Annotated in this window: 105 protein-coding genes (1 of these 105 running past the window's edge); 43 read left to right on the forward strand and 62 right to left on the reverse strand. The window is 69.4% G+C overall.

Annotated elements, in window-relative coordinates; genetic code table 11:
• Positions 1-87 precede the first annotated feature (87 nt).
• Positions 88-963 carry a LysR family transcriptional regulator gene (locus ACFQS9_RS02625; RefSeq protein ID WP_378401260.1) on the forward strand — a complete coding sequence of 292 codons (876 nt, stop codon included), beginning with the start codon at positions 88-90 and terminating at the stop codon, positions 961-963.
• Positions 964-966: 3 nt separating this feature from the next.
• On the opposite strand, the gene ACFQS9_RS02630 is transcribed toward ACFQS9_RS02625, so the two are convergent.
• The 4 genes from ACFQS9_RS02630 to ACFQS9_RS02645 all read right to left on the reverse strand — a co-directional run bounded on the left by ACFQS9_RS02630 (position 967) and on the right by ACFQS9_RS02645 (position 4,494).
• Positions 967-2,139, reverse strand: coding sequence for an acyl-CoA dehydrogenase family protein (locus ACFQS9_RS02630; RefSeq protein WP_378401262.1), 1,173 nt, complete (start codon positions 2,137-2,139; stop codon positions 967-969).
• A 59-nt stretch (positions 2,140-2,198) separates the two neighbouring features.
• Complete coding sequence (locus ACFQS9_RS02635; protein ID WP_378401264.1) at positions 2,199-3,026, reverse strand: translation initiation factor; 828 nt, start codon at positions 3,024-3,026, stop codon at positions 2,199-2,201.
• A 6-nt stretch (positions 3,027-3,032) separates the two neighbouring features.
• Entirely contained in the window at positions 3,033-3,686 is a 654-nt protein-coding gene (locus ACFQS9_RS02640; protein WP_378401266.1) for a chymotrypsin family serine protease, read from the reverse strand.
• A 160-nt stretch (positions 3,687-3,846) separates the two neighbouring features.
• Positions 3,847-4,494 carry a TetR/AcrR family transcriptional regulator gene (locus ACFQS9_RS02645; protein WP_378401268.1) on the reverse strand — a complete coding sequence of 216 codons (648 nt, stop codon included), beginning with the start codon at positions 4,492-4,494 and terminating at the stop codon, positions 3,847-3,849.
• A gap of 86 nt (positions 4,495-4,580) precedes the next feature.
• Between ACFQS9_RS02645 and ACFQS9_RS02650 the strand changes: the two genes are divergently transcribed.
• Both ACFQS9_RS02650 and ACFQS9_RS02655 read left to right on the forward strand, forming a co-directional pair.
• On the forward strand, positions 4,581-6,152 hold the full coding sequence (locus ACFQS9_RS02650) for an MFS transporter (protein WP_378401270.1): 1,572 nt from the start codon (positions 4,581-4,583) through the stop codon (positions 6,150-6,152).
• A gap of 104 nt (positions 6,153-6,256) precedes the next feature.
• Positions 6,257-6,658, forward strand: coding sequence for a DUF1801 domain-containing protein (locus ACFQS9_RS02655; RefSeq protein ID WP_378401272.1), 402 nt, complete (start codon positions 6,257-6,259; stop codon positions 6,656-6,658).
• A gap of 54 nt (positions 6,659-6,712) precedes the next feature.
• Here the strand turns inward: ACFQS9_RS02655 and ACFQS9_RS02660 are convergent, their stop codons facing one another.
• Positions 6,713-7,978, reverse strand: a complete 1,266-nt coding sequence (locus ACFQS9_RS02660; protein WP_465269909.1) for an Nramp family divalent metal transporter — start codon at positions 7,976-7,978, stop codon at positions 6,713-6,715.
• Positions 7,979-8,156: 178 nt separating this feature from the next.
• Between ACFQS9_RS02660 and ACFQS9_RS02665 the strand changes: the two genes are divergently transcribed.
• Complete coding sequence (locus tag ACFQS9_RS02665) at positions 8,157-9,065, forward strand: AurF N-oxygenase family protein (protein WP_378401274.1); 909 nt, start codon at positions 8,157-8,159, stop codon at positions 9,063-9,065.
• Positions 9,066-9,137: 72 nt separating this feature from the next.
• Complete coding sequence (locus ACFQS9_RS02670) at positions 9,138-10,841, forward strand: FAD-dependent oxidoreductase (protein WP_378401276.1); 1,704 nt, start codon at positions 9,138-9,140, stop codon at positions 10,839-10,841.
• Between the two features lie 52 nt (positions 10,842-10,893).
• On the opposite strand, the gene ACFQS9_RS02675 is transcribed toward ACFQS9_RS02670, so the two are convergent.
• From ACFQS9_RS02675 to ACFQS9_RS02720, 10 genes are all read right to left on the reverse strand, one after another.
• Positions 10,894-13,215, reverse strand: coding sequence for an FHA domain-containing protein (locus tag ACFQS9_RS02675; RefSeq protein ID WP_378401278.1), 2,322 nt, complete (start codon positions 13,213-13,215; stop codon positions 10,894-10,896).
• 134 nt (positions 13,216-13,349) lie between these two features.
• Positions 13,350-14,111 (reverse strand): SDR family NAD(P)-dependent oxidoreductase, encoded by a 762-nt coding sequence (locus tag ACFQS9_RS02680; RefSeq protein ID WP_378401280.1) that lies wholly within the window; start codon positions 14,109-14,111, stop codon positions 13,350-13,352.
• A gap of 34 nt (positions 14,112-14,145) precedes the next feature.
• Positions 14,146-14,928, reverse strand: coding sequence for an SDR family oxidoreductase (locus tag ACFQS9_RS02685; protein WP_378401282.1), 783 nt, complete (start codon positions 14,926-14,928; stop codon positions 14,146-14,148).
• A gap of 5 nt (positions 14,929-14,933) precedes the next feature.
• Positions 14,934-15,752, reverse strand: a complete 819-nt coding sequence (locus ACFQS9_RS02690; protein WP_378401284.1) for a MaoC/PaaZ C-terminal domain-containing protein — start codon at positions 15,750-15,752, stop codon at positions 14,934-14,936.
• Positions 15,752-16,930, reverse strand: a complete 1,179-nt coding sequence (locus ACFQS9_RS02695; protein WP_378401286.1) for a lipid-transfer protein — start codon at positions 16,928-16,930, stop codon at positions 15,752-15,754. The genes ACFQS9_RS02690 and ACFQS9_RS02695 overlap by 1 nt, the downstream gene beginning before the upstream one ends.
• Positions 16,930-17,355 carry a MaoC family dehydratase gene (locus tag ACFQS9_RS02700; RefSeq protein WP_378401288.1) on the reverse strand — a complete coding sequence of 142 codons (426 nt, stop codon included), beginning with the start codon at positions 17,353-17,355 and terminating at the stop codon, positions 16,930-16,932. The genes ACFQS9_RS02695 and ACFQS9_RS02700 overlap by 1 nt, the downstream gene beginning before the upstream one ends.
• Positions 17,352-18,464, reverse strand: coding sequence for an acyl-CoA dehydrogenase family protein (locus tag ACFQS9_RS02705; protein WP_378401290.1), 1,113 nt, complete (start codon positions 18,462-18,464; stop codon positions 17,352-17,354). Before ACFQS9_RS02705 ends, ACFQS9_RS02700 begins: the two co-directional genes overlap by 4 nt.
• The gene (locus ACFQS9_RS02710) at positions 18,464-19,411 is read right to left on the reverse strand and encodes a bifunctional MaoC family dehydratase N-terminal/OB-fold nucleic acid binding domain-containing protein (RefSeq protein ID WP_378401292.1); all 948 of its coding nucleotides are present in this window, start codon (positions 19,409-19,411) and stop codon (positions 18,464-18,466) included. The genes ACFQS9_RS02705 and ACFQS9_RS02710 overlap by 1 nt, the downstream gene beginning before the upstream one ends.
• Entirely contained in the window at positions 19,408-20,574 is a 1,167-nt protein-coding gene (locus tag ACFQS9_RS02715) for an acyl-CoA dehydrogenase family protein (protein WP_378401294.1), read from the reverse strand. Before ACFQS9_RS02715 ends, ACFQS9_RS02710 begins: the two co-directional genes overlap by 4 nt.
• A 56-nt stretch (positions 20,575-20,630) precedes the next feature.
• The gene (locus ACFQS9_RS02720) at positions 20,631-22,106 is read right to left on the reverse strand and encodes an MFS transporter (RefSeq protein WP_378401296.1); all 1,476 of its coding nucleotides are present in this window, start codon (positions 22,104-22,106) and stop codon (positions 20,631-20,633) included.
• 117 nt (positions 22,107-22,223) lie between these two features.
• Between ACFQS9_RS02720 and ACFQS9_RS02725 the strand changes: the two genes are divergently transcribed.
• Positions 22,224-22,691 (forward strand): nuclear transport factor 2 family protein, encoded by a 468-nt coding sequence (locus ACFQS9_RS02725; protein ID WP_378401299.1) that lies wholly within the window; start codon positions 22,224-22,226, stop codon positions 22,689-22,691.
• A 66-nt stretch (positions 22,692-22,757) separates the two neighbouring features.
• On the opposite strand, the gene ACFQS9_RS02730 is transcribed toward ACFQS9_RS02725, so the two are convergent.
• Positions 22,758-23,081 (reverse strand): AzlD domain-containing protein, encoded by a 324-nt coding sequence (locus ACFQS9_RS02730; protein WP_378401301.1) that lies wholly within the window; start codon positions 23,079-23,081, stop codon positions 22,758-22,760.
• On the reverse strand, positions 23,078-23,752 hold the full coding sequence (locus ACFQS9_RS02735) for an AzlC family ABC transporter permease (RefSeq protein ID WP_378401303.1): 675 nt from the start codon (positions 23,750-23,752) through the stop codon (positions 23,078-23,080). Before ACFQS9_RS02735 ends, ACFQS9_RS02730 begins: the two co-directional genes overlap by 4 nt.
• Positions 23,753-23,818: 66 nt before the next feature.
• On the opposite strand from ACFQS9_RS02735, the gene ACFQS9_RS02740 reads away from it, so the two are divergent.
• On the forward strand, positions 23,819-24,379 hold the full coding sequence (locus ACFQS9_RS02740; protein WP_378401304.1) for a helix-turn-helix domain-containing protein: 561 nt from the start codon (positions 23,819-23,821) through the stop codon (positions 24,377-24,379).
• 66 nt (positions 24,380-24,445) lie between these two features.
• Entirely contained in the window at positions 24,446-24,859 is a 414-nt protein-coding gene (locus ACFQS9_RS02745) for a DnaJ family domain-containing protein (protein WP_378401307.1), read from the forward strand.
• Between the two features lie 127 nt (positions 24,860-24,986).
• Here ACFQS9_RS02745 and ACFQS9_RS02750 read toward each other — a convergent pair whose 3' ends face one another.
• The 3 genes from ACFQS9_RS02750 to ACFQS9_RS02760 form a co-directional block, all read right to left on the reverse strand.
• Entirely contained in the window at positions 24,987-25,796 is an 810-nt protein-coding gene (locus ACFQS9_RS02750; protein ID WP_378401308.1) for an SDR family oxidoreductase, read from the reverse strand.
• A 19-nt stretch (positions 25,797-25,815) separates the two neighbouring features.
• The gene (casI, locus tag ACFQS9_RS02755) at positions 25,816-27,459 is read right to left on the reverse strand and encodes a steroid-22-oyl-CoA synthetase (RefSeq protein ID WP_378401608.1); all 1,644 of its coding nucleotides are present in this window, start codon (positions 27,457-27,459) and stop codon (positions 25,816-25,818) included.
• A gap of 77 nt (positions 27,460-27,536) precedes the next feature.
• Positions 27,537-28,757, reverse strand: coding sequence for an NADH:flavin oxidoreductase (locus tag ACFQS9_RS02760; RefSeq protein ID WP_378401310.1), 1,221 nt, complete (start codon positions 28,755-28,757; stop codon positions 27,537-27,539).
• 204 nt (positions 28,758-28,961) lie between these two features.
• Between ACFQS9_RS02760 and ACFQS9_RS02765 the strand changes: the two genes are divergently transcribed.
• From ACFQS9_RS02765 to ACFQS9_RS02780, 4 genes are all read left to right on the forward strand, one after another.
• Positions 28,962-30,128, forward strand: coding sequence for an NADH:flavin oxidoreductase (locus ACFQS9_RS02765; RefSeq protein ID WP_378401312.1), 1,167 nt, complete (start codon positions 28,962-28,964; stop codon positions 30,126-30,128).
• Positions 30,129-30,236: 108 nt separating this feature from the next.
• Positions 30,237-31,892: a steroid-24-oyl-CoA synthetase gene (gene casG / locus ACFQS9_RS02770; RefSeq protein WP_378401314.1), complete on the forward strand. Its 1,656-nt coding sequence runs from the start codon at positions 30,237-30,239 to the stop codon at positions 31,890-31,892.
• Between the two features lie 11 nt (positions 31,893-31,903).
• On the forward strand, positions 31,904-32,398 hold the full coding sequence (locus tag ACFQS9_RS02775) for a nuclear transport factor 2 family protein (RefSeq protein WP_378401316.1): 495 nt from the start codon (positions 31,904-31,906) through the stop codon (positions 32,396-32,398).
• Positions 32,399-32,429: 31 nt separating this feature from the next.
• Positions 32,430-32,975 carry a nuclear transport factor 2 family protein gene (locus ACFQS9_RS02780; protein ID WP_378401318.1) on the forward strand — a complete coding sequence of 182 codons (546 nt, stop codon included), beginning with the start codon at positions 32,430-32,432 and terminating at the stop codon, positions 32,973-32,975.
• 100 nt (positions 32,976-33,075) lie between these two features.
• On the opposite strand, the gene ACFQS9_RS02785 is transcribed toward ACFQS9_RS02780, so the two are convergent.
• Both ACFQS9_RS02785 and ACFQS9_RS02790 read right to left on the reverse strand, forming a co-directional pair.
• On the reverse strand, positions 33,076-33,510 hold the full coding sequence (locus tag ACFQS9_RS02785; protein ID WP_378401320.1) for a hypothetical protein: 435 nt from the start codon (positions 33,508-33,510) through the stop codon (positions 33,076-33,078).
• 245 nt (positions 33,511-33,755) lie between these two features.
• Positions 33,756-34,190, reverse strand: coding sequence for a hypothetical protein (locus tag ACFQS9_RS02790; RefSeq protein WP_378401322.1), 435 nt, complete (start codon positions 34,188-34,190; stop codon positions 33,756-33,758).
• 226 nt (positions 34,191-34,416) lie between these two features.
• Between ACFQS9_RS02790 and ACFQS9_RS02795 the strand changes: the two genes are divergently transcribed.
• Complete coding sequence (locus tag ACFQS9_RS02795; protein ID WP_378401610.1) at positions 34,417-37,251, forward strand: FAD-binding and (Fe-S)-binding domain-containing protein; 2,835 nt, start codon at positions 34,417-34,419, stop codon at positions 37,249-37,251.
• Positions 37,252-37,312: 61 nt separating this feature from the next.
• Here the strand turns inward: ACFQS9_RS02795 and ACFQS9_RS02800 are convergent, their stop codons facing one another.
• Positions 37,313-38,662 carry a hypothetical protein gene (locus tag ACFQS9_RS02800; RefSeq protein WP_378401324.1) on the reverse strand — a complete coding sequence of 450 codons (1,350 nt, stop codon included), beginning with the start codon at positions 38,660-38,662 and terminating at the stop codon, positions 37,313-37,315.
• Between the two features lie 285 nt (positions 38,663-38,947).
• Between ACFQS9_RS02800 and ACFQS9_RS02805 the strand changes: the two genes are divergently transcribed.
• Both ACFQS9_RS02805 and ACFQS9_RS02810 read left to right on the forward strand, forming a co-directional pair.
• Positions 38,948-39,718: an SDR family NAD(P)-dependent oxidoreductase gene (locus tag ACFQS9_RS02805; RefSeq protein WP_378401325.1), complete on the forward strand. Its 771-nt coding sequence runs from the start codon at positions 38,948-38,950 to the stop codon at positions 39,716-39,718.
• A gap of 11 nt (positions 39,719-39,729) precedes the next feature.
• On the forward strand, positions 39,730-40,155 hold the full coding sequence (locus tag ACFQS9_RS02810) for a nuclear transport factor 2 family protein (protein ID WP_378401327.1): 426 nt from the start codon (positions 39,730-39,732) through the stop codon (positions 40,153-40,155).
• 51 nt (positions 40,156-40,206) lie between these two features.
• Here the strand turns inward: ACFQS9_RS02810 and ACFQS9_RS02815 are convergent, their stop codons facing one another.
• From ACFQS9_RS02815 to ACFQS9_RS02855, 9 genes are all read right to left on the reverse strand, one after another.
• Positions 40,207-40,995 carry an SDR family NAD(P)-dependent oxidoreductase gene (locus ACFQS9_RS02815; RefSeq protein ID WP_378401329.1) on the reverse strand — a complete coding sequence of 263 codons (789 nt, stop codon included), beginning with the start codon at positions 40,993-40,995 and terminating at the stop codon, positions 40,207-40,209.
• Positions 40,996-41,082: 87 nt separating this feature from the next.
• Positions 41,083-41,733: a PaaI family thioesterase gene (locus ACFQS9_RS02820; protein WP_378401612.1), complete on the reverse strand. Its 651-nt coding sequence runs from the start codon at positions 41,731-41,733 to the stop codon at positions 41,083-41,085.
• Complete coding sequence (locus ACFQS9_RS02825) at positions 41,733-42,605, reverse strand: MaoC/PaaZ C-terminal domain-containing protein (RefSeq protein ID WP_378401331.1); 873 nt, start codon at positions 42,603-42,605, stop codon at positions 41,733-41,735. Before ACFQS9_RS02825 ends, ACFQS9_RS02820 begins: the two co-directional genes overlap by 1 nt.
• 3 nt (positions 42,606-42,608) lie before the next feature.
• Positions 42,609-43,814, reverse strand: coding sequence for a lipid-transfer protein (locus ACFQS9_RS02830; protein ID WP_378401614.1), 1,206 nt, complete (start codon positions 43,812-43,814; stop codon positions 42,609-42,611).
• A gap of 11 nt (positions 43,815-43,825) precedes the next feature.
• Positions 43,826-46,015, reverse strand: a complete 2,190-nt coding sequence (locus ACFQS9_RS02835) for an acyl-CoA dehydrogenase (RefSeq protein ID WP_378401333.1) — start codon at positions 46,013-46,015, stop codon at positions 43,826-43,828.
• A gap of 83 nt (positions 46,016-46,098) precedes the next feature.
• Positions 46,099-47,262 carry a steroid 3-ketoacyl-CoA thiolase gene (locus tag ACFQS9_RS02840; RefSeq protein ID WP_378401335.1) on the reverse strand — a complete coding sequence of 388 codons (1,164 nt, stop codon included), beginning with the start codon at positions 47,260-47,262 and terminating at the stop codon, positions 46,099-46,101.
• A 145-nt stretch (positions 47,263-47,407) separates the two neighbouring features.
• Entirely contained in the window at positions 47,408-48,184 is a 777-nt protein-coding gene (locus tag ACFQS9_RS02845; RefSeq protein WP_378401337.1) for an SDR family oxidoreductase, read from the reverse strand.
• A gap of 92 nt (positions 48,185-48,276) precedes the next feature.
• Entirely contained in the window at positions 48,277-49,158 is an 882-nt protein-coding gene (locus ACFQS9_RS02850) for a GNAT family N-acetyltransferase (protein WP_378401339.1), read from the reverse strand.
• A gap of 84 nt (positions 49,159-49,242) precedes the next feature.
• Positions 49,243-49,860, reverse strand: coding sequence for a TetR/AcrR family transcriptional regulator (locus ACFQS9_RS02855; protein WP_378401341.1), 618 nt, complete (start codon positions 49,858-49,860; stop codon positions 49,243-49,245).
• A gap of 124 nt (positions 49,861-49,984) precedes the next feature.
• Between ACFQS9_RS02855 and ACFQS9_RS02860 the strand changes: the two genes are divergently transcribed.
• Positions 49,985-51,928 carry an acetyl-CoA hydrolase/transferase C-terminal domain-containing protein gene (locus tag ACFQS9_RS02860; RefSeq protein WP_378401343.1) on the forward strand — a complete coding sequence of 648 codons (1,944 nt, stop codon included), beginning with the start codon at positions 49,985-49,987 and terminating at the stop codon, positions 51,926-51,928.
• Positions 51,929-52,026: 98 nt separating this feature from the next.
• Entirely contained in the window at positions 52,027-53,970 is a 1,944-nt protein-coding gene (locus tag ACFQS9_RS02865; protein WP_378401345.1) for an acyl-CoA dehydrogenase family protein, read from the forward strand.
• Positions 53,971-53,993: 23 nt separating this feature from the next.
• On the opposite strand, the gene hsaA is transcribed toward ACFQS9_RS02865, so the two are convergent.
• Positions 53,994-55,160: a 3-hydroxy-9,10-secoandrosta-1,3,5(10)-triene-9,17-dione monooxygenase oxygenase subunit gene (hsaA, locus tag ACFQS9_RS02870; RefSeq protein WP_378401346.1), complete on the reverse strand. Its 1,167-nt coding sequence runs from the start codon at positions 55,158-55,160 to the stop codon at positions 53,994-53,996.
• 194 nt (positions 55,161-55,354) lie between these two features.
• On the opposite strand from hsaA, the gene ACFQS9_RS02875 reads away from it, so the two are divergent.
• From ACFQS9_RS02875 to ACFQS9_RS02885, 3 genes are read left to right on the forward strand one after another with little or no spacing between them, the layout of a single operon-like run.
• Positions 55,355-56,518 (forward strand): Rieske 2Fe-2S domain-containing protein, encoded by a 1,164-nt coding sequence (locus ACFQS9_RS02875; protein WP_378401348.1) that lies wholly within the window; start codon positions 55,355-55,357, stop codon positions 56,516-56,518.
• An 11-nt stretch (positions 56,519-56,529) separates the two neighbouring features.
• On the forward strand, positions 56,530-56,748 hold the full coding sequence (locus ACFQS9_RS02880) for a hypothetical protein (protein WP_378401350.1): 219 nt from the start codon (positions 56,530-56,532) through the stop codon (positions 56,746-56,748).
• An 18-nt stretch (positions 56,749-56,766) separates the two neighbouring features.
• Complete coding sequence (locus ACFQS9_RS02885) at positions 56,767-57,558, forward strand: SDR family NAD(P)-dependent oxidoreductase (protein ID WP_378401352.1); 792 nt, start codon at positions 56,767-56,769, stop codon at positions 57,556-57,558.
• Positions 57,559-57,624: 66 nt separating this feature from the next.
• Here the strand turns inward: ACFQS9_RS02885 and ACFQS9_RS02890 are convergent, their stop codons facing one another.
• The 7 genes from ACFQS9_RS02890 to ACFQS9_RS02920 form a co-directional block, all read right to left on the reverse strand.
• The gene (locus tag ACFQS9_RS02890; protein WP_378401354.1) at positions 57,625-58,011 is read right to left on the reverse strand and encodes a VOC family protein; all 387 of its coding nucleotides are present in this window, start codon (positions 58,009-58,011) and stop codon (positions 57,625-57,627) included.
• A gap of 124 nt (positions 58,012-58,135) precedes the next feature.
• On the reverse strand, positions 58,136-58,867 hold the full coding sequence (locus tag ACFQS9_RS02895) for a flavodoxin family protein (protein WP_378401356.1): 732 nt from the start codon (positions 58,865-58,867) through the stop codon (positions 58,136-58,138).
• Between the two features lie 70 nt (positions 58,868-58,937).
• A complete protein-coding gene (bphC, locus tag ACFQS9_RS02900; RefSeq protein WP_378401358.1) occupies positions 58,938-59,858 on the reverse strand; it encodes a biphenyl-2,3-diol 1,2-dioxygenase in 921 nt (306 codons plus the stop codon).
• A 32-nt stretch (positions 59,859-59,890) separates the two neighbouring features.
• A complete protein-coding gene (locus tag ACFQS9_RS02905) occupies positions 59,891-61,069 on the reverse strand; it encodes an acyl-CoA dehydrogenase family protein (RefSeq protein WP_378401360.1) in 1,179 nt (392 codons plus the stop codon).
• A 53-nt stretch (positions 61,070-61,122) separates the two neighbouring features.
• On the reverse strand, positions 61,123-62,829 hold the full coding sequence (locus tag ACFQS9_RS02910) for an FAD-binding protein (RefSeq protein WP_378401362.1): 1,707 nt from the start codon (positions 62,827-62,829) through the stop codon (positions 61,123-61,125).
• Positions 62,826-63,701 (reverse strand): alpha/beta fold hydrolase, encoded by an 876-nt coding sequence (locus ACFQS9_RS02915; protein ID WP_378401363.1) that lies wholly within the window; start codon positions 63,699-63,701, stop codon positions 62,826-62,828. Before ACFQS9_RS02915 ends, ACFQS9_RS02910 begins: the two co-directional genes overlap by 4 nt.
• Positions 63,702-63,772: 71 nt before the next feature.
• On the reverse strand, positions 63,773-64,660 hold the full coding sequence (locus ACFQS9_RS02920) for an IclR family transcriptional regulator (RefSeq protein ID WP_378401365.1): 888 nt from the start codon (positions 64,658-64,660) through the stop codon (positions 63,773-63,775).
• Positions 64,661-64,860: 200 nt separating this feature from the next.
• On the opposite strand from ACFQS9_RS02920, the gene ACFQS9_RS02925 reads away from it, so the two are divergent.
• The 5 genes from ACFQS9_RS02925 to ACFQS9_RS02945 all read left to right on the forward strand — a co-directional run bounded on the left by ACFQS9_RS02925 (position 64,861) and on the right by ACFQS9_RS02945 (position 68,651).
• On the forward strand, positions 64,861-65,730 hold the full coding sequence (locus tag ACFQS9_RS02925) for an LLM class F420-dependent oxidoreductase (protein WP_378401367.1): 870 nt from the start codon (positions 64,861-64,863) through the stop codon (positions 65,728-65,730).
• 46 nt (positions 65,731-65,776) lie between these two features.
• The gene (locus ACFQS9_RS02930) at positions 65,777-66,265 is read left to right on the forward strand and encodes a nuclear transport factor 2 family protein (protein ID WP_378401369.1); all 489 of its coding nucleotides are present in this window, start codon (positions 65,777-65,779) and stop codon (positions 66,263-66,265) included.
• A gap of 140 nt (positions 66,266-66,405) precedes the next feature.
• Positions 66,406-66,810 carry a cupredoxin domain-containing protein gene (locus ACFQS9_RS02935; protein ID WP_378401371.1) on the forward strand — a complete coding sequence of 135 codons (405 nt, stop codon included), beginning with the start codon at positions 66,406-66,408 and terminating at the stop codon, positions 66,808-66,810.
• A gap of 154 nt (positions 66,811-66,964) precedes the next feature.
• Positions 66,965-67,897 carry a 3-oxoacyl-ACP reductase gene (locus ACFQS9_RS02940; protein WP_378401373.1) on the forward strand — a complete coding sequence of 311 codons (933 nt, stop codon included), beginning with the start codon at positions 66,965-66,967 and terminating at the stop codon, positions 67,895-67,897.
• A 10-nt stretch (positions 67,898-67,907) separates the two neighbouring features.
• Entirely contained in the window at positions 67,908-68,651 is a 744-nt protein-coding gene (locus ACFQS9_RS02945) for an SDR family NAD(P)-dependent oxidoreductase (protein WP_378401375.1), read from the forward strand.
• 69 nt (positions 68,652-68,720) lie between these two features.
• Here the strand turns inward: ACFQS9_RS02945 and ACFQS9_RS02950 are convergent, their stop codons facing one another.
• Entirely contained in the window at positions 68,721-69,899 is a 1,179-nt protein-coding gene (locus tag ACFQS9_RS02950) for a lipase family protein (RefSeq protein WP_378401377.1), read from the reverse strand.
• Between the two features lie 71 nt (positions 69,900-69,970).
• On the opposite strand from ACFQS9_RS02950, the gene ACFQS9_RS02955 reads away from it, so the two are divergent.
• Positions 69,971-70,609, forward strand: coding sequence for a TetR family transcriptional regulator (locus tag ACFQS9_RS02955; protein ID WP_378401379.1), 639 nt, complete (start codon positions 69,971-69,973; stop codon positions 70,607-70,609).
• Positions 70,610-70,678: 69 nt separating this feature from the next.
• Here ACFQS9_RS02955 and ACFQS9_RS02960 read toward each other — a convergent pair whose 3' ends face one another.
• From ACFQS9_RS02960 to ACFQS9_RS02980, 5 genes are all read right to left on the reverse strand, one after another.
• A complete protein-coding gene (locus ACFQS9_RS02960; protein WP_378401381.1) occupies positions 70,679-71,857 on the reverse strand; it encodes an acyl-CoA dehydrogenase family protein in 1,179 nt (392 codons plus the stop codon).
• A gap of 126 nt (positions 71,858-71,983) precedes the next feature.
• Positions 71,984-72,919 carry a DNA-3-methyladenine glycosylase family protein gene (locus ACFQS9_RS02965; protein WP_378401383.1) on the reverse strand — a complete coding sequence of 312 codons (936 nt, stop codon included), beginning with the start codon at positions 72,917-72,919 and terminating at the stop codon, positions 71,984-71,986.
• A 49-nt stretch (positions 72,920-72,968) separates the two neighbouring features.
• Positions 72,969-73,343, reverse strand: coding sequence for a nuclear transport factor 2 family protein (locus ACFQS9_RS02970; RefSeq protein WP_378401385.1), 375 nt, complete (start codon positions 73,341-73,343; stop codon positions 72,969-72,971).
• Between the two features lie 92 nt (positions 73,344-73,435).
• Entirely contained in the window at positions 73,436-74,926 is a 1,491-nt protein-coding gene (locus tag ACFQS9_RS02975) for an adenylate/guanylate cyclase domain-containing protein (protein ID WP_378401387.1), read from the reverse strand.
• Between the two features lie 9 nt (positions 74,927-74,935).
• Positions 74,936-75,478: an Lrp/AsnC family transcriptional regulator gene (locus tag ACFQS9_RS02980; protein WP_378401389.1), complete on the reverse strand. Its 543-nt coding sequence runs from the start codon at positions 75,476-75,478 to the stop codon at positions 74,936-74,938.
• A 163-nt stretch (positions 75,479-75,641) separates the two neighbouring features.
• Between ACFQS9_RS02980 and ACFQS9_RS02985 the strand changes: the two genes are divergently transcribed.
• From ACFQS9_RS02985 to ACFQS9_RS02995, 3 genes are all read left to right on the forward strand, one after another.
• Positions 75,642-79,109 (forward strand): indolepyruvate ferredoxin oxidoreductase family protein, encoded by a 3,468-nt coding sequence (locus tag ACFQS9_RS02985; RefSeq protein ID WP_378401391.1) that lies wholly within the window; start codon positions 75,642-75,644, stop codon positions 79,107-79,109.
• Positions 79,110-79,295: 186 nt separating this feature from the next.
• On the forward strand, positions 79,296-80,207 hold the full coding sequence (locus ACFQS9_RS02990) for an NAD(P)-dependent oxidoreductase (protein ID WP_378401393.1): 912 nt from the start codon (positions 79,296-79,298) through the stop codon (positions 80,205-80,207).
• Between the two features lie 131 nt (positions 80,208-80,338).
• Positions 80,339-81,997, forward strand: coding sequence for a PHA/PHB synthase family protein (locus tag ACFQS9_RS02995; RefSeq protein ID WP_378401395.1), 1,659 nt, complete (start codon positions 80,339-80,341; stop codon positions 81,995-81,997).
• Between the two features lie 339 nt (positions 81,998-82,336).
• On the opposite strand, the gene ACFQS9_RS03000 is transcribed toward ACFQS9_RS02995, so the two are convergent.
• The gene (locus ACFQS9_RS03000; protein WP_378401397.1) at positions 82,337-83,158 is read right to left on the reverse strand and encodes a CPBP family intramembrane glutamic endopeptidase; all 822 of its coding nucleotides are present in this window, start codon (positions 83,156-83,158) and stop codon (positions 82,337-82,339) included.
• 161 nt (positions 83,159-83,319) lie between these two features.
• On the opposite strand from ACFQS9_RS03000, the gene ACFQS9_RS03005 reads away from it, so the two are divergent.
• Together ACFQS9_RS03005 and ACFQS9_RS03010 are read left to right on the forward strand one after the other, a co-directional pair.
• Positions 83,320-83,517, forward strand: coding sequence for a hypothetical protein (locus ACFQS9_RS03005; RefSeq protein WP_378401399.1), 198 nt, complete (start codon positions 83,320-83,322; stop codon positions 83,515-83,517).
• A 120-nt stretch (positions 83,518-83,637) separates the two neighbouring features.
• Positions 83,638-84,114, forward strand: a complete 477-nt coding sequence (locus ACFQS9_RS03010; RefSeq protein ID WP_378401401.1) for a hypothetical protein — start codon at positions 83,638-83,640, stop codon at positions 84,112-84,114.
• 120 nt (positions 84,115-84,234) lie between these two features.
• Here the strand turns inward: ACFQS9_RS03010 and ACFQS9_RS03015 are convergent, their stop codons facing one another.
• Positions 84,235-85,467 (reverse strand): IS110 family RNA-guided transposase, encoded by a 1,233-nt coding sequence (locus tag ACFQS9_RS03015; RefSeq protein WP_378401616.1) that lies wholly within the window; start codon positions 85,465-85,467, stop codon positions 84,235-84,237.
• Positions 85,468-85,855: 388 nt separating this feature from the next.
• Between ACFQS9_RS03015 and ACFQS9_RS03020 the strand changes: the two genes are divergently transcribed.
• Positions 85,856-87,544 (forward strand): HNH endonuclease signature motif containing protein, encoded by a 1,689-nt coding sequence (locus tag ACFQS9_RS03020; RefSeq protein ID WP_378401403.1) that lies wholly within the window; start codon positions 85,856-85,858, stop codon positions 87,542-87,544.
• Between the two features lie 59 nt (positions 87,545-87,603).
• Here the strand turns inward: ACFQS9_RS03020 and ACFQS9_RS03025 are convergent, their stop codons facing one another.
• From ACFQS9_RS03025 to ACFQS9_RS03050, 6 genes are all read right to left on the reverse strand, one after another.
• Complete coding sequence (locus ACFQS9_RS03025; RefSeq protein WP_378401405.1) at positions 87,604-88,587, reverse strand: NADPH:quinone oxidoreductase family protein; 984 nt, start codon at positions 88,585-88,587, stop codon at positions 87,604-87,606.
• Positions 88,588-88,635: 48 nt separating this feature from the next.
• Entirely contained in the window at positions 88,636-89,664 is a 1,029-nt protein-coding gene (locus ACFQS9_RS03030) for a phosphotransferase family protein (protein WP_378401618.1), read from the reverse strand.
• Between the two features lies 1 nt (position 89,665).
• Positions 89,666-90,451 carry an SDR family oxidoreductase gene (locus tag ACFQS9_RS03035; protein WP_378401407.1) on the reverse strand — a complete coding sequence of 262 codons (786 nt, stop codon included), beginning with the start codon at positions 90,449-90,451 and terminating at the stop codon, positions 89,666-89,668.
• 36 nt (positions 90,452-90,487) lie between these two features.
• Positions 90,488-91,714: an acyl-CoA dehydrogenase family protein gene (locus ACFQS9_RS03040; protein ID WP_378401409.1), complete on the reverse strand. Its 1,227-nt coding sequence runs from the start codon at positions 91,712-91,714 to the stop codon at positions 90,488-90,490.
• Between the two features lie 43 nt (positions 91,715-91,757).
• On the reverse strand, positions 91,758-92,576 hold the full coding sequence (locus ACFQS9_RS03045; RefSeq protein WP_378401411.1) for an SDR family oxidoreductase: 819 nt from the start codon (positions 92,574-92,576) through the stop codon (positions 91,758-91,760).
• Positions 92,577-92,694: 118 nt separating this feature from the next.
• Complete coding sequence (locus tag ACFQS9_RS03050) at positions 92,695-93,375, reverse strand: TetR/AcrR family transcriptional regulator (protein ID WP_378401413.1); 681 nt, start codon at positions 93,373-93,375, stop codon at positions 92,695-92,697.
• A 109-nt stretch (positions 93,376-93,484) separates the two neighbouring features.
• Here ACFQS9_RS03050 and ACFQS9_RS03055 point away from each other — a divergent pair, with 109 nt between their 5' ends.
• The 3 genes from ACFQS9_RS03055 to ACFQS9_RS03065 all read left to right on the forward strand — a co-directional run bounded on the left by ACFQS9_RS03055 (position 93,485) and on the right by ACFQS9_RS03065 (position 96,212).
• Positions 93,485-93,964, forward strand: coding sequence for a MaoC family dehydratase (locus ACFQS9_RS03055; protein WP_378401414.1), 480 nt, complete (start codon positions 93,485-93,487; stop codon positions 93,962-93,964).
• 41 nt (positions 93,965-94,005) lie between these two features.
• Entirely contained in the window at positions 94,006-95,007 is a 1,002-nt protein-coding gene (locus ACFQS9_RS03060; RefSeq protein WP_378401415.1) for an oxidoreductase, read from the forward strand.
• Positions 95,008-95,315: 308 nt separating this feature from the next.
• The gene (locus ACFQS9_RS03065; RefSeq protein WP_378401417.1) at positions 95,316-96,212 is read left to right on the forward strand and encodes an amidohydrolase family protein; all 897 of its coding nucleotides are present in this window, start codon (positions 95,316-95,318) and stop codon (positions 96,210-96,212) included.
• On the opposite strand, the gene ACFQS9_RS03070 is transcribed toward ACFQS9_RS03065, so the two are convergent.
• From ACFQS9_RS03070 to ald, 3 genes are all read right to left on the reverse strand, one after another.
• Positions 96,213-96,824, reverse strand: coding sequence for a ribonuclease H family protein (locus tag ACFQS9_RS03070; RefSeq protein WP_378401420.1), 612 nt, complete (start codon positions 96,822-96,824; stop codon positions 96,213-96,215). It lies immediately after the preceding gene.
• Between the two features lie 81 nt (positions 96,825-96,905).
• Positions 96,906-97,706: a crotonase/enoyl-CoA hydratase family protein gene (locus ACFQS9_RS03075; RefSeq protein WP_378401422.1), complete on the reverse strand. Its 801-nt coding sequence runs from the start codon at positions 97,704-97,706 to the stop codon at positions 96,906-96,908.
• A gap of 56 nt (positions 97,707-97,762) precedes the next feature.
• The gene (gene ald, locus ACFQS9_RS03080; RefSeq protein WP_378401424.1) at positions 97,763-98,890 is read right to left on the reverse strand and encodes an alanine dehydrogenase; all 1,128 of its coding nucleotides are present in this window, start codon (positions 98,888-98,890) and stop codon (positions 97,763-97,765) included.
• Between the two features lie 121 nt (positions 98,891-99,011).
• On the opposite strand from ald, the gene ACFQS9_RS03085 reads away from it, so the two are divergent.
• Positions 99,012-99,527 (forward strand): Lrp/AsnC family transcriptional regulator, encoded by a 516-nt coding sequence (locus ACFQS9_RS03085; protein ID WP_378401426.1) that lies wholly within the window; start codon positions 99,012-99,014, stop codon positions 99,525-99,527.
• 27 nt (positions 99,528-99,554) lie between these two features.
• Here the strand turns inward: ACFQS9_RS03085 and ACFQS9_RS03090 are convergent, their stop codons facing one another.
• Positions 99,555-101,321, reverse strand: coding sequence for a cholesterol oxidase substrate-binding domain-containing protein (locus tag ACFQS9_RS03090; RefSeq protein WP_378401428.1), 1,767 nt, complete (start codon positions 101,319-101,321; stop codon positions 99,555-99,557).
• A gap of 190 nt (positions 101,322-101,511) precedes the next feature.
• On the opposite strand from ACFQS9_RS03090, the gene ACFQS9_RS03095 reads away from it, so the two are divergent.
• The 3 genes from ACFQS9_RS03095 (at position 101,512) to ACFQS9_RS03105 (ending at position 105,647) form a co-directional block, all read left to right on the forward strand.
• Positions 101,512-103,734, forward strand: coding sequence for an MMPL family transporter (locus ACFQS9_RS03095; RefSeq protein WP_378401430.1), 2,223 nt, complete (start codon positions 101,512-101,514; stop codon positions 103,732-103,734).
• A gap of 165 nt (positions 103,735-103,899) precedes the next feature.
• Positions 103,900-104,538, forward strand: coding sequence for a YdcF family protein (locus ACFQS9_RS03100; protein ID WP_378401432.1), 639 nt, complete (start codon positions 103,900-103,902; stop codon positions 104,536-104,538).
• Between the two features lie 101 nt (positions 104,539-104,639).
• Complete coding sequence (locus ACFQS9_RS03105; protein ID WP_378401434.1) at positions 104,640-105,647, forward strand: NAD(P)H-dependent glycerol-3-phosphate dehydrogenase; 1,008 nt, start codon at positions 104,640-104,642, stop codon at positions 105,645-105,647.
• A 58-nt stretch (positions 105,648-105,705) separates the two neighbouring features.
• Here the strand turns inward: ACFQS9_RS03105 and ACFQS9_RS03110 are convergent, their stop codons facing one another.
• Entirely contained in the window at positions 105,706-106,368 is a 663-nt protein-coding gene (locus ACFQS9_RS03110) for a hypothetical protein (RefSeq protein WP_378401436.1), read from the reverse strand.
• A gap of 355 nt (positions 106,369-106,723) precedes the next feature.
• On the opposite strand from ACFQS9_RS03110, the gene ACFQS9_RS03115 reads away from it, so the two are divergent.
• The gene (locus tag ACFQS9_RS03115) at positions 106,724-107,206 is read left to right on the forward strand and encodes an alpha-isopropylmalate synthase regulatory domain-containing protein (RefSeq protein WP_378401438.1); all 483 of its coding nucleotides are present in this window, start codon (positions 106,724-106,726) and stop codon (positions 107,204-107,206) included.
• A 14-nt stretch (positions 107,207-107,220) separates the two neighbouring features.
• On the opposite strand, the gene ACFQS9_RS03120 is transcribed toward ACFQS9_RS03115, so the two are convergent.
• Together ACFQS9_RS03120 and ACFQS9_RS03125 are read right to left on the reverse strand one after the other, a co-directional pair.
• Entirely contained in the window at positions 107,221-107,700 is a 480-nt protein-coding gene (locus ACFQS9_RS03120; protein WP_378401440.1) for a hypothetical protein, read from the reverse strand.
• 82 nt (positions 107,701-107,782) lie between these two features.
• Complete coding sequence (locus ACFQS9_RS03125) at positions 107,783-109,261, reverse strand: DUF4185 domain-containing protein (protein ID WP_378401442.1); 1,479 nt, start codon at positions 109,259-109,261, stop codon at positions 107,783-107,785.
• A 244-nt stretch (positions 109,262-109,505) separates the two neighbouring features.
• Here ACFQS9_RS03125 and ACFQS9_RS03130 point away from each other — a divergent pair, with 244 nt between their 5' ends.
• Positions 109,506-110,840, forward strand: a complete 1,335-nt coding sequence (locus ACFQS9_RS03130) for an ABC1 kinase family protein (protein ID WP_378401620.1) — start codon at positions 109,506-109,508, stop codon at positions 110,838-110,840.
• A 10-nt stretch (positions 110,841-110,850) separates the two neighbouring features.
• Here the strand turns inward: ACFQS9_RS03130 and ACFQS9_RS03135 are convergent, their stop codons facing one another.
• A complete protein-coding gene (locus ACFQS9_RS03135) occupies positions 110,851-111,672 on the reverse strand; it encodes a DUF72 domain-containing protein (protein WP_378401444.1) in 822 nt (273 codons plus the stop codon).
• A gap of 101 nt (positions 111,673-111,773) precedes the next feature.
• On the opposite strand from ACFQS9_RS03135, the gene ACFQS9_RS03140 reads away from it, so the two are divergent.
• Entirely contained in the window at positions 111,774-112,094 is a 321-nt protein-coding gene (locus tag ACFQS9_RS03140; RefSeq protein WP_378401446.1) for a GYD domain-containing protein, read from the forward strand.
• A gap of 73 nt (positions 112,095-112,167) precedes the next feature.
• Positions 112,168-112,356, forward strand: partial view of a hypothetical protein gene (locus tag ACFQS9_RS03145; protein ID WP_378401448.1) — the start only. Its footprint extends 1,656 nt past the window's final position; 189 of the gene's 1,845 nt are visible here — the first part of the coding sequence; its start codon is at positions 112,168-112,170; its stop codon lies beyond the right edge, outside the window.

The raw sequence follows: 112,356 nt of genomic DNA on the forward strand, positions 1-112,356 counted from the left end.
CTTCCCTGGCGACGACACGAACAACGATGCCGCCCAACGAAACAGAAGTCCAACAGATAGTTCTGATGATCACTAGAATCTGCGGTTGTGGATCTCAGGCAACTGGAGTACTTCGTCGCGGTCGCAGAGGAAGGGAACTTCACCCGCGCCGCCGAGCGCGTACACATCAGCCAGTCCGGAATCAGCGCCCAGATCCGGCAGCTCGAACACGATCTCGGCGCGATCCTCTTCGACCGCTCGAGTCGGATCGCCACCCTCACCACCGCGGGCCGGGCCGCACTCGAACACGCCCGCGCCGCACTAACGTCCGCCGACGCCGTGCGACAGGCGGTCGACGAGGTGAACGAGCTGATTCGAGGCCGGCTCGTGGTCGGCATGGTCACCGCGTGCGCCGCCACACCACTGTTCGACGCCCTGTCCGAGTTTCATCTCGCGCATCCCGGGGTCGAGGTCGCCCTGATCGAGGGCCACACGGACCTCCTCGTCGAGCGCGTTCGCGCAGGCTCTCTCGACATCGCCCTGGTCGGCACGGCCACGGCCCCGCCGGCCGGGCTCGAGACGCTACCCATCCTGAGCGAAGGTCTCGTGGCGGCGGTGCCGCCCGAACACCCGCTGTCCAGCAGACGCCGCGTGACCCTGGCCGAGATCGGCCGCCACCCGATCCTGTGTCTGCCCGAGGGGACCGGGATCCGAACCGCGCTCGACCTGGACTTCGCGGCGCGGGGCATCCGCCCGAACATCGCGCTGCAGGCGAGCGATCCCGACGCGGTCGCGGACCTGGCCGTGCGCGGACTCGGGGTCGCGATCCTCAGCGAATCGATGGTCACCCCGCACGACGACCGACTGCGCAAGCTCCGCATCGCGGACGCGACGACACCGGCCGTGCTGGCCCTGGTGTGGTCGACGGATGCGAATCCGGCTCTGCGAGAGTTCGTGCGGTACAGCCGGAAAGTGTTCGCGTGATGCCTACCGGAACGCCGACGTGCCGGTCAGCGCCTGACCGATCACCAGCTGGTGCATCTCGGAGGTGCCCTCGTAGGTGAGCACCGACTCCAGGTTGTTGGCATGACGCAGCACCGGGTACTCGAGGGTGATGCCGTTGGCGCCCAGGATCGTCCGGCACTCGCGGGCGATGGCGATCGCCTCACGGACGCTGTTCAGCTTGCCGAGGCTCACCTGCTCCGCTCGTAGCTCACCGCGGTCCTTGAGCCTGCCCAGGTGTAGCGCCAGCAGCTGCCCCTTGCCGAGTTCGAGCGCCATGTCCGCCAGCTTCGCCTGGGTCAGCTGGAACGCGGCGAGCGGCTTGTCGAACACCTCGCGACTGCCCGCGTAGTCGATCGCGGTCTCCAGGCAGTCGCGGGCGGCGCCGAGCGCTCCGAACACGATGCCGAACCGGGCCTCGCCGAGGCAGCTCAGCGGTCCCGACAGCCCCTGGGCCTCGGGCAGCATCGCCGATCCGGGGAGCCGCACGTCCTCGAGCACCAGCTCCGAGGTCACCGAGGCCCGCAGCGACAGCTTGTGTTTGATCGCGGGCGCCGAGAATCCGGGGCTGTCGGTGGGGACCAGGAATCCGCGGATGCCGTCGTCGGTGCGCGCCCACACCACGGCGACATCGGCGACCGAACCGTTGGTGATCCACATCTTGGTGCCGCTCAGCACCCAGTCGTCGCCGTCTCGCCTGGCGGAGGTGCGCATCCCCGCGGGGTTGGAGCCGAAGTCGGGCTCGGTTAGCCCGAAGCAGCCGAGCGCCTCGCCGGCGGCCATCCGGGGCAGCCACTGCCGCTTCTGTTCCTCCGACCCGAAGCGGTGGATGGCGAACATCGCCAACGATCCCTGCACCGACACCAGGCTCCGGACACCGGAGTCGACCGCCTCGAGCTCCAGGCAGGCAAGCCCGTAGGCCGTCGCGCTCGTCCCGGCACAGCCGTACCCCTCGAGGTGCATACCGAGCAGCCCCATCCCACCGAGCTCGACCGCGAGTTCGCGCGCGGGCAGGGTGCCGGCCTCGAACCACCCCGCGACGTGCGGCCGGATCCGTTCCGCGGCGAACCGCCTCACGGTGTCGCGGATCGCCAGCTCCTCCTCGTCGAGTAGCGAGTCGAGCGAGAACAGTCGGGAGACGCTCTGGGGCACGGACATCGAGGTTCCTCCGCTGCGATCAGGCGCCGACGGCGCGGGTTCGTTCAGGCGCCGTTCGATCAGCTGCCGTCGGCGCCGAGGGCAGCCAGGGTGCTCTGCGCCTCCGCGAGCTGCCTGCTCAGTTCCTCGACCCGCTTGGCCGCGGCGTCGCGTGCGGCGGTGAGCACCGACGCGACAGCCTGTTCGGCGGCGGGATCGCCCAGCTCGCGTACCGCGCGCTCCACGGCGTCGGCCGACACCGGCGCGGCGCGGCCGGGGCGGCGCTCGCCGTGCGTCACGGTCACCGTCCACTCGTTGCCTGCCTCGGCGTGCAGGGTGACGCTCACGCTGGCCGGATCCTTGGGCCGCCGTGCACGCTTCGCCGGCGCGGCAGTCGGGCCGTCCGCATGAGCCGACTCCGGCTTCGGCGCGAGCGTCATCGATGCGGGGGTCTTCGGTGCGGTCACGGGCGCCTTCGCTCTGGTCGGGATGGTTGCGGTTGCCACGACCTCTGGCCGCGCGGCCTTCGCCGGAGCGGCCTTCGCCGGAGCGGCCTTCGCCGGAGCTGCCTTCGCCGGTGCCGCCTTCGCCGGGGGTGCAGCCTTGGCCGTGGGTGCAGCCTTGGCCGGAGTCGACTTGGCGCCCTTCGCCTTTGCCTGCGCCGGGTTCCGGGTCAGTCGAAGCTCGTCGGCCTCGAAGGGCAATTCGTCGTTGACGCCCTTCGGTCGCAGCATCAGGGTGGTGCCCTGCACGGAGAGCACCCGCGCGGAGCAGCCGGCGGCGAGGTTCAGGCTCGGTGTGGGTTCGATCAGGTAGACGGTGGCGCGCCTACCCGCGGCGAGCGCCTCGGTGAGCTCGGTCAGATTCTGCGCGGTGAGGCTGTCGCCGCTTCGCTTACGTGGTGGCATTCCGGGTTAGATCGGGCGATAGCCCGCACCGACGCCACCCTGGGCGTTGATGTCGGCGATGATCACGTCGATATTGGTGCCGAGTTCCGGTCCGATGCATGCGAATCCCACGTAGGCGTTGACCATGCCCACCAGGGTAGTGCCCCGCACGACCGGGGCGCCGGAGTCACCCTCGATGACGCACATCTGGGTCCACGTCTCATTCGTCTGGACCAGGTCGCCCCACGTGATGCCGCAGGTGTTTCCGGTGCGCAGGCCTTCCTTGCAGACGATGTCCGGGAAGTTGGCGGGCGCGCCCATGCCGGTGATGGTGACGCTGCCGATCCGGTTGACCGGGGTCACCTTGGCCGGGTTGAACTGGATGACCGCGTAGTCCCACTGGGTGCTCTTGGCGACCATGTGACCGACGATGCCGACTTCCTCGTTGTGCGAGGGCACAATTGCCGCGCCCGGCTCGCCGCAGTGTCCGGCCGTGATACCGACCAGTCGGCCTCCGCCGTCATGTCCGATGGTGGTCAGCGTGCACATCGCCTCACCCCCGACGATGATCCCCGATCCACCACCCATCACCGCTGGGCCGGCGGCCGCTGCGGGAAATACACCGACGAGGGAAACCGTGGCCGCCACCATGGCGAATAGCACTGCGAGTCTTTTCAACATCGTCTGTCCCCTCCGGACGTCTGTCGTCGTCATGTCTCGGCCCCATCTCACCATTGATGATCGATGCCGCTGTCGGCTGGGCCTCACGATCGAACCGTGGGGTGCCTTCGATCATAGATCCGCCACCGCGTCGACACCCAGGCTTTACAGGGGTGAGGATTCACCCCTGCGCGGCGCGGGCCGCGAGGAAGTCGTCGACGATGCGCGCGCAGGCCTCGGGGCCGAGTGGCCGCAGCGTGGCGAGTTTGGTGAACACCAGCGGCCCGAGGAGCTGCGCAAGGGCCAGCTCGTAGTCGGTCTCACCGAGCAGCGCCCTGGCCTCCTCCCCCGCGAAGATTCGGTCGAACGGGGTTCGGTACCGCTCGGCGATCTGGCTGCGCAACGACCTCAACTCCGGGCGATCGGCACCGCCTGCGCCGGCCTCGGCGGCGCGTTCGTCGAGGCCGGGACCCATTCCCAGCCAGCACAGCGCGGTCAGCTGCATCGGCGCGGCCTCGATCAGCTTCGCCTGGTCCGTGAGCAGCGCGATGAGCTGCCCCCGCAGGTCATCGCCCTCCGGCAGCGTCGCGGCGGGCGGGATCAACCGGCCGAACGCGGCCGCGACCAATTCGGTCCCGCTGTCGAAGTGCCGGTACAACGTCGCGCGGGCCACCCTCGCCGCCCTGGTCACCGCGTCGATGGTGACGGCCTCGGTGCCGCCCTTGGCCAGCAGCGCGGTCGCCGCGTCGAGCAGTCGCGCCCGCGAGCGGACTTTGCGTGGGTCCTCGCGGGGATCGGCTTCGGCCGCCTCGGCGGGCTCGTCGCCCATGCCACCTCCAATGAACGATGCGGGGTTGTGGAACCATCGGTCCTCAAACGATACTGACAGTCTTGTTTTCTCCTGCGGAGGTGCCGATGAACCGTCCGACCGAGTCCACCAAGACCAGGATGTCCGCACGAGAAGTATGGACGCTCACCGTGGTGTGCTCGGCCGTGGCGATGGTCATCGCAGCCGCGGCCGGGTTGAACTCGGCGCTCCCGGCGCTCGCGTTGGACACCGGCGCCACCCAGGGCGAGCTGACCTGGATCGTCGACGGCTACACGCTGACGCTGGCCGCGCTGCTGCTGCCGGCCGGGGCGCTCGGCGACCGCTACGGCCGGCGGGGAGTACTGCTGGTCGGGCTGCTGATCTTCGCGGCCGCCTCCGCCCTGCCGATCTGGCTCGACTCCCCGCCGTGGCTGATCGGCTCGCGGGCGATCGCGGGGATCGGCGCCGCGCTGGTGATGCCCGCGACCCTGTCCCTGCTGACCGCGAGCTTCCCACCCGAGCAGCGTTCCCGCGGCGTGGCCATCTGGGCCGGGGTCGCGGCGTCGGGCGGCATCGCCGGGCTGCTGGTGTCGGGCCTGCTGCTCGAGAAATGGCAGTGGCAGTCGATCTTCGTCGGGTTCGCCGCCGCCGCGATCGCCCTGTTCATGATCGCGTGGACGGTGCCGTCGTCGCGGGACGACGATTCCCCACCCTTCGACATCCGGGGCGCGGTGCTCGCCGTCGCGGCCGTCGGACTGCTCGTGCTCGGCCTGCTCGAGGGTCCGGTCCGCGGCTGGCTCGACCCCCTGGTGCTGCTCGCGGTCGTCGGTGGACTGCTCGCCGCTGTCGCATTCGCGGTCGTCGAGATGCGGCACGCACATCCGTTGCTCGACGTCCGCCTGTTCGGTGTGCGCGGGTTCGGCGCGGGCGCGGCCTCGCTGACCCTGCAGTTCCTGGCCTCGTTCGGATTGTTCTTCCTGATCATCCAGTACATGCAGCTCGTGCTCGGCTACAGCCCGCTGCAGTCCGGAATCGCCCTGGCACCCATGGCCGTTCCGATGGTCGCGGTCTCCGCGATCACGCCTTGGCTGATCCCCCGGGTCGGTCAGCGCGCGCTTGCCCTGTCCGGGCTGGCGCTGGCCGGGGTGGGCCTGATCCTGCTCGGCGGACTGGAGGCCGACGGCGGGTACGGCCCGGCGGTGGTGGCGTTGCTGATGTTCAGCACCGGCCTCGGGCTGTGCTCGGCCCCGGCCACCACCTCGATCATGGAGAACACCCCGGACGACAAACAGGGCGTCGCGTCCGCGGTCAACGACACCGCGCGTGAGGTCGGCGCGGCGATCGGCATCGCGGTGGCGGGCAGCCTGCTCGCCGCCACCTATACCCGCGAGATCGCGCCCGCCGTCGCCGCAGTGCCCGAGGTCGCGAAGGATCCGGTCGGAGCCTCGCTCGCGTCCGCGCTCGAGGTCGCGAAACATGCCGGCCCGCAGGGAGAACAGCTCGCCGAGTTCGCCCGGGGTGCATTCATGGAGGGGTTGTCGCACTCGTCGTACGTGCTGGCCGCGGTGATGCTGGTGTCGGCCTTGGCCGTCGGGGCGTGGGCGCCGGGTCGTCGGCGCGCCGCCATGGAAGGCGAGGCGGCGCAGGACGAGCTGGTCGCCGCTTCCGAAGCCGAGTGACCGGAAGCGCTCGCCCGATCTGATCGGATTCGCGGTGCGGGCGAGGCGGTCGGCGTGAATACTCGACGTCACGGTGAGCGACCACGACGAAGGGCGAAACGACCATGCAGACGCGGAAGTTCGGCTCGGCGGAAGGAAACGGCGGTTCCTCTCCCTCCTATTTGATCGACACGAGAATCGAGGAGCTCGGCGATTGGCGGGGGGATACGCTCGCGCGGGTCCGGGGGCTGATCAAGCAGGCCGTCCCCGACGTGGTCGAGGAGTGGAAGTGGAGAGGAGTTCCGGTGTGGTCGCACGCCGGAATGATCTGCACCGGTGAGACGTACAAGGATTACGTGAAGTTGACCTTCGCCAAGGGCGCCTCGTTGGAGGACCCCTCGGGCCTGTTCAACTCCAGCCTCGAGGGCAACACCCGACGCGCCATCGACATCCACGAGGACGACGAGATCGACGAAAAGGCGTTGACGGCGCTCATTCACGCCGCCGTGGCACTGAACACGGCCTAGGCCGGCCGGCGGTCGTGGCGCGGTGGTGGACCTACGTTTCGGGGCTCATCGGCGTCAGGCACCGGTGACGGTGAGCACCAGCAGCGCGACGTTCAGGGCGACGATGACGGACGTCGCCACCCAGGCCGCGACAGTGGTGCCACGCCGGTTGAGATGCTCACCCATCAGCCCGCGCTCGGAGGTCATCCGCACCAGCGGCACGAGCGCGAACGGGATGCAGAAGCTCAGCACCACCTGGCTGATCACCAGCGACATCGTCGGATCGGCGCCCATCGCGAGCACGACGAGGGCCGGGATGAGCACCAGGATCCGCCGCAGCAGCATCGGGATCCGGAAGTGCAGCAGCCCGGACATGATCTCCGCACCCGCCGCGCAGCCCACCGAGGTGGACGCGAGACCCGAGGCCAGCAGGCCGATCGCGAAGATCACCGCGACCGCGGGGCCGAGCGCGCCGGAGATGGCCGCATGCGCGCCCGCGATCGAGTCGGTGCCCTCGATCCCGCGCAGCGCGGACGCGGCCAGCAACAGCATCGCGATGTTGACCGAACCGGCCACGACCAGCGCGCCGACGACGTCGACCTTGGTGGCCTTGAGCAACCGGGGAAGTAGGCCCGGCTCGATGTCGCGTCCGTGCCGATCGCGCGCGAGCGCCGAATGCAGGTAGATCGCGTGCGGCATCACGGTGGCGCCGAGCATGCTCGCCGCCAGCAGCACGGTCTCGGCGCCCTCGAAGCGCGGCACCAGCCCGGCCAGCGCCTCGCCGCCCGACACGTCGGTGAACGCCAGCCCGCTGACGAAGCCGAGGGTGATGATCGCGAGCATGCTGATCACGACGAACTCGAACGTCCGCTGACCGCGACTCTGGGTGGCGAGAATCGCCATCGACACGACCCCGGTGATGAGGCCGCCGAGCGGTAGCGGCACCCCGAACAGCAGGTTGAGCGCGATCGCGCCGCCGATCACCTCGGCGAGGTCGGTGGCGACCGCGGCCAGTTCGGCCTGGACCCAGAACGCTCTGCGTTGCGCCGGGCGGAGCCGATCGCCGAGCAGCTCCGGGAGCGAGCGACCGGTGACCAGGCCGAGCTTCGCCGAGAGGTACTGCACGAGCACCGCCATCGCGTTGGCGAGCACCAGCACCCACACCAGTAGGTATCCGTACTTGGCGCCCGCGGTCAGGTTCGAGGCGACGTTGCCCGGATCGACGTACGCGATGGCGGCGACGAACGCGGGGCCGGCGAGCGCGATCAGCCGCCCCGTGGCCGAGCCGGGACGCCGAGGCGCCCGCTCCGTTGTCGCGACGCTGAGGTCCTCCACCGACAACGCCGCCCCCTCCCGATCGATGCATCCACCACCCTAGTTCGAGAGACCGTATCACCGAGTTCGGTAGACCGAACTCCGTCGCCCCTGGACGTCCGTTCGGTGACAGTTGTCACAGGGTGGAGCTAGATGTACAGTCGCAGTACCTGTTACTCGTGGTCACACAAATGGAGGAGTGTCGATGACAACCGCAACCCCGCATCGCCCCGCGGTCTCCGATCGTGAAGAAACGGCAAAGCGGTTGCTGGCGTCCTCCGCCCGCAAGTCCTACGACCCGATGATCGAGGTCGACTGGGAGGCCCCGGTCCCCGACGACAAGTACGGCCTCACCCCCGAGTGGAGCACCCTCTACGGCACCGCGCTGTGGGACGAGATGACCCTCGAGCAGAAGGTCGAGCTGACCAAGCACGAGGCGGCCAGCGTCTCCAGCGTCGGATTGTGGTTCGAGATCCTGCTCATGCAGATGCTGCTGCGCGACGTCTACGGCCGCGACAAGCACTCCCGTCACGTGCAGTTCGCCCTCACCGAGGTCGCCGACGAGTGCCGCCACTCGGTGATGTTCGCCCGGGCAGGCGAGCGCTTCGGCATGCCCAGCTACGGCCCGCACCCCGTCATCCACAAGCTCGGCCGGATCTGGGGCGGCTTCTTCAAGGGCGCCAACGCGTACGCGAGCGTGATGGCCGCCGAGGAGATCCTCGACATGATGCAGCGCGACTTCATGAAGGACGAGCGCGTGCAGCCCGTCACCCGCACGGTGAGCAAGATCCACGTCCTCGAGGAGGCCCGGCACATCCGCTTCGCCCGCGAGGAGGTCGGCCGCCGCCTGCAGGGCGCGAGCTGGACCCGACTGCAGATCGAGCGGCTCAACACCGCCGTCGTCGTCTACTTCGTGATGAAGTCGATGATCCGCAAGGACGTCTACGCGAACGCCGGCCTCGAGCCCGAGCGCGCCATCGCCGAGGCCAAGGCCAACCCGCACTACAAGGACAAGGTCCGCACGTCGGGCACCAAGCTCATGCAGTTCCTCGACAGCTCCGGCCTCGTCGGCGGGCCCTCGAAGCGCCTCTACAAGAGGGTCAACCTGCTCTGATCGGGCGGTCGGTCCGAACCCGACCGGCGATCCGCCCCGCAGCCCCAGCTCCCGCACCTAGGAACGACTCTCATGGCATACGTGATCACCCAGGCGTGCTGCAACGACGCCTCCTGCGTTGCGACCTGTCCGGTGAACTGCATCCACCCGACCCCGGACGAGGCGCAGTTCAAGACCACCGAGATGCTGTACATCGAGCCCGACACCTGCATCGACTGCGGGGCCTGCGTCGATGCCTGCCCCGTCGCCGCGATCTTCCCGCAAGACCAGCTGTCCGACGCCGACGCGCGGTACGCGGAGATCAACGCGAACTACTACGAGAAGTACCCGCTGCAGGAGGGCTGGCAGCCGCTCCAGGCGACCGACGCCAAGCGGGTCGATCTCGGCACCCTTCGCGTCGCCATCGTGGGCGCGGGGCCGGCCGCGTCGTACGCCGCCGAACAGCTCCTGGTGCACTCGGACGTCGAGGTCGAGGTGTTCGAGAAGCTGCCCACCCCATGGGGTCTGATCCGTGCGGGCGTCGCGCCCGACCATCCCGGCACCAAGGTCATCACCGATGCGTTCGAGTGGACCGCGGCCAAGGACGGCTTCCAGTTCCATCTCAACGTCGAGGTGGGTAAGCACGTGAGCCACGACGAGCTGGTGGCCAACCATCACGCGGTGATCTACGCGGTCGGCGCGTCCAGCGACCGCACACTCGACATCCCGGGCGAGGACCTCCCCGGCAGCCACGCCGCAACCGAGTTCGTGGCCTGGTACAACGGCCACCCGGACTACGCCGACCTCAGCTTCGACCTGTCCGGCGAGCGCGCGGTCATCGTCGGCAACGGCAACGTCGCGATCGACGTGGCCCGCGTGCTCACCATGGACGTCGCCGAGCTCGCCAAGACCGACATCGCCGACCACGCCCTGGAGGCCCTGCGCCACAGCAACATCCGCGAGGTGGTGCTGCTCGGGCGCCGTGGGCCCGCCCAGGCCGCCTATTCCACCCCCGAGTTCCTCGCGCTCGGCAACCTCGCGAACGTCGACGTGGTGATCGACCCGGCCGAGCTCGAGCTCGACGCGGCCAGCACGCACCTGCTCGAGAGCGGCGAGGCAGAGCCGTCCACCGCCTTCAAGGTGCAGCTGGCCCGCGAGTTCGCCGAGCGTCCGGGCACTCCCGGAAACAAGCGGATCGTGTTCCGCTACCTGGCCTCGCCGACGGCCGTGCTCGGCACCGACCACGTCGAGGCCGTCACTGTGGTGCACAACGAGTTGGTCGCCGGCGCCGACGGCTCGCTGAGCGCCCGGCCGACCGAGCACTCCGAGACGCTGGACGCCTCCCTCGTCCTACGCTCGATCGGCTATCGCGGACGCCCGCTCGAGGGCGTGCCGTTCGACGAGCGCCGCGGCACCATCCCCAACGACCACGGCCGGGTGCTGGAGTCCGTGGACGGCGCGCCCGTCAACGGCGTCTACGTCACCGGGTGGATCAAGCGCGGACCGTCGGGTGTGATCGGCACCAACAAGGCCTGCGCCAAGGAAACCGTCCGCGGGTTGCTCGAGGACTTCCAGTCCGGCAGCCTCAGCAGGCCGGTCGGCAGCCGCAAGGAGCTGACCAAGCTGATCGCCCAGCGTCAGCCCGCGCGGATCGACCACCGCGGCTGGCAGGCCATCGACGCCGCCGAGCGCGCCCGGGGCGCCGCGTCCGGTCGGCCGCGCGTCAAGATCACCGACATCGACGAGATGCTCGGCGCGTCCCGGATCCGCCGCCGGTTGCCGCTGATCAAGCGCTGACGCAAACCACGCGCGGGTTGTAGGGATTGCGGCAGGACTGCCCGAAAGGCGGTCAGCCCCGGCGCGGACGGCGCAGCCGGAGTCGGCTGTAGGTGACGACTGCGAGCACGCAACTGATGAGCACCAGCATGGCGATGTTGAGCAGCCACCACGATGAGGTGTGCTGCCACAGCGTGTCCGGCTCGGTGCCGGTGGCATTCGTGACCAGGTCCACTGTCGAGGCCGCGGCCGCGAACCCCCAGCGGGACGGGAAGAGCCACGCGAACTGTTCGAGCACGGCGCGTCCGGTGATCGTGATCAATCCTCCGCACATCACCAGCTGCGCCATGATCGTGACCACCAGCATCGGCAGTACCTGCTCGTTCGAGCGCGCCACCGACGACAACGCCAACCCGACCAGGACGCAGGAGCAGGTGGTGACGGCGATGTCCACGATCAATTCGACGGAGCCGGAAGGGATCACACTGCCCCGACCCGGAAAACCCTTGCCCACGAAGACGATCAGCACCATGATCACCGACTGCACGATCGCGGCGGCGCAGAACACGACGATCTTCGCCGTCAGGTAGGCGGACGGCAGCAGCCCGGCGGCACGTTCGCGCTGATAGACCATGCGCTCTCCGACCAGGTCGCGGATGGTCAGCGAGCAGCCCATGAAGGCGGCGCCGAGAATGAGCACCACCAGGATCTGGGTGAGTTCGCCGGAGACGGCGGCACCAGACGGACCGAACCCGGTGTCGCCTGGCACGAGCAGGGCCAGGCCGCCGAGCACGAACGGCAGCAGCGACAGGAAGATCAGGTAGCCCCGGTCGGCGCGGATCAGCCGAACCTGGCGGCGGGCGACGGTGCTCAACTGTTTGCGCCCCGAGGTGTGCGCGGGAGAGCCGAGCGGCCCGGGCGGGGTCGGTGGTGGCGCCTCCACCACCGGGCGGGTGGCGCGGTACTCGGCGAACACCCCGTCGGGGTCGGATGCGACGCGGGCGAAGATGTCGGCCCAGTCGGTGCTGCCGAGCGCGGCCCCCACCCGGTCCGGAGGGCCGACGTAGGCGGTCTTGCCGCCCGGCGCGAGGAGCAGCACCTGATCGCACATCTCGAGGTACGACAGCGAATGCGTGACGATGACGACGATGCGGCCCGAATCGGCGAGGCGGCGCAATGTTGCCATGATCTGCCGGTCGAGCGCGGGGTCGAGACCCGAGGTCGGTTCGTCGAGGATGAGTAGTGATGGACCCGTCAGCAACTCCAGCGCGACGGATGCGCGTTTGCGCTGTCCGCCGGACAGGCGGTCGACCCTGGTGGCGGCGTGTTCGGTCAGCTGCAGCTCGTCGAGCACCGTCGCGATCACCTCCTCGCGGTCGGCCCGGTTCGTGTCCGGCGGCAGCCTCAGTTCGGCGGCGTAGCCCAGCGCCTGCCGGATGGTCAGCTGCCGGTGCACGACGTCGTCCTGGGGGACCATCCCGATGCGAGAGCGCAGCACCTGGTAGTCGACGTGCACGCTGCGGCCCTCGAACTCGACCACTCCTTCCGTGGGTCTTTCCGAACCGGAGATGATGGTGGCGACTGTGGTCTTTCCCGCGCCGGAGGGGCCGATCACCGCGGTGAGACTCCCCGGTTGGGCAGCGAACGTGACGTCCTCGAGCAGCCGCCGCCCGCCTTCGATGGTGAGTCCGACGCCGTCCACACGCAGACCGCCCGCGGTCGGGGTTATCGCCTGCCGTGAAACGAGTCGGCCTTCCTGCACGCTGAAATCGGTGTTGCCGATCGTGACGACGTCGCCGTCGGTCAGCTGCGCGCGCGACACCCGGGCGCAGTTGACGAACGTTCCGTTGACGCTCCCCAGGTCGTCGATCTCGAGGCCGGACGGCACGTCGTGGACGATGGCGTGATGGCGTGAGGCCAGCACGTCCCGGACGACGATGTCGCTGTCGGGCGACCGTCCCACCGTGAGGGATCCCGCCGGGACCGCTTCGTGCGGTGTCGGGGGCTGGCCGGTCGAGGCCCCCACCTCGATCGTCGACTCGTCCCATCGACCACCCACGTCCTGTCGCGTCGCGTCGGGATCTTCGATCGAGATCCGCACGACGGGCCCCTCGACCGCGTCACCCAGGCGGACGAGGACGGGGCTCGTGACGGGGACCTGTACTCGGCGCTCGCCGTCGACGTAGATCCCGTTCTTGCTGCCGGAGTCGACGAGCTGCCATCCCTCGTCCCACCTGAGCCGTGCATGCTCGCGCGACACCACCGGATCGACGATCGTGATCTCCAATTGCGGATCCCGGCCGATGCGTACGGCTTTGCCCGCGCTGTAGCTTGCGCGGCCGTGCTCGGTCTCGACCACGACCCGCGGGTGCGCTGTGTTCGCCCGGTCGTCCATCGCCACGGCCTCCGGTCAGCGTCATCGGGCGTAGAGCGTCGACTCCTCCATGGTCGCACGCACGCCCCGGGATCCGTCGGCAGAACGGTCACTCTCGTATCCCGCGTGCATCACGCGAACGGGCGCGAAGCGCGTCACCCCCAGCGGGACTGGCCACCGTCGAGCGGGATGGTGGCGCCGGTGAGGTAGCGGGCGTCCTCGCCGACCAGGAACACCACCGCCCGGCCGATGTCCGGTTCCGGCTCGCCGACCCGGCCGAGCGGGATGCCCGCGACGAACTCGGCGGCCTCCTCCGGGTTGTTCTCGATCCACCACTTCAGGGCAGGCGTCATCGCGTGCGGCGCAACATTGTTCACCCGGATACCGTCGCGACCCCATTCCGACGCCGCGGCGCGGGTCAGCACCCGCATGCCCTCCTTGATGGAGCCGTAGACGCCGTAACCGCCTGCGTCCCAGCGCACCGCCGCCGAGGTCACCAGGTTGATGATCGATCCGCCGCCGCGCGCGACCATGTGCGGATGGCAGGCCTGCATCAGCCGCAGCGTCGCGAGCGGGCCGGAGGCGAAGGCCCGCTCGAACTCCCCGTCCTTGACGTCGAGCAGCGCGCCGGGCTTGGAATCGTTGGCGTTGTTGACCAGGATGTCGACGCCGCCGAGTTCGGTGACGGTCTTCTCGACCGCCGCGGTGATGTCCTCGGCGACGGAGACGTCACAGCGCACCGGGATCGCGGTACCGCCGAACTCCTCGATCGCCGCGACGGTCTTCACCAGCTTCGACTCGGTCCGGCCGGCGACGGCGATCGCCGCCCCCTCCTTCGCCAGGGCGTAGGCGATGCCCTGCCCGATCCCCTGCCCCGCGCCGGTGATGAGCGCGACCTTTCCGTCCAGAGTCCCCATGTGCAGTGCTCCGATCTGTGAGAGTGCGTGCGGTTCAGCCGAGCTCGGGATGGGTGGCAATGTAGCGCGCCGGATACTCGCCGCCACCGTGAACGGCGATGTCGGCACCGTTCACGTACGCGGACAGCGGCCCGCCGAGGAACAGGCAGGCGCCCGCGATGTCCGCGGGCACCGCCATCCGGCCGATCGGCAGCGTGCGGGTCACCGCGGCACCGCCGTCCGCGCCGTACACCGATGCCGCGGCATCGGTGCGGATCAGTCCGGTGGTGATGTGGTTGACCCGCACCTTCGGCGCCCATTCCAGCGCCAGCGCCCTGGTCAGCACCAGCAGGCCGCCCTTGGCCGCGGAGTACGCGGCGGTGCCAGGCTGGGGGTCGTGCGCGGAGACCGAGCCGATGTTGATGATCGACCCGCCCTCCTCCTGCCCCTGCATCAGCCGGTTGGCGGCCTGCGCAACATAGAAGGGCGCCAACAGGTTCAGCGCGACGATCTTCTCCACGAACCGCGGCGAGACCTCGGCGGCGTCCGCGTCGGGCGAGCCGCCCGCGTTGTTGACCAGCACGTCGAGCCGGCCCATCGCCCGATGCGCATCCTCGACCATCGCCCGGACCGCGTCCGGGTCACGGACGTCGACGGGCCGGAACTCGGCGCGGCGACCGTCCGCCTCCGGCAGCGCGTCCGGTTCGGTGCGGGCGCAGACCGTCACCCGCGCTCCCGCGGCGAGGAAGGTCTCCGCCACGACGCGGCCGATCCCCTTGGTACCGCCGGTGACGAGGACGCCGCGACCGGTGAAGTCGGCGGGGTTGGCGACACCCATCGCGATCAGCTCGCGAACCGGGCGTGCGCGCCCGCGATCGCCACGGTGTCCGCCCCGACCTCGAACTCGACCGCGTCGCCGTCGCGCCAACCGCGCACGGGCAGGGCCTGCCCGGGGAACACGGGGGCGGAGAACCGTCCCGACAACTCCACCAGGTCGGCGGGGTGCACACCGAGCGCGCGCGCCAGCGGCAGCGTGCTCGCGGCCAGGGTGCACAGACCCTGCAGGATCGGCCGCGGCTGACCGATCCGCTCGGCGGCGGCCGGGTCGATGTGGATGTGGTGGAGGTCGCCGGTCAGCCGGTACAGGGCCGCCTGGGTCTCGAAGGTCGCGAGCTCCGCCGACAGGTTCGGCTCCCCCTCGGGCGCCGGGGGCTTGGAGGGTCCGCGCTCGCCGCCGAATCCGCCGTAGCCGGGCGCGAACAGCGACCAGGTCGCCACGAAGTACTCGCACTCGACGCGCACCTCGAACACCGCGGCGGCGCCCTTGTCCCAGACCTCGCCGACCGAGGCGGCCAGGGTCAGCTCACCGCTGCGCGGAAGCGCTTTGAGGACCTTCAGCTCCTGCGACCCGTGCAACGCGGTCTTGGTGTCGAAGGCGCCGCGCGAGCCCAGCTCGTCCGGGGCCCACTGCGCCAGGGTCAGCGCGAACGTGGGCAGCACGCGCAGCCGGTCCTCGAACACCAGGTCCAGCTCGGTGGCCTGGGCCCCGACCGCGAGCGCATAGATGATCGCGTCGCGCTCGGTGTAGCTGACGGTCCTGGTCCCCAGGTCCGCGCCGCGCCAGCTGCCGGCATTGTCGATGTTCGTCTCGGTGGTGGTCATCACGCTGCTCCCAGTATCAGTCCGCTGGTCGGCACGGCGGTTCCGGCCGTCACCAGCACGTTGTCCACGCCGTCTGGCTGGTTCGTGGAGGTACCGCGGACCAGCCGCACCGCCTCCGCAATGCCGTTGACGCCGTGAAGATAGGCCTCGCCGACCTGGCCTCCGTGGGTGTTGGTGGGCAGCCGCCCACCGACCTCGAGGTTGCCGTCGGCGATGAAGTCCTTCGCCTCGCCGGGCGCGCAGAAACCGAGTTCCTCGAGCTGCGGGAGCACCAGCGGGGTGAAGTGGTCATAGAGGACCGCGGCCTGCACGTCGGCGGGGGTCAGCCCGCTCTGCCCGTACAGCTGCCTGCCGACCAGCCCCATCTCCGGGATGCCGGTGATGTCGGGGCGGTAGTAGCTGGTCATCATGTGCTGGTCCCGGGCGCTGCCCTGGGCGGCGCCCTTGATGATCACCGGCGTGCCGGACAACGCCTTCGCCCGCTCGGCGGAGACGATCACCAGGGCCTGCCCGCCGTCGGTCTCCTGGCAGCAGTCCAGCAGGTGCAGCGGCTCGGCGATCCAGCGTGAGGCCTGGTGGTCCGCGAGCGTGATCGGACGCTCGTGGAACCACGCCTTCGGGTTGTTCGCGGCGTGCTTGCGTGCCACCACCGCGACGCGTCCGAAGTCCTCACTCGTCGCACCGTACTGATGCATGTAGCGCCGGGCGAACATCGCGACCCACTGGGCGGGAGTCGTCAATCCCTGCGGTGTCAGCCATGCATACGCGGCGCGGTCGGCGGTGCTGTCCATCGGCCGGTCGTGCTGGCCGAGGCCGTACCGCACGCCCGAGCGTTCGTTGAACGCGCGATAGCAGACCACCACCTCGGCGACCCCGGTCGCCACGGCCATCGCGGCCTGTTGGACGGTGGCGCACGCGGCGCCACCGCCGTAGGGGATCCGGGAGAAGAACTTCAGATCGCCGAGGCCGCAGTTGCGGGCGACGAGCACCTCGCCGTTGGTCTCCGCCGTGTACGTCGACAGCCCGTCGACCTCGGACGGGTCGATGCCGGCATCGGCGAGGGCCGCGACGATCGCCTCGCAGGCCAGTTGGAGCTCGCTGCGCCCGGAGTTCTTGGAGAACTCGGTGGCGCCGATGCCGACGATCGCGGCGGCGCCGGACAGTGGGCTGATCGCCATCATCGGGTCCCTTGTGCGAAAGCCACCGTGACGGTGCCGGAGGCATGCGTGCCGAGTCCGTTGACGCCCGCGATCTTCACCTCGACCAGGCCGTCGGCCTTTGACAAGACCTCACCGCTGAGCGTCATGGTGTCCCCGGGGTAGTTCGGGGCGCCGAGCCGGATTGCGATTCGTCGCAGTGACGAACCGGCACCCGCCCAGTCGGTGACGAAGCGTCCGACCAGGCCGTTGCTGGTGAGGATGTTCATGAACACGTCCTTCGAGCCGCGCTCGCGCGCCAGCTCGGGGTCGTGGTGCACGTCCTGGAAGTCGCGGGTGGCGAGCGCGGTGGCGACGATCAGGGTGCGGGTCAACGGAATCGCCAACTCGGGCAACACGTCGCCCACCTGGACCGCGTCGTAGGCCGTTGCCGTCGCCGCGGTCATGCGTTGACCTCCGCGCCGGCCGCGAGCTGGGCGCCGAGCCGGGCCAGGTCGGAGCTGGACCCGCCAAGGGTGGCCGCGATCTGCTTGCCCCACAACAGGTGCCGGTGCACGGGGTAGTCGGTGTCGACCCCCATGCCGCCGTGCACGTGGGTGGTGCGGTGCACGACGCGCTGACCGCCGTCGGTCGCCCACCACTTGGCGACGAGCACCGAGGTGCCCGGGTCCGCACCCTCGGCGAGCAGAACCGCTGCCTGCCACAGGGTGACCCGCATGGCCTCGAGGTCGATGTAGCAGTCCGCCAGCTGGTGGCTCACCGCCTGGAAGGTCGCCAACGGACGTCCGAACTGCTTGCGCTCGTTGAGGTACGCCACCGCCTGCGACACCGCGCCGGAGCCGACGCCGATCTGGATCGCCGCCAGCGCGAGCTCGACGCGATCGAGCAGCCAGGCCACGGCGGTGCCGTCGACGGGGCCGAGCAGATCCGCTGCCGCGCCCAAGAACTCGACGTTCGCGCAGATCTCGTGGGTGGTGGACTGCGTCTGCTCGACCGTCACTCCCTCGTCCGACAGGTCTACGACGAACAGTGCCGCACCGGCCGGGGTGGTCGCCGAGACGATCGCGCGGTGCGCGATGTGCGTCACCGGCACGACGGCTTTCGCGCCGGTCAGCCGCCACTGGCCGTCCGCCTCGACGGCGGTGGTCAGTGGGTCGCCCGCGACGTAGGGCCCGAACTCCTCGAGTCCGACGGTCAGGAACAGACTGCCGTCCGCGGCGCCAGGAACGAGGGCGCCGCGCTGCGCGTCGGTGCCGAACTCGCTGACGGCGAGCGCCGCGAGCGCGGTCTGCCAGATCGGAACGGGTGCAACGTGCCGACCCTGCTGCTCGAGCAGCACGTACAGCTCCGACAGCCCCATGCCGCCGCCGCCGAGTTCGTCGGGCAGCGCGATGCCGAGCAGTCCCGTGTTCGCGAGTTCGCGCCACAGTTCACGGTCGACGCGCTCGGCGGTGCCCTCGATCTCCTTGACGCGGTCGATGCCGGCCTTGCCGGTGAACACCTCGTCGGCCAGGGTGCGAATCGCCTCTTGCTCTTCGCTGAAGTTGAAGTCCATCAGTGCTCCTCGCGTGCGGCCGGCCGGAACGCGGGAAGCGTCAGTTCCGGGTCGGCGTCGATCCAGTCCAATTCCACCCGCATGCCGATCTCGACCTGATCGGGTTCGATGCCCGTCATGTTCGCGATCAGTCGGGTGCCCTCCTCGAGCTCGATCGTCGCCACGATGAGTGGGTAGTCGAACGCGTCGATCTTCGGGTGATGGTTGACGACGAAGCTGTACACCGTTCCGCGGCCGGAGGCGTCGACGGTGTCCCAGTCCAGCGACCGGCACTGCCCACACATCGGCCCGGTGGGGTGCCGCAGGGTGCCGCACGCCGTGCAACGCTGGATGACCAACCGGTGCTCTCGCGCGGCCTCGAACCAGAATGCGTTGTCCGCGTTGAGAGCCGGGCGCGGACGCAGCGATCGGGGCTTGACCGGCTCGGCGGCACCCTTGGGACGGAAGCGGAGGGTGCGCCAGCGCTGCGTCCCGACCACCTGATCGTCGCCGTTGCGGTACGTCTTGAGCGTGGTGACGAAATGTCCGGTACCCAGACCGGTCTGCTTCTCCTCGGAGACGGACTCGACGACCTCGGTGACGCTGACCCGGTCGCCTGGTCGCAGTTCCACGTGAAACTCCTGATCGGAGTCGGTGGCGACGACGGAGCTGAAGCCGGCCTCGTCGAGCGTCGCGATCAGATCGGTCCACACGGTGGACGGGTCGTTTCCGGCCATTTTGTCGGCGTAGGTCCTCATGGTCCACACCTGCAGCATCTGCATCGGGGCGACCGCCCCGTCCCTGCCGGCGGCGCGGGCGGCCTCGTCGTCGAGGTGGATCGGGTTGGTGTCCCCCATCGTCTCGACCCAGTGCCGGATCATCGGGGTGTTGACCTCGTCGGGACCCCACGTGGCCGGGACCAGCGTCTGACCCTCGAAAGCCTTGAGCTTGGCGAGGAACTCGCTCACTTGACCCTCTTCTCACGGGCCAGGCCGAGGCCGATCGTGCCCACCATGTCGCGCAGCACCTCGTTGACGCCGCCGCCGAAGGTGTTCACCACGCCCTGGCGGGAGATCTGCTCGATCTGCCCGGCGAGCAGTGCGCCCGGCGACTCGGGCCGGATCCGGCCCGCTGCTCCGAGGATGCCGAGCAGGGTGCGGTACACGTCGACGTGCGTCTCGGTGCCGTAGGTCTTGGTGGCGCCCGCATCCGCACCGGAGAGGGTGTCCGCGGCGACAGCGGATGTCATCTTCCAGTTCAGCAGTCGCATGGCCTCGAGCTTGGCGTGGGTGCGCGCGAAATCGGCCTGCACCCAGGGGATCTCGATGACACCGTTGTCGCGCGCCCACTCCAGGACCTGGTTCCACAGTCCGTAGGTGCGGCCACCGAGCGCGGCGAGGCCGATCCGCTCGTGGTTGAGCTGGGCGGTGATCAGCTGCCAGCCGCCGTTGATCTCACCGACGACGTTCTCGTCGGCGATCCTGATGCCGCTGTAGTAGGTCGAGGTGACCATCAGGCCGCCGACCGTGTTGATCGGCGACCAGGAGAACCCGGCGTCCTCGGTCGGCACGATCAGGATCGAGATGCCCTTGTGCTTGGGCGCCTCGGGGTCGGTGCGGCAGGCCAGCCACACGTAGTCGGCGGTGTTCGCGCCGGAGGTGAAGATCTTGTTGCCGTCGATCACCCACTCGTCGCCGTCGGGGACCGCACGGGTCTTGAGCGAGGCCAGGTCGGTGCCGGCCTCTGGCTCGGTGTAGCCGATAGCGAAGACGATGTCGCCGGCCAGGATGCCGGGCAGGAACTTCGCCTTCTGCTCCTCGGTGCCGTACTTCATCAGCGTCGGGCCGACGGTGTTCACCGTGACGAACGGGAAGGGCAGGCCGGCCCGCTGCACCTCGTCGAAGAAGACGAACTGCTCCTCGATGGAGCGGCCCTGCCCGCCGTACTCGACCGGCCAGCCGATGCCGAGCCAGCCGTCGCGGCCGAGCAGCGTCACGATCTCGCGGAAGTACTCGCCGCCGACGCCCTGCTCACCGGCCTTACGGCGCTTCTCCTCGGGCAGTAGGGCCGCGAAGTACGCGCGCAACTCCCGGCGCAGTTCGACCTGCGCCGCAGACTCCCTCAACTCCATCGATGCTCTCCCGTTTCTCGCGCTGTATCCACATACACCTCGCGCAGGATCGGACGCTACGGAGCGGCGCGGATCCGGTCCGGTTCAGTCTCACTCAGCGGTAGATCCACCGGGAGGTCTCCGTCGCCCGGGATGAACACCGCCACGATAAGCGAGAGCAGGGCTGCGGCGGACCCGATCCCGAACACCAGCGCGTACGCGCCAGCCGTCGGGAACTCCACGCCCGCGACCTGCATCATCGACGCCGTGGTGACCGCCGCGACGACCGCGCTGCACGCGGAGGTGCCGATGGACCGGGCCAGCGAGTTGAGGCTGTTCGCGGCCGCCGTCTCGGACACCGGCACGGCGCGCATGATCATGGCCGGGACCGCCCCGTAGGCGAACGCCGCCCCGACCGCGGTCACCGCGATGCACGCGACGATCACGCCCAGCTGGTGCGGCACCACCGCGCGGGTGAGATTGGCCGCCAGCAGGATCCCGGCGCCCAGGAGGAAGGTCGTTCGCGGCCCCCGGCGCCGCGAGATGTGCGCGGACACCGGTGAGAACGCGATCATCATCAGGCCGCCGGGCAGCAGCGCGATCCCGCTGAGGGTCAGCGACATCCCGTAGCCGTACCCGGTCTCGGTCGGCGCCTGGAAGATCTGCGCGCTCACCATGAACGAGGTGAACATGGCGAAGCCGATGAGGATCGAGGCGATGTTGGTCAGCAGCACCTGCCGTCGGGCGGAGACGCGCAGATCCACCAGCGGCCGCCGGGCCCCTCCCGAGGCCAGCCGCAGCTCATAGGCGCCCCAGAGCAGGAACAGCATGGCCGACGCGCCGAACAGCCCGAGAACGGCCGGACCGGTCCAGCCCCAGCTGTTGCCCTGGGTCACCGCGAGCAGCAGACAGATCAGCGCCGCCGACAGACCGACCGCCCCCACCAGATCGAAGCGGCCGCCGGTCCGGACCGGCGACTCGGGCACCAGCGCCCAGATCGTGACGATCTCGATGACGCCGAGCACGGCGGCGCCGCCGAAGAGCCAGTGCCAGCTCAGGTGCTCGGCGACCACGCCGGTCAGCGGCAGCCCGATGGCGCCGCCCGCGCCGAGGGTCGAACTCATGAGTGCGATACCCGAGCCGACCCGCTCGGCCGGCAGTTCGTCCCGCATGATGCTGATGCCCAGCGGGACCACGCCCATCGCGGCGCCCTGCAGCGCCCGGGCGAGGAGCACCACGGTGAACTCGTCGGACACCGCGCCGAGGACGCTGCCGACCACCATGATGGCCAGTGCGATGAGCAGCATCCGGCGCTTGCCGAACATGTCGCCGAGCCGGCCCAGGACCGGTGCGCAGACCGCGCCGGCGATAAGGGTGGCGGTCACCAGCCACGCGGCGTTCGACGCCGAGGTGTTCAGCAGTCGCGGGAACTCGGGCAGCAGGGGCATCACGATGGTCTGCATCAGGGATACCGCGATGCCGCAGGAGGCCAGGGCCGCCACCACGAGCCGGGCGGAGGACGACCTCCCGGCGATCGATTCTGTGGCCAACATTCCTCCAGACGGACTTCTCGACCCCGATCATGCGCCCTCGCACCCGATCCGCGAGCCACATTTCCCGCTCACCGGTAGACGACGCGCGCACAGTCCGGGGGACCGCATACTCGGGGCATGAGCACTCACAACGACGCCACCGACCGCGCCGAGCTATCGGACCTGGTCGGCCGGTACGCGGCGGCGGTGGACGGCCGCGACGCCGCGACGCTGACCGGGCTGTTCGCCGCCGACGCCCAGTTCGTGCAGCCGCAGGCGCTGGTGCGCCGCGACCAGGACCCGGTGACCGCGGGCGCGGAGACCATCGCGACCACCGTGCTCAACGCCACCGCGCACCTGCACTCGACGCATCACGCGGTGCACCAGCAGGTCCTCGACGTCGTCGACGTCGAGGAAGCGGCCGGGCAGACCTACTGCACCGCGCACCACGTCTACCGCGCCAAGGACGGCGGGCTGCGCGACAACGTGCTGGCGATCAGGTACCAGGACCGGTACCGGAAGGTCGCGGGCAGCTGGCGGATCGCGCACCGGGAACTGGTGGTCGATTTCGCCGAGGACCGCGCGGTCACCGTGCCGGGCGCCTGACCGCCCCTCGCGGCCCGGGAAGGATGGGCCCCGGATTCCGGGGCCGATCCTTCCCGAGACGATCGATCAGGGGACGCCGAGCAGGCGCAACCCGGCCGCGGTCGCCGCGGCGGCGAGCACGGCGACGAGGAACGGTGCCCTTCGCCAGGCCAGCACCCCACCGACCAGCACCCCCAGCGGTCGCGCGACGCCGGCCGCGCCGTGGTCCTCGGTCAGCGCCGTGGTGGCCGCGACCGCGATCAGCAGCACCACCGCCGCGGTGCCCAACAGCATCTCCACCCGATCCGGGACCGCCACCCTGGTCCGCAGCGCCGGACCCGCGAACCGGAAGGCGAACGTTCCCGCCGCCAGCACGAGAACCGAAACCATCAGCACCGCAGACACGTTCATCCGATCGCCTTTCGCGCGCCGCCAGCGAAGAGCCCCACGAGCGCCAGCAGCACCGGGATTCCCGCGGGCAGGAAGGGCGTCGCGGCCAGCGCCACGCCCGCGCCGACCAGCGCGGCCCGCGCGGTGCCCGGGTCCCGCAGCGCCGGGAGCACGAGCGCCAGCAGCACCGTCGGGAACATCGCGTCCAGACCGAGAACGTCCGTGTCGCCGATGATGCTGCCCGCCGTCGCGCCGATGAGCGCCCCGGCGGGCCAACAGACGAGGATCCCGAGACCGCTGAGCCAGTACGCCGTGCGTCGGCGCGTGGCGTCGTCCTGGCCTAACGCGAACACCGTGCTCTCGTCGTTGAGGATGTGGCTGCCCAGCAGGCGTCGCCAGCCACGGCCGGTCACGTCCCCGACCGCGAGCCCGAACGGCAGGTGCCGGGCGTTGACGAGCAGGCCCGCGGCGAGCGCGGCGAGTGGGCTCCCGCCGGCCGCGACGATGCCGACGAACAGGAACTCGGAGGCCCCCGCCAGGACGAGTCCCGCCATCAGGACGGGCAGCCACGGCGCGAACCCGAGACCGACCGCGATCGCGCCGTAGGACACGCCGACGATTCCGTCGGCGAGACACACCAGGGCGATGTCTGCCCGGAGCCCTCGATCCAGTGTTCGCCATGTCGAACGCATGACTTTTATAATGAACACACACCAAGTGTTCGTCAAGTCGAACAATACGACCGATATAGTGAACACATGGCACCGGAGGGGAAGGCACCGCTGGACGCGATCGCGTCCGCGCTGCGGCAGGAACGCGAGCGGGCCGGGCTCTCGCTCACCGAGGTGGCCCGGCGCGCTGGGGTGGCCAAGTCGACGCTGTCCCAGCTCGAGGCGGGCACGGGTAATCCCAGCGTGGAGACGCTGTGGGCACTGTGCACCGCGCTCGACATCCAGATCTCGCAACTGCTGGACCCGCCGAGACCGCGGGTCCAGGTGATCCGCGCCGACGAGGGCCCGGCGCTGCACTCGGATCGGGCCGACTACCAGGCCACTCTGGTCGCGTCCTGCCCGCCCAACGCGCGCCGCGACGTCTACCGGATCGCGGCCGAACCCGGTCCCGCGCGCGAATCGCAGCCGCACCCGCCCGGCGTCATCGAGCACGTCGTGCTCAGCGCAGGCCGGGCCCTGGTCGGGGTGACCCACGAACCCGTCGAACTGGGCCCCGGCGACTACATCGCGTATCCGGGCGATGTCGCCCACGTGTTCCAGGCGCTCGAGCCGGGCACCCGCGCGGTGATGATCTCCGAGCACTCCTGAGACAGCCCCTGCCCCGCAGGCTCGACGACCTGGGCCGACCGTCCCGACTCGGTGCATCCTGGAGACATGACCGAACGCAAGCCGTGGGACGTCCCGTTCGAGTCGTGGGTCGAGCGTCAGATCCGCGTCGCCCAGGAACGCGGCGACTTCGACAACCTGCCCGGCGCGGGCAAGCCCATCCCGCACCTCGCCGACGACGACGAGCTGTGGTGGGTGAAGAACAAGCTGCGGGCCGAGGGCCTGTCCACCGAGGTCCTGCTGCCGCCGGCGCTGCAGCTGCGCCGCGAGGTCGAGCGGCTGCCGGACACCGTCGCGGACCTGCCGACGGAGGCCGAGGTGCGAGAGGTGGTCGCGGAACTGAACCGCCGCATCGCCGACTACCTGCGCGCGCCGAGCGCACCGCGGGTGCCGGTACACCGGGTGGACGCCGACGCGGCCGTGGCCGGCTGGCGGTCCGGCCGCCGCCCCCGCACCAGGTGACCGCTGCCGTCACCCGGCATCCCTCAGGCCAGGCCCAGCCGCTCGAGAGCAACTCGACCGGATCGGGCAGCGGGCAGTCGTCCGGCAGGTGCGACTTGCCGGTCGACGCCACGCCCTTCCGTCGTTGTCAGACCGTGAGGGCGTCGACCAGTTTCGGCGCCCACACCACCTTGCCGACGAACCTGTCCGCTCCGGGATCGGTGGCCAGCCACACCGCGGCACGGGCGGGCACCGTCGCGGGGACGGCATCGAAGCCGCTGTCCACTATCGCATCGGTACCGCCCCGCGCCTGACCCGACTCGGTCACCACGAACCCGGGACTGAGGTTGAACGCGCGGATCCCGCTGTCGCGGTACTCGGCGTTCACGGCGCCCGCGAGCCTGCCGAACGCGGCCTTCGACGCCGCGTACGACAATCCCCAGCCGCCCTCGCCTGGCGCTGCGGGCGGGTCCGTGGCCGCCGAACCGGACACCAGATCGATCACCACTCCCGATCCACGCGCCACCATCTGCGGCAGCAGTCGTTGGACGAGCGCGAGTTGGTGCAGGAAGTTGCCGCGCACCATCGTCTCGGCGTCCGCGACGTCGATGTCGAGGATCCGGTCCATGTTGCCTGCGGTCTGCGCGTACGCGTTGTTGACCAGCACGTCGACCCCGCCCCACTCCTCCAACACCCGATCGACCGCGGCCGTCACCGAGTGCAGGTCGAGCAGGTCCATCGGCACCGGCATGGCCCGCACCCCGAGGGCCTCGACCTCGGCAGCGGTGGTCGCGAGGCTGCCGGGAACCGGGATCGGGTCACCGTGCGTGCGCGGAGCGACCCGACCGTCACCCTCCCGCACGGTGCGTGCCGTGAAGGCCACGTCGAATCCCTCGCGGGCGAAGGCGAGGGCGATCTCGCGCCCGATCCCCCGGCTCGCGCCGGTCACGAAGGCCACGCGACGATTCGTCGTCGAATCAGACACCGAGGAACCGCTGCCGACCGGATGCCTGGAACTCGGACTCCAGCCGTCGCTTGTCGCCGTCGGACATCGGCCGGTAGCTCGGACCGCCGCGTCCCTCCCACCGGAACACCGGCTCGTCGGTGCGCCAGAGCTCTGCCTGCAGCTCGCGCTTGAGCACCTTGTTCGACCCGGTCACAGGCAGGTTCGTCGAGACCCGGACGAATCGCGGCGCCGACTTGGTGCCGAGGTCGTCCTGGGTGCCGAGGAACGCGGCGAACTCCGCCGGATCGAAGTCGGTGTGGTCGGCGACCTCGATCGCGGCCATCACCTGGTCGCCCGAGCGTGGATCCGGCACCGCGTACACGCCGGTCGCGATGACCTTCGGGTGCCGGCGCAGGACCCGCTCGATCATCAGCGCGGAGGTGTTCTCCCCGTCGACCCGGATCCAGTCGCCCTTGCGGCCGGCGAAGTAGATGAACCCGGCCTCGTCGATGTAGCCGAGGTCGCCGGTCCAGTACCAACCGTGCTTGATCCGGTCGGCGATCGCCTGTTCGTTCTTGTAGTACCCCTCGAAGCGCTTGGCGCCGCCCTTGTCGATCATCTCGCCGATCGCCTCGTCCGGGTTGAGGACGCGACCGTGCTCGTCGAGCTTCGCCCGCGCGCACTCGACGCGGGTGTCCGGGTCGACGACGGCGATCTCGTCGTGCGCCGGCCGGCCGAGCGCGCCCTCGGGCGCCTCCGGGTCGAGCTTGACCGAGCCGGCACCCTCCGACGAGCCGTAGCCCTCGAACAGCTCGGCCCCGAAGCGGCGCACGAACTCCGCCTTGTCCTCCGGAGAGGCCTCGGTGCCGAATCCGCGGACGAGGGCGTTGTCGATGTCGTCGGCCCGCTCGGGCGTGGCCATCAGGTAGGACAGCGCCTTGCCGACGTACGTGAAGAACGTTGCGCCGAAGAACTTCACGTCGGGCATGAACCCGGTCGCGGAGAACTTGCGTGCCCGCGGCAGGCACACGGTCGCGCCGTTGGCCAGCGCAGGCGCCCACAACGCCATCAGGGCGTTGCCGTGGAACAACGGCATGCAGCAGTAGTCCACGTCCTCGCGGACGTGCCCGTACTTCGCGGTGTTCGCGTGCGCCAGGCGCGCGAGCCTGCCCTGGCTGCATCGCACCGCCTTGGACATGCCGGTGGTGCCGGAGGTGAACAGCAGCAGGAACAGAGTCGACTCGGAGAGCGCCGGATCCAGGACGGGATCCGGCACCCGATGCGCCGCAACGCGTTCCGCATACCCCGGAACGTCGACGAGGAGGAACCGGTCCTCGGTCAGCCCGAGGTCGAGCCCGCGCAGCTGCGCCATGCCCGCCGCGTCGGTGACGATGAGCTGGCAGTCGACGTAGCGGACCTCGGCCTCGAGCTCGGCGCCACGCCGGGTCGGGTTGATCCCGACGATCGCGGCCCCGCTCAGCGCGGCGCCGCCGAGCCAGAACAGGAACTCCGGGGTGTTCTCGAGCAGCACCCCGATGTGGAACGGGCCGTCGACTCGCAATGCGGCGGCCAGCGCGCCGCGGGCCGCGCTCTCGCGGACGGTCTCGTCCCAGGTCCAATCCCGCTCGCGGGTGCGCACGCCCAGGTGCGCGTCACCGAGGCGATCCAGCAACATCTCGGCGATCGTGGCGCGTTCCAACTCGACTCCTGTACTCGATGCCCTTGTACTGACAGCTTCGACGGCGGCCGTTCTCACGCGGGCACCGGGGGGTTCGCGGGCTTCGGGTTCAGCACGCAATGGGTGCCACCGTAGATGGCGCACATGCATTTGTTGCAGTGATTGCACAGCGACTTGAGGTTCTCGTCCTCGCGGATCCTGTTCACCATCTCCGGGTCCCGCAGCAGCGCGCGGCCGACGGCGACGAACTGGAACCCCTCGGCCATCGCCTCGTCCATGACCGCCTTGTTGGTGACGCCGCCGAGCAGCACCAGCGGCATCGTCAGCTGCGAACGGAACTGCTTGGCGTCCTCGAGCAGGTAGCCGTCCGTGTACGGGTACTCCTTGAGGAAGTGCTTGCCGACGAGCTGGATGCCGAGCTTGGTGGGCTGGGGCATCACGGCGGCGAACTCGCGCAGCGGCGCGTCGCCCTTGAACAGGTACATCGGGTTCAGCAGCGAGCTGCCCGCGGTCAGTTCGAGGGCGTCGAGGGAGCCGTCCGCCTCCAGCCACTGCGCCACCCGGATCGACTCGTCCAGCCAGAAGCCCCCTGGCGCACCGTCGTCCATGTTGAGCTTCGCGAGGATGGCGATCTTGTCGCCGACGGCGTCGCGGACCGCGCGGGCCGTCTCCAGGGCGAACCGGGCCCGGTTCTTCAGCGAACCGCCGTACTCGTCCTTGCGCTTGTTGACCTTCGGGCTCAGGAAGGAACTGATCAGGTAGTTGTGGCCGAAGTGGATCTCGACGGCGTCGAACCCGGCCTCCACCGCGCGGCGGGCCGCGTTGGCGTGTCCCTCGGTGATCCGGGCGATGTCCGCCTTGGATGCCGGCTTGGAGAAGTTCTGCGTGGTCATCCGAAACTGACGCGACGGTCCCAGCGCCGGGTGACCGATGTACTTCGAGGCGGCGACCGGACCGGCATGGCCGATCTGCGCGGAGACCGCCGCGCCCTCCGCGTGGACGGCGTCGGTGAGCCTGCGCAGCCCCGGCATCGTCTCGTCTGTCCACTGGATCTGGCCTGGGGAGGTGCGCCCATCCGGGGCGACCGCGCAGTACGCCACCGTCGTCATGCCGACACCGCCCGCGGCCGGACGGCGGTGGAAGTCGATCAGTTCGTCGGTCACCAGGCCCTTGGGGGTGAGGCCCTCGAAGGTGGCGGCCTTGATGACGCGGTTGCGCAGCGTGAGCGGGCCCAGCTTCGCGGGGGCGAGCGGATCCGGAGCGGAAACCGTGGGAGAACCGAGATCGGTGGTCATGACAACTCCTCGTGCAGCGATGTGTCTCGAACGCTAACCACGAGGCCGACAACCGACGGTCGAAGTCCCGGTCAGTGGTAATGCCCGCACCGGTCCCTCCTTCCCGGTGACCGGGAGGCGCCCGGCGGGCGGCCGGGCCCTGCAGTAGAACTCGCGAGTGGCCCGCCACGCGGCCCAGACCACCCGCTACCCGAAGGCTCAGTGATGTCCGACAGCACCGGGGGCCGATCGACCGGCTCCGTCTCCCCCCTCTTCCAGCCGCTCCGCGTGCGCTCCGTGACCCTGGCGAACCGCGTCGTCATGTCGCCGATGACCCGGTCGTACTCCATCGACGGCGTCCCGGGCCCCGACGTGGCCGACTACTACCGGCGCCGCGCCGAGGGCGGCACCGGACTGATCGTCACCGAGGGCGTCGCGATCGATCACCCGACCGCGGTAGACAGCCCGAATGTGCCTCGCCTTCACGGTGATTCGGCACTCGCCGGATGGCGCACGGTGATCGACCAGGTCCATGCCGCCGGCGGCAAGATCATTCCGCAGCTGTGGCACGTGGGCCCGCTGTGGGGCGCGATGGGGACGGTGGACCCGGCGGCGAAGCCGATGCGTCCGTCCGGGGTGTGGGGTACGCCGGGCATCACCTCGTACGGCGACGCCTACGTCGCCCGGGCTCAGGAGCCCACGGACCCGATGACCGACGAGGACATCGACTCGGTGATCGCGGCGTACGCGCGCTCGGCCACCAACGCGATGGAGGTCGGCTTCGACGGCATCGCGATCCACGGCGGCCACGGCTACCTGCTGGATTCGTTCCTGTGGGCGGGCACCAACCACCGTGACGACCGATGGGGTGGCGATCTCGAGCGCCGCACCCACTTCCCCGCCGAGGTCGTGCGGGCGATCCGAGCGGCGATCGGCGAGGACGCCCCGATCGTCTACCGGTTCTCGCAGCACAAGCAGCAGGACTACACGGCCCGCATCGCGCAGACACCCGACGAACTGGGTGTGATCCTGGGCGCGCTGGTCGACGCGGGCGTGGACGTGCTCGACGCCAGCATCCGGCGATTCGACGCACCCGCGTTCGAGGGCAGCGACCTGTCCCTGGCCGGCTGGGCCAAGCGGCTCACCGGGGTGACCACCATGGCCGTCGGCAGCGTCGGCATCGGGAAGTCGCTCCGCGACAGCCGCCTCGAGGGATCGGCCCCGACGGTCGACAACATCGCGGAGCTCGAGCGGCGAATCGGATCCGAGGAGTTCGACCTGATCGCGATCGGCAGGCTGCACCTGGCCGATCCCGGGCTCGCGGGCACCCTCCGTGCCGCTGGGCCCCTGCCCGCGTTCGATCGGGCCCGGCACGAGGGCGCCCTGTACTAGGGCGACGCACCGAACCGGACCGGTCCCGGTCAGTGGAAAACCGCTCCGGCACCCACCCTTCCCATGAGAAGTTGCGTGCAGTTCAATAGCTGCAGAAAGGCACCCTCGATGACCACTGCCACCGATCCCCAGGCATTTCTCGCCGCCGTCATGGCCCGGCTGACGGGCCCGGGCGGGCGGTTCGAGATCGCGGAGGAAGAGGTCCTGGGCGCGCGGATGCCGGTGATGGTCAATCGGGGCAGATCGGTGAGCGAGCTCATGGCCGCCTCGGTGGCCTACGGCGACCGCGACTACCTGGTCACCGAGGACCGCCGGATGTCGTTCGCCGAACACGCCGCGGCGGTGGCGTCGCTGGCCGCGGCACTGCGCGACGAGTACGGAATCGGCACGGGCGACCGGGTCGCGATCCTCGCCGCCAACACCGTCGAGTGGGTGGTCGCGTTCTGGGCGACGCAGACCCTCGGCGCCATCACCGTCGGGCTCAACGCGTGGTGGGTGCCCCGGGAGATCGAGTACGGCCTGCAGCACTCCGCACCCAAGGCCCTGATCGTGGACGCGAAGCGGGCGGTGCTGCTGACCGAGGTCGACACCGATGTCCCGGTCATCACCATGGAGACGGACCTGCCCAGGCTGATCGCCGCGCACCCCGATGCGGAACTGTCGCAGGCCGACGTCGCGGAGGACGACCCGGCGGTGATCCTCTACACCAGCGGAACCAGCGGAAAGCCCAAGGGCGCCTTGCACTCCCAGCGAAATCTGCTGGCTGTGGTGGACTACCACCGGTTCGGTGACGCACTGGCCGCCGCCTTCACCGGCAAGGAGTACGAGGAGCCGAGCGACCTCCGCTACCTTTTGACCTCACCGCTGTTCCACATCGCCAGCCTGCACAACCTGGTCGTGCCGCGGCTCGCCACCGGCAGCGCCGTGATCATGTACCAGGGCTCCTTCGACGCCGACCGGGTGCTGGGCATGATCGAACGCGAGAGGGTCACCAACTGGGGAGCGGTGCCCACCATGGCATCTCGCCTCATCGACCACGGCGACGTCCGCAGGTACGACACCTCGTCGCTGACCTCGTTCGCGCTCGCGTCCGCGCCCTCGTCGGTGGCGTTCAAGGAGCGACTGCGCCAGGAGGTGCCGTTCGCGCACGACGCGCTGGTGGACAGCTACGGCCTCACCGAGTGCAGCACCGCCATCGCCGTCGCGACCCCGATGGACATCGAGCAGTTCCCCGGCACCCTGGGCCGCCCTATCGTCACCGTCGCGCTGGAGATCCGGGATCCGCTCGGGCGGCGGGTGCCCGACGGCGAGGAGGGCGAGGTCTGCGTGCGCAGCCCCTTCGTGATGCTCGGCTACTGGGAGAACCCGGAGGCCACCGCCGCCGCGATCACCGACGACCGCTGGTTGCACACCGGCGATTTCGGCAGGATCGACGACGGCCGGCTGCGACTGACCGGCCGCCGCTCGGACCTGATCCTGCGCGGCGGCGAGAACATCTACCCCACCGAGATCGAACAGACCCTCGACGAACACCCCGATGTCGTCGAGTGCGCCGTGGTCGGGGCCTCACACCCGGACCTCGGGCAGGAGGTCGCCGCAGTGGTGGTGATCGCCGACGGTGCCATGGTCAACGAGGACGAGTTGCGTCAGTTCGCCGCCGAGCGGCTGGCCTATTTCAAGGTTCCGACGCGATGGCGGCTGACGACCGAGCCGCTGCCGCGCAACGCGACGGGCAAGATGGCCCGCGGCAAGATCGAACCGTAGGGGCGGCGACCGTGGACGTGCGGCACACCATCGAACGGCTGTCGGCGATCGAGTCGATCCGGTCGCTGATCTACAGCTATTCGCACCTCATCGACCGCGGCGCGCTGCCCGAGGTCGCCGAACTGTTCACCGAGGCACGCTACGGACAATGCGACGGCGAGGGCGCCCCGGTGGGCACCCCGATCGACCGCGACAGCGCCGCGGTCCTCGAGGCGAACCGCGCATTCATCCGGATGCACGGCGACCCGCCGTCGCCGCGTACCAAACACCTGACGACCAACGTCCGGATCACCGTGGCGAACGACAACAGGACGGCCGAAGCGCTGGCCTACGTGACAGTGCTCCAGGGGACCGCAGAACTGCCGCTGCAACCGATCCTCACCGGGCGGTACTTCGACCGTTTCGCCCTGCTCGACGGGCAGTGGCGGTTCACGCAGCGGCTGTGCTGCATCGACCACGTCGGCAATCTGTCCGCCCACGCCAGACGGTCGCTGGCCCGACCGTGAGCAACGCACACAACAGGATTGGGAGACAAGGGTGACGGGAACGCGCGAGTCCGCACGCACGCAGCCGGGATCCTCGGCACTCGATGAACTCCTCGACAAGCAGGCGATCTACGAGGTGGTGATGCGCTACTGCCGCGGCATCGACCGGCTCGATCTCGACCTGGTACGCGGCGCCTACCACCCGGACGGGATCGACCACCACACCGGCTTCGACGGCACCGTCGACGAGTTCATCGCGTGGGTGCGGCCCAAGCTCGAGTCCCTCAGCGGCACCATGCACCACATCGGCAACCACCTCGTGGAGCTGTACGGGGACGTTGCGATCAGCGAATCCTATTCCACCGCAACTCATTGGGGCGGCGGCGATGGCGCGGCCGACTTCACCAGCGGCGCCCGCTACATCGACCTGATGGAGCGGCGCGACGGCAGGTGGGCCATCGCCGAGCGGTGGGCGGTCCGGGAATGGACCCGATCCGATGCCGGCCGGATGATCCCGCCCGAGGGCGCCGGACCGCGCGGCCGCCGCGACGGCACCGACCCGCTGGTCGAACTGCGGTCGCGACTGGCCGCGCGGTAGCGGGACTCGACCCGCCGATCAGTGCGCCTCGAGGTCGATGTCGGCCCCGAACTCGCTGCCGATGGATGCCGCCGGACCACGCGGCACGCTCGGCGGGCGATCAGCTGCCGAACAGGGATCCGACGGACTCCACGGACATGCCGGCCTCATCAGCAGAACCCCTCCGAGGGGTGTCCGGGCTGGCGGAAAGTTCCGTCGCACCGTCCGCATCGACACAGGTCGCGGTGACGTTGTACGACCAGTCCTTGTTGAGCACCGGCGAGGTGTACGTGCCTACGCCCGGGCTTCCGGTCACAGCCACCTCGCCACGGGTCGAGTACCTTCCCCAGATCTCGGTCACGTCGACATGGCATCCGACCAGTGTCGGAGAACTGACTTCGGTGAGCTCCACCGTGATGGTGCCGTTCGGCATCGTCTTTGCGTGTATGTAGCCGGCTACCGTTGCGGAACTGAGCGCGGGATTGACGGACAGGGCCAGAGCGGCGAATCCGACGACGGCGCCGACGCGGGCGATGCTCTTGCGGGATGTCTTCACAGTGTGTCCATTTCTTGACGAGTGGCCTGGTCCGATGGAGCACGAGCAGGCATGACAGCTGACATCATGCACCGCGCCTCGCGATCCGAACCTCGTTCTCGAAGGATTGGGCACACTCGTCCAGTTCGTCCAGTTGTACTGTTTAACAACAGATTTCATGGAAACGCACCATGTGCCTCACGAACGCCGGAGCGCGAAATGTGCTCGCTCCGGCGCCCGGCGGGGCCCTGAAACCGCCGCGTCGATCAGCTGCCGCTGATCAGCTGGACGCTGCCCAGGTTGATGCCGCTGCTGCCGGCACCGTCACCCACGGTGACCTCCACGCCGCCCGCGGGGGTCAGGAACGTGAAGCCCCCGGCGTCGAAGCAGACCGCCTCGACGCGGTAGGCCCCGTCCTTGAGCGCGGGCGACCTGTACGTGCCCGAGGCCGGGTTGCCCGACAACCGGGCCGGGTCCCCGGCCACCCACTGGCCGGACAGGTCCTTCACCTGGCCGGAGCACGCGAGCAGGGTCGGGGAGGTGACGCCGGTGAACTCCACGACCACGCTCTTGCCCTCGACGTGCACCGCGGCGGAACCGGCGACCACGGCCGAGCCGACCGCGGGGTTGGCGAGCAGGGCGATGGCGGCGAACCCGGTGACGGCGCCGGCTCGGGCGATGCTCTTGCGGGATGTCCTCACTGCATGACCTTTCATGTCGATGTGTCCAGGATCTCCGGCCCGGACTGACGGGGAGTCGAACTGCGGCTGCCATCATGCATCTCCCTCGGGTCCGCGGCCTGACTTCTCGCATTTTCGCCACCGGCGGCAATCGATCGAATTAATGTGCCTGCCTCGGTCATTCGGCCCGGGCTCCGGAGCTGGCAGGAGGTGATGCCCTGGCCGTAGTATCGGCAGGGTGTCGCAGATCAGCGGTACCGACGATCTGACCCCGGCGATCGCCGCGCTTCGCGCGCACGTCGCGGGCGAGGTGGACGACAGCATCCGGCGCCGGGCCGAGTACAGCACCGACGCCTCCAACTACCGTGTCGTGCCCTCCGTCGTGGTGTTTCCCCGGTCCGACGACGACGTGGCGGCCGTCCTGGACGTCGGCCGCGCGCACGGACTGTCGGTGACCGCCCGGGGAGCCGGAACCTCGGTGGCCGGCAACGCAATCGGATCCGGGTTGGTCCTCGACTTCAGCAGACATCTGAGCCGGATCGTCGCGATCGACCCCGACCGGCGGACCGCGGTGGTGCAGCCCGGGGTGGTGCTGAGCGCCCTCCAGCGGGCGGCCGCACCGTACGGGCTGCGGTTCGGCCCCGACCCGTCCACCCAGGACCGCTGCACGCTCGGCGGGATGATCGGCAACAACGCCTGCGGACCGCGGGCCGTCGCCTGGGGGCGCACGGCGGACAACGTCCACGCCCTGCGCATCCTCGACGGCACCGGGGCGGAACGACGGCTGGCCGACGACCTCGCGGCCGCGCCCGGACTCGACCGCCTGGTCTCCGACAACCTCGCGGTGATCCGGACCGAACTGGGCCGCTTCGAGCGGCAGGGGTCGGGGTACGGGCTCGAGCACCTGCTCCCCGAGCGTGGGCACCACGCGGCCCGCGCCGTCGTCGGCTCCGAGGGCACCTGCGGCCTGATACTCGACGCGACGGTCGGGCTCGTGCCGGTCCCGGCCGCCACCGCGCTCGCGGTCCTCGGCTATCCCGACATGCCCGCCGCCGCGGACGGCGCCGCCGCGGTGCTCACCACCCGTCCGCTGGCGATCGAGGGGATCGACGCCCGGCTGGTCGACGTGGTCCGCAGGCACAAGGGGGCGGCCGCGGTTCCGGCGCTGCCGCGCGGCGGGGGCTGGCTGTTCGTCGAGGTCGACGGCTCGACGCCCGCCGAGGCGATGGCACGGGCGGCCGAGCTCTGCCGCGGATCGGGTGCCCTGGACAGCCGTGTCGTGCCGACCGGCCCCGAGTCGGCCGCGCTGTGGCGTATCCGCGCGGACGGCGTCGGGCTGGCCGGACGCACCGCCGACGGTCAACCCGCCTGGCCGGGCTGGGAGGACGCCGCGGTCCCCCGGGAGCGCCTCGGCGCCTACCTCCGCGATTTCGCCGACCTGACCCGCAGTCACGGGGTGGACGGCCTGCTCTACGGGCACTTCGGCGACGGCTATGTGCACGTGCGGCTCGACCTGCCCATCGCGGAGGCCCCGCACCGCTTCCGGGCCTTCCTGGTCGACGCGGCCACCCTGGTCGCGAGCCACGGCGGCTCGCTATCCGGGGAGCACGGCGACGGCCGGGCCCGCTCCGAACTGCTCCCGCTGATGTACTCGGAGTCCGCACTGGCCGCGTTCGCCGGTTTCAAGGCGGTCTTCGATCCGGGCAACGTCCTGAACCCGGGTGTGCTGGTGGACCCGGCGCCGTTCGACATCGCCCTCCGGGTGGCGCAGGCGCCGCCGGCCCCGTTCGCCGGAGGCCTGGCGCTGGCCGAGGACCGCGGCGACCTGAGCACGGCGGCCCACCGCTGCGTCGGCATCGGCAAGTGCCGCGCGGACACATCGGGCTCGGGCGGCTTCATGTGCCCGTCGTTCCTCGCGACCGGTGACGAGAAGGACAGCACCCGCGGCCGCGCCCGTGTCCTCCAGGAGACGATCAACGGATCGCTGGTGACGGCTGGCTACGGTTCCCCCGAACTCGAGGAATCCCTCGACCTGTGCCTGTCCTGCAAGGCGTGTGCCTCGGACTGCCCGGCGGGAGTCGACATGGCGGCCTACAAGTCGGAGGTGCTGTACCGGCGGTATCGGCGCCGTCCCCGGCCGCGCACCCACTACACGCTCGGAATGCTGCCGCGCTGGGCACGGTACGGCGGACGGCTGCCGCGGATCATCAACGCGGCCACCGCGATCGGACCACTGCGGCGGAACGGACTCCGGATCTCGGGCCTCGATCCTCGCCGCGAGGTCCCCCGGTTCGCCGACGAGACCTTCCGCAGATGGTGGCGGCGGCGGCCGGCCCCGACGGGATCCGACCGCGAGGTGCTGCTGTGGATCGACACCTTCACCGACGCCTTCACCCCCGCGGTGGGTCGGGCCGCGGTCGCCCTGCTCGAGGCCGCCGGCTACCGCGTCCTGATCACCCGACGGTCGGCGTGCTGCGGACTCACCTGGATCAGCACGGGCCAATTGGACGGCGCACGAAGACAATTGCGTAGGACACTGGACCAGTTGCAGCCCCACCTCGAGGCCGGCCGCCCTGTCGTAGGCCTCGAGCCGTCGTGCACCGCGGTGCTGCGGTCCGACCTGCTCGAGCTGCTGCCCGACGATCCCCGCTCGGCGCTCGTCGCCGCGTCCACGCACACACTGGCCGAGTTCCTGACGACCGCCACCGACGCCGACGGCGAGCCGTGGTCACCACCCCGTCTCGACGGGACCACCCTCGTCGTGCAGCCGCACTGCCACCAGCACGCGGTGCTGGGTTTCGACGCGGACCGCCGACTGCTCGCCGCCGCCGGGGCCGAGATTCACGAGATCGCCGGATGCTGTGGCCTCGCAGGTAATTTCGGCATGGAGCCGGGACACTACGAGGTGTCGGTCGCGGTGGCGGAGAACGGCCTGCTGCCCGCGCTCCGGGCCGCAGGCCCGGACGCAGTGCTGCTCGCGGACGGATTCTCCTGTCGCACCCAGGCCGACCAGCTCGCCGCTCGAGACGGCCGGCATCTGTCGGAGCTCCTGGCCACCGCGCTCCGCCTGCCGGTCGACTAGCGGTGCCGCCGCGCGGCCCGGGAGGTCGCCCGGGCTACGCGGTCCGGCCCGCTCGATCAGCTCATCGCGGCCACGAGGCCGGGCGCCTGTGCAGGCTCGTCTTGCGCTGCTCGAGCTGCGCCTGGCGCGTGCCGTGGTTGATCTCGGGGACGTTCGCGAGCGCGCCGGCCAGTTGATCGACGGGAACAACTCCGGCCTTGACCGGACCGGGGATGACGTCTGCCGGCAGGTCCTGCCACCGGAGGAAGATCAGTCCGCGGGTGTGTCCCACCGGGTCGACCCAGTTGCACACGTTGGGATCGCGCTGGCTCACCACGAACGTCACGGTGCCGTCCGGGTTGGTCGTGGCCTGGGACCTGCTCAGGCTGGACTGGTGGCTCCAGTAGTCCATCGAGGTGAACCAGTTGTTGCCGAGCTGCATGCCGAGGTAGGGCGCGCCGGCCGGATCGACGGTGAAGACCAGCGCCTCGTCCGGTCCCAGATCGAACTGCGCGAAGGCATTGACCTGCCCCGGCAACCCACCGCGGGTCGGGGCGGGTGGCGCAAACGAGTTGACCGGCAATACCTGGAGAAGTTGCTTGGCGTAGCTGGCCCAGAACTCACCTTGGAGCGTCGTCCGGCGGGCGACCTCGGCCGCCGGGTCGGCCGGGACGGGCACCCCCGGTCCACCCACCTGGCTGAGCTGGAGTTCGGCAGCGGTCTGAGTCGACCAGTCCGCCAAGGTATCCCGCACGACCAGGCGCTTGCTGCCCTTCCCGAGCTGGATGTGGTTTTCGCCGGGGCGTCCGGGCTCGGTGCTGAGCGTGAGCGTGAACGACCCGTCCGACGCGGTCGCGATGTCCTTGCCGGACAGGAAGCCCGTCGTGTTCCCGAGCCCCCCGTCTCCGGGATAGGCGTCGAGAACCTGGAAATAGATGTTCTGCGACGAGTTCCGGTTCCCCCGGATCACATAGGAGCCGTCCTCGACGATGGTGGCGGATCGGTAGATCACGTCCGGGTTGTCCAGCCCCCACCGCCGATCCGGCTGGTCGTCCCATGCGATGGACGTTCGGCCGAGGTTGGCGACATCACTGGCCACCGCGAGGGCCAGACCGTCGACGTACGGCCGCATCTCGGCCGACGTGGCGTCGTCCGCAGCCAGCCCCGATTGCGCCAGGGTGCCGAGGAGCTTCTCCTTGGCGGCGACGACCGCAGGCTCCCGCGTCAACGCGACGGCCCGAGCGTCGAGGTCAGCGTTCCCGAGGAAGCGCATCGGCGGGGCGAGCGGCGAACGCGGGCATCCCGACGAGTCCGATGAACCGCCGAATCCGACGGAACCGAACGGCTGCGCGGACGCAGGCGCGGCGGGGAGCAGCAGGGCGCCGACCACGGCCGGCACCGCCGCGACCGCGGCGAGAGATCGAGTATGCATGGGCACCATCCTTCGGCCGATCCACGGCACGGTGACGTCAACGGACCTGTCCGTTCTCCGATCGGAGAACCAGGAATCTCTGATCACTGATGAGGTGACGCGGGCCACGCTATGTCGGCTTTCGCAACCACCCGATCGGCATCTCCCACTGAGCGAGAAAACTGACACAACCAAGCGCTTGCTTGCCACTCGCGATTGGGCTATCAATAGAGTCACGGACGCGGAGGTCCTCGCAGCGATCGCGGAACCCTCAGCGGCAGAACGACACCCAGCGATGGAGGAGTTGTGGGAGATTTCAGTCATCGATCCGGGGCGGCGCTGGTGCTGGGCGCCAGCGGCGGATTGGGGCAGGCGACAGCCCAGATGCTCCTGGAGCGGGGGGCCGATGTCGCCCTGACCTACTTTCGGTCCGAACGGGCGCTCGAACCACTTCTGGACACCGCCCGAACCCACGGCCGCACGGCCCGGACCTGGCAGCTCGACCTGTCCGACGCCGCACGCACGTCGGACGTCGTGACGCAGGTGGCGACGGAGTTCGGCGGCATTCACACCCTGGTCTACGCCGCCGGGCCGCACGTGCCGATGGTGCATCTGAGCAAGGTCCCGCCTGCCGACTTCGAGCGCCAGGTGGTGGGCGATGTCGCCGGGTTCTTCAACGCGGCCCATGCGACGCTGCCCCACCTGCGGAAGAGCCGGGGCAACCTCGTCGCGGTGACCAGCGCGGGCACCTCCAGGTTTCCCGTTCGTGACGGCTTGTCGATCGGACCCAAGGGTGCCGTCGAGGCGCTGGTCCGGGGCATCGCGGCCGAGGAAGGGCGCTACGGCGTCCGGGCCAACAGCGTCGGTCCCGGGATGACCACCGACGGAATGGCCGAACGGCTCATCGAGACCGGCGACCTCGACGACAACGCATTGGACGTCGCGAAGGCCCACATTCCGCTCGGGACATTCGGCAACGCCGAGGACATCGCCGAGGCCGTGTGCTTCCTCGCCTCCGACCGCGCCGACTTCATCAGCGGGCAGAAGCTGGACGTTGACGGAGGATACGGCGTATGACGAGCGGGTGCATGATGGAAGAGACTGCGTCCGAGGCGATCCGGTCACTCATCGCTCGCATCGCACACACGGCGGACGAGGAATCGGTCGAGGAGTACGCGCAGCTCTACACCGAGGACGCCGTGTGGGAGATGACCGGCACGACGCAGGCCGGCGCGACACCCCAGATCTGCACCGGGCTGGCGGAGATCATGGCGGCCGTCCGTGAACGTCGCGCGACAGGTATCGCCGGGCCCGGCACCGCCACCCGGCACGTGACGTCGTGCGTCGCCGTCTCCATCGAATCCGAAGACACCGCGCAGGCCGAGTCCGTCTGGCAGTTCTACGCCGACACGACCACCTCACCACGGCTATCGGGCATGGGCAGATACCACGACGTGCTCCGCCGGGTCGGCGGGCGCTGGCTGCTCGCGAGGCGTTCGATCTCCGTCGGCTGAGCGGCCGAGGCGCCCCCTGCCGTGACCGGGGGCGCCTCGCTGTCCACTACCTCAGTCCACGTCCGGCGCCCACTGCACGCCGTTGATGTGCCCGCCGCCGTCGACAAACAGCGTGTTGCCGGTCAGGTACCGCGAGTCGTCGCTCGCCAGGAACGCCGCCACCGGACCGATGTCGTCGAGTGGGTCGCCGATCCGGCCCATCGGGTTCGCCGCGGCCATGGTCGCCGCCATCTGCGGGTTGGCGTCGGCCACCCGCTTGTATGCCGCGCTCTGCGCACCCGGGCAGATCACGTTGCAGCACACCTGTTTCGACGCCCATTCGCGGGCGGCGGTGCGGGTCAGCGCGCGCAGTGCCTCCTTGGCTGCGTTGTACGCGACCGAATACATGTGGGCGTTCACACCGTTGAGGCTGGCCAGGTTGATCACCCGCCCGGTGCCCCGCTTCTCGAGCTCCGGGAAGGCACGCTGCATGGCCCAGAACGCGGCCATCACGCCCATATCGAAACCGGCCGTCATGGTGTTCGGATCGGTCTTCTCGATCCGCGCGTAGCCGAATGAGCGCCAGGCATTGTTCACGAGAATGTCGAGTCGGCCGAATTCGGCGACCGCGGCATCCACCATGTCTTCGACCTGCCCGCGATCGGTGACGTCGGTGGGCACGAACGTCGCCCGCACGCCCCAGGTCTCGGTCAGCCACCGGGCGGTGTCCGCACCGGCGTTCTCGTCGACCTCCGCGACCAGTAGGTCGGCGCCGTCGCGGGCCAACGCACCGGCGATACCCCGGCCGATCCCCATTCCGGCGCCGGTCACGATCGCCACCCGCCCGTCCAGCTTGCCCACGAGATTCCTCCTTCGTCGATGCGTCCCGCAGTGGTGCGGATACGGAGAACCCAGGCTCCGTATCCGCACCACTGCGGCGAAGCCGCACTATCGCGGGCGCGGCACACCCGCGTGGATGAACAGCCCCTCGACCGAGACACACACTTCGCCTGCGGCGTTCTTGATGTCACCGACGGTGTGGATCTTGCGTCCGTCCACCGAGATCTGCCTACCGGTGATCGTCAGCGGCTCGAACAGGGGCGTCGGCTTGTGGTACCGCGTGTTCAGCTGCGCGGTCATCCCAGCCTTGCCGCCCCACGCGTTCGCGACACCGAGCACGTGGTCGAGCAGCAACGCGGACACGCCGCCGTGCACGCACCCCGGAGGGCCCTGGTACGGCAGCGTCAGCGTCACCACACCCTGCACCGATCCGTCCTCGAGACCCTCGAGCACCAGGGGCGGCGCAATCGCGTTCTCCGGACCGGTGATCGGGTCGTGGCGGGTGACGCCCTCACCGCTCCACATGTCGATCATCCGCTCGGCCACCTCGGGGGCGTGCTCCTCGAGATGATCGGCAATGCTGTTCAGTTCCTCCGTGACCCTGTCCAGATTCGCGTTGCCACGGTCGGTTCGCAGCATCGCGTCGATGACCCGGCGCGCCGCCGCGGTCGCGCGGTCCACAGGCGCGTCCTGCGGCGCCGACGTCAGCACCGTCCTGTGCGGATGGGTCAGCGCGGTGGGGTGGTCCCCCGACTCCATCACGAGCGGACCTCCATCGTCGCGTGCGTCAGCACCGGCTGCCCGTCCCGCTCGGGACAGGTGGCCAGCAGCGTGAGGGTGTCGCCGTCCCGCCAGACGGCGGTTTCGATGGTCTCACCCGGGAACAGCGACCCGGCGAATCGCACCGAGAACGACTGCACGCGAGTCGGATCCCCGCCGAGGACACCGTCCACGATGGCCTTGCACACGACGCCGTACGAGGCCAACCCGTGCAGGATCGGCCGGTCGAAGCCGGCCATCTTCGCGAATGCGGGGTCGGCGTGCAGCGGGTTCATGTCGCCGCTGAGCCGGTACACCAGCGCCTGCTGCGTGCTGGTCGGCGAGACCATGACCTTGTCGGCGTCCCGCTCGGGAACCGAACTCGTCACCTCGGGCCCGGCATCGCCGCCGAAGCCACCCTCGCCCCTGGCCCAGATCTGCATCCCGGTGGTCCACAACGGGTTTCCGTCGAGGTCGGTGGCGGACTGCTCGAGCACGATCACCGCCGCCTTGCCCTTGTCCCAAACGTCGGCGACGCGGCTGGAGATGCGCGCCGTGCCCGATGCGGGGATCGGGGCGTGCAGCGTGAGCGCCTGCCCCCCGTGCAGGATCTTCCGCAGGTCGATGTCGATGCCCGGCATGTTCATGCCCGCGGGCTTCAGGGTGCCGGCCGAGACGCCCTGGCCCGCGACCATCGCGAACGTCGGCAGGACCCGCAGACCCTTCTCGTACACCCAGCCGAGCTCGGCAGGATCCAACGAGTTCACACCGGCGCCCAGCCCCAGGTGGTAGAGCAGGACGTCCCGCTCGGTCCAGCTGGCCTCGCGGACAGCGGGTTCGGCGGACAGCGCGGCGCTCACATCGATCGGCACGGTCTACGACTCCTTTGAGATGGTCCCGGCCCGGTACAGCGTGACCACGCACGCGCCGCCGAGACCGAGGTTGTGCTGCAGGCCCACGTTGGCACCGTCGACCTGGCGGGCCTCGGCCTTGCCGCGCAGCTGCCACGTCAGCTCGGCACACTGCGCCAGGCCGGTCGCGCCCAGCGGGTGCCCCTTCGAGATGAGGCCGCCGGACGGGTTGACGACCCACTGGCCGCCGTAGGTGGTGGCACCGGACTCGACGAGCTTGCCGCCCTCGCCCGCGCCGCAGAGGCCGAGGCCCTCGTAGGTGATGATCTCGTTGATCGCGAAGCAGTCGTGCAGCTCGATGACGTCGACGTCCTCGATGGTGAGACCCGACTCCGCGAACACCTGCTCGGCCGCGGCCCGCGTCATCGGGGCGCCGACCACGTCGATCATCGACTTCTCGGCGAACGCCTCCGCGGTGTCCGTGGTGAGCGCCTGGGCGACGATCTCGATCGCCTGGTCCTCGAGGCCGCGCTCGCGCACGAAGCGCTCGCTGACGACGATCGCGGCGCCCGCACCGTCGGAGGTGGGCGAGCACTGCGATCGGGTGAGCGGCGCGTGGATCATCTTGTCGTCCAGCACCTGCTGCAGCGTGTACTCGTCACGGAACTGCGCGTACGGGTTGTTGACCGAGTGCTTGTGGTTCTTCACCGCGACGGCCGCGATCTGCTCCGCGGTGGTGCCGTAGCGCTCCATGTGCTCGAGCGCGGCGTTGCCGAACAGCTGCGCCGTCATCGGGCCGCGACCCCAGTCGTGCTTGGCCGTCATGACCTTCAGGTGGTCGTCGAGCGTGGAGACCTTGGGCATCTCACCGGTGCCGGTGAGGGCCGTCTTGGTCATCTTCTCGAAGCCCACCGCCAGCGCGACGTCGACGATGCCGCCCTGTACCCACTCGCGGGCCATCATCAGCGCCGACGAACCGGTGGCGCAGTTGTTGTTGACGTTGACGATCGGGATCCCGGTCAGTCCCGTCTCGTACAGCGCGCGCTGACCGGCGGCGGACGGCTGGAAGACGTACCCGACCGCGGCGCGCTGCACCTGGCCGTACGAGATTCCGGCGTCCGCGAGCGCGGCGCCCACGGCCTCCGAGACCATGTCCGGGTACTCCCAGTCGCGGCTCTCGATCTTCTCGAACTTGGTCATGCCGACGCCGACGACAAAGGTGCGGTTCATACTGATGTCACTCACTTTCCGGGCTCGGGGTCACGTGGGAGCCCCAGGATTCGCTCGCCGATGATGTTCAGCTGCACATTGGTCGTACCACCCGCGATGGACATGCACTGCGAATTGAGGAACATCTGGGTGCCCGACGTCCGCGCCTGGTCGCCGAGCAGGGCCGCCCGTGGACCGGCCCAGTCCATCGCGACCTCCCACACCTGCTGGATGTGCTCGACGCCGAGCAACTTGGCGATCGACGACTCTGCGCCCGGCTGCGCGCCGGTGAGCGAGCGCAGCGTGGTGCGCAGCCCCATCAGTCCGCCGGACTGAGCGTCGCACAACACCTTTCCGAGGACGGTGAGCTGCTCGGCGTCGAGGCCGCCGGGCAGCACGGATGCCAGCTCGAGCAGGGCCTCGCCGCCCGAGCCGAGCGAGGAGTCGTTGGAGAGCGAGACCCGCTCGTTCGCGAGCGTGGTGCGGGCCAGCTTCCAGCCGTCACCGGGCGCTCCGACCAGCCATTCGTCGGGGACGAACACGTCGTCGAGGAACACCTCGTTGAACAGCGCCTCGCCGGTGATCTCGCGCAGCGGGCGGATGTCGAGGCCGCTGTTCTTGATATCGATCAGGAAGTAGGACAGCCCCCTGTGCTTGGGCACGTCACCGTCGGTGCGGGCCAGGCAGATTCCCCAGTCCGCATCGCGGGCCATCGACGTCCACACCTTCTGGCCGTTGAGCTTCCACCCGCCGTCCACCTTGGTGGCCTTGGTGGACAGGCCCGCCAGGTCGGAGCCGGCGCCGGGCTCGGAGAACAGCTGACACCACACGATGTCGCCACGCAGCGACGGCGGCACGAAACGCTCGATCTGCTCGGAGCTGCCGTGCGCGATCAGCGTGGGGATGACCCAGTTGCCGATGATCATGTCGTGCGGCGTGAGCTCGGTTGCCCGCAGTTCCTCGGCGATGACCAGCTGAGTCACGGCGTCGGCGCTCTTGCCCCACGGGGCGGGCAGGTGCGGCGAGGTGTAGCCGCGCTCAGCCAGGTACGCCTTCTGTTCGGCGCCCTCCAGCTCGCGGGCGGGGTTCAGCTCGGCCCGGACGTCGGCGCGGATCCGCTCCGCCTCGGGCGGCAGGTCGAGGCTCAGCACGCGGCGGGCACCCTCGAGCGTGAGGCTCGCGACCCTGCGCTTCCAGGACGCCGTGGAGCCCAGCAGGATCCGCAGCGACTGTGCGCGACGCAGATACAGGTGCGCGTCGTGTTCCCACGTGTAGCCGATGCCGCCGAGGATCTGGATGCAGTCCTTGGTGACCTGGAACGCGGCCTCGGGGGCGACCGCCGCAGCGACAGCAGCGGCAAGCGACGCCTCAGCCGTGTCGGTACCCTCGTCGAGGGCGCGGGCGGCATCCCAGGCGGTGACACGCGCCTGCTCGGTGAGGCTGAACATGCGGGCGGCCTTGTGCTTGACCCCCTGGAACTGGCCGATGACGCGACCGAACTGCTGACGCACCCGTGCGTAGTCGGCGGCCGTCGTGGTAGCCCAGTCGGCGAGACCCGCGGCCTCGGCGGCGAACAGCGTAGCCGCGATGTCGAGGACACGCCGCGAATTCAGGTCCAGCACATCACCATCGGCCAGTCCGAGACCGTCGACGACGACCTCGGCGTTGCGCCGCACCACGTCATGGCTGGGCAGCTCGGTGACCTCGAGGCGGTCCCGCGGCACGAGCACGAAGGCCAGCGAGCCGTTGTCGTCGGCGGCGAGCAGGAACTCCTCGCCCACCTGGCCGCCGAGGACGAGGCCGGACCTGCCCGACAGCGTGACGGTGCCACCGTCGCGAGCGATCGTCAGCCCGCCCGGCTGCAGCGACACCGCGCCGAGCACGGTGCCGTCGGCCAGGTCCGGCAGCTCCGCGGTGCGGCCGGCCGCGTTCAGCACGGCCGAGACGATCACGGTCGGCAGGAACGGCCCTGGCACCATCGCCCGGCCGAGTTCCTCTGCCACGATGGCGGTTTCGAGCAGCCCGTAACCGGCACCGCCCACCTCCTCCGGCAGGTGCAGGCCCAGCATGCCGAGCTCGGCGAGCGAGTCCCAGAACGGGGGACGTGTCTCGCGCTTGGCCTCGACCGCATCGCGGATCGCCGCGGGCGTGGCGTGTCGCGCGGCCCATCCCCGCACGGAGTCGCGGAGTTCGCGGTCCTCGTCACTCAATCCAATGGTCACAGGTAGTCCTTTCAGGCGCTTCGCGCCCGTGCGCGGTTGGTGAGTGTCAGGACTCGCCAACCACGCACAGGCGGCGAAGCCGCTTAGATGCGCTCGATGATGGTCGCGGTCGAGAGGGCGCCGCCCGCGCACATGGTGATCAGCGCGGTGGACCTCTCCGAGCGCTCGAGTTCGTGCAGCGCCGAGGTGATCAGGCGTGCGCCGGTGGAACCGACCGGGTGCCCGAGAGCGATCGCACCGCCGTTGACGTTGACCTTCGCCATGTCGGCGTCGTGCGCCTGCGCCCAGGACAGCACCACGGAGGCGAACGCCTCGTTGATCTCGACGATGTCGATGTCCGACAGCGACATTCCGGTGCGCTCGAGCACCGCGCGGGTGGAGTCGATCGGGCCGTCGAGGTGGTAGTACGGGTCCGAACCGACGAGCGTCGAGGCCAGGATCCGGGCCCGCGGGCGCAGGCCGGCCGCACGGGCCTTGTCCTCGCTCATCAGGAGCACCGCGGCGGCGCCGTCGCTGACCTGCGAGGAGTTCCCGGCGGTGTGGATGCCGCCCTCGATGACCGGCTTGAGTGCGGCCAGGCCCTCGGCCGTGGTCTCGCGCAGTCCGCCGTCGCGGGTCACGGTGGCGATCTCGCCGGTGGGCTCGCCCTCCTTGGTCACGACCGGCGCCTGCACCGGCACGATCTCCCGGTCGAAGCGGCCCTCGGCCCACGCCTGCGCGGCCCGGCGCTGCGACTCCAGGCCGAGCGCGTCGACGTCGCCGCGCTTGATGCCACGCTTGTCGGCGATTCGTTCGGCGGAGGTGAACTGGTCACCCATGTCGATGGTCCAGTCGTCCGGGTACGGGTTTCCGGTGCCGGGCGCGTTGGCCTGGCCGAGGAACACCCGGCTCATCACCTCGACGCCGCAGCCGATGCCCGCGTCGATCTGGCCGGACGCGATCAGTCCGGCGACCATGTGCACGGCCTGCTGAGAGGACCCGCACGCGCAGTCGATCGTTGTCGCAGCGGCCGCAAACGGCAGGCCGGCATGCAGCCAGGCCTGGCGGGTGACGTTGTTTGACTGCTCGCCGGCCTGGGTGACGGCGCCGCCGACCAGCTGGCCGACCTCGGTGGCCGACAGCCCGGTGCGCTCGAGCAGCGCGGCCTGCGCGGTGCCCAGCAGGACGGCGGGGTGGACCCCGGCCAGCTGGCCGCGGCGGCGGCCGATCGGCGTGCGGACCGCGTCGACGATGACGGCTGTGCTCATGACTGCTCCCTGAATGGATGGCGGCGCCTCGCGCCGCAACCGCCCCCGACCGCCGCAGCGGCCCAGGGGCCAGTTTTTGGAATGTATTCTATTTCTGAGGGCCTGGCAATTGCGCGCCGCGCCCCGCCTCGGTGGGGTGCGCCCGCTACCAGACGCCGTCGCCGCGCGTGGTCGCCTCGGCGCCGCCGTCCACGTAGATCGTCTGGCCGGTGATGTGCGAGTTCTCCGGGCTCACCAGCCAGGTCAGCGCGCGCGCAAGCACCTCGGGCTTCGCGTACCCGTTCAGCGGCATCGGGACCGCCTGGTCCATCACCTTCTTCATCGCCGGGTCGTCCAGGATCGGCAGCATCATCGGGGTCAGGACGTTGCCCGGCGCCACCGCGTTCAGCGGGATGCCGGCGTCCGCCCAGCCCGGCGCGATGGCCGTGCGGCGGATCCAGCGCGCCAGCGCCGCCTTGCTCGAGGGGTACAGCCTGCGCGGCTCGCCGCGGTCGACGGCCGCCTGCGCGAGCTTCACCGCGAGCTGCTCGTCACCCGCCAGGCACGCCTCGACCAGCTCGGCGTCGTGCGGCATGGTGCCGGAGATCGACCCGATGACCACCGCGCGGGGCTCGGCGCTCTTCGCGAGCAGCGGACGCAGCGCGGTCAGCAACTCGGTGACCCCGAAGTAGTTGACCCGGACCAGCAGCGGCGTCACCCCGGACAGTCCGGCGCAGGCCACGACCGCATCGATGCCGTCGGGGCAACGCGCGGCGACCGCCGCCGCGGCCGCGACGCGACCTTCGGGGGTGGACAGGTCCGCGGCGATGTCGGCGTCGCGCAGGTCGACACCGATCACCTCGTCGCCGCGCTCGCGCAGCAGTTCGGCGGTCGCCCGCCCGATTCCCGATGCCGAACCGGTGACGACAATCCGTCGCGTCATGATGTTCCTCGCGTCCGCTGGTGGTTTCCCCGGACGTTAGGCAGGTCGTCGAGTCACCGCGGCCACGGTCCCGGTCACCGGAACCGTCGCCCTCAGATCACGCGTTCCCAGCCGCGCCGGAGGGTCGCCAGTCGCCGCCACCCGAGTCCCTCGAGGTACTCGGCCTCCTCGACGTCCTCGTCGCCGAGGGCGATGAAGAGGTTCGCGACGCCGCCCATCCGGAGCCAGTCCGCGGCGGACCCGAGCAGCGCGGTCCTGGCGTCCTCGCCGGCCGGCAGATCGAGCTCGGCCACCTCCGCCCAGCCGGCGAGCCGGAGCAGGGTGCCACCCCGGGTGCAGTCGGCGATCACCTCGAGGCAACCGAGGTCCGTCCCGCCGTCGCCGAGTGCGAATCGGACCCCGTGCGCGCCCACGGATCGCCGAACATCTTCGGGTACAGACGCATCCGGGGTCGGCAGCGTCTCGATTCCGCCGGCATAGAGCATCTCGACCGCGTCCACACGCGACCGGAACCCCGCCTCGGTCAGCGACTCGGCGAGGTGCGGCCAGCAATCCGGTATCCCGACGGTCGCGGGCGTGGGAAGGTCACCGTCGGCGAACACCCTTCTCGCTCCCCATGACTCGATCACCCGCAGCGCCGCGGCCACGAGCGCCGAGGCGGCGTCGGCGTGGCCCGGCCAGCAGACCAGCCAGGCGATCTCGCCCGACCCCCGATAGTCGGACCCGACGTCCGGGGAGTTCCGGTAGCACCGCAGATGCGCCGCGCCGACGACGCGGGAATCCTCCACCACGACGAGCGTTTCGCGGGTCTGGACCCAGGGGTCCGTCACGTACTGACCGGGATCGGCCTCGAGCTGAGCGAGCAGAACCGCGGTCGAGACGGCCCACCCCGGGACGAGGGCCGCGATGTGGGCGTTCACCACCTCGGTGACCTGATGGCGGTCGGAGCGGCGGAACGGACGAATGTGAGGCATGCGGGACTCCATGATCAAGATCCGACGGATCATCGACAGAAGCCACTACCGGTGCGGCACACCGCCGAGCATAGCCTGCCCGTTTCAGCCGTTCGTGCCGGTGAGGTCCGCGAGCAGCAGGTCGCACGCGATCCGCAGGTCGGACTCGATCTCGGGGATCGATGCCCGCCCGTTGAGGCTGGACTGGATCAACCCGAACCACAACGACACGATCAACCTGATCACGGTGGTGTCGCGGACGGACGGCTCCGCGATCCCCGCGGCGTCGAGCAGCTGCGCGTCGAAGTGCTGGTCGATCTTGGCGACGTCGGGGATCGTGGCCGCGTTGGAGGTGGCCGCGGACTGGATCATCGCCGTCGCCAGCATGGGCCTGCGGAGCAGCGCCCTGGTCGCGCGCAGCAGGATCTCGTACACGGCGTCCGCCGGCGAACCGGCGCCCTTCGGCCGCCTCGTCAGCCCGGCGCCCATCTGGTCGATCTGGTCGACCATGACCGCGACGAACAGGTGTGTCTTCGACGGGAAATAGCGGTACAGGGTCCCGATGGCGACGCCGGCCGACTTGGCGACCTCGTGCATCTGGACGCGCTCGAGTTCCTTCTCCGCCGCCAGCACCGCGGCCGCGTCCAGGATGCGGCCGTACCGCGCCCGTTGTTCGACCGAGCTGGGTTCGGCCGCGTCGCGCGCCTCCGCAAGCCTGGGCATGTCTCCCCGCCTTCTGTCCACAATGGTTCCCCGCAGGATAGATCCTGACACCCGGCGCGGCCCATGGACAGCACGTTCCGCTCAGTGGGAGCGCCGGGCGGTTCCGCCTCATAGGCTCACTGCCATGCCAACACGCCCGGAGCCGGTGCAGTTCGATTCGCTCGACGACGCCACGGAATGGCTGCTGACGAAGACCGACGGCGCCCTGCGGGTGGCCGCGCCGCTCGGGCTCGGCAAGCCGCACCGCCTGTTGAACACGCTGTACGGGCGAGTCGAATCCGATCCCGCCCGGCCGCTGCACCTCTACACCGCGCTGTCGCTGGACCCGCCGGCGGCGGGGAACGGCCTGCAGGCCCGCTTCCTCGGCCCGTTCCTGGAGCGGCACTTCGGCGACGACTTCCCGCGGCTGGCCTATGTGCGCGCCCTCAAGCGCGGGGCGCTGCCCGCGCACATCGAGGTCGAGGAGTTCTACCTGCAGTCGGGGGCGCTGCTGGGCGCTCCCCAGGCGCAGCAGCGCTATGCGAGCCTCAACTACACACACGTCGCGCGGGCGCTCGCCGACCGCGGCGTGAACGCGGTGCTGCAGAAGGTCGCCCGCGAACCGGGCGGGACGCGACTGTCGCTGTCCTGCAACACCGACCTGACCTTCGACACCCTCGACGCGATCGCGGAGCGGGACCTGCCACGGCCGATCCTGATCGCCGAGGTCGATCCCGAGCTCCCGTGGATCGGCGGCACGGCATCCGTCGACCCCGACTTCTTCGACGCGGTCCTCACCCCGCCCGGCCCGCACCCCAAGCTGTTCGGCCTGCCTCGCGAACCGGTCACCGACGCCGACTACGCGATCGGTTTCCACGCCAGCACCCTCGTGCTCGACGGCGGGACCCTGCAGATCGGCATCGGCGCCCTGGCCGATGCGCTCTGCCACGCGTTGGCGCTGCGGCACACCGACAATGACACCTACCGCCGGGTGCTGCGCGCCCTCGCGTCACCCCACGCGGAGGATCCGACGCTGGCGCCGTTCGCGGAGGGCCTCTACGGGTGCACCGAGATGATCAACGAGGGCTTCAAGCGACTGGTGGAGGTCGGCGTCGTCCGGCGCAAGGTGGTCGACGACGCCGAGGTGATGGCCCGCGTCAACGCGGGCACGGCGACCGACGACGACCTCGCGACCGTGGAGCGTGACGGCGAATTCCTGCACGGGGCCTTCTATCTCGGATCGCCGGAGTTCTACGACTGGCTGCGCACGCTCCCGGACGGGGATCGCCGCGGCATCGGCATGAAGCGGGTCAGCGAGGTCAACGAGCTGTACGGCGGCAGCGAAACGCTCGAACGGCTGCAGCGCCGCCACGCGCGCTTCTTCAACACCGCCATGATGGCGACCGCGCTCGGCGCCGCCGTATCCGATGCGCTCGACGACGGCCGGGTGGTGTCCGGCGTCGGCGGCCAGTACAACTTCGTCGCGATGGCGCACGCTCTGCCGCAGGCGCATTCGGTGCTGATGCTGCGTTCGGTCCGCGGGACGGGCGGCAAAACCACCTCGAACGTGCTCTGGAACTACGGCCACACCACCATCCCGCGGCACCTGCGCGACGTCTACGTCACCGAGTACGGCGTCGCCGACGTGCGCGGCCGCACCGACGAGGACTGCGTCGCGGCGATGGCCGGTGTCACCGACGCCCGGTTCCAGGCGGCACTGGTCGAGGCGGCCGAACGCAGCGGCAAACTACCGCCCGACTTCGCGCTGCCCGCGCGGGCGACGGGGAACACCCCGGACGGGTTGCGGTCCGCGCTGGCGCCGCTGCGCCACGACGGCACCCTGCCGGACTACCCCCTCGGTAGCGACTTCACCGCAGTCGAGCAGCGCCTGGCGAAGGCCCTGGGCTGGCTCAAGGGCCGGACCGCCGGCCGCGCCGGCAGGCTGCGGACCGTGCTGCGCGCGTTGCCCGGCGGAGCGACCGACGATCACGAGGCCGCCGAGCGGATGTCGCTGCGGAGCCCCACCGGACTCGGCGAGATCGTCGAGTCGCGGCTGCTGGCACTGGCTTTGCGCGAGACCAGGGGCTGACGACGCCTGCTCGTCCGCCGCAAGACAGCCTTCCCAAACCGGCGCCGCGGGAGGATACTCGCCAGTAACAACTGGCACGTCCTTCCAGGAGGCGGATCATGGTTGCACCGGCCCAGGTCACGGAGGAACAGGCGAGAGCGGTCGCCGAAGAGGCCAGGGAGAGCGGGTGGGAGAAGCCCTCGTTCGCCAAGGAGCTCTTCCTCGGACGGCTGCGGCTCGACCTGGTGCATCCCTTCCCCCAGCCGCCGCCCGAGGAGGCGGCCAAGACCGACCGGTTCCTCGCCGAGCTCGAAAAATACTGCGCCACGCTGGACGGCGCGGTCATCGAGCGGGAGGCGTGCATCCCCGACGACTACGTCAAGGGATTCGCCGAGCTCGGCTGTTTCGGCCTCAAGGTCGCCGAGGAGTACGGCGGGCTCGGCCTGTCACAGGTCGCCTACAACCGGGCCCTGATGCTCGCCGCATCCGTGCACCCGAGCATCGGTGCGCTGCTGTCGGCGCATCAGTCCATCGGGGTGCCGGAGCCGCTCAAGCTGGCGGGCACCCCCGAACAGAAGCGGGAGTTCCTGCCCCGCTGCGCGAAGGGCGCGGTGTCGGCGTTCCTGCTCACCGAACCCGATGTCGGATCCGACCCGGCGCGGATGGCCTCCACCGCCACCCCGACCGACGACGGCGACGCCTACGTGCTCGACGGCGTCAAGCTGTGGACCACCAACGGTGTGGTCGCCGAACTGCTCGTGGTGATGGCGCGAGTGCCCAAGAGCGAGGGGCACCGCGGCGGGATCACGGCGTTCGTGGTCGAGGCCGATTCGCCCGGCATCACCGTCGAGCGGCGCAACTCGTTCATGGGCCTGCGCGGGATCGAGAACGGCGTCACCCGGCTGCACCAGGTGCGGGTGCCGGCCGCGAACCTGATCGGGCGCGAGGGCGACGGCCTGAAGATCGCGTTGACCACCCTCAACGCCGGCCGGCTCGCGCTCCCCGCGATGTGCGGGGGCGCCGGGAAGTGGGCGCTCACGATCGCGCGTCAGTGGTCCGCGGAGCGGGTGCAGTGGGGCCGGCAGGTCGGCAAGCACGGTGCGGTCGCCGCCAAGCTCTCGTTCATCGCCGCCACCACCTTCGCGCTGGAGGCGGTGCTGGAGCTGTCCGGACAGATGGCCGACGAGGGCCGCAACGACATCCGGATCGAGGCCGCGCTGGCCAAGCTGTGGGCGAGCGAGATGGCCTGCCTGATCGCCGACGAGCTGATCCAGATCCGCGGCGGGCGGGGCTACGAGACCGCCGAGTCGCTGGCCGCGCGCGGCGAGAGGGCGGTGCCCGCCGAGCAGCTGCTCCGCGACCTGCGGATCAACCGGATCTTCGAGGGGTCCAGCGAGATCATGCGGCTGCTGGTCGCCCGCGAGGCCGTCGACGCGCACCTCGCCGCGGCGGGCGACCTCGCCGACCCCAAGGCGGACCTGCAGCACAAGGCGAAGGCGGCAGTCGGCGCCAGCGGCTTCTACGCGAAGTGGCTGCCGCACCTGGTCGCCGGCAAGGGTCAGCTCCCGACGTCGTACGGCGAATTCGGTGGCAATGCAACGCATCTGCGCTTCGTTGAGCGCAACGCCCGCAAGCTGGCCCGCTCCACCTTCTACGGCATGGCCCGCTGGCAGGCCGGGATGGAGAAGCACCAGGCCTTCCTCGGCCGGGTCGTGGACATCGGCGCCGAACTGTTCGCGATGTCGGCGAGCTGCGTTCGCGCCGAGATGCTGCGCGGGCAGGACCCGAACCAGGGCGATGCGGCGTACGAGCTGGCCGACGCGTTCTGCCAGCAGTCCCGGATCCGGGTCGATCGGCTGTTCGCGGCGCTGTGGGACAACACCGACGACGTGGACCACCGGCTCGCAGGTGCGATCCTCGACGGCCGGTACACCTGGCTCGAGGCCGGGGTACTCGACCAGAGCGAGGGCACCGGCCCGTGGATCTCGCGGTGGTCACCGGGGGCCTCGACCGAGGAGAACGTCGCGCGCAGGTTCCTGCCGTCGACGCGAGCCGGAGGCTAGCCGACGCCGAGCGGCGCGGCCCGTCAGACCAAGTTGTCCTCGACCGGCAGACCGAAGGCGCCGCGACCGTACAGCGCCAGCGCGCGCTCGGCATCGTTGGCCACGTGCACCCCGCCCGCGTGCGCGTCCCGCCAGGCCCGTTCGATGGGATTGCCCCGGTCGAGGGACTGGCCGCCCGCGGTCTTGAAGAGCTGCTCGATGGCGTCCAGCGCCCGTTCGGTTCCGCGTACCTGGTCGCGTCGGGCACGCAGCCGCGGCTGCATCGGGATCTCCTCGCCCGCGGCCGCCAACTCCATCAGGGCCCGGACGTTGCGGTCCATCTGCAGGATCGCGGCGTCGATCTCGGACGCCGCCCTCGCCACGGTCACCTGCGCGAACTTGTCCTCCACGAAGCGGCCGCCGCCGAGGCTGAGCCGCACCCGGTCCCGCATCGTCGACAGGTAGTTCTCGTAGCAGCCCGCGACCACACCGATCACCGGCGCCGCGATCGCGGTGGTGAAGACCGTCGCGAAGGGAATCCGGTACAGCGGGCCGGCATTGACCTGCTGCCCCGGCCCGCGCAGGTTCGACATGTCGTAGTTGTTCATCACCCGGTACGAGGGGACGAACGCTGTGTCCACCGCGATCTCGTTGCTACCGGTGCCCCGCAGGCCGACGGTGTCCCAGATCTCCTCGATCCGGTAGTCCGCGCGCGGCACCAGCAGGGTGATGAAGTCCATCGGCTCGCCCGCGGCGCCGACCCGCAGACCCCCGAGCAACGCCCACTGCGCGTGATCGCACCCCGAGGCGTACCGCCACACACCGGAGAGTTCGTAGCCGCCCTCGACGGGGGTGAGGGTCCCGGTGGGCGCGTAGGAAGAGCACACCAGCACGTCCGGATCGCCGCCCCAGACCTCGGCCTGAGCCCTGTCGTCGTAGAGGGCGAGATGCCACGGATGCACCCCGAGCACGGAGGCCACCCAGCCGGTGGACCCGCAGGCGCCGGAGATCGCGCGGACCACCTCGAAGAAATGCACGGGGTCTGCCTCCGCCCCGCCGTATCGCTTCGGTTGGAGCATCCGGAACACGCCGGCATCGGCGAGTGCCCGGATCGTCGATGCCGAGACCCGGCGGGCCTCCTCGGTGGCCGCCGCCCGTTCGGCGATGCCCGGCAGCAACTCGCGAACCGCCGCGAGAACCTCGTTGTCCATCTGCCCGATGCTATCCGTCCCAGCGCCGGCTGCCGAGGCCCGAACTGGCCGGGAAAGACCAATTCTGCAGGTCAGGACGGTCCCGGCCAGTGAGACCGGGACCATTGCCAGCCGCGGGGCTCATTAGCGTCGGGGCGGTGATCAGTAGGTCTCGCCGCATGCTGGCGACCTCACTCGAAGGGATGGGATGAATCGTGACCACCACGAAGTCCGCGGACGATGAGGTTCGCGTGATCGACGCCGGCGCCGCACCGACGAGGTTCGCGCGGGGCTGGCACTGCCTCGGCCTCGCGCGGGATTTCCGCGACGGCACGCCCCACGGCGTCGAGGCGTTCGGCACCAAGCTCGTCGTGTTCGAGGACGGCACCGGCACGCTCAACGTCCTCGACTCGTACTGCAGGCACATGGGCGGCGACCTCAGCCAGGGCAGCGTGAAGGGCGACTCGATCGCGTGCCCGTTCCACGACTGGCGTTGGGGCGGCAACGGCAAGTGCACCGCCATCCCCTACGCCCGACGTGTCCCCCCACTCGCCCGCACCCGCGCCTGGACAACCCTCGAGCAGGACGAGCTGCTGTTCGTGTGGAACGACCCGGAGGGCAACCCGCCGCCCCCGGACGTGACGATCCCGCTGATGCGCCGACCCGGCGAGGAGTGGACCGACTGGGACTGGCACTCGATCGTCATCGACACCAACTGCCGCGAGATCGTGGACAACGTCGTGGACATGGCCCATTTCTTCTACGTGCACTTCTCCTTCCCGACCCGCTTCAAAAACATCTTCGAGGGGCACACCGCGATCCAGTACTTCGAGGGCATGGCCCGCGAGGATGTGCGGCCGCCGTCGAACGACCCGACCCAGCCGAAGCTGCTGGGCAGCGACTCGACCGCCGCGTATCACGGCCCGTCCTTCATGATCGACGAGCTGATCTACCGGTACGACACATTCGATGTCGAGTCGATCCTGATCAACTGCCATTTCCCGATCTCCCCCGACAAGTTCGTGCTGATGTACGGCGTGATGGTCAAGAAGACCGACGAGCTGCCCACCGGCGAGGCGGAGTCGATCGCGAGCGGCATGACCAAGTTCATCGCCACCGGATTCGAGCAGGACGTCGCGATCTGGAAGTCCAAGAGCCGCATCAACAATCCCCTCCTGTGCGATGAGGACGGCCCGGTCTACCAGCTGCGCCGTTGGTACGAACAGTTCTACGTCGACGTCGCCGACGTCACGCCGGAGATGGTGGAACGCTTCGAGTTCGAGATGGACACCACCAAGCCGGTCGAGGCGTGGCGTAGGGAAGTCGACGCCAACATCGCGGCCAAGAAGGCCGCCGAGGCCCAGAACCAGCCGGTCTAGCCATGCAGCCGTTGGCCTGCACACGATGCGGCAACCGGGTCCTCGCCGAGAAGACGAGCTGGCATCACACCGCCATCCAATGGACGTCGGAGTCGGAGTCCTCCTGCGCGGAGTTCCGCGGCGGGAAGCCCTCCCGGGCCCGCCTGGTCCGAGTCCAGGTATGCGACGCGCTGCAGAGATCGATCGACCAGGCCGCGCTCGACGGTCGACTCGACGTCCCCGAGAACTGAACCCCCACAAGGAGAACCATGATCGACACGACCCAGTACGGCCCGTGGGCGGTGATCGCGGGCGGCTCCGAGGGCGTCGGCTCCGCGTTCGCGCACGAGCTCGCCGCCGCCGGCGTCAACCTCGTCCTGATCGCGCGCAAGCCCGGCCCGCTCGAGGAAACCGCCGAGAAGGTCCGGGCCCAGGGCATACAGGTACGCACCCTGTCGCTGGACCTGCTCGTGCCCGACGCGCTCGATCGGATCCGCGCGATCACCGACGACCTCGAGGTCGGACTGCTGATCTTCAACGCGGGGGCCAACTCCTACGGCCACGAGTTCGTCGAGAGTGACCTGCGGAAGGTGCAGGGGGTCATCGACCTGAACGTCACCTCGCAGCTGCAGCTCACCCACCACTTCGGCGCCCAGATGAAGGCCCGCGGCCGGGGCGGCATCGTGTTGCTCGGCTCGATGTCCGGGTATCTGGGGTCCGAACAGCAGAGCATCTACTCCGCGGCCAAGGCCTTCAGCCGAGTGTTCGCCGAGGGATTGTGGTTGGAGCTGAAGCCTTTCGGCGTCCATGTGCTCGAACTCGTTCTCGGCGTCACCCGCACCCCCGCGATGGCTCGGGCGGGGCTGAACTTCGACATTCCGGGCATGCTGGTCGCGGAGCCCGAGGATGTGGCGCGCGAGGGCCTCGAGCACCTCGCGGACGGACCCGTCTGGGTGGCGGGTGGCAACTACCCGGCGGTCGTCAAGCGCGCCGGCTTCCCGCGCGACAAGATCGTCCAGGGTGCCGCCGATGGCATGCGGAAACTCCTCGGGCGCACGTAGGTTCGTTCGTCGCCGGCCGTGGCCGCACCCCGAGTGAGGGGTGCGGCCACGGCCTTGTCGCGACCGCTACCCGCCCGAGCCGTAAGGACGGGTGATGATCTCGAGGTAGTGGCCGGCCGGGTCGAGGAAATAGGTGCCACGGCCCCCGTCGTTCGTGTTGATGCCGGTCGCCGACCGCCGCGGATCGGCCCAGTGCTCCATGCCGCGCTCCACGATCCGGCCGTAGATGGCGTCGAAATCCGCCTCCGACACCAGGAACGCGTAGTGCTGGGGGTTGATGTCAAACTGCGGCGGCGGCTCGGCAAAATCGAGCGTGACCCCGTTGTCGAGCGGGACCGACAGGAAGTGACCGGCCGGAACGGGATCGGGCAGGCCGAACAGTGTGGTGAACCAATAGGCCGACAGCTTCTTGTCCTGCGCGGCCACGATCGTGTGATTGAACGAGATGGTCAAGGAAACCCCTTGAGTAGGACGCCTCCATGCCTGACGCAGTCCGCCACCGGCACGCGACGCTGTTTCAAGGAATACCGTCTCGCGGTCGGGTCCGCAAGTGCCGGGTGGCGGGGGGCCGCGAGGCCTACCGGTAGTCGGGGTTGGGGAAGTCGGGGTGGCACCCCGCATCCCACATCGACCGCTGGTTCCCGAAGGCCGGGATACCACCGGCCCCCTTGATCATCGCCGCCAGATGCATCAGGTTGTAGGTCATGAAGGTGGTGTTGCGGTTGGTGAAATCGTTCTCCGGGCCGCCCGACCCCTCGTCGAGGTAGGACGGACCCGGACCCGCCTCGCCGATCCAGCCGGCGTCGGCCTGCGGCGGGATCACGTAGCCGAGGTGCTGGAGGCTGTAGAGGATGTTCATCGCGCAGTGCTTGACGCCGTCCTCGTTGCCGGTGATCAGGCAGCCACCGACCCGGCCGTAGAAGGCGTACTGCCCCCGGTCGTTGAGTATCGACGAGCAGCCGTACAGACGCTCGATGACCCGCTTCATCACCGAACTGTTGTCGCCGAGCCAGATGGGGCCCGCCAGCACCAGGATGTCCGCGGCGATGATCCGTCCGTACAGCTGCGGCCACTCGTCGCTCGGCCAGCCGTGCTCGGTCATGTCGGGGTACACACCGGTGGCGATGTCGTGATCGACCGCGCGGATCTCGTCGACCGCGACGCCCGCGTCGCGCATCAGCCCGACGCTGCGGTCGATCAGTCCCTGGGTGTTGCTGACCTCCGGCGACCGTTTCAGCGTGCAGTTGACGAAGGCGGCCAGGAGGCCGTCGAACCTGGGCGCCGTGCCCTGTGGCGATGGAATTGTCATCTCGGACTCCTCCGCGAGTGCCCCCGGCAGTCCACGATATGCGTCCGCCCGGCCCCCGGGGCGCCGAACGCTACGACTCGGGCGTGAACGCGGCGAGCGGCTCGGACCCCGACCAGTCGTGACCCCAGTAGCTGTCCGCGGTGATCTCCTCCGCGGTGAAGTGGCTCTCGTCCACCAACATGCCCTCGGTGCCGAACTCAAGGTCCCAGCCGCCGGGCGCGCGGACGTAGAAGGAGACCATCTTGTCGTTGGTGTGCCTGCCGAGGGTGGACGAGATCGAGAAGCCGAGCTTGCCGACCCGGTCCAGCGCCTGTCCGACGGCGTCGAGCGTGTCGACCTCCATCATCAGGTGCACCATCCCCGGCGCCTCCGTCGGCGGCGCCGGGCAGATCGCCAGGCTGTGGTGCCGCTGGTTGACGCCGAGGAAGCGCACCCGCCGGGCGGGGCCGGGCGCGCCCGGTCCGCCGAGCCGGATGGCGCCGCGGGACAGGAAGCCGAGGACCTCGGTGTAGAAGTCGTACGTCTCCTGGAAGTGTGGCGTCGGCAGCACCACGTGGCCGAGGCCCGCGGGCCCGGTCACGAAGCGGCCGCCGTGCGGGGTGACCACCGGGCTGTGGTCGAGCACTGGACCGAAGAACACCTCGACGATGGTGCCGGCCGGATCAGCGAAGGTGATGGCCCGCTCCACGTCGCGGTGGTCCGCCTCCTCCTGGGACAGCTCGCGGACCGGGGTTCCTGCCTTCTCCAGCTGCTCGCGTACCGCCCGCAGCGCGAACTGGTCGCGCACCTCCCAGCCGACCGCGAGCACCTTGTCCACCTCACCCGGCAGCACCTGCAGGCGCGACCGGCGCTCGTCGATCCGCAGGTACAGCCCGTCCTCGTCCGGGCCGGAGCCGACGGCCATGCCGAGGCCGTCGACGACCAGCTCGCGCCAGCGGTCGACGTCCTGCGTCTGAACCTTGAGGTAGCCGAGCGAACGGATGTCAGACATGTTCTCCACCAATACCTTTGCTGTTGCGTCTGTCAGATCATCGAACGGTGGATGCCCTGCGGCTCACCACCGAGCTGGGTAAGCGCCGACGAGTGGAAGATCGAGCCCGGCACGTGGATGGCGTGCGCGATGCCCGCGTGCGCGTCGCGGAAGAACCTCTGCATCGGGAACTTCCGATGCAGCGCGTTGCCGCCGGATCGGGCGAAGATCTCGTCCACCGCGCGCACGGCACGCCAGGCCGCGGCGGTCTGGGTGCGCCTGCCGATGGCGCGGGCCTCGAAGTCGATCTCCTTACCAGCCTCGGTCATGTCCCAGAAGCGGTCCACGGTCTCGAGCAGGGCTGCCCGCGATGCCGCGATCTCGGCCGCCGCCTCGCCGATGGCGTACAGCACGTACGGGTCGTCCTTGATCTTGGTTCCGGTGATCGCGGTCCGGTCCTTCTGCGCGGCGATGTGACAGGCCAGCGCGCCCTCGGCGATGCCGACGACCGCCGAGGTGATGCCGAGCGGGAACATGCAGGAGAACGGCATGTTGTAGAGCGTCTCGGTGCGGCCCGCAGCCTTCACCGCGGTCCCATCCATGACCTCGGAGGCCTTCAGGGTGCGGTGCGTCGGGATGAATGCGTCCTTGACGATCAGGTCCTTGGAACCGGTGCCACGCAGGCCGATGACGTCCCAGGAATCCTCGACGATCTCGTAGTCCGATCTCGGCAGGATCACGTGCAGCTGCACCGGCGGCATCTGCGGCTTACCGTCCGCGTCGCCGAGCATGGCGCCGAGGAACGCCCACTGGCAGTGGTCCGTGCCCGAGGAGAACGACCAGCGACCGTTGAGGATGTAGCCCCCGTCGACGGGCTTGGCGACGCCCATCGGGGCGTACGGCGACGCCACCCAGGTGTCCTGATCGGCGCCCCAGATCTCTTCCTGCACCTTGGGATCGGCGAACGCGAGCTCCCACGGGTGGACGCCGACGATTCCGGTCACCCAGCCCGTGGCGCCGTCCATCGCGGCGATGCTCATCACGGTCTCCGCGAACTCGCGCGGGTGCACCTCGAGGCCCCCGTGCTGCTTCGGCTGCAGCATCCGAATCGCGCCGGACTCGCGAAGCCGCTTCGCGGCGGTGTCCGACAATCGCATGAGCTTGTCGCCCTCGACGCCCTCCGCGCGGATCTCGTCGGCGTACTGCTCGATCCGTTCCTGAACCTGACCCATGACCACCTCGGCTCTCTCGTGATGTGACGGCGAGCCGCCACCTTTTAGCGAAGCTAACAGCCGCTGTTCGGTGCGGCTTCTGCGTTCTCTCTCAGCGGGAAGGCGCGCTCCGCGGCATCCCGCGCAGCGAGATATCCGAACACCATCGACGGGCCGATGGTGGCGCCCGCACCCGCGTACTCGTTGCCCATCACCGACGCTGTGGTGTTGCCGGTGGCGTACAGGCCGTCGATGGCGCTGCCGTCATCGCGCAGCACCCGACTGTTCTCGTCGCAGACGAGCCCGCCCTTGGTGCCGAGATCGCCGGCCTCGCATCGGATCGCATAGAAGGGACCCTTGACGATCTCGTCCAGGTTGGGATTGACCATGGTGGGATCGCCGTAATACCGGTCGTACGCGCTGTCCCCGCGACCGAAATCCTCGTCCTTGCCACTGCGGGCGAAGCCGTTGAACCGATCCACGGTCGCGACGAGCGCGTCCGCGGGGACCCCGATCGCCGCGGCCAGCTCGGGCAGCGTGTCCGCCTTGTGGACGACACCGGAATCGTAAAAACCTTGCGGGAAAGGCATGTTCGGCAGAACCTGCGCGAACGGGTAGCGGTTCTTCGCCTTGCTGTCCATCACGAACCAGGCCGGCACGTGGCCGCCCTCGAGCTGGTCGTGCACGAAGTTGACGTACGGCGACGACTCGTTGGTGAACCGCCGACCGCGGGAGTTCACGATGATCGACGGTGGGATGCAGCGCTCCGACACCAGTGGTATCACCGCGCCCATCGGGTGGAACACCGACGGCATCCACCAGGCATCGTCCATGAGGTCGACAGCCGCGCCCAGCTCCCGGCCCGCCCGGATGCCGTCACCGGTGTTCTCCCGCGCGCCCGCACTGATGTTCGCGCGTCCATGCTCGGGCAGGTACTCGTCACGCATCTGCTGGTTGTGGTCGAATCCGCCGGTGGCCAGTAGCACCCCGCGCCGCGCCCGGATCCGCACCGTCATGCCGTCCCGGTCGGCGACCAGGCCGATCACGGAACCGCGTTCGTCGGTGACGAGTTCGGTCATCGAGGTCTTCAGCCACAGCGGCACACCCGCGTCCTTGAGCGTCATCCGCAGCCGCGCCGCCAGGGCCCGTCCGCCGGTCGACATGTGCCTGCGACGGATGAGGTTGGAGCCGACCCGCCAGGCGGCGACCATCGAGGCACGACGGCCTCGCCAGGTGCGCTTGACCATCGCGAGGTCGTGATAGTCCTTGGAGGTCACCCACAGGCCCAGCGGCCCCTTCATGCTGTTGGGACGCTGGAACTGCTCGTCCTCCTTCAGCTTTCGGGTGTCGAAGGGAAGGCATTCGATCGTCCGACCGAGCGCGCTGCCGCCGTCCGACTCCGGGTGATAGTCGGAGTAACCCTTCACCCAGTACAGCTTCATGTGCGGACTGCGGTCGAGTAGCTGCATCAGCTTCGGGCCCGCGTCCACGTAGGCGTCGATCCGCGCCGCGGGGACCTTGCCCTCGGTGAGGGTGCGCAGATACCGGCGGATTGCCTTCGGGTCGTCGCCCGCATCCCTACGGATCAGCGTGGGGGCGTTCGGAATCCAGATTCCGCCGCCGGAGATCGCCGTCGAGCCACCGAACTTCTTGCCCTTCTCGATGATGAGGGTGTCCAGCCCCAGGTCGGCGGCGGTGATACCCGCACTCATGCCGCCGCCGCCGCTGCCGACGATCAGGAAGTCGACGGTCTCGTCCCAACACTGCTCCGTCACGGTCATCGGTTCACCTCCTCGCGGGTGAGGAACGCCAGCACCGCTGAGGTCCACGCCTGCTTGGCTTCGATCATCGTCCAGTGACCGCAATTGGGGAACACGTGCAGCTCGGCATTCGGGATGTCGCGCATCGGGAGCATCGCCATGTCGACCGGACTGACCCGATCGTCGCGGCCCCAGGTGAGCATCGTGGGGGCCGAGATCCTGTGCAGCTGAGCCCAGTACGGGGTCGAACCCGACGCCTTGGCCGCCGCGGCGTTGGCGGCGAAGGCCTTGCTGCTGTACATCCGCGCGGCGATCTCCAGCGTCAGCGGTTCGGTCGCCAGCGCCCAACGCTCCTCGATCAGCTCCTCGGTGACGATCGCCGGGTCGTAGACCATCGAGTGCAGCCACCGGATCAGCCCCTCGCGAGTCGGGTTGTCCGTGAACTCCATCAGCAGCCTGATGCCCTCGCCGGGGCCGGGCATCATGACGTTCTTGCCCATGCCGCCGATCGTCACCAGCTTGTTCACCCGGTCCGGCGTGTGGATGGCGACGTTGGTGGCGACGATGCCGCCCATGGAGTTGCCGATCATGTGTACCGGCTCGTCGACGCCGACGGCGTCGAGGAAGGCGCCGACCGACCCCATCGCCATCGCCATCGGGTGCCCGTCGCCCGGATCACTGACGCCGAACCCGGGGAACTCGAGCACGAGGCATCGGAAGTGCTCGGCGAAGTCCCCGAGCACGCCGCGGTAGTTCCGCCACCCGGTGACACCGGGGCCGGATCCGTGCAGGAGCAGGAGCGGCGGTCCCTCGCCTGCCTCGTGGTAGCGCAACACGCCGAGGTCGGTGACGACCTCTCGCATGGTGCCCTCGTGGGTGAGTTCGCTCGTCATGGGTCCACACGCTGCCGTGTCCGCAGGCCCGGCGCCGCGCGGATCCCGATCAGCGAGACCGCGGAACCTGATCAGATCCAGCCGGCGCCACGGACGGCCAGCAGCCGGGCGCGCGCCTCGGCCGACCACGTCTCCGCCTGCCGGGGCGCCGCCGGCTGCGGGGCGCGGCGACCGCCGCCCAACTCGGGGAAGAGCGTCCGGGTGATCTCCCGGGCTGCCTCGGCGACCAGCGGCGCGACCCGCTCGATCGGGGCCGTGCGCGCATCCCCGGACAGGGAGATCCCGGCCACCGGACCCTCGTGCCCGCGGATGGCCGCACCGACGCAGGCCACCCCTCGCGCGGACTCGCCGCGCTCGAACGCGAGCCCGCGACGCTGGCGGATCCGGTTGAGCTCCTGATGCAGGACGCCGAGGTCGGAGATCGTCTGGTCGGTGATTCGGTTCATCCGGCCGCCGAACAGCTCGTCGACCCGCTCGGGGACGAGCCACGCCAGCATCGCCTTCCCGCTCGCGGTGGAGTGCGCGGGAACCCGGCCGCCCACCCGGGACGGAATGGACGCGGCGAGCCGGCCGCCGATCTTGTCGAGGCACACCGCCTCGTGCCCGTCCAGGACGGACAGGTGCACCACCATTCCGGTCTGCAGGTGCAGCTCGTGCAGCAGCGGTGCGGCGGCCTCGCGGACCTCGGCGTTGCCGCCGTCCCCGCCGCCGATGCCGAGCGCGCGACGGCCGAGCCGATAGCCGAACGACGCGTGTTCCACCCAGTTCAACTTCACGAGCGAATCAAGGATCCGGTGCACGGTCGATCGCGGCAACCGCGCGCGACAGGCCACCTCCTCCAGCGTCAACCGTGCCGCCCGGCCGTCGAACGCGTCGAGGATCAGGGTCATACGTTCGACCATCGAGGGCGGCGCCTCGCGCGGGTCGCGGGGCGCCGGAGCTTCGGTGATGACCGTCATGGCGTCTCCTCCGATCCGGATCGGGGTGGGCCCCGATCACAAAACTGAAATGAATTCTGAAACTGTAGCAACCGCCGGTGTGATCCGGAACACCCGGCAGGCGATCGCGCGATCTCGGTCACCGGGAGACTGACGTCCCGGCAGCGAACACTGCGATAGGAACAACGGGGCCGAGCCTCATCGACGGGAGCGAGTGACACATGCAGATCGGGATCGTGACCCCCGTACTGATCCAGCACCCCGCGGTACGCGCGGACTGGGAGGTCGGCGCAGGCATCGACGAGGTCGCCGCGATCGCCGAGGCGGCGGACCGGCTCGGCTACCACCACGTCACCTGCAGCGAGCACGTCGCGGTCCCGGTGTCGGTCGCGGTCGAGCGCGGCGGCACCTACTGGGACCCGCTGGCCACCTTCGGCTTCCTGGCCGCGCGCACCCGGCGGATCCGGCTGGTCACCCAGGTTCTGGTACTCGGCTACCACCATCCGCTCGAGATAGCCAAGCGCTACGGCACCCTCGATCGGGTCAGCGGCGGACGGCTCACCCTCGGCCTCGGGGTCGGCAGCCTGCGCGAGGAGTTCGAGCTGCTGGGCGCCCCCTTCGAGGGACGGGGCGCGCGCGCCGACGACGCCCTTCGTGCGCTGCGGGCCGCACTCTCGCGGCCGCGGCCGGAGTATCACGGCGAGTACTACGACTTCGCCGACGTCGTGATCGAGCCGCACACCCAGCAGCCGCGGGTCCCGTTCTGGATCGGCGGCCGCACCGCGCGGTCGCTGCGGCGCGCGATCGAGCTCGGCGACGGCTGGGTTCCGTTCGGGCTCGGCCTGCCCGAGCTCGCCGACCTGCTGGCGAAGGCCCCGGTGCCCGTCGGCATGGAGGTGGTGCTGAGCGCGGGCCGCCCCCTCGACCCGGGCGGCTCGCCCGACCGGGCGGCCCGCGCGCTGACCGGGCTCCGCGACGCCGGCGCCACCGTCGCCAGCGCCTCGATCGCCGCCGCCGACGCCGCCCACTACGGCGAGCAGCTGGAGGCGCTCAAGGAACTCGCGCTGTCGCTCGGCATCGACTTCTCCTGACCCGTTTCTCCCGACCACAGCGATCACACCGACGAAGGACACATCCATGACCGACACCGAATCCCTGCTGACCCGCCTCGCCGCCCGGGTTCAGCTCCTCGAGGACCAGCTCGCCCTGATGCGGATCATCAGCGCGTACGGACCGGCGGTGGACAGCGGCGAGAGCGCGACCGTCGCCGCGATGTGGACCGAGGACGGCGTCTACGACGTCGACACCGGGTGCCTGCGCGGGCACGACGAGATCGAGGCAATGGTGCAGTCGAGGCCGCACCAGACCTACATCCACGACGGCAGCGGCCACCTGGTCGGCCCGCCGCACATCGACGTCGACGGCGACACCGCGGTGGCCACCTGCCACTCTCAGCTGGTCCTGCACGACCCGCAGACCCGCACCTACCGGGTCGCCAGGATCACCGCGAACCGCTGGGAGTTCGCCCGCATCGACGGGCAGTGGAAGGTCACACTGCGCACCAACCGGATCCTCGACGGCAGGGCGGAGGCGCGGGAGATCCTCGCCGCGGGCGTCAAGAACTGAAATACCCTCTAGCCTCGCGGCCGCCGGACCGGCGGTCGCGAGGCCCCCGCGGTGGTACCGCGAGCACGGTGTCGGGCCTACGCTGGACATACTCCAGCACCGTTCCTCAGCACGTCGTCACACGACCGACGGAGGCCGACATGCCCGGACACACTCCCCCGCCCACCCGCAGGCGTGCGGCACGTCGACAGGCGGGCCTCGCCGCCCTCGCCGTCACGGCCGGGCTCGCGGCCGCCTGCTCCTCGGACGACGGATCCGAGCATCACCCCGACACCGCGACCGTCGCGCCCGACGCCGGGTCCCCCGCGATCGCCATCGAGAACTTCGCCTACACGACCCCGCCGTCGGTGCGCGCGGGCGAAGAGATCGTCGTGAGGAACGGCGCCGGGCCGGAGCACTCGGTCACCTCCGACACCGAGGGATTGTTCGACACCCATGTCGACGGCAACGAGTCCGCCACCTTCACGGCGCCGACGACCCCGGGCGGGTACACCTTCCACTGCATCTACCACCCCGAGATGCACAGCATCCTGATCGTCGAGTGAGACGCCGGCACCCACCATCGAAAGTCCCACGTCCACAACGGGTGTCGCGGATCACTCTCAGTCACCGGGACCGGTGGCCTGGCGGTCTTTCATTCCCATGAAACTAGAACGAATATCAGTTTCGTGGCGGTTGCCGCCGAAAAGGAGGCCCCAGATGGGTGAATCAGTGAGCTTGGACGGCCGCACGGCCGTCATCACCGGCGCAGGCGCCGGGCTCGGCCGCGCGGAGGCGCTCGCCCTCGCCGCATCCGGTGCCCGCGTCGTCGTCAACGACATGGGCCAGGCCGCCCACGACGTGGCCGACGAGATCAAGGCCGCAGGCGGCGAGGCGATCGCCGTCACCGGCGACGTGTCCGACTGGTCCCTCGGCGGGCGCCTCGTCGCCGAGGCCCTGTCGAACTTCGGCTCGTTCGACATCCTCGTCAACAATGCGGGCATCCTGCGCGACAAGATGATCTTCAACCTCGCCGAATCCGACTGGGACGACGTCATCCGCGTGCATCTCAAGGGCCACGCCGCGACATCACACGCCGCCGCCGTGCACTGGCGCGCGGCCGCCAAGGCCGCGGGCGGGCCGGTCTACGGCCGGGTCATCAACACCTCGTCCGAGGCGTTCCTGTTCGGTTCGGCCGGGCAACCGAACTACTCGGCCGCCAAGGCCGGCATCACCGCGCTGACCCTGTCCACCGCCCAGGGCCTGTCCCGCTACGGCGTCACCGCCAACGCGATCTGCCCGCGCGCCAGGACCGCGATGACCGCCGAGGCCTTCGGCGAGGCCGGCTCCGCCCTCGCCGGCGACCTCGATCCACTCGCCCCCGAGCGGGTCGGCACGCTGGTCAGCTACCTCGCCTCCCCCGCCTCGCACGAGATCAACGGGCAGGTGTTCATCGTCTACGGCAAGATGGTCGCACTCATGGCGTCGCCGAAGGTCGAGAACCGTTTCGACGCAACTGGTTCCGCGTTCACGATCGACGAGCTCGACCGGCAGCTCTCCTCGTACTTCGTCGGCCGCGGGCAGTACGAGAACTATGCCGCCTACAGCGTGGCCGAGCTGGAGAAGGCGGCCATCCCCGCCCCGGTGAGCTGAGAGGCCCGACATGAGACTCGACGGAAAAGTAGCGATCGTCACCGGGGGCGCCGGGGGCATCGGGCGTGGCATCGTCCGGGCATTCGCGAAGGAAGGCGCGCGGATCCTGTTCGTCGACATCAACGACGAGGCGGGTGCGGCGCTCGAGCGGGAGCTCGACGGCGCGGGCAGGTTCCTGAACGCCGACCTCTCCGAGGAAGCGAGCGCCGCGGCCATCGTCGCGGCGGCGGTGGAGGCATTCGGCCGGGTCGACGTGCTGGTGAACAACGCGCACGCCTCCCGGCAGGCATCCTTGCTCGAGACCACCCAGGAGATGCTCGACCTGTCCTTCGGCACGGGCTTCTACCCGACCTTCTGGCTGATGAAGGCGTGCCATCCGCAGCTCGCGGCGACCCAGGGCACGGTGATCAACTTCGCCTCCGGCGCCGGCATCGAGGGCCAGCCGACGCAGGGTTCCTACGCCGCGGCGAAGGAGGCGATCCGGGCGATCAGCCGTGTCGCGGCCAACGAATGGGCGCCGGACAACATCAACGTCAACATCATCTCCCCGCTCGCCCTCACGGAGGGCGTCAAGGCGTACATCGATGCGAACCCCGGTGTCGAAGACGCGCTCCTGGCCAAGACCCCGCTGCACCGATTCGGCGATCCCGAGTCGGACATCGGGCGGGTCGCGGTGTTCCTCGCCAGCGATGATGCGAGCTACATGACCGGCCAGACCCTCATGGTCGACGGCGGCAGCATCAAGCTGCGCTAGGCGGCTCCGCCGCAGTGGTGCGGATACGGAGTGCACGCACTCTGTATCCGCACCACTGCACCAAGTGCATCAGCAGGTGGTCGGGGTCTCCTCGCCCGCCAGCAACGCCTCGGTGAACGCCTCGGCGTCCGAGAGCGAGGCGGCGACGGCGGCGCGGTGGTCGGCGCCGTCGTAGCTGCGGTAGTCGACCTTTGCCCCCTTGTCACACAGCTGCTTCACCAGGACCTGCGAGGCTGCCGGCGTGACCAGGGCGTCCGCCGTGCCCTGCGCGAACAGCACCGGAACCTTGGGGGTGGCGTTCGACGGCTCCTGCTCGGCCAGGTAGTCGGTCCACGGCCCGAGGTCCGCGCCAGGGCGGATCACCGAATTGACCTGGATGCCACCGATCGCGGCGCGGACGTCGGCGATGCACCCCGTGCGGGCGGCCCGCATCAGTGGCGCCGCCGCGGGGGTGACGATCTGATCCGGCACCACCGCCGGGTCCGCAGCCGCCGCGCCGAGCAGGGTGATCGGCAGGAACGACAGCACCGGGGCCACCGCCTGGCCGCCGGTCGCGATGTACTGCGGGGTCTGGCTCAGCCCACTGCCAGGTGCGACCGCGAAAGCGCCGAGCAGGGTGAGCTCGGGTGCCCGGTCCACGGCCTGGTCGGACGCGCTGATCGCGGCCGCGCCGCCCTGGCTGTGTCCACCGACGAACCACTTGGCGCCCACCGACGGATCGAGATTCCTCGCGGCCCTGACGATGTCGGTCAGCGCATTCGACTCCGACCTCGCGTTGAGGTAGGTGTGGTCGCCGGGTGTGCCCATGCCCTCGTAGTCGGTCTGGACCACCGCATAGCCCTTGCGGATCCATTCGTCGAGGGTGGCGGTGACGCCGCCGACGTAGTCGTGCACGGCGCCGTCGACGGTGTCCCCCGACGGCGCGCAGGTGTCGGCGATGCCGGTGGTGCCGTGCGCCCAGCTGATCACCGGCCAGCCGCCGTCGGGCGCGGTTCCCGACGGGATTGCCACCGTGCCCGAGACCACGATCGGATCTCCGTTCCCGTTCTCCGACGCGTAGGTGATCAATTCGCTCCTGGCGGCGCTGGGCAATACCGCGGCGTTGGTGAGGGGCGCCGAAGAGAGCACGTCACCGCTCGCCGGCGCCGCGGCGGCGGAGTCGTCGCCTCCGGTGGAACAGCTGGTCACAGCGGCGACAGTAACCGCCAGCGCGCCTATGATCTGGACGGAAACTCGGGATGGACGCATGACAGCCTCTCGGGCAGGGTGCCGAGACGGGTAGCCTCAGCAGGGACCATTAAGAAGGGCTTCTTAGTACCGTGACCCACGCCACACTGTCAACCGCGCGTCTCAGTCTGGTGCGGGCCGCGGAACAGCTCGTCGCCGAGCGGGGTCTGCACGGCGTCCGGGCGAGCGAAGTGGTCAAGGCCGCAGGGCACAGGAACAATTCGGCGATCGCCTACCACTTCGGATCCTGGGAGGGACTGCTCGAGGCCGTGTGGCAGCTGCACACGGAGCCGGTCAACGAGGACCGAGCCGCGTTCATCGCGTCGGCGCGGGCGGCAGGCGACTTCACGCTGCCCACCATGGTCGAGGCCTACGTCGGCCCACTCGTCGCCGAGCTGCGCAGGCATCGACCCAGCTACTGGGCGCGCTTCAGCGAGCAATGGCTGGCCGGTATCCGGCTCGACTTCTTCGCGCTCGACGACGCGGACGCCGCTCGGCAACCGCACACCGACGCGGTCATGGTGGTACATGGGCTGTTCACGGACATCGCGGGCGAGCTCACGCAGATACCAGCGTCGACGCGGCCGCGGAGGGTGGCGCTGATGGCACGGTTCGTGATCGGGGCGCTCGCCGCCTGGGAACGCGAGCCCGCGGCCGCCGCGGCACAGGACCTCGACTCGCTCGAGCCGGAGCTGATCCGAATGGCGGTCGCGCTGCTCGCGGCCGAGTGAGGCGCTTCGCGCCCGTGCGCGGTTACCGAGTCCTGAGACTCGTCAACCGCGCACGGGCGGCGGAGCCGCCTAGATCATCGCGCGGTGGATCCCCTGCGGCTCGCCGCCGAGCTGGGTCAGGGCCGAGGAGTGGAAGATCGAGCCGGGCACGTGGATCGCGTGGGCGATGCCGGCGTGCGCGTCACGGAAGAAGCGCTGCATCGGGAACTTGTAGTGCAGAGCGCCGCCGCCGGAGCGCGCGAAGATCTCGTCCACGGCCCGCACCGCACGCCAGGCCGCGGCGGTCTGGGTGCGACGCCCGATGGCGCGCGCCTCGAAGTCGATCTCCGTGCCCGCCTCGGTCATGTCCCAGAACCGGTCCACGGTCTCGAGCAACGCGGCACGGGACGCGGCGATCTCCGCCGCCGCCTCGCCGATCGCGTAGAGGACGTAGGGGTCTTCCTTGATCTTGGTGCCGGTGATCGCGACGCGGTCCTTCTGCGCGGCGATGTGACAGGCCAGCGCGCCCTCCGCGATGCCGACGACCGCCGAGGTGATGCCGAGCGGGAACATGCAGGAGAACGGCATGTTGTAGAGCGTCTCGGTGCGGCCCGCCTTCTTCACCGCGGTACCGTCCATCACCTCCGAGGCCAGCATGGTGCGGTAGCTGGGGATGAAGGCGTCCTTGACGATCAGGTCCTTCGAACCCGTGCCGCGCAGGCCGATGACATCCCAGGAGTCCGCGACGATCTGGTAATCCGAGCGGGGCAGGATGACGTGCAGCGGGACCGGCGGCATCACCGGTGCGCCGTTCTCGTCGCCGAGCAGGGCGCCGAGGAACGCCCACTGGCAGTGATCGGTGCCCGAGGAGAACGACCAGCGACCGTTGAGGACATAGCCTCCGTCGACCTGCTTGGCGACGCCCATCGGCGCGTAGGGCGAGGCCACCCAGGTGTCCTGATCGGCGCCCCAGATCTCTTCCTGCACCTTGGGATCGGCAAAGGCCAGCTCCCACGGGTGGACGCCCACGATGCCGGTGACCCACCCCGCGGCACCGTCCATCGCGGCGATGCCCATCACCGTCTCGGCGAACTCGCGCGGGTGTACCTCGAGCCCACCGTGCTGCTTCGGCTGCAGCATGCGGATCGCGCCCGATTCACGCAGCCGCTTCGCGGAGGTGTCGGTGAGCCGCATGAGCCGGTCGCCCTCCACACCCTCGGCGCGGATCTCCTCCGCGAACTGCTCAATCCGTTCCAGGACCTGACCCATTGATTGCCTCCCACAGCCGTGGCGTCGGTAGCGCGCCGTTCGTCATCGAACACCATCGTGCACCCTGCCGGGGCGGGTTCGGCGAGACGAGCCGAGTAGGCCTCGCGGGTGGAATCCCCCGCGCGGTCAGCGCCCGCGGTGATCGGTGATCGGGGTGCGGGGTCCGAACTTGGGCTTGACGGCCTGGCCGCTGACCTGGAGCAGCCGGACCACCCGATGCCGGTGCGGCCGGGCCGATTCGAGGTACTCGACCATCTCCGCGTCGTCCAGCGGCCGGCCGAGCAGCGACCACCCGACGATCGCGGACAGATGGAAGTCCCCCACCGAGAGGGCGTCGGCGTCGCCGAGGGCCCGCTGGGCGACCTCGGCCGCCGTCCACTCCCCGATCCCCGGCACCACCCGGAGCCGGGCCGCCGCGTCGGGGGCCGACATCGCGGCCGCCTCCTCCAGGCGGTTCGCGACGGCCGCCGCCGTGACGATGACGCGGGAGCGACGCGGGTCCACCCCCGCCCGGTGGAACTCCCAGGACGGGATCCGGCGCCACACCTCGGCCGGGGGCGGCACCCGCATCCCCTCCGGCGCGGGGCCCGGCGCCGGTGCGCCGTAGTGGGTGACCAACCGCCGCCAGGAGGCATGGGCCGCCACGGTGTGGACCCGCTGTTCCAGGATCGCGGGCACCAGCGCCTCGAAGACCCGGCCGGTGCGGGGGATCCGGAGCCCGGGGAAGCGGCGGTGCGCCTCGGCCACCTTCGGGTGTTCGGGAGCGAAGCCGGCGGTGTCGTCGCCCTCGCCGAGCAGGTCGGCCAGGGTGGTCTCGAACTCTCCCGACCCGGGGCCCCAGGCTCGGCAGGACACCGCCGTCGCACCCGTCTGCGTCAGCCGATAGGTCACCGCACCGGTCGGCATCGACGCCGTGCGCCAGATCGCGCCGTCGGCGGTGGTCCGGTGACAGGGGTCGTAGGGGCCGCGGCTGAGCGGGGCCAGGGTGGCGGCCAGCGCCAGCGGCCGGGCGCTGACCAGCGTCGTCTCCACCACATCGGGGTGCGCGGCGGGGGTGGTCATCCCCCGACGATAGGTCTCCTACTGCTGGCTGACCCGCGCGGCCTCCCGACTAACGCGTTCCGAACACCTTCTCGAACTTGGCCGTGTCGCCCGCGGTCTGGAACTTGACGACCTTCCCGTCCCGATAGGTGAGGACGTCGGCGGCATCCCAGCTCTCCCCACCCGCGCTCACCTGGGTCAGGACCACGACCCTCTCCTCGTCGGCGAGGTAGTGCTGGGGCGTGGTGGTCAGGGACTTCTCGGCCATCTTCATCCACAACCCGCCGACCTCGGCCTTGCCGTGAAAGCTGCCGGAGACCGCGCTGTTGCCCGGCACGATCCACTCGAGGTCGTCCGCGAGGTCGGCCATCGCCGCCTCCGCGTCCCCGGCCGCGAACGCCGCGTACCCCTTCTTCGCGATTTCGATGTTCTGCTCAGCTGACATGAGACACCTCCCGTGTCGGTCGTTCTCCGACGAGAGCGACAGAACAAGTCAAACAGCGGGCGCCGGGCAGGTACAGGCCCTCCGCCGATTCGCTAGCCCGATCGCGTACGTCGACGTGCTCTGGCGTTGGCCATGCTGACGGCGGCACGTGCCAGCCGGGGTGCGCGGCGCGCCACCTGGAGGACCGCCCGGTCGATCGGGTTGAGCATCAGCGTTTCCTGGCGAACCGGAGTTGGACTGTGGTCGCCATCCGCGAGCGCATAGAGGCTCCATCGCCCGGGCACTCCTTTGAGCTCACGTTCACCGCGATCCTCGAAGACGAGACCCGATCCGACGACCAGATCCCGAACCGTCCTCGACACGAACACCTCGCCCGGTCCTGCGGCGGAACCCACGCGGGCACCGATGTGCACCGTCATCCCGGCCAGGTCCGTGCCGATGTGTTCGATCTCCCCCGTGTGCACTCCGGCCCGAACCGCGATGCCCAGTTCCGCTGCGGACACGCAGATCGCCTGCGCACAGCGGACCGCGGAACTCGGGCCGTCGAAGAGACTGAAGGTGCCGTCTCCCATGATGCTGACGACGCGACCGCCCGAGTTCTCTACCTCCAGCCGGACCTGTCGGTCGTGTGCGGCGAGGAGTTCCCGATAGGTCACGTCCCCGAGCCCGGACAACAACTCGGTCGAACCCACGATGTCGGTGAAGACGACCGAGCCGAGAAATCGATCCACGTCGGCGGGATGGCTTGCCCCCGTGACCATCTCCTCGAACTGGTCGAAGATGGGTATCGAGCCCTCGCCTATCGAGGCGCCCGGCCGCGTCGGCGGCAGCAGGTGAAAGCTCGCACCGGGTATCAGCTCGGCGACATACCGCACGGCACCCTCGGAGGCCGCGTTGGCCGGGTTGCAGAGCACCCTGGTCGGCGCCTGGACCGAGCGCAGCACCTCGCTGAGGTCGAGACGAAGCGCCCAGTCGAGAAAGGCGCTGGCGGCCGCCGGGGTGGCGGCGCAGCGTTCGATCATCGCCATCAGCCGCCGGTTGTGCGGCGACATCAGCGCCGGATCCCACATCTCCAGCGTCTGGCCGGTGCCCCAGTTGCGATACGCCTCCAGATAACCGGCCACGAAGTGCTCGGCCTCCTGGGCCTCCCACCCGTGTAACTCTGCTGCGCCGCACAGCGGCCCCTGGGCGACGGGGTTGACGAGCACCAGGCCCGCGACGCGCGCGGGGGAACGTGCCGCGATCAGCGCCAGTGGGCCGCAGGTGGTGACATACCCGATCAGCGTCGCCCGGCGCATGCCCGCCGCGTCCATCACGGCGGTGATGTCGTCGGCCTGCTGCTCCACGGTCGGGACATGGTCGACCTGGTCCGAGAGCCCGAAACCCCTGCGCTGTACGTAGACGGTGCTCGCATAGGTGGCGACTCGCTCGAAGAGGGCGAGGATGTGGGGATCCGTCCACATCAGATCGAGATGCATCCCGATTTCGAGGAACGCCACGACGTTGTGCGGCCCGCCATCGACGACCTGGTAGGCCAGCGCGTGACCGTCACGATCGAGGTACCGGACCCCCGGCGGCTCCATCGGAACAGTCTAAGTCGCTTCGCTGCCTCGTGAACCCTGGACGCCCTCACCCTTGTACGACGCCGCCGACCGCCCGTGCCCCGCCTCACGGGTGATGTGATCGACCAGCGGCTGCGTCCGGTACTTCACCGGCGTCGTCAGCGCGAGCGTGGTCGTGGTGTGCGCGACGCCGTCGAGCCCCAAAACGCTCTCGAGCACGTGCAGCAACTCCTCGTGCGAGGGCGCCGCGATGCGGATGAGCAGGTCCTCCCGACCGGTCGTGGTGTGCACCTCCAGCACCTCCGGGACCCCGCGCAGATCCTCGATGACGTCCTGGATGCGGCCCTGCTCCAGCTCCGCGCCGACGAACGCCTGCACCGGCAGCCCGAGGGTGGGCAGGTCGACGTCCGGGCGATACCCGGTGACCACCCCGGTCTCCTCCAGTCGCCGCATCCGGGACGCGATGGTGTTCCGGGCGACGCCCAGGCGGGCGGCCAGTTCCATCACCCCGGCGCGGGGATCGTCGGTGAGCAGTTTGAGCAGGGAGGCGTCGAGCCGGTCGATGCTGATCACTATGGCGACCTCATTCCAGTGTTGTACGTCACAACTGATCATATCCGTCAGCTCAACTCGCGGGTGTTGACGGTCACACCACCTGGGCAAATTATTGCTACACCTGATGCCCGATTGATTGCGCGCAACGTGACCCGATGCGGCGAAGAAACGGTGGACCGCGATGACTGAACTGGCCGATCGTCCCGTCACCCCGACGGCGGAGCTGCCCTCCCCCTACGACCTCGACGACCGCTATCGGTCCGGGTCCGGTCCGGTCCTGCTGACCGGCGTCCAAGCGATCGCGCGCCAGCTGGTCGAGCAGCACGTCCACGACATCCGCGCGGGCCGACGCGTCGCGACCTTCGTCTCCGGTTACCAGGGCAGCCCGCTCGGCGGCGTCGACAAGATGCTGCACGGGATGCCGCAGGTGCTCACCGAGCACGACATCACCTTCGTGCCGGGCTTCAACGAGGAGCTCGCCGCCACCGCCGTCTGGGGCAGCCAGGCGGAGCTCCCCGGGGGGCAGGCAACGCACGACGGCGTCATCGGCGTCTGGTACGGCAAGGGCCCCGGCGTCGACCGGGCCACCGACGCCCTGCGGCACGCGAACATGTACGGCGTCAATCCGAAGGGCGGCGTGCTGCTGCTCGTCGGCGACGACCCCGCCTCCAAGTCCTCCACCGTCCCCGCGGTCAGCGAGCGGTCGCTCGCCGCACTGGGGATCCCGGTGTTGTTCCCGCGCAACGCCGAAGAGATGATCACGATGGGCATGCACGGCGTCGCGCTGTCCCGCGCCTCGGGCTGCCTGGTGGCGCTGAAGGTGGTCGCGGATGTCGCCGACGGCGCCTGGACGGTCGACGGCGGGGTGTCGGACATCGACATCACCGTTCCCGAGATCGAATGGGAGGGACGGCCGTTCGTCTACAAGCAGCGACCGATGGCGGTCCCGACGGACAGCGTCATCGCCGAGGCCGACCTGTACGGGCCCCGCTGGGAGATCGTGCGCGCGTACGGCGAGGCCAACGATCTCGATGTGATCGAGGTCGACCCCACCGGAGCGACGATCGGCTTCGCGGCTACCGGCACCACCTTCGACTCGCTGCGTCAGGGCCTGCTCGATCTCGGCGTGGACGAGGCCGCGCTGCACCGCGCGGGGATCCGGCTGCTGCGCATCGGCATGCCCACCCCACTCGGCGCGAAGAAGGTCCGCGAGTTCGCCGCGGGCCTCGAGCAGCTGATCGTCGTCGAGGACAAGACGGCCTTCATCGAGACCCAGATCCGCGAGATCCTCTACGGCACCGAACACACGCCGCAGATCCTGGGCAAGCGCGACGCCGCCGGTCGGCCGCTGATGCCCGTCGACGGTGAGCTGACCGCCGGTCGGCTGCTCGGCCCGCTGCGCCGGGTACTCAAGGACCGGGTGGAGCTGAAGAAGGCTCTGCCCCCACAGCTTTCACTCGAGGTCCTGTCCGCCACCCGCACCCCGTACTTCTGCAGCGGATGCCCACACAACCGGTCCACCGCGCTGCCCGAGGGCTCGATCGGCGGCGGCGGCATCGGCTGCCACACCATGGTCACCATCTCGAACCGTGAGGACAGCGCCGTCACCGGGCTCACCCAGATGGGCGGCGAGGGCAGCCAGTGGATCGGCCAGGCACCGTTCACCGACGTCAAGCACCTGTTCCAGAACGTCGGCGACGGCACCTTCTTCCACTCCGGCCAGCTCGCCGTGCAGGCCTGTGTCGCGGCCGGGGTGAACATCACCTACAAGCTGCTCTACAACGACGTCGTCGCGATGACCGGCGCCCAGGACGCCGAGGGCGCCCTGTCCGTCGCGAAGCTCACGCACAAGCTCACCACCGAGGGCGTCAAGCGGATCATCATCTGTGCCGACGACCCCAAGCGGCACAACAAGAGGCAGCTCGCCAAGGGAACCAAGCTGTGGCACCGCGACCGCCTGGACGAGGCGCAGAAGGAGCTGCGCGAGGTCGAGGGCGTCACCGTGCTGATCTACGACCAGCACTGCGCGGCCGACGCCCGCCGGCAGCGCAAGCGCGGCACCCTGCCCACCCGCAACACCCGCGTGATCATCAACGAGGCCGTCTGCGAGGGCTGCGGTGACTGCGGGACCAAGAGCAACTGCCTGTCCGTGCAGCCGGTGGACACCGAGTTCGGCCGCAAGACCCGGATCGACCAGACCTCGTGCAACACAGACTATTCCTGCCTGGACGGCGACTGCCCGTCGTTCGTGACGGTCGAGGTGGTGCCGGGTAAGAAGAAGTCCGCCCGGGCCGAGCGCCCCGTGCCACCGCTCGCGGCCGAGCCGGACCTCGGCGAGCTGACCGCGACGCAGAACGTCTTCCTCGCGGGCATCGGCGGCACCGGCATCGTCACGGTCAACCAGGTGCTGGCCACCGCCGCGCTGCGCGCCGGGTACGAGGTGGAGTCCCTCGACCAGATCGGACTCAGCCAGAAGGCCGGGCCGGTGGTCTCGCACCTGCGCTTCTCCCCCGGCGCGCTCGAGCCGTCGAACCGGCTGACGCCGGGCAGCGCCGACTGCATCGTCGCGTTCGACCTGCTCACCGCCACCGACAACAAGAACCTGGGCTACGGGAGCGCGGCCGCCACCATCGCGGTCGCGTCGACCAGCCAAACCCCGACCGGCGACATGGTCTACGACAAGTCGGTGCGGTACCCGGACGAGCAGTCGCTGCTCGATCGCCTCGACGCGGCGTCGAAGTCGCTCACCGCCTTCGACGCGCTGGCCGCCGCGCAGGAACTGTTCGGCAACACCGCCGCCGCGAACCTCCTGCTGATCGGCGCGGCCTTCCAGAGCGGCGGGCTGAGGCTGCCCGCCGAGGCCATCGAGGAGGCGATCGGCATCAACGGCATCGCGGTCGCCGCGAACATCGACGCATTCCGCTGGGGCCGCGTCGCCCTCGCCGACCCGGAAGCCTTCGCCGCCGTCACCACGCGGCGCACGCATGCACCGGCTGCCGTGCCGGCACACCTGCTCGCCGACGCCACCTTTGACGGTGAGGTGCGACGGCTGGTGGAGTTGCGTGCGGGTCGGCTGGTCGAGTTCCAGAACGTGAAGGTCGCGCGCCGGTACATCGATGCGGTGCAGTCCGTCTGGTCCGCGGAGCGCTCGGTCACCGACCGGACGGAGTTCAGCGAGGCAGTGGCCCGCGGGCTGTTCAAATTCACCGCGTACAAGGACGAGTACGAGGTGGCGCGGATGCTGGTCGATCCCGCCTTCCTCGAGGACGTCGCGTCCCAGGTGCCGGGCGGCGAGAACCTGACCTACAAGCTGCATCCGCCGGCGCTGCGGGCACTGGGCCGCAAGAAGAAGATCGGCCTCCGACCGAAGTCGCATGTGGCACTGAAGATGCTGGCCAAGGGCAAGGTGCTCCGCGGGACCAAGCTCGACCCGTTCGGCTACGCCCACGTCCGCAAGGTCGAGCGCGAACTGCTGGCGCACTACACCGCGATGGTGCTGCGGCTCGCGAACGAGCTGGACTCGGGCAACTACGACAGGGCCACCACGATCGCAGCGCTGCCCGACGTCGTCCGCGGCTACGAGGACGTCAAGCTCGGCAACGTGGAGCTCTACTGGGAGCAGCTGCGGAAGCTCGGAATCGAACGCTAGAAACGACTGACGCGTTGACCGCGTCCTCTGGTACGCGCTCGATGCTGTCTCCAAACCGCGAATGGCGCCGACGCCCGCTGCGCGTTGCCGCATAGCTCCTGTACGGATTCTCCGAATTTGCAACCCAGCTCACTGATGCCATGGCCGACGTGTTCGCAGCGTGGCATCGACGGAAGGACATCACCTATGAAGATCTGTTGGATCGGTCTCGGAGCCATGGGGTTCCCGATGGCCGGGCACCTGAACGAGGCGGGGTACGAGGTCACCGGGTTCGACCACTCGTTGGACGCGTGCATCGACGCCGCCGCGGCCAGGATTCCCGTCGCCGATTCTGTCCAGGACGCCGCGGAGGACGCCGATGTCCTGATTACGATGCTGCCCCGGGGCGACCATGTCCGGGGCGCGCTGTTCGATTCGGCCGCACTGGCTGCGGCAGCGCCGGGTGCGCTGGTCATCGACTGCTCCACGATCGGCGCCACAGATGCCTGTGACATCGGCGCGGCAGTGGCGGCCACGGGGCGCCGTTTTCTCGATGCCCCGGTCTCTGGTGGCACCGGCGGCGCCCAGCACGCGACGCTGACGTTCATGGTCGGCGGCGCGGCCGCAGACCTCGATGATGCCCGGCCGCTACTGGAGTCGATGGGCACCCACATCTTCCACGCGGGTGCCGTGGGGACCGGTCAGAGCGCGAAAATGGTCAACAGCATGATGCTCGCGGTGAACATGCAGAGCACGTGCGAGGCCGCGGTCCTCGCGCGGCGTCTGGACGTCGCGCCGGAGACGGTCATCGAGATCGCCCGGTTGGCCACCGGCGACAACTCGGCGCTGCGTAACTACTACCCGGTCGCCGGCGCCGTCGCCGCCGCGCCGTCGAGCCGCAAGTTCACGGGCGGGTTGGCCGCGACCCAAATGCGCCAGAATCTTGGGCTCGCGCTCGACGCCGCCGCCGAACACGGGGTCGACGCCTCCGCCACCGCGGAGGTGGCACGCCGACTCGACCGCATCATCGCCGACGGCCACGGGAACTTGGACTACTCCGTGCTCGTGCGGCTCCTCGACGACACCGTCGACGCGGGCGTACCGCAGGCGGTCCGGTGATCGCCATCCGGGTCCCGTAGGTCACCTCGCGGCGGGACAGCACCACCGGCACCGACCTCGGGGTTCCGCCCGAACTGACCGCTGACGGTCACAGCATCCAACCCACAATCTGCAGCTCGGAGGAGATATCCATGGACACATCCCTGGTGGAACAGGCGTTGGGTGGCGGCGACACCAGTGGGGCGTTGGACCCCCTACAGATTGGTGAGGTGCTCGGGCGGTTGATCGACCCGCGGGCGGTGGCAGTTGAGGCACCCAAAGTGGTCGCGGAATGGGCCAAGGTTGCGCTCGGTCTGTCCGACATCGAGGTCCCCGAACGCGATGCCCAGTACGGAGATCCGCTGTGGCGGCAGCATCCGGCATTTCGGCGATTAGCCCAGGGGCATCTAGCGTGGACCCAGGCAGTCGAGCGCATGGCCGAGGAGGACGGGGCCGCTTGGCAGGACCGCGAACGCGCGCGCTACGTGACGAACATCCTCACCGGCGCACTCTCACCGGCCAATTTTCTGCCCACGAATCCGACCGCGATCAAACGCGCTATCGACACAGGCGGACTTTCGCTGCTGCGCGGAGCCCGCAACTTCGTCCACGACGTCGCCACCAACCGCGGCATGCCGGCCATGACCGACTCGAGCCCGTTCACTGTCGGGGAGAACCTTGCGTGCAGCCCGGGGGCGGTGGTGTACCGGGAGGAGATGTTCGAGCTGTTGCAGTACAGCCCGACAACCGAGAACGTCCGGGAGCGGCCGCTGCTCGTCGTCCCCCCACAGGTGGGCCGCCACTACATTCTCGACCTCTCGCCTGGCCGCTCGCTGGTGGAGTTCGCCATCGCGTCCGGGGTGCAAACGTTCACGCTCGTGTGGCGCAACCCAAGCACCGACCCGGACTGCGGGCACGGCAATTGGGGCCTAGAGGACTACATGTCCGCGGTCATCCGAGCCTTCGACGTCGTCAAAGAGATCACCGGCGCCGAGGACCTGAACCTGCTCGGCTTCTGCGCAGGCGGCTTCACCAGCGCACTCGCCCAGGCACACCTGGCGGCCAAGGGGTCCCGGCCGATCCACGCCGCCACCTACCTGGTCACCATGCTGGACACGCGACAACCGAACATGGTCACCACCTTGACCACCCCCGGGGTCGACACGGCGTTGACCCGCAGCGCCGACAGGTCAACGGTGATCGACGCAAAGACGATCGCGCACAACTTCAACTGGATGCGGCCCAAGGACCTGGTCTACGGTTACGCGATCAACAATTGGCTGCTCGGTGAAGCCCCCTCGGCCTACGACCTGCTCGCATGGAACGACGACGCGGCCAACATCTCGGCGGCCTACGTCCGCGACAGTACTGCCCTGATGGCCAGCGGCGACCTCGTCACACCGGGCGGTACCACATTGCTCGGCACCCAGATCGACCTCTCCGCAGTCGAATCCGACAACTTCATCGTCGCCGCACAGACCGACCACATCACCACTTGGAGGCCTTGCTACATGACCAGCCAGCTGTTGGGAGGCGACAGCGAGATGGTGGTCGTCAACAAGGGTCACATCCAAACCATCGTCAGTCCGATCGAAAAGTCGCGCCAAAAGTACTGGGCCGGGCCGCCCACCGGGCCGGACCCCGACCAGTGGCGCGAGCAGGCCGGGCAGCACTCGGGATCGTGGTGGCCGCACTGGGCCGAATGGCTGATCCCCAGGTCCGGAGCCGAACAGGTCGCCCCGGACCGGTTGGGAAGCATCAAGTACCCGGCACGAGAATCCGCACCCGGGCAGTACGTCCACGAGAAGTAGGGACATAAGCACAACAGCAACGCTGGTCGACCCCGCGTTCCTCGAGGACGTCAAGCTCGGCAACAGGGAGCTCTACTGGGAGCAGCTGCGCCGGCTGGGAATCGAGCTTCAACAACGGAGTTCCCGCTCCCGCAGAAGGCATTCGGTGGTCGAGCTTCCGCCGGGCGCCCTCTGCGACCAGAGGAGATCGACGGAACTTACTCGGGCCGTCGAGAACGCATCCGGACGGTGCCCTCGACCCGAAGGCAAGACCTCTCGCGAAGCCATGCGCTGCCTGAAACGTGACCTCCCTGCCCGATACGAATGGCTGGCGCACTCCGTACCGGGCAGGGGATGTCATCAGGCAGGGGCCGAGACCGCAGTATCGTCGGCGCGGTCGGCCGGTTCGATGCTCCGCCGTTTGACGAGAAGAATGATCGCGAGGATCGGGTAGGCCAGCAGCGGCGCGAAGGTACCAACGTACGCCTGCTGGTCCAGGAGGATGACGGCCCCGGTGAGCAGCGAGAAGTCGAAGAGTCCGTGCATGACGGAGTTGAGTGCGTTGCTGCCCGAGACACGCCGGGTGAGGTAGAAGAAGTACCCCGCGAGGCTGACGATGATCGCCTGAGGGATCGCGGAGGCGCCACCGCCCGTGAACGCGTTCGACAGGTGAACCACGCCGAAGATGAGGCTGGACCACAATGCGACCTGGCCCTCACGCAAACCATGTTGGCGCAGCACCGTCACCCCGACGCCGCGGAACATGCCCTCTTCACCCCAGCCGACGAACTGCGTGGCGATGAGGAGACACACGATGAACAGCCAGCCCTTTTCCGACAGCGCGCTGTAGTTGATGCCCAACAGGATTGCGCCGAGAAGGATCGCGGGCACGACCCAGACCCATCGGTTGACCGGGCGATCATCCTTCATCACCGGACGCCACCACCCGAGCGCGGCGATGACCCCGTAGGTGAAGATGACGGAGAGTCCGAGCGGGATCAGCATGGTGAAGACCACCCCCCGGGTGGTCAGGGTGTCGTCCTCGTCGGCCCAGCCGCCGATCAGCATGCCGCTGATCTTGATGATTGCCAGGTATGCGACGACGATCACGGCGAAGGCCAAATAGGAGAGGCGGCGACCGGTGATTCCGGGCGGCGGCGCCTCATGCTTTGGTGTATTCACTTCGCCAGACTAATAAACGCCCTTGCCCCATGCTGGCCATTTGGAACGGTGTGGGTCGACGCTTCCTCGGCTTGGCAGCACACACAGACATCTCAGTTCGCTGAGACGCAACTGATGGACTCTCGCGCGGCATGCGGCTCCTATCGCCATATCCTGAGTGAGTGAGCGCGAACCCCGCTGCAGATCAGATCGCTCGCCTGCAGGCCGAGCGGGAGGATCTCCTGCTCGATGGCCGCGAACTCGAGGCTCGCCTGGACCGATTGAGGCGACGGCTCGATGATGTCAATGCGGAGATTGCCTCGCTTCGCCGGGTTGAGGGCGAACTGCTCCGGCGCCACCCCGAGCTCGAACAGGACTGATTCTGAAAATGTGCGGCCGCTAACGCACGACCGTCCCATAGGGCTCGACGACATGAACGCCACCGCACTCGGTTCGGGTGACCACCAACGGGCACGCCCCAGACTGCCTATCGTGGCTGTATGGGGCATAAATGGGGGCGGATCGCGGCAGCGACATCTGCGGGAGCACTGATCCTGACGAGTTGCGAGACCAACACGGACGTGCCGGCAACCTTCGCCGCCACGGTGACCGTCACCGGCCACGCAGACCGAGCATCGGCTGCCTCCGGCGTGTGCACCATCGGGACGGTTCCGGTCGCCCCGAACGACAGGGTGGTCATCCTCGGAGACAGCGGTGCTGCCTTCGCAGCGACGGCGCTGGAGGTCGACTCCATCGATGAGAATCCCGATGGCACGGGCGTGTGCACCTACACCGCCCCCTTCGAAGCCATCCCCGAGAACCAGAGAAACTACGTCATCTGGATGAACAGAAACTTCACGGAGAAGTCCTTCACGTCCGACGAACTCAAGAACGGTACTACCTACCGCCTGTGCAGCTCTGTACCCACCGACAGCAGCCACGGTGCGGATGTACTAGACAGCGGCTGCACGCCCTGACGTGGAACACCGTCCAAGGGCCTTCAAACGATCCATGGCCTCGGGATCATGCATCCGTCCCCGACGCTGGGCAGCTGTCTGCTCTGGACGCTGTCGGTCGGGGCTCTGTACCGGGAGCCGTCAAGCCGCCAACACTGGAGCACCAGGGAAGGCGCGTAGCTCGTCGTAAGCCTGCCGTGTTCGTAGGCAGGTATGGAGCTGGCCGAGGAGTTTTCCGAAGAGGTGACGTTGAGCTTGTCGACTCCAGTCCCCGGCAGTGCGACGGCGGTCGAAATGTTCCCGGGCACCAGGCGAGCTCTGGATCGCGACGAGCGTCCAGAACGAGCCGACCGACGCCAGTCGATTGTTCTTGATCTGCCGGTGCATCACCACGGTTCGCTTGCCGCTCGCGCGAGTGACCGGTGAAGCGCCGGCATACGCCTTCAATCCGCGCGCATCAGCGAATCGCGTTCGATCGTCCCCGATCTCGGCGAGCAATCTTGCCCCACTGACGGCGGCGAGACCGGGAAAACTTGTAATGATCTCGGAATCCGGATGGCGCTCGAAGTGCTCGGTTGTCGCCGCGGTCAGGGCCTCGACCGCGGCGCAGGCAGCATCGAGTCGCTGCACCAGCGTCCGCAGTTGGATGCCCATTGCGTGCTCAACCAACTCAGGCTGCCGTAGCTGGCTGGTGCGGAAGACCTCACGAAGTCGGGCCGTGTCGGCGTCGACGTTGCGTTGCCGGCCCGCCTTCCTCAACAGCGCACGTAACTTCACGGGCGTCAGCTTCGCCGCAGCACCGGGAGTTGGAGCGGCCGCGAGAATCATCCGAGCGTCGGCTCGAGTTATCCCGCCACCGCTCAACGCGTCGTACGCAGTCAGAGCGGCCGGGAAGTAGTCCTTGAGCAGCGATCGGATCTGGTTGCCGAGCGCGGTGCGTGCCCACACGGCGTCCTGTTGGGCGCGGGCGAGAACCTTGATCGCGCGTGCGAGGTCGGTGTCGTCCGGAATCGGCCGGTGTGAAGAGCGGTCGAGGCGCAGGATGCTGGCGAGCATGACCGCGTCCGCAGCATCGGACTTCGCGCCGGAGACGGTGCGCTGGCTGCGGTACCTCGAGGCAGAGAGCGGGTTGATCGCATAGATGGGCCGTCCGGTCGCCCGCAGGGCTGTGACCCACAAACCACGGTCGGTTTCGATGGCTACCGGTATCGGGTCCTCGGCCGTGTCGCCTGCGTCGGCGAGCATCTGGATTTGGCGGGCGAACCCGCCGGCGTCGTTGGCCACCCGTTCCTTCACCAGGACTGCCCCGGTGTCGTCGATGATGGCGATATCGTGATGGTCGTCGGCCCAGTCGATCCCACAGAATCTGTCCACCTGCTGCACTCCTGTCACGTCGAGGAACAGGGTCGGTCGAACCGCAGTGGAGTCACACGACGCCCTAATTGCAGGACTCACGCAGGATGCGGGTCCGTCATCTCATCAGTCGTGTCGTGACGCCAGCACACCGCAGGAGCCTCGATCTATCGAAGAGCTCGCAGCTCGTGAACACCACATGAGAGGTCGATCCCTGCGGCCGGCTCGCACCACGAGCAGGACACCACCGAAACCCTCCACGCCGGGTGAGCCGTGCCGTTCTCTGTGTGAAGGCGTCTCCGACAGCGAGCACCAGGAACCCATGAGCGTCACGCCCACACCGGCGCGGAAGGCCCACGCACGCAGGCGATCAAGCCCGCGTAGGAGTCAATTAGGAACCCTCTAGACAATGTCGGCTACTCCCGATAAAATCGCACATATGTTCGATAATGGGTCGGCATCGGGACTGCTCGACGGCGTGCCGGATTGTGAGCAACCGGCAACGCTGACGGCGCAGCACGCCCGCATCGCCCGCGAACAGTTTCGCGAAATCTATGCCGTCACAGCTGTTTACCTCGCGCGCTGCGAGGAAGACGCCCGCCGCGGCAAGAACGAGGCCCACCAGGGCGAATTCGCGCACGTCGAAGTCGCCGCGATCCTGCACATCACCGAACGCGCGGCCACCGCGATGATCGACCTCGGCTGCGACCTCCGTTGTCGCCTGCACCGAGTGTCGGCCGCGCTCGAGACCGGAGAGCTCGACCTCGCCCAGACCCGGGCGATCGCCGACGCGTTGACGAACGTCTCCGACGACAAACTCGACGACATCGAGAAGCGCCTGCTCGACGGCGCGGGACGGCACTCCTGCACCAAGCTCAAGCAACGCGCCAGGCGTCTGATCGCCCGCCTGGATCCCGACGGGGTCCGGCGGCGCCGCGAACGCGCCGAAGAGGACCGCGACGTCCGCACCCACGCCGCCGACGACGGCATGTCGACCTTGGAAGGACTGCTCCCCGCGACCGGCGCACAACGACTTTCGATGAGACTGCGGGAAATGTCGCTACAGGTCTGCGCCGACGACCCCCGCACCCACGCCCAACGCCGAGCAGATGCACTCATCGCCCTCACTGACGGCGCCGACCACCTGCCCTGCCAATGCGGACACGAGCACTGCACGGCTCAGAACGGCAAACCGCCGCAACCCAAAGCGACGATCCTCGTCGGTGTCTCCGCTACCACCCTGCTCGGCCTTGACGAACTCCCCGGTTACCTGCACGGCTACGGCGCCATAGATGCAGACCTCGCCCGCGACCTCGCCGCCGACGGCACGTGGACGCAGGTCCTGACGCTGTCCGACAAGGATCGCCAGCGCGTCATCAGGGCTCTTCTCGACGACCTCCGTACGGCATCACCCGAACTATTCACCCACACAACAGAAACGGGCACGAGCAACGACGGACCGTGGGTCTCCGGCCGACGAATCGACACCAACCCGCACGGACCGATTCTCGGCGTAGGCAAAGCCCTCACAGCCGCGGGCATCACCCCATCCTCGATCCGCAACCGGACCAAAGCCTCACACGAAGCCCTCACCTACCAACCCAGCAAACGCCTCGCCGAGATCATCCGAACCCGAGACGGCACATGCCGCTTCCCCAACTGCACTGCGCGAGCCCAGGATTGCGACATCGACCATACAGTCCCGTTCAACCATGCCAACCCCGCACGCGGCGGGCTCACCATCGAACAGAACCTGGCCTGCCTGTGCCGAAAACACCACCGCCTCAAGACCGAGGGCTACTGGACCGTCACACAGATCGGCGCCGGCCGACTCGAGTGGACCGACCCCCACGGCACCCGCACCATCACCGAACCCATCGGTCCCTTCACAGACCCCGACGACAACACGGGTAGCGACCAAGACACCACCGAACGCGTACTCCATAACATCGCCGACCACAACAGGGGCTGCGGGGTCGAGGACGACCTCGCCTACCTCCTCGACACCCTCCTACCGCCCGACTGGCGACACCTCAAACCCCGCAAACCCGCCAGACCGATCCTCGTCATCGACCTCGACCAACCGCCGCCGTTCTGAACTCAATCCCACAGCACCCCACCGGTTTAGGTGGGGACCGCCAGCAGCAGCCTTCCGATTCAGGGCTGGAACACGATCCGGCCGACGGTGGTCCCGTCGCCGAGCCGCCCCAGTCCATCAGCCACCTCGGCGAGCGCGAGCCGCTCACTGATCAGCGGCTTGATCGCGCCCTCGGCGGCGAGCCGGGTCAGCTCGACATGGCAGTCGTCAATGGCCTGCTGGTTGTACGCCTTGTACAGACCCCAGTGCAGCCCGATGATCGAGTAGTTCTTGATCAGCGCGTGATTGAGGGCAGGCTGCGGGATGGTGCCGCCCGCGAACCCGATCACGATGATCCGCCCCTCGAAGGCGATGCACTTGGTCGATTTCGTGTAAGCGTCGCCGCCGACCGGGTCGAACACCACGTCCGCGCCGCGGCCGCCGGTGAAGTCCTTGACCGCGGCCACGATGTCCTCGGTGTGCCGGTCGATCACCAGATCCGCACCGAGCCGGCGGCAGTACTCGGCCTTGTCGGGTCCGCCGACCACCCCGATCACCCTCGCTCCGGCCGCCTTGCCCAGCTGCACGGCAGCGCTCCCCACCCCGCCCGCGGCGGCGTGGACCAGCAGGGTCTCGCCCGGCCGCAGCTGGGTGCGGCGGTGCAGGGCGAACCAGCCCGTCTGATAGCCAATGCTCAGCGCGGATGCCTCCGCATCGTCCAGGGAGGCGGGCGCCGGGAAGGTGTTCGCCTCCTCCATCACCGCCAGCTCCGCGAACCCGCCACCGGGCAGGCTCGGGTTGCCGATCACCCGGTCCCCGACCGCGAACCGGTTGACGCCGTCGCCCAGCGCGACGACCTCGCCGCACAGCTCGACGCCGGGGGTGAACGGCAACGGCGGCTTGATCTGGTATTCGCCGCGGCACAGCAGCACGTCCGGGAAGTTCGCGGGCGCCGCCAGCACCCTGACCATCAGCTGGCCGGGGCCGGGCACGAGATCGACGACCTCCTCCAGCCTCAGTACGTCGCGCGGTTCGCCGAGTTCGTTGACGCGCCAAGCCTTCATGATGCCTCTCCTGACCACTACGTCGATGGGTGATGGGTGGAATCCGGATCAGATCCCGGCACCCGCCGCGACCTCGCGGGCCTTGCGCACGAGCGCGTCGATCTGTCCTGCGGTGGGAGTGCCCGCGGCCGCCCTGTTCCGCGGGTTCTCCATGGCCCGCCGCATGACGCCCTCGCCGATGACCGCGATCTTCCACAGACCCAGCACATGCCAGAACGTCAACGCCGCGGCGTCCCGTCCGGTCTGGTCCAGGTAGATCTCGGCGAGCTCCGCGCGGGTGGGGAAGCCCGCCAGTGTCGATGCCGGGAAGTCGCCGATGGCGTCCTCCCCCGGCTCCGGCCAGTAGGCGAGCATGCTGCCCATGTCGGCCAGCGGGTCGCCGAGCGTGGACAGCTCCCAGTCCAGCGCTCCGATCACCTCGCCCGACTCCCGCGAGACGATCACGTTGCGCAGATGGAAGTCTCCGTGCACCAGCGCGATCTCGCGCTGCTCGGGGACCGCCGCGGCGAGCCGCCCGGTCAGGTCGTCGAGCTCGGGTAGTTCACGGGTCTTGGAGACCTCCCACTGACCGGCCCACCGCTTGAGCTGACGCTCGGCGTACGGCTTGTGGCTGGCGAGGTCGGTCAGGCCGGTCGCGTCGAGGTCCACGGCATGGACCCTGGCTAGGGCCCGCGGCAGCGAGACCCCGATGGCCCGACGCCGCTCCGGCGCAAGCGATTCCACGATCGGTATGGTGTCGACGATCTGGCCGTCGATGAACTCCATCAACACCAGCGGGACGTCGGACACCGCAGGATCCTCCGTCACCCCGAAGATACGGGGGGCGGGCACGTCCGTGTCGGTGAGGGCCGCCATGATCCGCGCCTCCCAGACCACGTCGTGCGCCGAGGCGAGCAGGTGACCCAGCGGAGGACGACGGAGCACCCACCTGCGTTCGTCGTTGTCCCGGACCAGGAAGGTCAGGTTCGACTGCCCCAGTCCGATCCGGTCGAAGCTCAGCGGTGCGGTGAATTCCACACCGAGCGAGCCGAACCACCGCGTCACCGCCGCCGGGTCGAGCCCGACCGTCTCCCGCACGTCAGACACCGAACCCGGCCCCGTTCCGGAACGGCCGCACGTCGCCGAGCAGCTGGCCTCCGTCGATCACCATGGTCTCGCCGGTGACCCAGCTCGCAGCGTCCGAGACCAGGAAGGCGATCGCGGAGGCGATATCGCCCGGCTCACCGATCCGGTTCAGCGCGGTCAGATCCGACACCGCCTGCTCGTGTTCCTTCCACAGCGCCTCGGCCAGCTTGGTCCGGACCACGCCGGGCGCGACCGCGTTGACCCGGATCTTCGGCGAGAGTTCCAGCGCCAGCTGCTTTGTCAGGTGGATCAGCGCGGCCTTCGACGCGTTGTAGAGGCCGAGGTTCGCCTCGTGCGCGAGCCCGCCGATGGAGGCGGTGTTCACCACGGCACCGCCGTGTTCGCCCATCCACGCCTCCGCGGCGAGCGCGGTCCACATCAGCGGCGCCCACAGGTTCACATCGAAGGTCTTGGCGAATCGGCCGTGGTCCTGACCGATCAGCGGGCCGAACGCCGGGTTCGTGCCCGCGTTGTTGACGAGGATGTCGATGCTGCCGAACCGCTCGAGCGCCGTCTCCACGCACCGCCGGGCGGCCACCTCGTCGACCGCGTGCGCGGCCACCCCGAGGGCATTGCCGCCGCCGACCTGCGCGGCCGCCGCGTCCGCCGATTCCTGCGAACGGGACGTCAGCACGACATTCCCGCCCGCTGCCGCAATGGCCTGTGCCGCAGCCAAACCGATCCCCCGGGATGCACCCGTGACGATGGCGGTGCGACCGGTCAGATCCAGTCCACTCACGTGAGAGCCCTTCCTCCGCTGTTCGATTCCGCGTGCTCAGGCACCGGTGGGCCGGTGGTCCCGGTACTTGCGCAGTTCCTGCTTGGCGATCGCCCTCTTGTGCACCTCGTCGGGGCCGTCGGCCAGACGCAGGGTCCGCAGGTGCGCGTACGCCATGGCGAGTGGGAAGTCGTCGGTCACACCGGCACCCCCGTGCACCTGGATCGCCCGGTCGACGATCTTCAGGGCCATCTGTGGCGCCGCGACCTTGATCGCCGCGATCTCGGTGCGCGCGTCCTTGTTGCCCACCGTGTCCATCAGGTAGGCGGCCTTGAGCGTGAGGAGGCGGTTCATCTCGATCTCGATGCGCGCCTCGGCGATCCAGTCCTGGATGTTGGCGCGGTCGGCGATCGGACGGCCGAAGGTGACGCGCGACTGCGCGCGCTTGCACATCAGCTCCAGGGCCCGCTCGGCCATGCCGATGGCCCGCATGCAGTGATGGATCCGGCCGGGTCCCAGGCGGGCCTGGCTGATCGCGAAGCCCTCACCCTCGCCCTTGAGCACGTCCTTGCGCGGAACCCGCACGTCCTCGAAGGTGATCTCCGCGTGGCCCTCCCGGTCGTGATAACCGAAGACCGGAAGGTTGCGCACGACGGTGACGCCCGGCGCATCGATCGGCACGACGAGCATCGACTGCTGGCGGTGGATCTCCGCCGTCGGGTCGGTCTTCCCCATCACGATGAGCACCTTGCAGTTCTGGTGCATGGCGTTGGAGGCGAACCACTTACGTCCATTGAGGACATACTCGTCGCCATCGCGCTCCATCCGCATCTCGACGTTGGTGGCGTCGGAGCTGGCGACCGCCGGCTCGGTCATCGCGAAGGCGGAGCGGATCGTGCCGTCGAGCAGCGGCTTCAGGTACTTCTCGCGGTGTTCGTCGGTCCCGAAGATCTCGAAGACCTCCATGTTGCCGGTGTCGGGCGCATTGCAGTTGCACGCCTCGGAAGCGAGGTGGCTGCGCCCCATGATCTCGGCGAGCGGCGCGTACTCCAGGTTCGTCAGGCCCGCCCCGGTTCCTGGATGCGGGTGAAAGAGATTCCACAGGCCCTGCTTTCGCGCCTCGGACTTCAGCTCCTCGATGATCGGCGGCTGGAAATGGGGGTCGCCCGCGGCCCGCATCTGCTCGTCGTAGACGGCTTCCGCCGGGTAGACGTGCGAGTCCATGAACTCGAGCAGGTCGGCCTGGAACTTCTTGGCACGGTCCGAGACCTCGAAAAGGGACATGTGAACTCCTGACAGGTCGGAAGGGTATTGGCGGGGACGTCGCTCAGGCCCCGGGGAGCAGGCCGGCCTGGAAGCGGCGCATCCCCCGCAGCCACCGGTCGTAGTCGGCACCCTTGTGGCGGTACATCTCGAGCACCTGCTCGTGCGGAAGGATCAGGAAACGCTCCTCGTCCATCGCCGCCAGGACCGCGTCCGCGACCTGCGACGGTTCGAGCACTTCGCCCGCGGAGGTCACGGCCCGCGTCGCCGCGACACCGAGGACGTCGCCGGACTCCTCGCCCTCGTACAGCAGCTTCGTGTTCACGCCCATCGGACACAGGCAGCTGACCCGGATCCCGCGATCGCCGTAGGTCACGTTGAGCCACTCGGCGAAGCCCACCGCGGCGTGCTTGGTCACCGAGTAGGTGGCGGAACCGATCTGGGTCAGCAGGCCGGCGGCCGAGGCGGTGCTGACGAAGTAGCCCTCGCCCCGTTCGAGCCACCGCGGGACCAGCAACTGCGCGGCGCGGATGTGAGCCCGCAGATTGACGTCGATCGACAGGTCCCAGTCACTCTCGGTGGCCTCCAGACCCGGCGCGCCACTGATGCCCGCGTTCGCGAAATACAGGTCCACCGGCCCGAATTCGGACTCGGCGAGGTCGATCAACCGCTGGATCGCGTCCGTATCGGAGGCGTCCGCGCCCGCGCCGACCGCGGAACCGGGGCGCTCGGCGTTGATGCTCGCGGCGACGGCCAGTGCGGCCGCCTCGTCGAGATCCGCAACGACGACCTTCGCGCCCCCGGCGGCGAGCCGATCAGCGAGCGCGCCGCCGATTCCTCCGCCGCCACCGGTGACGATGGCGACCTTCTGCTCAACCTTCACAGAGATTCCTCTTCTCTCGCGGTGATCCGAGCTTGCCAGCAAAGCTAAATGAATATGAGGCCAGATTCACCTGTGACGGCATTTTGTTGCCCGGACCTGGCCGAACTCGAGGCAGAACTCAGGCGCGCGGAGCGATGCGGAGCGCGTTCACCCACAGCCGGGTGGCGGTGGCGACGATGTCGTCGAGGGACGCCGCCTCGCTGCCGCCGGTGACGAAGTACCCGAACGCGAGGCGGCTGATCATGCCGGACAGCGCCGACGAGGCCAGCAACGGATCGAGATCCGGGTCGGCGAGTCCGCGCTGCTGCAGGTTCGCGATGCTGCGGGCGTTGCGGCGGATGAAGGCGTCGGCGCGCTGCTGCCGCAATACCCGGAACTCGGGATCGATGCTGGCGACCTGCTCGAGTAACCCCATCAGCTTCGCGTTGCGCTCGTATGCCGCGAAGTACGCCCGGTTGCTGGCCGCGATGATCGCGGCCGGATCGTCCTCGTCCGCCACGTGCGGCATACCCGGGTGCATCATGTCTTCCTGCGCCAGCTCGAGGACGGCCGCGAAGATCTCTTCCTTGCTCGCGAAGTAGGTGTAGAACGTTCCCGCCGAGCACTTGGCCGCCTTGGTGATGTCGATCAGGCGCGTGTCGAGATAGCCCGAGCGCTCGAACACCCGTCGGGCGGCCGCGATCAGCGCCGACCGGGTCCGCAATCCGCGCTCGGTCACGGGCAGTTCCCGGAGCAGCGACGACCGCGCCATCGACGGCGGCGCGTCGTCGCGGTCATCCCCGGAAACCAATCCTGACATGCCGTATTTATACGGCAAGGCGTGTCGACGCCGCCCGTGGCCCGCGCCGCCCGACTGCCCGTAATGTGAAGAATGCGTCGCGCACACGCGGACGAGGGGAGCAACAGAGATGACCGACACCAGCACCCACCCGGTCCGGCCGAGCACCCTCGCACAACTGACCGCACTGATCGGGACCGTGCTCGGCCCCACCGACTGGCACGAGGTGACCCAGCAGCGGATCGATGCCTTCGCCGACGCCACCGGCGACCACCAGTGGATCCACGTCGACCCCGAGCGGGCCGCGGACGGCCCCTTCGGCACCACCATCGCGCACGGGAACTACAGCCTCTCGCTCGGCCCGTTCTTCACCGAGCAGCTGATCGCATTCGACGGTTTCGCCCACGCCCTCAACTACGGTTACAACAAGGTCAGGTTCACCGCACCGCTGCCGGTCGGATCCCGAATTCGCATGCGCGCCACCATCGTCTCGGTGCACGAGATCGCCGGGGGCGCACAGATCCTGAACAGGCTGACCATGGAGCGCGAGGGCACGGCGAAACCGGTCCTGGTCGCGGAGGCGGTGGGATTCCTCGCCGAGCGCAAGTAGAAGCCTGGCCGTAAGGTGGCGGACGCCCTAGGCTCGGCACGGTGACCACGACCTTCTCGGCTTACATCGCACGCGAACAGGGTGGGGAGATCACGCTCGCCCCCGACACCCTCGACACCGGCGCGCTGCCGCCCGGCGAGGTCACCATCAAGGTGCACTTCTCGAGCGTGAACTACAAGGACGCCCTCGCCGTGACGCCGAGGGGCGGGGTGGTGCGCGAGTACCCGATCGTCCCCGGCATCGACCTCGCCGGCGAGGTCGTCGCCTCCGACGACGACTCGTTCGCGCCCGGCGACCTGGTCCTCGCGCACGGGTACGAGATCGGCACCGGCCGTCACGGCGGCTACGCCGAACTCGCACGGGTCCCGGCGGAGTGGGTGGTTCGCCTCTCGGGTCTGTCCCCGCGCGATGCGGCGACCATCGGCACCGCGGGATTCACCGCAGCGATGAGCGTGCAGGCCCTCCTCGACCGCGGCATCACCCCGGGAGACGGGCCGGTTCTGGTCACCGGCGCGAGCGGCGGTGTCGGAAGCGTGAGCGTCGACCTGCTCGCCGCGGCCGGATTCGAGGTGGTGGCCTCGACCGGCAAGAGGGAGGCCGAGGACCTGCTGACCTCGCTCGGCGCGGCGGCCGTGATCGGCCGCCTGCCCGAGGATCCGGACGCGAAGCCGCGCCCGCTGGGCAAGGCGGAGTGGGCGGCCGCGGTCGACTGCGTCGGCGGCAAGACGCTGGCACATGTGCTCAGCACCGTCCGATACGGCGGTGCGGTTGCGGCGAGCGGGCTGACCGGCGGATCGTCGCTGCCGACCACGGTGCTGCCGTTCATCCTGCGCGGCGTCGCGCTGCTGGGCATCGACTCCGTGCAGCTGCCGATCGACAGGCGGCGCGCATTGTGGGCGCGACTCGAGGGCGATCTGCGGCCGCGCCACCTGCCCTCGATCGCGCACGAGGTGCCGATCCGGGACGTCGTGCAGGTACTGGACCGGGTGCGGTCCGGGACGTACACGGGTCGCGCCGTGGTCCGGGTCGATGACGGTTTCTGAGCTCGAGCCGACCGAATGAGCGAGCTGATCGAGTGAACGCTCCCGTTCACTCGATCAGCGGCAACGCTGGATTCAGCTGCCGAAGGGCAGCGTGCCCGGGGCGATCTGGTAGCCGCTGCTGCCGGCCGAGCTTCCGCCGACAGCGCCCAGGAACCCGTTGATCACGTTGGTCAGCATGCTTGGTATTTCTCCTCGAGAGCATTCCGATGAGGATCGCGGGTCCGCGATCCGCAGCTACGGTAACGATCTGCCCTGACTCTGTCGACCGGTCTGGCCGAACCGATACCGGGCATGACACTGTGGGTCGCGTGATCGACGAACCCGAAGCCAGGCAGGCCGACATCGACGCGGTGACCGCGTTCCGCGAGAAATGGAACCTGCCCGGAATCATCGACGTACACACACATTTCATGCCCAAGAGCGTGATGGACAAGGTGTGGAAGTACTTCGACTCCGCCGGACCGCTGACCGGCATGGAGTGGCCGATCGCCTACCGGCACGAGGAGGACGTCCGGCTGGACCGGCTGCGCTCCTACGGCGTCAGCGCGTTCACGTCGATGATCTATCCACACAAGCCGAACATGGCGGCCTGGCTCAACGAATGGGCGGTCGAGTTCGCGGCCCGCAACCCCGACTGCCTGCACACCTCCACCTTCTACCCCGAGCCCGGTGCCGTCGAATACGTCACCGCCGCGCTCGAGGCCGGCACCCGGGTGTTCAAGTCGCACATCCAGGTTGGCGACTACTCCCCCAACGATCCCCTACTCGACGGCGTCTGGGGCAGCCTCGAGGATGCCGGCACCCCGATCGTCATCCACTGCGGCTCCGGGCCCGCACCCGGGCGCTTCACGGGCCCGGGACCGATCGCCGAGCTGCTGGCCCGGTTCCCCCGGCTACGGCTGATCGTCGCGCACATGGGCATGCCCGAGTATGCGGAATTCCTCGAGATCGCCGAGCGTCACGACCGGGTTCTGCTCGACACCACGATGGCCTTCACCGATTTCATCAACGATGCCGCGCCGCTGCGGCCGTCCGACCTGCCGCGTCTGCTCGACCTGCAGGAGCGGATCCTCTTCGGCAGCGACTTCCCGAACATCCCGTACCCGTATGCCCATGCCCTGGAGGCGGTTTCTCGGCTCGACCTCGGTGCGGAGTGGGTCCGCGCGGTCTGTCACGGCAACGGAGTGCGCCTGTTCGACCTCTGATCAGAAGAGGGTGAGGGAATCGTCCGATTCGGGGACCTCGAACAGCGTCGGCTCCATCTCGTTCGAGACGACGGTGTGCGCCGCCACCGACTTGGCTCGCGAGACCTTCTTCGCCGGCGACACCGGCGCGGAGTGCGTGGCGGTCTTCGCGCGCGGGGCGGACGCCGGGGTGGAGGCGACGGTGGCCGCGACCGCACGAGCGGCCTCACCGGCGAGCTTGTCCGCCTCCTCGTTGTAGTGGTTGCCGACGTGGCCGCGCACCCACCGGAAGCGCACCGGGCCGGTCCGCTCGGCGATCGCCTCGTCGATGGAGCGCACCAGGTCCAGGTTCTTCACCGGTTCGCCGGAGGCCGTCCGCCAGCCCTTGCGCTTCCAGCCGGACACCCACTCGGAGGCGCACTTGATCGCGTACTGCGAATCGGACTCGATCAGCATCGGCTCGTCGCCCGGATGCGCCCTGATGGCCTCCAAAAGCGCTCGCAGCTCGGCGATTTGATTGGTGCCCGACCGCTCGCCGCCCGACCGGCTCGGTCCCAGGTGATTGACCCACGCCCAGCCGATCGCGCCGCCGGGGTTGCGAAGGCAGGAGCCGTCCGTGCTGACGATGATCACGACCGACACCTTACGGCGGCCCCCCGACATTGCGCAGCGCCCGCGCCGGGCCCGGAGCGGGCCGCCCGCCGCGGCCCCGGGCTATGCCCCGGTGAACCGCGGCGGTCTGCGCTCGAGCATCGCGGCCACCGCCTCCTGGTGGTCCTGCGTGTGGTGTGCCAGCGCCTGCATCGCGGCCGACAGTTCGAGCAGGCTCTCCAGGCTCTGGTGCTGCCCCTCACGGAGCAGCTTCTTGGTCATCCGCAGGGCCTGCGGAGGGTTCGCCGCGACGCGTTCGGCCAGCTCGCGGGCGGTCGACAGCAACCGGTCCGGCTCGACCACCCGAGAGACCAGGCCCCACTCGAGCGCGGTCGCGGCATCGATCGCGTCCCCGGTGAAGGCCATCTCCGCTGCCCGCGCCACACCGACCGCGCGCGGCAGGAACCAGGCGCCGCCGTCGCCGGGAATGATGCCGAGCTTGACGAAGCTCTCCGCGAAGGTGGCGGTGGTCGCCGCGATCCGCATGTCGCACATGAGGGCAAGGTCACAGCCCGCGCCGACCGCCGGGCCGTTCACCGCGGCGATCACCGGGACCTCGCAGTGATAGAGCGCGAGGGGGATCCGTTGGATGCCGTGCCGGTAGCCACCCCGGAGTTCGACGGGCGAGCCGCCGAACATGCCCTCCCGATCGCGCATGTGCTTGACGTTGCCCCCCGAGGAGAACGACGGTCCGGCCGCGGTCAACACCACCGCGCGCACCGTCACGTCCCGGTTGACGTCCGCGATCGCCGCCTCGAAGGCCTCGATCATGTCGGGCTCGGAGATCACGTTGCGGGTCTCCGGACGGTTCAGCGTCCAGGTGACGACGTCCCCGTCCCGCGCCACCACGATTGCCTCGGTCACTGCGCGCTCCTTCCGGTCGCGGCCAAGGGTAGGCGCTGCGCGGCCGGGAGCGCGTCTCACCCCGGGTGGGGTGCGACTCGGTCACCGGCGGCGAGGCCGCGATAGCCGTGCGCCTCCGCGACGGCGGTCGAGAGCACCGCGCCGTCGTGGGTGCTGAGCCCGGCGGCCAGCGCCCGGTCCGCGGCGGTCGCCCGTCGCCAGCCCAGATCCGCGATCTCGAGGACGTACGGGAGGGTGGCGTTGGTCAATCCGAAGGTGGACGTGCGGGGCACCGCGCCCGGCATGTTCGCGACGCAGTAGAAGACCGAGTTGTGGACCCGGTAGGTGGGTTCGGTGTGGGTGGTCGGATGCGAATCCTCGAAACACCCGCCCTGATCGATCGCGACGTCGACCAGCACCGAACCCGGCTTCATCCGGGACACCAGGTCGTTGGACACCAGCTTCGGCGCCCTCGCCCCCGGGACCAGCACCGCGCCGATCACCAGGTCCGCCTCGAGCACCGCCTGCTCGACCTCGAAGGCGTTGGACACGACGGTCCGCAGCTGTCCGCGGTACCGGTCGTCGAGCTCGCGCAGCCGCGCGATGTTCAGGTCGAGGACGGTGACGTCGGCATGCATCCCGACGGCCATCGCCGCCGCGTTCTGGCCTGCCACTCCACCGCCGAGGATCACCACGTTGGCCGGGCGCACCCCGGGCACACCGCCCATCAGGACGCCGCGGCCGCCGGAGCTGGCCATCAGGTGGTAGGCGCCGGCCTGTGGGGCGAGCCGCCCGGCGACCTCGCTCATCGGTGCGAGCAGGGGCAGGGAGCCGTCGGGGGCCTGCACGGTCTCGTAGGCGATCGCGGTGGTCTTCGCCGCCATCAGCGCGTCCGTGCACTCCCTCGAGGCCGCCAGGTGCAGGTAGGTGAACAGCACCAGGTCCTCCCGCAGCCGCGGATACTCCTCTGCGATGGGCTCTTTCACCTTCAGGAGCAATTCGGCGGACGCCCAGACGTCGTCGGCCTCGGCGAGGATCCGCGCGCCTGCCGCGCGGTAGTCGGCATCGGCGAAGGAGGACCCGACACCGGCCGCCTGTTCGACGATCACCTCGTGACCGCGGGAGACGAGTTCGTGGACACCTGCCGGTGTGATGGCGACCCGGTACTCGTGGTTTTTGACCTCGCGGGGGATTCCGATCCTCATGACACTTCCTCGGGTTTCGGGGCTGTTCGGTATGGAGTGAGCGCGATCGGCGCTGGCTCAAGTATGAATTTTCCCCGGCTACCTGCACAGATATGTGTTGATAATTCTCTAGAATCAACTCATGGCTGCCGAATCTTCGTTACGAGGCGCATCGGGGGTCGCCCGCCCGAACGATGTTCGGGAGGTCAGGCTCGATGAGATCGATCACGTCCTGCTCGCCCAGCTCACCCGCGACGCCCGCACCCCGAACAACGCGCTCGCCGAGATGGCCGGGATCGCTCCGTCCACCTGCCTGGCCCGCGTCCGCGCGCTGGTCGATAAGGGCGTCATCCGCGGATTTCACGCCGATATCGACCCGGCGGCCCTCGGCCGGGACCTCGAGGCGATGATCTCGGTCCGGCTGCGCGCCGATGCGCGCCCGCACATGGCACAGTTCGCGGAACGGATGTCCGCGACGCCCGAGGTTCTCGACGTCTACTTCATCGCGGGCGCCGACGACTACCTGCTGCACGTCGCGATGCGCGACACCGGGGCCCTGCGCGATTTCGTGCTCGACCACCTGTCCGCGCGACCCGACGTCGCCGCGACCGAGACCATCCTCATCTTCGAGCACATCCGGCCCAGGTCGGGCCGCTAGCGCGGCATCAGACGGCGCCGCCGAGCCTCATGGCAGCAGCCTGTCCAGGAAGTCGTTGCTGAAGATGCGGTGCGGGTCGTGGGCGTTGTACGCGGCGCGGGCGGTATCCCAGTTGTCGCCGGCGGGCACCCCGTCCCGGTAGGTGCCGGGGATGACGGTCTCGATGGACGGCCCGTCGGAGTGGCCGGCCCGGTCGGTGAACGCCCAGCCCTTGGCCCACTCCGGCCGGAAGGTGGCGTAGTCGCCGCTGTAGTTCTCCCGCATGAACAGCTCCATCTCGCGGAAGTACGCGGCCTGGCCCGGCGTGCCGGGCACCCCGACCACGTTCATCCAGATCGCGGTGTCCCACTCGGGGTGGTCCGGTCGCGGGCGCAGCGCCGAGATGGTCGGCGGCCCAGCGGTTTCCACCGTCACCTCGGCCTGGTCGTCAAGCCCGCAGAGACGCACCTCGAAGGGGCCGTTGATGGGGTACCGCCCGTTCGACTGGTGGTGCCGTTGTCGCTCGTGGTGCCAGGTGGTGAACTCGTTGATGACCCGGGCGATGTTGGCGCGCTTGGTGATCACCACGCCACCGCCCGCGGTCATCCGCAGGGTGGTGGCGCGCAGGTAGAACTGGACGTCCTTGGACCAGCCCCACAGGTCGGCGCCGCCGGTGGCGGCCAACCCGGCCTGGAAGGTGGCCAGCTGGGCCTGGCCGAACAGCGGGGTCGCCGCACCGATGCCGCTGACGATCTGTCCGAGAAGGTCGGTGACCGGCTTCGGGATCGAGTCGGAGTACGGGTAGTTGTAGGGCCCGGTCACCTCGCGGGACTGCGGGGGCTTGGTCGGGGTCGGCGTCCACACCTTGAGGTACGGCGTCTCGGTGAAGGGGAACCAGATCGCCTCGACGCGGCCGGAACGAGCCACGTAGCTCTCGAACGTGCGGCCAGGTGAGCCTGCGGGAGCGAACAACTCGCGCCACGGGATGTCCACGAACGACTGGCAGCGCAGCCGGTAGTTGGCACCTGCCTGCAACGTGACCGAGGTGACGAAGGCGCGTCCCAGATGGGTGAGCATCGGACGGATCTCCGGGTCGGCGCGGGCGAACTCACGCGTGACGTACTCGCCTTCGGTGGCATCCCACACCACCGCGGTCAGCGCGGTCACCAGGTTGCTCAGCGAGCCGAACGAGGCACCGGGAATCGCCTCCTCGCCGTCGGCGGGCAGCGTGGCGCCGTGCGCGTCGATGGCCAGCACCCCGGCGATGGACAGTTCCCCGATCGCGGGCGAGTTGGCCCAGCCCAGCCCGTGGCTCTGCAGCTCGGCGAGGATGGCCTCGACGGTGGCACCCGCGCCCGCGGTGACCGTGGCACGGCCCTGCGCGGCGCCCCCGGCGTCGACCGCGATCGAGTTCAGTCGGGACATGGTGTCGACCAGCAGCACGCGGTCGACGTTCTGGCCGGGCACCAAGGTCAGCGGGCTCCAGCCGTGCATGGTGCCGCGCGGCCGCAGCCGGTAGCCGTTGGCGTGCGCCCAGTTCGCGAGCCGGACGACGTCCTGCGCATCGCGGGGGCTACACGTCCAGACCTGGTCGAAGACGATCTCCTGTACCCAGTTCTCGTAGCCCCGCTGGACCAGCGGGATGCCGTCGGGGAACGCGGGCGGGGCGGGCAGGGTCGCCCTGGCGTCACCGAACGGGATCGCCTGCGCGGGCGTCCAACCGAGTCCCGCGACGGCGGCGGCGCCCGCTGCCGCGGCCAGGAAGCCTCTGCGCGAGACGCCACCCGTCTGCTGATCCGTACGACCTGCGGCCATCGACACTGTCCCTCTCTGTGGGTGGCGCGATCGGGCGCGCCACGAGCGAGGACAAAGTTAGAACATGTTCCCGTCATCGTGTCGGGAAACGCGTACCCGGGTCCGGGGAATCCCGGATTCCCCGGCTCACCACGTGGTCTACTTGAACCCGTTGGAGACCTGCGGTGACGGGCATTTCCGAGGAGAACCGATGGCCGAACTCGACATCAGCGACGAGCCCTCGACGGCGTCACCCCGCAGGCCCCGACGCAGGTGGCCGGTCTTCACCATCGTCGCGCTCGCACTGATCGCCTTCCTGGCCGGCGGCATCGGCGGCTCGTTCCAGAGCAAACTGACCGAGGTCCAGAAGAACGACAACGCCAGCTACCTGTCCGCCTCAGCCGAATCCACCATCGTGGCCAACGAATCCGCGAAATTCGTCACGGTCGAGACCATCCCTGGGTTCGTCGTCTTCCACCGCGACGGCCCACTGACCGAGCAGGACAAGGAGTCGATCGCGCGCGCCGCGACGGCGGTGACGGAGGTCCCCGGCGTCGACAAGGCCGGGATGGCCCCGGTCCAGTACTCGGAGGACGGCACCACCGCCGCGCTGTTCGTGCCGCTGGTGGCGAAATCCGACGGCGCACAGGTACAGGGCGACGTCCTCGCCGAGACCGAGCAGCAGGTGATGGACGCGGCCGAGTCCGCAGCCTCCGGCGAACTCGAGGTACTGCCCGCGGGTCCCGGCGGGCTGCTCGTCGCCTTCATCGACGCCTTCCAGGGACTCGACGGGGCGCTACTGGTCGCGGCGCTGCTCGTGGTGATCCTGATCCTGCTGGTCGTCTACCGCTCCCCGGTCCTCTGGGTCTTCCCACTACTGTCCGCGATGCTCGCGCTCGGGCTCTCGTCGATGGTCATCTACTTCCTCGCCAAGCAGGAAATCCTGACGCTCACCGGCCAGAGCCAGGGCATCCTGATGGTCCTCGTGCTCGGCGCGGGCACGGACTACGCGCTGCTGCTGATCGCGCGATACCGGGAGGAGCTGCACGCCTACCCGAATCGGTTCGACGCGATGATCCGGGCCTGGCGCGAGTCGGCCCCGGCGATCACTGCCTCCGCGGTGACCGTCATTCTCGGGTTGTTGTGCCTGACCTTCTCCGAACTGAACTCGAACAAGAGCCTCGGGCCGGTCACCGCCATCGGCATCGCCTGCACCTACCTGGTGATGATGACGTTCCTGCCCGTGACACTGGCGGCCGCGGGCAGGTGGGTGTTCTGGCCTCGCGTCCCGAGGGTCGACCACGCCGCGGATCTCGCCTCGCGCGGCATGTGGGGGCGGATCGCCTCCGCCGTCGGCGGGCGGGCCCGGCCGGCGTGGATCGGCACCACGGTGCTGTTGATCGCGCTGTGCGCCATCGGGATCGGCAGCCTACAGACGGACGGGCTCACCGCCACCGAGAACTTCACCAACAACCCCGACGCCGCCCAGGGCCAGGCGATCTACGACGCCAAGTTCCCGCAGGGCACCGGCGCACCCGCGGTCATCACGACCAACGCCGACGCCGCCGATCAGGTGATCGCCGTCGCCGCCGGGGTCGAGGGAGTGGCGACCGCGCCGGGCTCGGTGTGCCTGCAGATCGACTACGCCAAGGTGGCGGGCCTGAACCTGGGCGCGGCGGTAGCCACGGGCGCCCCGACCGGCTGCCCGCCGCCGCAGTTGACGGTGCAGCCGATCGACGGTCGTACCGTCGTCACCGCGACCCTCGCCGACTCCTACGACTCGCCGGCGGCGCTGGAAACCATCGAGCGGTTGCGCACCGCGGTGCACGCCGTTCCCGGTGCCGACGCACTGGTGGGTGGGAACTCCGCTGCCACCCTCGACGTGCAGACCGCCTCGGTGCACGACCGGAACCTGATCATCCCGATCGTGCTGGTGGTGATCTTCCTGGTGCTCGCCATCCTGCTCCGGGCGCTGCTCGCCCCACTGATCCTGATCGCCACCGTGGTGCTCTCGTTCGCCGCCACACTCGGCGTGTGCGGCTTCTTCTTCACCCACGTGTTCCACTTCGCGGGCGCCGACCAGGCCTTCCCGCTGTTCGCCTTCGTGTTCCTGGTCGCGCTCGGCATCGACTACAACATCTTCTTGATGACCCGGGTGCGCGAGGAATCGCTCACCCACGGCACCCGGTCCGGCGTGTTGCGGGGACTCGCCGTCACCGGCGGCGTGATCACCTCCGCGGGTGTGGTTCTCGCCGCGACGTTCGCGGTGCTGGGTGTGCTGCCGCTGGTCTTCCTCGCGGAGATCGGGTTCGCGGTGGCATTCGGCGTGCTGCTCGACACCATCATCGTGCGCAGCGTGCTGGTGCCCGCCCTGTCCTACGACATCGGCAAGCGAATCTGGTGGCCGTCGGCGCTGGCGAGGGCCAAGGACTGACACGCCCGCCCTCCGGACCGGTCACCGGGCGTGTCGCAGGTGTCGAATAGCGGTCCGCGGGAACGGATTCCCGGAAGGTCCCCACCGATCGCGCGAGCTACGGCAGACTGAACCCCGATTGTCACCTCCTGCGGGGGAGGAGCCGTTCGCTCGAAAAGGAGTGCCATGTCGTTTCGTTCACGGTCCCTGCGCCCTCGCCGGATCTTCGCCGCCGCCGTCCTCGCCGCCGCCGTCGGCTCGGCCCTGCCCGCCACGGCGAATGCCGACATCACCCCGACCACGCTCGTGAACGGCGTGCTCTCGACCGTCGGCGGCTGCCAGACACCCTTCCGTGAAGCGATTCTCACCTGTACCCGGTTCGAGACCCTGACCACCCAGTTCCCGATGGTCCTCGACCTGAACCCGTTCGGGACCAATATCGTGGCGCTCGGCGCCGGGCTGTACCCGAACGGCACGATGCGGCCGGTGCTCGAGTCCCGGATGCGGGCGACCCTGCAGGTCGCCCACCGCTACCCGCTCTCGCCGATCATCGTCAGCGGTGGCGTGCCGCAGAACGGGATCACCGAATCCCGCGCGATGCGCGACTGGTTGATCGCCCACGGCATCCCCCCGTTCCGGATCACCGAGGAGTACACCTCGCGCTCCACGGTCGAGAACGCGCGAAACACCAACGCGCTCCTCGCACAGCGCGGCGCGACCAGCGCCGTCGTGGTGACCTCACCAGACCATCTGCAGCGCGCCATGGTCGACTTCCGCGTCGCGGTCGGCGGACGCATCCCCATCGCGGGTGTCGTCGCGCCCTAGCGGGGCGGCGGCGAGTTTCAAGATTCCGCACCGCGCCGCGGGTGCGGGTGGGAACCTGAATCGATGATCGCAATCGTCGGTGTCGGACTGGGTGATCGGTGATGGCACGGCCGGTACGGGTGGTGGTACTGGGGGCCGGCTCGTGGGGGACCACGGTCGCGGGGCTCGCCGCGCGCAACACCCCGACGCTGCTGTGGGCCCGTGACCCGGACACCGCCGATGAGGTCAATTCCGAACATCGCAACTCCCGCTACCTCGGCGACCGGGCCCTCCCCCTGGATCTGCGCGCGACCTCGGACATCGCCGAGGCCGCCAACGAGGCGGACGTCCTTGTCGTCGGCGTGCCCTCGCACGCGGTGCGCTCGACGCTGAGCGAGATCTCCAACGGGGTACGCGCGTGGGTGCCGGTGCTGTCGCTGGCGAAGGGACTCGAGCCCGGTACCCGGCAACGGCCCACCGAGGTGATCGCCGAGTGCCTGCCGGGCCATCCGGTCGGGCTCCTGGCCGGACCGAACATCGCCAGGGAGATCGTCGACGGCCTGGCCGCCGCGTCGGTGGTCGCCACCCAGGACGACCGGGTGGCCACCGCGCTGCAGCCGCTGTTCGCCTCGCCGGTGTTCCGCGTCTACCGCAACACCGACGTGCTCGGCTGCGAACTCGGCGGCATCCTCAAGAACATCGTCGCGATCGCCGCGGGCATGGCCGACGGCCTCGGCGTCGGCGACAACACCCGGGCGATGGTGCTCGCCCGCGGGCTGGCCGAGATGACCAGGCTCGGCGAGGCAATGGGGGCCAACCCGCGCACCTTCGCCGGTCTCACCGGCGTGGGCGACCTCATCGCCACATGCATCAGCCCGGCCTCCCGCAATCGCCGGGTCGGCGAGGCGCTCGCCCGCGGGCTCACGATCGAGCAGGCCGTCGCCGAGCTCGGTCAGGTCGCCGAGGGCGTCAAGACCGCGCCGACGGTGATGGAACTGGCCCGCGACTACGACGTCGAGATGCCGATCGCCGCGGAGGTGGAGGCGGTGGTGGCCGGCCGCCGCACCCCCGCAGAGGCGTATCGCGGGTTGCGGCGGGTGACTCCCGGCGACGAGGACGACATGGCCTGAGCGCCGGGGGCCGCCCGGGGAGAGAATCCCGGACGGCCCCGCAGAGGCTCGAGCGTCGTCAGCTGCCGAAGAAGGACGAGCCGCCCGAGCTGAGAAGCCGGAACTTCACACCCATCTCGGGCCACTCCCGCGGCGCCTGCCCACTGACCTCGATCGCGGCACCGCTATCGAAGATGTCAGTGTCGAAGGTGATATCGGGACGCACCTGGTACGTGACCTCGAAGCTGACGGTCTTGTTGTCGTTCACCGAGACCACCCAGCCGACATCGTTGGCCGCGATGAGTCGGCCACCGGACTCCGTTGGGACAACACCCTCCGTCTTGACCTGACCGTCCACCCAGGAGGTGACCTTCGCACTCCCCTCGACGTAGCGCAGGGAGGGCGGGGCGATGTCGACGATCTTGGTGATGATCCGGTCCGGCGCGCCGGTGGCGGCGATCGTTGTCCGGTAGGTGACCGTGCCAGTGGGGGCGATTGTGTTGCTGCCGACGATGACCTTGGTGATCGCGAGATTGTCGGCGGTCACGGTGGCCGATGCGGGCAGTTCCTGGCCATTCGCGCTGGATCCGAAATCAAGCCCGGCCAGTCCGCCTGCCGAGGAACCGAGGTCGAGCGGTGCAGCGGACGCGGCACTGGCACCCAGGGCGATGCCGCCGCCGGCGGCGAGCAGGGTCGCGGCGGCGAGGGTGGATGCGACACGGCGCATTATGGGACGTGACATGCATGTTCTCCGATCGATTGGGTGTGTGCACGCGCCCCCCGAACGTGCGTCGGGCCATCGTATGGACGGGCGCCCAGGCCCGGATGAGAATTCGGATATTGCTGCCGCACTTGATAAATCGTTAGACGAAGCAAGGTCGACCCAGTCCGGCTCCGAACCCCACGTCCCGTCATCGGAGGCCCGCGTGCCGTACGCGCTGGTTGCGTCGACGACGCCGGTCGTCTACATTCGACGCCCATGAAGCGCATGCAGCTCGTATTCCGCCCGTAGCGGGGTCTGATTCGGACCGACCCCTCGCTGCGGGTCGTCGAGCTATCTGTTGGTCCTTCCTCTTCGTTCAGGAAGACCGCTTCACATGAACTCTCTTCAGGCATTCGCCTCGCACACCGCCATCGCGCCGTCCGATCCCTTCGCGCTCCGGTACGGCTTCCCGCTCCCCCGCGGGCTGCGCACCGAGGCCGCGGGCATGAGCTGGCGCACGTTCCTCGCCACCTACTCGCCCGCCGGCGGACCGATCCGCTTCGGCCGCTGGTCGGCGCACTCCCTCGGCGCCGGGCGCTCCGAGTTCCGGGCCACCCTCGCCCTCGGCGACACCATTCACCAGGCCGAGGCCACCGCGGCGGGGCCCATCGCGGCGCTCACCTCGATGCTCTACGACGCGGGCCTGCAGCTGGAGATCCTCTCCTTCCACCAGCAGCGCACCGGAGACGGCCGCACCGCCACCTTCCTGCTGTGCGAGCACGACGGGCGCAGGCACTGGGCGGCAGGCCTCGCGGACACCGCGGCCGAGTCGTCCATCGAGGCGATGATCGCGGGCGCGAACATCCTGCACGGCTAGACGTGCCGGAGGCGTCAGGGCATCTCGACGGTCTCTGCGCGGGCGACCTCGCCGATCGCCCGGCGGATGTAGCCCGAGCCCGGCGCGTCCGCCGCGGTGAGCAGGTCCGCCATGACCAGGGCCGCGTGTCGGGGCAGGTCCACCCGCGGGAGGGCGCGGGGCTCCTCGTCGGGATCCGCGAGCCCGAGCGCACCGGTCAGCACGACGACGAGCGTCGACACATCGAGGTCCGGCACCCAGCGCGAGGCGGACCGGGCGCAGCGCCCGAGGACTGCCTGTACGTCGTCACCCGTCAGCCCGTCGGGATGCAGTTCCTCGAGTAGCTCACGCACGATCGACGCGTGCACCACGGTGACCTGCTCCTGGTCGAGCGCGGCGAGCCGGGTGGCCGCCTCCGCGAACGGCTCCGGGTCGGCCGCGCGGGCCGCGGTGACGGCGGCGTCGGTCGCGTCGGCGATCTCACGGGCGGCGGACGGCCATTCGGTGGGCCACATCGGGTGGTTCGGCTCCTTCGGATTCGGTTCGGCGGCGGCGCGTCGGGGCGCCACCACGTGCGTACACCCGGTGTGCTCCGACTCAGTTCAGCTCGGCTCGCATGAGGAAGACGTTGTAGTCGGACCACGTCGAGATGGTGAAGTACAGGTCCTCACCGGTCGACCAGGGGTGAATGAAGCCACCGTACAGCTCGGGATACTCGGTGACGCTCACCAGTGACGCCGGCTCCGACCACACTCCCTGCGGCGAGTCCGATTCACGCAGGACGATCGCGACCCTGGCGGTGTCCAGGTAGGCCATCTGCCAGACCCGCCGCGCCTCGTCGTAGCGGACCGACACCTCGGCAACCGGGCCGCGCACCACCGGCGTCGCGGCGGCCTGTCCGCCGACCGGGGTCCAGACCCCGTTCTGCCAGTACTGGTACGCCGACTTGTTGAGCACCTCCCCCACCGGGACCCGGGCCAGCCCCAGGTCTCCGAGCCGGGTGTTGGGGGTGCCGAACATGTAGACGTGATCGCCCTGCGGGACCATCGCGCTCACCTGGAAGTTGGAGAGACCGAAGATGTTGTCCCACTGGGCATACGGATCCTTGACCCACGTCTGCCCGTGATCGTCGGAGTAGGCGATGCCGCCGTGATTGGTGAACCAGGTGCCGGGGATGCTGTTCCAGGTGCGGATGGACATGTAACTCATGTACTGCCGATCACCGATCGCGAAGCCCGAGGTGGGAATGGTCGTGATCTCCACGTTGTCCAGCTTCCGACTGTCGAGCACCTCCGCCGCATGGCACCTCCCGTCCTGCACCATGGAATCGAAACTCATACCGTCCGAGAGGTTTTCATCGGAACTGAAGGCCAGCACGTTGCTGCGCCAGTCGTCGCCCTGACCGCCGGGCGGGTGGAATCCCCGGCCGATCGTGTCACCGAACGCGACTGCCACCTCGCCGGGCGCGCTCTCCCACATGATGCCCAGATCGGTGCCGTTCACCTGCCAGCGTTTGTCGGTGCGATTGATCGAGCCGGCACCCGTCTCCTTCGCGACCCGCGTGACGGCGCCGACCCGGGGGGTCGGGCGGGGGGCCGAGTTCGCGGCCGCCTCCGTCGGCGGGAACACCGGGACCGGGGCGACAGCCTGCTGCCCGGGATCCGGGCCGGGCACCGGAATGCCCAGGTGGAACGGCTGGAACTTGAGGCCGATCTCGGGGATGCGCAGCGCTTTCAGCAGCGTGTCCGGGCCCGGAGGGCCAGCGTCGGTCAGGTCCGGGCAGGGATCCGCGCAGGTGTCGGACGGCAACACCTGCGCCGGCACCCGGGTCGGGGTCGTCGTCGGCGCCGGGAACGGCACCGCGGTGACCACCGGGACGGGAATCGGGATCTCGAGCTTCTCCGGCAGCAACTGCGCCGTGGTCGTCACCAGGTCGTCGGCACAGGATCCGCTCCCCTGCGCCCCCGTTCGTCCCGAACTCAGCGGGGCGGCAACGGCATCCGAATTGTCCGCGTAGACCACCGCACTGGAACCGATCACCACGGCCGCGACTGCGACGGCAAGCCTGCGCGTCAATGGCACCTCCGCGTTGAGCTCTGCTGGGGGCCCGAAGACCCACCACCGGGCTTACGACGTTGCCGTTGGAACCTAACACCGACGTGGGCGGATCCCCCGCCTCCCGGACCGGGTGTCGACGGATTTCGCTCCCACCCCTACGCTGGCTGGACCCGAATCGAGGTGAACGGTGTCACAGTCCAACCATCCGCGTCCCGTCGGCCCGTACGCGTCGGGACCGCCCGCGACCGCGCTGTCGGTCCACATGCCCGCGCTCGACCGGTTCGGGCCTGCCCAGCTGTGGCGGGCCCTGGTGGTCGGGGTGGTGATCATCGCCTGCGTGGGGTACGCGGTGCTCACCAAGCCGTTCCTGCGGCGCGGCGAGTCCTGGGCGGATGCCGCGTCGGAGGGCGTGGTCAACGCGTTCGAGGCGCTCGGCCCGACCTTCGTCAAGCTCGGGCAGCTGATGGCCTCCTCCTCCGGCGTGTTCCCGGCTCCGCTCGCCAACGCCTGCCTGCGGTGTCTCGACGACGTGCCGCCGGTGTCCGCGCAGAAGGCCAGGGAGGTCATCGCGGGCGACCTGGGCGGACCCGTCGACCGGATCTTCGCGAGCTTCGACGACGTGCCGCTGGCGGCGGCCTCCGTCGCTCAGGTCCATGCCTGTGTGCTGCCCGATGGCCGCGAGGCCGTGATCAAGGTCCAGCGACCGGGCATCTACCACCGGATGCTGGTCGACCTGCGCACCGCGTACGGCGGCGCCAAGCTGCTCGAGCGGCTCTTCGAGTTCTTCCGGATCGCGAACGCGACGGCGATCATCCGGGATCTGCACGCCGCCACGATGACGGAACTCAACAGCGCCGTCGAGGCCGATCGGCAGACCCGCTTCCGGGACGCCATCTGGGCGTTCGGCGACAACACCGGAGTGACCGCGCCCGAGGTGTACTGGGACTACTGCGGACCGCACGTGATCTGCATGGAGCGGTTGCACGGGGTTCCGCTGGACCGGTTCGTCCCCGACGAGGACCACGACACCACGATGCTGATCCGGCGCGGCGTCAAGGCATGGATCGAGTCGATCACCCTCCACGGCCCGTTCCACGGCGATGTGCACGCGGGCAACCTGTGGGCGCTCGACGACGGGCGCATCGCCTTCCTCGACTTCGGGATCGTCGGCGAGCTGCCCGAGGTGTGGCGGTCGATCCTGCGGGACATGTTCTACGCCAACCTCATCGACGGTGACTTCGCCCGGGTGGCGCGCGGTATCCGGGACCTCGGCTACACCGCGGACCTCGAGGCCGGCGACGCCGAGATCGGTATGCAGGTCGCTGCGGTCCTGGCGCCGGTGTTCAGCAACGACCTGGCCGAACTCAACCTGGGTGCACTCATCATGGCCCTGGTCCAGCTCGGCAAGCAGTGGGGAGTCGCCAGCCCGGAGGAGCTGGTGCTGTTCGGCAAACAGCTCGGCTACTTCGAGCGGTACGCCACCCGGCTCGCTCCCGGCTGGGTGATCGGCAAGGACCCCTACCTGTTCCGCAACGTCTTCCCCGAGGCGGTGGCCGAGCGGGCGGCCGCACAGGGCGTCACCCTGCCCGACGACTGAGCTCGGGCGATCAGCCCGCGCCGAGCCGGCGTCGCAGCGCGATGGCGTCGAACGGGGCCCGGCCGCGCGCGTCGTTGTCGAAGTAGACGAACACGTCGAGCCCGTCCGCGGACCACCCTCCGATCCTCGTCGCCCACGCGTCGAGCGCGCGGTCGCCGTAGCCGCTCGCATAGAGCTCGGTGTCGCCGTGGAGCCGCACGTACATGAAATCGCTCGTGCGCCGGTCGAACATCGGATAGCGGCCCGCCGAGTCCGCGACCACGAGGGCCACATCGTTCTGCTCGATCAGCGCCACCGCCTCGGGTCCGCCGAAGCTGAGGTGACGCGCCTCGAGTGCGTGCCGGATCGGGCGCGGCGCATCGGCGACGGTCAGTGCACGGTCCGCGGGCACCTTGTCGTCATGGCGAGCGGCGAGCTCCGCGGCCGCGGTAGTGGTGCGCGGCAGCGCGGCGAGGAACCCCGCGACGCGGTCGGCGTCGAACTCGAGCGTGGGCGGCAGCTGCCACAGGATCGGACCGAGCTTGGCACGCAGCGCGAGCGGGCCGGAGGCGAAGAAGTTGGCCAGCGCGGTGTCGATGTCGCGCAGCCGCTTCATGTGCGTGATGTAGCGGCCACCCTTGACCGCGAACACGAAGTCGTCGGGGGTCTCGTCCCGCCACCGGGCGAAGGAATCGGGGGCCTGGAGGGCGTAGAAGGAGCCGTTGATCTCGATCGACGGCATCCGGGTCGCGGCGTACGCCAACTCCCGCCGATGAACCAGGCCTGCGGGATAGAAATCGCCACGCCAGCCGGGATAGGCCCAACCGGAGATCCCGATACGGATTTCCGCCATGGGCCGAGCGTAGATCCGCTGCGGTTTCCCCGATACCGCAGCGATCCCCGACCCCGGGGAGGACGATGGATGCACCCAGAAACCGAGCCGAGGGACACATCATGCCCAAGTATCTGTGGCAGGTCGGCTACACGCACGATGGCGCGACCGGCCTCCTCACCGAAGGCGGATCGGGACGCCGCGACGCTATCGTCCAGGCGGTCGAGAGCGTCGGCGGGACCGTCGAAAGCTGCTACTTCGCGTTCGGCGGCCACGATCTCTACGTCATCGGCGAGGTGCCCGACGAGGTCGCCGCCGCGGCGCTGAGCATCCGCACCGCGGCGAGCGGCGCGGCCCGCACCGTGACGGTCGCGCTGCTGACCCCCGAGCAGATCGACGAGGCGGCCAAGCGGCCGGCGAACTACCGTCCACCTGGTCGCTGACGTGCACGGCGGGGCCGCCCCGCCCACCCGCGAGACCCTGGCGCTCTGGCCCGCGGGGAGCCATACTCACCCCGTGAGCGAAGTCACTGTTACGCACAGTGCACAGTTAGCTGCGGCCACCGAGGGCGGTGGCGCGGCGCTCGACCAGATCGTGGGCATCTCGGTGGCCACGGCGATCATCACCGTCGGGCTGCTGTGGATCGCCTACCTGCACCGCACCCGCAAGATCACCTGGCTGCAACGCCTCGCGGACGCCGCGGGC

This window comes from Rhodococcus daqingensis (assembly GCF_042665615.1).
Lineage (GTDB): Bacteria > Actinomycetota > Actinomycetes > Mycobacteriales > Mycobacteriaceae > Rhodococcus_G > Rhodococcus_G daqingensis.

Excerpts from the sequence above, each read along its gene's own strand:
- ACFQS9_RS02930 (WP_378401369.1), top strand. The coding sequence starts at position 65,777 with ATGACCGACACCGAATCCCTGCTGACCCGCCTCGCCGCCCGGGTTCAG.
- ACFQS9_RS02920 (WP_378401365.1), bottom strand. The coding sequence starts at position 64,660 with ATGACGGTCATCACCGAAGCTCCGGCGCCCCGCGACCCGCGCGAGGCG.
- ACFQS9_RS02895 (WP_378401356.1), bottom strand. The coding sequence starts at position 58,867 with ATGACAATTCCATCGCCACAGGGCACGGCGCCCAGGTTCGACGGCCTC.
- ACFQS9_RS02830 (WP_378401614.1), bottom strand. The coding sequence starts at position 43,814 with ATGAACCGCACCTTTGTCGTCGGCGTCGGCATGACCAAGTTCGAGAAG.
- ACFQS9_RS02970 (WP_378401385.1), bottom strand. The coding sequence starts at position 73,343 with ATGTCAGCTGAGCAGAACATCGAAATCGCGAAGAAGGGGTACGCGGCG.
- ACFQS9_RS03100 (WP_378401432.1), top strand. The coding sequence starts at position 103,900 with ATGTCGTTTCGTTCACGGTCCCTGCGCCCTCGCCGGATCTTCGCCGCC.
- ACFQS9_RS02975 (WP_378401387.1), bottom strand. The coding sequence starts at position 74,926 with ATGGAGCCGCCGGGGGTCCGGTACCTCGATCGTGACGGTCACGCGCTG.
- ACFQS9_RS02800 (WP_378401324.1), bottom strand. The coding sequence starts at position 38,662 with ATGCATACTCGATCTCTCGCCGCGGTCGCGGCGGTGCCGGCCGTGGTC.
- ACFQS9_RS02820 (WP_378401612.1), bottom strand. The coding sequence starts at position 41,733 with ATGGAGTCGGGGGACCACCCCACCGCGCTGACCCATCCGCACAGGACG.
- ACFQS9_RS02860 (WP_378401343.1), top strand. The coding sequence starts at position 49,985 with ATGCCAACACGCCCGGAGCCGGTGCAGTTCGATTCGCTCGACGACGCC.
- hsaA (WP_378401346.1), bottom strand. The coding sequence starts at position 55,160 with ATGGACAACGAGGTTCTCGCGGCGGTTCGCGAGTTGCTGCCGGGCATC.
- ACFQS9_RS02645 (WP_378401268.1), bottom strand. The coding sequence starts at position 4,494 with ATGGGCGACGAGCCCGCCGAGGCGGCCGAAGCCGATCCCCGCGAGGAC.
- ACFQS9_RS03105 (WP_378401434.1), top strand. The coding sequence starts at position 104,640 with ATGGCACGGCCGGTACGGGTGGTGGTACTGGGGGCCGGCTCGTGGGGG.
- ACFQS9_RS02950 (WP_378401377.1), bottom strand. The coding sequence starts at position 69,899 with ATGCGTCCATCCCGAGTTTCCGTCCAGATCATAGGCGCGCTGGCGGTT.
- ACFQS9_RS02995 (WP_378401395.1), top strand. The coding sequence starts at position 80,339 with ATGGACACATCCCTGGTGGAACAGGCGTTGGGTGGCGGCGACACCAGT.
- ACFQS9_RS02885 (WP_378401352.1), top strand. The coding sequence starts at position 56,767 with ATGATCGACACGACCCAGTACGGCCCGTGGGCGGTGATCGCGGGCGGC.
- ACFQS9_RS02670 (WP_378401276.1), top strand. The coding sequence starts at position 9,138 with ATGGCATACGTGATCACCCAGGCGTGCTGCAACGACGCCTCCTGCGTT.
- ACFQS9_RS02910 (WP_378401362.1), bottom strand. The coding sequence starts at position 62,829 with ATGACCGTGACGGAGCAGTGTTGGGACGAGACCGTCGACTTCCTGATC.
- ACFQS9_RS03020 (WP_378401403.1), top strand. The coding sequence starts at position 85,856 with ATGTCGGCTACTCCCGATAAAATCGCACATATGTTCGATAATGGGTCG.
- ACFQS9_RS02640 (WP_378401266.1), bottom strand. The coding sequence starts at position 3,686 with ATGTTGAAAAGACTCGCAGTGCTATTCGCCATGGTGGCGGCCACGGTT.
- ACFQS9_RS02655 (WP_378401272.1), top strand. The coding sequence starts at position 6,257 with ATGCAGACGCGGAAGTTCGGCTCGGCGGAAGGAAACGGCGGTTCCTCT.
- ACFQS9_RS03110 (WP_378401436.1), bottom strand. The coding sequence starts at position 106,368 with ATGTCACGTCCCATAATGCGCCGTGTCGCATCCACCCTCGCCGCCGCG.
- ACFQS9_RS02935 (WP_378401371.1), top strand. The coding sequence starts at position 66,406 with ATGCCCGGACACACTCCCCCGCCCACCCGCAGGCGTGCGGCACGTCGA.
- ACFQS9_RS03135 (WP_378401444.1), bottom strand. The coding sequence starts at position 111,672 with ATGGCGGAAATCCGTATCGGGATCTCCGGTTGGGCCTATCCCGGCTGG.
- bphC (WP_378401358.1), bottom strand. The coding sequence starts at position 59,858 with ATGTCTGACATCCGTTCGCTCGGCTACCTCAAGGTTCAGACGCAGGAC.
- ACFQS9_RS02675 (WP_378401278.1), bottom strand. The coding sequence starts at position 13,215 with ATGGACGACCGGGCGAACACAGCGCACCCGCGGGTCGTGGTCGAGACC.
- ACFQS9_RS02960 (WP_378401381.1), bottom strand. The coding sequence starts at position 71,857 with ATGGGTCAGGTCCTGGAACGGATTGAGCAGTTCGCGGAGGAGATCCGC.
- ACFQS9_RS02685 (WP_378401282.1), bottom strand. The coding sequence starts at position 14,928 with ATGGGTGTCGCCAACCCCGCCGACTTCACCGGTCGCGGCGTCCTCGTC.
- ACFQS9_RS02735 (WP_378401303.1), bottom strand. The coding sequence starts at position 23,752 with ATGCGTTCGACATGGCGAACACTGGATCGAGGGCTCCGGGCAGACATC.
- ACFQS9_RS02745 (WP_378401307.1), top strand. The coding sequence starts at position 24,446 with ATGACCGAACGCAAGCCGTGGGACGTCCCGTTCGAGTCGTGGGTCGAG.
- ACFQS9_RS02850 (WP_378401339.1), bottom strand. The coding sequence starts at position 49,158 with ATGCCTCACATTCGTCCGTTCCGCCGCTCCGACCGCCATCAGGTCACC.
- ACFQS9_RS03130 (WP_378401620.1), top strand. The coding sequence starts at position 109,506 with ATGCCCGCGCTCGACCGGTTCGGGCCTGCCCAGCTGTGGCGGGCCCTG.
- ACFQS9_RS02810 (WP_378401327.1), top strand. The coding sequence starts at position 39,730 with ATGATGGAAGAGACTGCGTCCGAGGCGATCCGGTCACTCATCGCTCGC.
- ACFQS9_RS02740 (WP_378401304.1), top strand. The coding sequence starts at position 23,819 with ATGGCACCGGAGGGGAAGGCACCGCTGGACGCGATCGCGTCCGCGCTG.
- ACFQS9_RS02695 (WP_378401286.1), bottom strand. The coding sequence starts at position 16,930 with ATGGCGATCAGCCCACTGTCCGGCGCCGCCGCGATCGTCGGCATCGGC.
- ACFQS9_RS02855 (WP_378401341.1), bottom strand. The coding sequence starts at position 49,860 with ATGCCCAGGCTTGCGGAGGCGCGCGACGCGGCCGAACCCAGCTCGGTC.
- ACFQS9_RS03115 (WP_378401438.1), top strand. The coding sequence starts at position 106,724 with ATGAACTCTCTTCAGGCATTCGCCTCGCACACCGCCATCGCGCCGTCC.
- ACFQS9_RS02760 (WP_378401310.1), bottom strand. The coding sequence starts at position 28,757 with ATGACCACCGATCTCGGTTCTCCCACGGTTTCCGCTCCGGATCCGCTC.
- ACFQS9_RS02985 (WP_378401391.1), top strand. The coding sequence starts at position 75,642 with ATGACTGAACTGGCCGATCGTCCCGTCACCCCGACGGCGGAGCTGCCC.
- ACFQS9_RS02650 (WP_378401270.1), top strand. The coding sequence starts at position 4,581 with ATGAACCGTCCGACCGAGTCCACCAAGACCAGGATGTCCGCACGAGAA.
- ACFQS9_RS03050 (WP_378401413.1), bottom strand. The coding sequence starts at position 93,375 with ATGTCAGGATTGGTTTCCGGGGATGACCGCGACGACGCGCCGCCGTCG.
- ACFQS9_RS02990 (WP_378401393.1), top strand. The coding sequence starts at position 79,296 with ATGAAGATCTGTTGGATCGGTCTCGGAGCCATGGGGTTCCCGATGGCC.
- ACFQS9_RS03140 (WP_378401446.1), top strand. The coding sequence starts at position 111,774 with ATGCCCAAGTATCTGTGGCAGGTCGGCTACACGCACGATGGCGCGACC.
- ACFQS9_RS03010 (WP_378401401.1), top strand. The coding sequence starts at position 83,638 with ATGGGGCATAAATGGGGGCGGATCGCGGCAGCGACATCTGCGGGAGCA.
- ACFQS9_RS02840 (WP_378401335.1), bottom strand. The coding sequence starts at position 47,262 with ATGAGCACAGCCGTCATCGTCGACGCGGTCCGCACGCCGATCGGCCGC.
- ACFQS9_RS02730 (WP_378401301.1), bottom strand. The coding sequence starts at position 23,081 with ATGAACGTGTCTGCGGTGCTGATGGTTTCGGTTCTCGTGCTGGCGGCG.
- ACFQS9_RS02905 (WP_378401360.1), bottom strand. The coding sequence starts at position 61,069 with ATGGGTCAGGTTCAGGAACGGATCGAGCAGTACGCCGACGAGATCCGC.
- ACFQS9_RS03085 (WP_378401426.1), top strand. The coding sequence starts at position 99,012 with ATGGCTGCCGAATCTTCGTTACGAGGCGCATCGGGGGTCGCCCGCCCG.
- ACFQS9_RS02945 (WP_378401375.1), top strand. The coding sequence starts at position 67,908 with ATGAGACTCGACGGAAAAGTAGCGATCGTCACCGGGGGCGCCGGGGGC.
- ald (WP_378401424.1), bottom strand. The coding sequence starts at position 98,890 with ATGAGGATCGGAATCCCCCGCGAGGTCAAAAACCACGAGTACCGGGTC.
- ACFQS9_RS02700 (WP_378401288.1), bottom strand. The coding sequence starts at position 17,355 with ATGACCGCGGCGACGGCAACGGCCTACGACGCGGTCCAGGTGGGCGAC.
- ACFQS9_RS02925 (WP_378401367.1), top strand. The coding sequence starts at position 64,861 with ATGCAGATCGGGATCGTGACCCCCGTACTGATCCAGCACCCCGCGGTA.
- ACFQS9_RS02715 (WP_378401294.1), bottom strand. The coding sequence starts at position 20,574 with ATGGAGTTGAGGGAGTCTGCGGCGCAGGTCGAACTGCGCCGGGAGTTG.
- ACFQS9_RS02940 (WP_378401373.1), top strand. The coding sequence starts at position 66,965 with ATGGGTGAATCAGTGAGCTTGGACGGCCGCACGGCCGTCATCACCGGC.
- ACFQS9_RS02705 (WP_378401290.1), bottom strand. The coding sequence starts at position 18,464 with ATGGACTTCAACTTCAGCGAAGAGCAAGAGGCGATTCGCACCCTGGCC.
- ACFQS9_RS02765 (WP_378401312.1), top strand. The coding sequence starts at position 28,962 with ATGTCCGACAGCACCGGGGGCCGATCGACCGGCTCCGTCTCCCCCCTC.
- ACFQS9_RS02915 (WP_378401363.1), bottom strand. The coding sequence starts at position 63,701 with ATGACGAGCGAACTCACCCACGAGGGCACCATGCGAGAGGTCGTCACC.
- ACFQS9_RS02630 (WP_378401262.1), bottom strand. The coding sequence starts at position 2,139 with ATGTCCGTGCCCCAGAGCGTCTCCCGACTGTTCTCGCTCGACTCGCTA.
- ACFQS9_RS02845 (WP_378401337.1), bottom strand. The coding sequence starts at position 48,184 with ATGACGCGACGGATTGTCGTCACCGGTTCGGCATCGGGAATCGGGCGG.
- ACFQS9_RS02725 (WP_378401299.1), top strand. The coding sequence starts at position 22,224 with ATGAGCACTCACAACGACGCCACCGACCGCGCCGAGCTATCGGACCTG.
- ACFQS9_RS02865 (WP_378401345.1), top strand. The coding sequence starts at position 52,027 with ATGGTTGCACCGGCCCAGGTCACGGAGGAACAGGCGAGAGCGGTCGCC.
- ACFQS9_RS03090 (WP_378401428.1), bottom strand. The coding sequence starts at position 101,321 with ATGGCCGCAGGTCGTACGGATCAGCAGACGGGTGGCGTCTCGCGCAGA.
- ACFQS9_RS02720 (WP_378401296.1), bottom strand. The coding sequence starts at position 22,106 with ATGTTGGCCACAGAATCGATCGCCGGGAGGTCGTCCTCCGCCCGGCTC.
- ACFQS9_RS02965 (WP_378401383.1), bottom strand. The coding sequence starts at position 72,919 with ATGACCACCCCCGCCGCGCACCCCGATGTGGTGGAGACGACGCTGGTC.
- ACFQS9_RS02690 (WP_378401284.1), bottom strand. The coding sequence starts at position 15,752 with ATGACCACCACCGAGACGAACATCGACAATGCCGGCAGCTGGCGCGGC.
- ACFQS9_RS03120 (WP_378401440.1), bottom strand. The coding sequence starts at position 107,700 with ATGTGGCCCACCGAATGGCCGTCCGCCGCCCGTGAGATCGCCGACGCG.
- ACFQS9_RS03040 (WP_378401409.1), bottom strand. The coding sequence starts at position 91,714 with ATGTCCCTTTTCGAGGTCTCGGACCGTGCCAAGAAGTTCCAGGCCGAC.
- casG (WP_378401314.1), top strand. The coding sequence starts at position 30,237 with ATGACCACTGCCACCGATCCCCAGGCATTTCTCGCCGCCGTCATGGCC.
- ACFQS9_RS02635 (WP_378401264.1), bottom strand. The coding sequence starts at position 3,026 with ATGCCACCACGTAAGCGAAGCGGCGACAGCCTCACCGCGCAGAATCTG.
- ACFQS9_RS02665 (WP_378401274.1), top strand. The coding sequence starts at position 8,157 with ATGACAACCGCAACCCCGCATCGCCCCGCGGTCTCCGATCGTGAAGAA.
- ACFQS9_RS03095 (WP_378401430.1), top strand. The coding sequence starts at position 101,512 with ATGGCCGAACTCGACATCAGCGACGAGCCCTCGACGGCGTCACCCCGC.
- ACFQS9_RS02680 (WP_378401280.1), bottom strand. The coding sequence starts at position 14,111 with ATGGGGACTCTGGACGGAAAGGTCGCGCTCATCACCGGCGCGGGGCAG.
- casI (WP_378401608.1), bottom strand. The coding sequence starts at position 27,459 with ATGTTGCTGGATCGCCTCGGTGACGCGCACCTGGGCGTGCGCACCCGC.
- ACFQS9_RS03055 (WP_378401414.1), top strand. The coding sequence starts at position 93,485 with ATGACCGACACCAGCACCCACCCGGTCCGGCCGAGCACCCTCGCACAA.
- ACFQS9_RS03025 (WP_378401405.1), bottom strand. The coding sequence starts at position 88,587 with ATGAAGGCTTGGCGCGTCAACGAACTCGGCGAACCGCGCGACGTACTG.